This is a genomic window from Ruegeria sp. BHSC026 (assembly GCF_059613065.1).
Genome location: NZ_JBXWRV010000003.1, coordinates 221,971 through 336,382 on the forward strand (window position 1 = coordinate 221,971; position 114,412 = coordinate 336,382).

Consider the following 114,412-nt stretch of genomic DNA (forward strand, 5'->3'; position numbering starts at 1 on the left):
GTCGCGGAACAGGTCGCTGATGGCGTGCAGGGCGGCGCGGTGTCCCCGCGCGGCGTACCGTTCGGGCGATTGCACTCGGACCGAGTTGTTGAACCCGTTCGCCGCGTGCGCCCAGATCAGCGGGTGCAACTCGGTCAGGTGGTCGCGGATCAACCATTGGGCGGCGTCGGCGATGCGGCTGCGCACCAGATCGGCCTGTTCGTTCAGACATTGGCCACTTTGCATGGTCAGGGCGCAATAGGACGCCAGCAGGTTGACCGTCTGCTGGTCGGGCCTGCGGGCGACGATGTCGGACAGGCCCTGCAGGAAATAGTCGGTGTCCAGGCGGGCACAGGCGATCTCGTCCATCGCGATGGCGTCGAACTGGACCCAGGCGTATCCGCCTGCGCCCCAGATTGATTGCGTGTTGGCTGCGGCGCGCAGGGCCCGCAACTCCAGTTCCTCGTAGCTGCCGAACCAGCGGGGCAGCAGATGGCAGCCCATCGCGCGCATGTGCCGGGGGTTGTACGGATCCAGCGCGATCAACCGTTCATACCGGTCCGCGACGCGTCGGGTGCCGGCCGGTTGCCCGCCCAGCAGGGCACAGTCGGCCGCAGCCATGATCGGGCTGTCGGCTGTTGCTGGCCGCCATCGCGACAGGATGGCACCGGCGCGATCGAAATGTGCCGCGCAGCGGGCCCGGTTCAACGGTGGAAGCGTTGAAACCTGTGCGGTCCCCCGCCATGCCCATGCAAGGTCGATATGGGCCAGGGCTACGATCAGCGCGATGATCGGGTCGCCGGGGTGGTCCTGCATCACGCCTTCCAGTTCCGAAATTCCGGCCAGCACATCATACTCGGCAAATGCCTTGCCGTCGGATAACGCATGTTCAACCGCCAGAACCACATCCGAACGTGCGCCGAAGGCCAACAGGTCTGCCACGGGAGCCCCGTCGGGTGCCGTGGCGCGGGTTTGGTCGGCCGTTCGGATTTCGGCGGACAGCTCGGCCCAGCGATCTTGGCGGGCCAGATGGCGGCCCCGATCGATCCGATCCTGTCCCGTTGGCACGTCAGTCTGCGCGACGGGAATGTTCAGCCGGCCGACATGGTGTAGGCAGTCCGCAGCGGGATCGACCTGCGCGACGTGCTGATGCGGCGTAGATTGGAGAAATCCTTTGAGGGGCGCAAGCCCCGCCCTGAAAGACCGGAACATGAGGAACACTCGGACTATTTGAAACTCGTAAAAAACCAAGTCCCAGTCTGCTGGGGAATTGTGCAAAATTCAAGATGTCGGGCGCAGGTGCGCAAAAACGGCGATGGATCAGGTTCAATGGGCCTGGAAACAGCGGTATCGTTTCAGAAAACCGTGAAATGATGCCGGTCGACCCGGAAACCGGCCTGTTGCAGCGCCTGTTCCAGCTGTTTGTGCGGCGGAAGGGCCTCGTCCGGCAGGCGCAACCGCTTGCCGTTGGTCAGCACCATCGAAACGCGCACCGAAAAGTCCCAGCGTGTGTCGAAGCGGAAGAAGTCAATCTCGGTCAGGTCGATCTCGCCCTGCCGTGCGCCCGAATGCCAGCGCAGTTTTGCAGGCTCCAGGTTCAGCCCGGCATCGGTGTCGCGCAGCACGTCCCACAGCGCGGGCAGGGTGCCCAGCGCCAGCAACCCAATCAGCCACCAAGCCGCGTCGAAAATCAGCACAAGTGCCAGCAGCCCCGCATAGACAGCGGCCAGAATGGCGATGCTGCGGGGCGACCGGTTGTGGCGGGTAAAGCGGAACCCAGAGCCTTCGGGCGCCGTCATGCCCCGAGGATGCGCGAGATCATCTCGGTCGTGTCGCGCGACAGGTTCGGGGTTTCGGCGATGCGAGTCAGGTGGGCGCGGATCAGGTCCTGACGGTCGGCGTCATAGCGTTTCCAGGTCTGGAAGGCGGTGCACATGCGCGCAGTGGTCTGCGGGTTGACCGGGTCCAGCCGGATCAGCCAGTCGGCCAGCAAGGCGTAGGACGCGCCGCTGGCATGGTGGAACCCGGCGTGGTTCATTGCCAGTCCACCCATCAGCGCACGGAACCGATTGGGGTTCTTCCAGTTGAAATCGGGATGCTCGGACAGGGCGCGGGCGATCCGCGGCGCATCGTCCGGTGCGGCCAGCGAGGCTTGAAGCCCGAACCATTTGTCCAGAACCAGCCGGTCGTGGTGCCACTGGTCGTAGAATGCCGCCAGTTCCGCCTGACCTTTGCCGGCCCGCAGCAGGCAAGACAGGGCGCTGAGCTGCAGGGTCATGTTGTCGGCCTTGGCATAGACCTCGGCCGCCATGGCGCCGCCGTCCAGCCGGGTGGTCAGCGCCAGCGCGGCGCTGCCCAATGCGCGCTTTCCAGCCTGTTCGGCATCGGGCGAATAGGGGCCGTCCACCAGCGCCTCGGAGTGCAGGCGGGGCAACAGGTCCTGCATATGTTGGGCGGTGGCTTGTCGTAGGGTCTCGACCGCGCGCCAGATCGCCATCGGGTCGGGCGTTTTGCCCTGTTCGTGCAGCGCGGCGGCCAGTTCGGATTGGGTCGGCAGACCCAGCATCAGTGCACGATAGGCCGGGTCCAGATCGGCGTCGCGCAGAACGGCCAGCAAGCCATCCAGATATTCGGCATCGGGGGCCGCGTCCTGTGTGATCATGCGCAGCAAGGTGTCCTGCGCCAGCGTCCGTCCGGCCTCCCACCGGTTGAACGGATCGGTGTCATGGGCCAGCAAAAACGCGCGTTCGGCGTTGGGTCGGTCATGCTCCAGGATCACCGGCGCCGAGAACCCCCGCAGGATCGAGGCGACGGGCCGCGTGGCCAGCCCATCGAAGGTGAAGCTCTGGCGCACTTCGGTCAGTTCCAACACCTCGGTGCCGCGCACCTCGTTGCCATTGGGACCCAGCAGGCCCACGGCCACGGGGATCACCTGCGGCAGCTTCTCGGGTTGGCCGGGCGTGGGTGGGGTGCTCTGGGACAGGGTCAGGGTATAGGTGCCGTCGGCCCAATCCTCCTCGACCTTCACCCGGGGCGTGCCGGACTGGCTGTACCACCGCTTGAACTGGGTCAGGTCGCGGCCGGTCGTGTCCTCGAACACTTTCAGCCAGTCCTCGATCGTACAGGCCTGCCCGTCGTGGCGTTCAAAATACAGGTCCAGCGCCTTGGAATAGGCCTCGTCCCCCACCAGCGTTTTCAGCATGCCGATCACCTCGGCGCCTTTTTCATAGACGGTCGCGGTGTAGAAGTTGTTGATCTCCTGAAAGCTCTCGGGGCGCACGGGGTGCGATAGCGGCCCGTTGTCCTCGGGGAACTGGCGCGCGCGCAGGTCGATCACGTCATGGATGCGCTTGACCGGGGCCGAGCGCATGTCAGAGGTGAACTGCGCGTCGCGGAACACGGTCAGCCCCTCTTTCAGGCACAGCTGGAACCAGTCGCGGCAGGTGATGCGGTTGCCGGTCCAGTTGTGGAAATACTCATGCGCGATGATCGCCTCGATCCGTTCGAAATTGGCATCGGTCGAGGTTTCAGGGCTGGCCAGCACCGCAGACGAGTTGAAGATGTTCAGCCCCTTGTTCTCCATCGCGCCCATGTTGAAGTCATCCACGGCGACGATGTTGAACACGTCCAGATCGTATTCGCGGCCATAGACGTCCTCGTCCCATTTCATTGACCGCTTCAGCGCGTCCATGCCAAAGGCGCATTTGCCCTCATCCCCGGGGCGGACCCAGAGGTTCAGATCCACATGCCGGCCCGAATTGGTGGTGAAGCTGTCGGAATGGGCAACCAGGTCTCCGGCGACCAGAGCGAACAGATAGGCGGGCTTGGGCCAGGGGTCGGTCCATTCGGCCCAGCCTTCGCCCTTGCCCGTGGGGTTGCCGTTGGACAGCAGCACCGGCAGGTCACCGTTGATGCGAACGGTGAAGGTGGACATCACGTCGGGCCGGTCGGGGTAGAAGGTGATCTTGCGGAATCCCTCGGCCTCGCACTGGGTGCAATACATGCCGTTGGACATGTACAGCCCTTCGAGCGCGGTGTTGTTGCCGGGGTCGATCTCGACCTCGGCCTCCCAGATGAACGGCGCGTCGGGGACGCTTGCGGTCAGGCCCTTTTCGGTGACATCGGGGGTGATCGGGGTGCCGTCGATACTGGCGCGGATCAGCTTCAGCTCTTCACCATGCAAAAAGAACGTGCGGTCGGTGGCCTGCGGATTGGGGCGGAACGCGATGCGCGATGTCACGCGCGTTGCATTCGGCGCCAGATCGAAGATCAGGTGAACGCTGTCGACGATGTAACCGAACGGCGAGTAGTCCTTGAGGTAAATCGTTGTGGGGGCGGCGTCACGCATCGGGGGCCTCTGGTGTATGGATGTTGGGCGCGAAGTTAGGGGGATCATGAATTGGCTGCAAGGCGATCGAAGCCATGGGTGGCCCGGGGATGTCGATTTTTGGTAAAAAAATTTTACCAAAAATTGAACGCAGAAGTTGCCTATCGGAAACGCTCGGCTTATTTGGTGAACTAGACCAATGTTACGACAGGGCGGGAGATTCGATTCATGAGCGGCAGACAAGACCGGCACGGGCTGAACGTAGACACGGTTCTGGCCGAATTCATTGAGCAGCAGGCGCTGCCGGGAACCGGGGTGGCCCCCGATGCGTTCTGGGCGGGCCTCGCGCGGATGGTGGCCGAGTTGGGGCCGCAGAACCGCGAATTGCTGGACAAGCGCGCCGAGATCCAAAGCCGGATCGACGCATGGCACCTGGCCCGCAAGGGGCAACCCATCGACATGGCCGAGTACCAAGCCTTTCTGCGCGAAATCGGCTATCTGCTGGATGAAGGCCCCGATTTCCAGATCGACACGGCGAATGTCGACCCCGAGATCGCCGCGACGCCCGGCCCGCAGCTGGTGGTGCCGATCACCAATGCGCGTTTTGCCCTGAACGCGGCCAACGCCCGCTGGGGCAGCCTGTATGACGCGCTCTATGGCACCGACGCGATGGGCGACCTGCCGCAAGGGAGCGGCTATGACGCGGCCCGCGGTGCGCGGGTCATCGCCTGGGCCAAGGCGTTTCTGGACGAGGCAGCACCGCTGGCCCAAGGCAGCTGGGCCGATGTATCCGGTCTGAAGGTCGAAGGCGGCGCATTGGTTCCGGCGCTGGCCGAGCCCGGGAAATTCGTGGGCTTCGGCGGCCGAGCCGAGGTCCCGGACTTCGTGCTGCTGAAGAACAACGGCCTGCACATCCAGATCATGATTGACCCGTCCAGCACCATTGGAGCCTCGGACCCGGCGGGCATCTCCGATGTGCGCCTGGAGTCGGCCCTGTCCACCATCATGGACTGCGAAGATTCGGTGGCTTGCGTCGATGCCGAGGACAAGGTCGTGGCCTATGGCAACTGGCTGGGCCTGATGAAAGGCGATCTGACCGAAGAGGTCACGAAGGGCGGCCATACATTTACCCGCAAACTGTCCGAGGACATCGCCTTTACCCGGCCCGACGGATCGGCCGGCAGCCTCAAGGGCCGGTCGCTGATGCTGGTGCGCAATGTGGGCCACCTGATGACCAACCCAGCCGTGCTGGACGCCGAGGGCAACGAGATCGGCGAGGGGCTGATGGACGCTCTGTGCACCACGCTGATCGCGATGCACGACCTGCAGCGTGATGGCGGCAACTCGGTCCATGGTTCGGTCTATGTGGTCAAGCCCAAGATGCACGGACCCGAAGAGGTGGCGTTTTCGGTCCGGATCTTCGACATGGTCGAGGACATTCTGGGCCTGCCGCGCAACACCGTGAAACTGGGCATCATGGATGAGGAACGCCGGACTTCGGTAAACCTCAAGGAGTGCATCCGCGCCGCGAAATCGCGGGTGGCCTTCATCAATACCGGATTCCTCGACCGGACGGGGGATGAAATCCATACCTCGATGGAGGCCGGGCCGATGCTGCCCAAGGGCGACATGAAGAATACGCCATGGATCCAGTCCTACGAGGATCGCAATGTCGATATCGGGCTGGCCTGCGGTCTGAAGGGGCGGGCGCAGATCGGCAAGGGCATGTGGGCCATGCCCGACCGGATGGGCGAGATGCTCGAGGCCAAGATTGGCCACCCCATGGCCGGTGCGACCTGCGCCTGGGTGCCGTCGCCCACCGCAGCGACCCTGCACGCGACTCATTACCACAAGGTGGACGTCTTGGCCCGTCAGGACGAGATCGCTGCCGGAGGCCCGCGCGGCACGCTCGACGATCTGCTGACCATCCCGCTGCTTGGCGGCCGCAACCTCAGCGACGACGAGATCACCCGCGAGATCGAGAACAACGCACAGGGCATCCTGGGATACGTCGTACGCTGGGTCGATCAGGGCGTCGGCTGCTCGAAGGTGCCCGATATCAACGACGTGGGTCTGATGGAGGATCGCGCCACCTGCCGGATCTCGAGCCAGGCGCTGGCCAACTGGCTGCATCACGACGTGATCAGCGCCGATCATGTGATGGCCGCGATGAAGAAGATGGCCGCAGTGGTTGACCGTCAGAACGCGGACGACCCGGCCTATCAGCCCATGGCACCGGGTTACGACGGCATCGCCTTCCAGGCCGCCTGCGACCTGGTGTTCAAGGGGCGGGTGCAGCCCTCGGGCTATACCGAGCCGGTCCTGCATGCGCGACGGCTGGAACTGAAGGCCCGTCAGGGCTAGAACCGGGACAGACCACCGCAGACAGAGGACAAGATCATGTCGGTTTCACTCAGAAAGGCCCGCACCATCATTCGCAAAACCCTTGAGAAAGGGCGCGAGATGGACCTGAAACCCCTGTCGGTGGTGGTGCTGGACGCTGGCGGCCATGTCATCGCCTTCGAGCGCGAGGACGGCGCGGCCCCCGGCCGGTTCGCGATTGCCCATGGCAAGGCCTATGGATCGGTCATGCTGGGCATGGCAGGCACCGCCCAGATGCAGCGGGCCGAGGCGCAGGCCTATTTCATGGCCGCGGTGAATGGGGTCTATGGCGGTCAGGTCGTGCCGGTGCCGGGCGGCGTGCTGTTGCGCGACCGCAAGGGCGCGGTGATCGGGGCCGTCGGCGTCACCGGCGACACCTCGGACAACGACGTGGTTGCAGCCATGGCCGGGATCGATGCCGCTGGGCTGACCGGCGAGACCTGATCGGTTGGTGCTGCCGTCACGCACACGGCAGATCGTTCGGGAAATCCGTCCAGCGCTCTGCGGAAATCGGAAACGATATGTGCGTATCTGAACACGTCCTTGCGCCATGGTGCAGGGCGTGTTTTCTTGCACGTTACTGAAGGGGCGGATAATTTCCGACCAGTGCATGTAAAACAGCAAGGTAGCGGAATGTCCCGACCCGTCGTTGGCATCATCGGCAATTCTTATCTGATGAACGACCAGTATCCCACCCATGCCGGTGGAACGATGAATTCGGACGCGGTCGCGAATGTTTCGAACTGTCTGCCGCTGCTGATCCCGGCCGACCCGCGCTATGTCGACGTGGCCGAGCTGCTTGAGGTTTGCGACGGTTTCTTGCTGACCGGTGGCCGCCCTAACGTTCACCCCGAGGAATACGGCGAGCCGGCAACTGACGCGCATGGTGAATTCGACCGGGCGCGTGATGCAATCACCCTGCCGCTGGTGCGGGCTTGCGTGGAACGCGGCCAGCCCTTTCTGGGCATCTGCCGAGGGTTCCAAGAGGTCAACGTGGCCATGGGCGGCACTTTGTACCCGGAAATCCGCGATCTGCCCGGCCGGATGAACCACCGCATGCCGCCCGATGGCACGCTGGAAGAGAAATTCGCCCTGCGCCATGTGGTCAAGCTGACGGAGGGCGGGGTTTTTCACCGACTGTTCGGCGCCAGTGAGGTGATGACCAATACGCTGCATGGGCAGGGCATCAAGACGGTGGGCAAGGGCGTGGTGATCGACGGCCACGCGCCGGATGGTACGCCCGAGGCGATCTATATCCAAGATGCGCCCGGGTTTACCCTGTCGGTGCAATGGCACCCGGAATGGGATGCCGCCAATGACCCGGTGTCGCGGCCCCTGTTTCAGGCCTTCGGCGACGCCGTTCGGGCCTGGGCTCGGGGAAACAAGGCTGCACCCTATCAAATGACGGCCTGATTGCCTTCCGGGCTCGTGCTAGGCGACGGTTGTCCGCCAGCTGTCGTTATTTGGGCATGGTGTCAGGAGTATTTTGGTAAGCGACCCCATGGGCGTTGCGAATTCCTTGATGCAACAGCAGGCTGTTGCTGACGTCGGCCCTTTTTCGGCGCAGGCGGCGGTTTTGAGGGAATTCACCGATGTCAAACCTTGGACAATTTGCCTTCCCGGTAGGACGCTGGGTGGTGCCGATGTTCACGGCGGCAGTCTTTTCGTCGGAAGCATTTGCGCAACAATGCGGTTCTTTGGGCGATTTGGTTTATATTGGACGAACCCGGGACTCTGCCTCTTCGGTTTGGTTGTCTGCAACGGGGCAGGGAAATTTCCGACTGGAAGCCGCCCAAGGCAATTCGACGGTCGACACGTGGAGCAGTTCGCGGAAGGGTGTTCATCTTTCGCTTTCGCCCTTTGTCTCCAATGGTAGCGGTGGCGTTCACCGGCTTTTCAAGCAAGGTGGTGCGCCAAATGGCAATGACTGCCTGATTGATACGCAAAACCAGAAACGTGATTGGACCTTGCCGGGCGGGGGTGGGGGTAACGGAGGCGGCAACGGCGGCTCGGGCGGCGGTTTTGGCGGTGGCGGCAACGGCGGTTCGGGCGGTGGTTTTGGTGGCAGCGGCAACGGCGGCTCGGGCGGTGGTGGTGTCGCCACGACAGCGGTGCCGCGCACGAGCAGTGGCAATGGCCGACGTGACTACTACCCAAGGTCTGCATGCGTTCAGGAGGCGTCGGGTAAGCTGGACCCGGCGCTGTGCGACCCGGTCGTGGGTCCACCACTGACGCCGGGACGGGAATGGGCGCCGCCCACCCCCCTGGAACGTGTGGTCTGATTTCACCTATACCGAAACCCAAGACACTCGGGGCTTTCGGGACACGGATATTTCAGACAGTTATTTCGCAGCGGGTATCGATCGGCTTGTTCGCGAGGACTTGGTACTTGGCTTTCAGGTCGAATACGAAAACACGAACACGCAAGGCTTCAGTGGTCAGCTTGCGAAGGATGTGAGTGGGGTGTCTGTGGGCCCCTATTTTTCATGGCGCTCCAGCGAAACCTGGGTTTTGACCGGCGTTGCAACATATGGCCGGTTTACAACGGACGTTTCAGTGTTGCAGCTGGATGGCAGCTTTGATCGTTCGCGTTGGCGGGCAAACCTCGAGGCGATCGGCCAGTATGAAGCTGGGGCTTTTGTTTTGCGCCCCTCCCTTGCCTTTGACTACTATGACTATGGCGCCGCGGAATTTGAACTGAGCGGTAGCTTAGCGGGAAGTCCCACGAACATCATGAGCGAAGTCGGCGGCGCGCGGTATGGTGCCCTGACACCCGAGTTGGAGATTAGTCGGCCCTTCGTGACCTCGAGATCCATCATGTCGCCTTACGTTTCAGTCAGCGCATCTTACTGGATAGACCGGGTAAATTTTGGTTTTGAAACGGCGGGGGCTGAATTAGACGATCTGACCTGGGCCACACGTCTGGGTGTGCGGGCGCAAGCCAGCGATGCCGTGTTTCTCGAAGCCTCGATAGGATACCTGAGCCTGTTCGAGGCCGATCTCGATTCAACCGAGGCGTCCATCTATCTTTCTGTGAACTTTTAGCCCCTGTGCGGTCACGCTTGAAAAAGACCGGCCAGGGCGACCATGCCGGTCTTTTTCGTTTCATACCAGCAGGTTGAACTGTTTGTTGAGCGGCAGGGTTCGGGCGCGCTGGCCGGTCAGGTCAAACAGCGCGTTGCCCAGCGCCGGCATCGAGGGCGGCGTGCCGGGTTCGCCCGCTCCACCCATGAAGCGATTGGTTTCCAGAACCTGAACCTCGACCTGCGGCGCGGTGTGCATGCGCAGCGCGTCATAGTCGGGGAAGTTCATTTGCTCGACCTCGCCGTCGGCAAAGGTGATTTCGCCATAGCATGCCGCCGACAGGCCATACATCATGCCGCCGAACATCTGCGCCTTTACGTTATCCGGGTCCAGCGCCAGTCCCATGTCGCAGGCGATCCAGGCCTTGCTGATACGGATGGTGCCGTCTTCGTCCACCACCTCGATCACCTGCGCGACCGGGGTACCGAAGCTGTAGGTGAAGGCCACGCCGCGCCCCAAGCCATCTGGGGTCTTGCCCGTCCAGCCGGACATGTCGCGCACCGCCTCAAGGCACCCGGCCGAGGGCGCATGTTCGTCGCGCATCAATTCCAGCCGGAACTCCAGCGGGTCGCGTCCGGCGGCATGGGCCATCTCGTCGATGAATGTCTCGTGGAAGAAGCCGTTGTGGCTGTTGCCGACCGAGCGCCAGAAACCTACAGGGATCTTCAGTTCGGCGATGTGCCCGCTCATGCGATAGTTCGGCACCGCGTAGGGCTGATTGAAGAACCCTTCGACCAGCACCTTGTCCGGGCCGGCGCCGGGCATTCCGGTGTAGCGCTCGACGGCTTGCTGCGTGCAGGACTGCGCGGCGACCGCACCGTCGATGAGCACTGCCTTGCCATCCTGAACCGCGCCGCGCATCCGGGCGATTGCGCCGGGGCGGTAGTAGTCGTGACGCATATCCTCTTCGCGACTCCAAGTCGTCTGGACCGGAGTGCCGGGTACCGCCATGGCAACCTTGGTTGCGATTTCGCCGAAATCCAATTCTCCACGGCGACCGAACCCGCCACCCAGATAGGTGGTGTGGATTTGGACTGCTTCGGTATCCAGGCCCGCGGTGTTGGCAACGCGGAACTGGATCAGCGTGGGCGCCTGGTTCCCGCACCACAATTCCAAGGCGTCGCCGGTAAACAGCGCGGTGGCGTTCATCGGTTCCATCGTGGCGTGGGCCAGGTAGGGGACAGTGTATTCAGCTTCGATCACTGTTGCGCCTTCGGGAACGGTGCTGACATCGCCGTCATCGCGCATGGTCGAGTTGGGATCGGCGTCGAAGGCCTTGGCGATCTCGGTAAAGATGGCTTCGGTTTCAGGGGGATAGGGGGCCTCGCCCCAATCGACGTCGATGGCCTCGACCGCCTGGTTTGCCAGCCAGGTGTTGGTGGCAATCACCGCAACGCCATTGCCAAGATCGACGATCTTTTCGACGCCCGGCATCGCGCGGGCGGCGCTGTCGTCAAAGCCGTACATCTGACCGCCGAGCCTGGGGTTCATCCGCACGCTGGCGAATTTCATGCCCGGAAGGCGCACGTCAACGCCGAACTGGGCCGTGCCGGTGGCCTTTTCCACCATGTCAAGACGCGGCAGGGTCCGGCCCAGATAGCGCCATTCAGACGGGTCGCGCAGGGGCGCCTCAATCGGATCCATCTGCGCCACGTCGGCAGCCAGCTCGGTATAGGCGATTTTGCTGCCATCAGGCGCGATGACGTGGCCCGAGCCGGTTTTCAACTGGTCGCGGTCAATGCCCAGCCGGTCGGCAGCCGCCTGTTTCAACGTTTCGCGGGCCGAGGCGCCGGCCGCGCGCATCCGCTCGAACCCGTCCTTCATCGAGGTCGATCCGCCGGTGACCTGCAGGCTGAGCGCCTTGCCGATCACGCCCAGGGCCTCTCCCAGGTTGTGCTGGAAGTTCGAGACGTCATAGCCCTTGTTGGGCAGGCTCTCGCCGATCAAGGCCGAGTTGTAATAGGCCGCCGCCGCAGGCCCGTGCAGAACGGTGACCTGATCCAGATCCACGTCCAGTTCTTCGGCGATCAGGGCGGCCCAGGTGGTTTTCACGCCCTGGCCCATCTCGGCGCGGGGCGCAAACAGGGTCACGCCGTTCTGATCGATCAGGATGAAGGGGTTCAGGGCCGCTTCGCCTTCGCCCGGTTTCAGCGGGTTTTTGGCAGGGCGATTGACGTAATAAACGCCGAAGGCCACGCCGCCGACGATGGCGGCAGACCCGATCAGGAAAGTGCGGCGCAGGATTTTTCCGATGCTGGCCATGGCTTAGGCCTCCTTCATCTTGACGGCGGCGTCGTGGATCGCGGCGCGGATGCGGGGATAGGTGCCGCAGCGGCACAGGTTGCCTTGCATCGCCTCGTCGATCTCGGCATCCGTGGGGGCGGGGTTTTCGGCCAGCAGCGCGGCGGCCTGCATGATCTGCCCCGACTGGCAATAGCCGCATTGCGCGACCTGATGGTCGACCCAGGCCTGCTGGATCGTGGCTAGGTTGTCGGGCGTTCCCAATCCTTCGATCGTGGTGACCTCGCCCCAGACATCCGACAGGGCGACTTGGCACGAGCGGACGGCTTCGCCATCGATATGCACCGTGCATGCTCCGCAGGCGGCCACCCCGCAGCCGAACTTGGTTCCGGTCAGGCCCACCTCATCGCGCAGCACCCACAGCAGGGGGACATCGTCGGGCAGATTGACCTGATGTGGCTTTCCGTTGATCGTCAGCGTGGTCGCCATGGCGCACCTCTTTTGGCTGTGGCTGGTTTCTGACATAATTTATGAAAAATGTCAGCGCGTCAATTGACAATTTCGCGAGAAACTGTCAGAGGTCAATTCATGGCGGAAAAACTGGATGATACACGGGCAAAGGCGATCCTGACTGCGGCGTTTCAGGCCTTTTCCGCCTATGGGTTCCGCAAGACCTCGATGGACGACATAGCGCGTGGCGCGGGCATGTCCCGTCCGGCGGTCTATCTGCACTACAAGAACAAAGAGGCCATCGTTCGCAGCCTGACGCAGGCGCATTACGCCGAAAAGATCGCGGCGGTGGCGCAGGCGCTGCAGGGCGATGGAGCGGTGTCCGACATTCTGGCGCGGGCGATTGACGCGCAAATCGCCGGGATGGCGGCCATCCTGGCGTCGCCGCATGGGCTTGAAATGCTGGATACCAGCAAGTCCACCGCTGCCGACATCGTGGCCGAGGGTGAGGCGGCGCTGGCGGATCTCTACGCCGTATGGCTGAAGCGCGAACTGGCGGCGGGTCGCGTGCGCCTGCCGGACGGTCCGGCCGAGACCGCGCGGACCATCACCGCCGCGCTGAAGGGGATCAAGATGACCGCCTCGAACGCCGAGGAGTTCGAGCAGCGCATCGCCCAGCTGACCGCGCTGATCGGCGCGGGGCTTGAGGTCAGGTAACCCGCTGCCGGATCTTGTATTCCGGTTTGTCCCACAAACGGTTTTGCATGATGTCCGCCAGGACCTCTACGGCGCGCGTCACGTCGCCTTCGTCGATATACAGCGGCGTGAAGCCGAACCGCATGATGTCGGGCGCGCGGAAATCCCCGATCACGCCGCGGGCGATCAGGGCCTGCATCGCCGCGTACCCGTCGGCAAAACGGAACGAGACCTGGCTGCCGCGCATTGCGGGGTCGCGGGGGCTGGCCAGTTCCAGATCGGGGCAGGTGGCCTCGACCTGCTGGATAAACTGTTCGGTCAGAGCGATGGACTTCGCGCGCACATCATCCATGTCGGCCATGTCCCAGATATCCATCGCGGCGGCCAGCGCGGTCATCTGGATCACCGGCGGCGTGCCGACGCGCATGCGCTCGATGCCTGCGCCGGGGCGATAGTCCAGGTCGAAGGCAAAGGGGGCCTCGTGTCCCAGCCAGCCGGACAGGGCCGGGCGCGCGGTGTCGGCCCATTTCGGCGCGACATAGATGAAGGCGGGGGCGCCCGGACCACCGTTGAGGTATTTGTAGGTGCACCCCACCGCGAAATCGGCGTTGCACCCGGCCAAGTCCACCGGGATGGCCCCGGCAGAGTGGGCAAGATCCCACACCGTGATGACGCCGCGTGCATGGGCCAGCTCGGTCAGCGCCTTCATGTCATGCATGCGGCCGGTGCGATAGTCGACCTCGGTCAGCATCAGCACGGCGACTTCATCGGTAATGTGCTCGGCCACGGCCTCGGGGTCCACGACCCGCAGCTCGTACTCCTCGCCCAGCGAGCGCAGCAGCCCGTCAGCCATGTAGAGATCGGAGGGAAAGTTGCCATTGTCGGACAGGACAACCTTGCGCCCCGGGTTCAGCTCCAATGCCGAGGCAACCGCCTGATAGACCTTGATCGACAGCGTGTCGCCCACCACGACCGTGCCGGGCGCGGCGCCGATCAAGCGGCCGATCCGATCGCCCAGGTCGGTCGGCATACCCATCCATCCGGCCTTGTTCCACCCGGTGATCAGCATCTGGCCCCATTCCTCGGTCAGCATTTTCTGCACCTTTACGGCCGCCGCCTTGGGCAGAGGGCCCAGCGAGTTGCCGTCCAGATACAGAACTCCTTCCGGCAGGTTGAACATGGCTTTGGTGGCGGCGAAATCGGTCATGCTGGATCCCTAGGGTTTTTCTTCTTTGATCTGGGGGTATCGGATCGACGCTGGACTGTCCATGATCGGGTGTTCAGGGGTCGATGGCCCGATTTCGGGTTGCGACACCTTGGGGTTTTGCCATCCTGTCATGAAAACGGTAGGACGTAAGTCGGAAGCGACAATCTGCCCGTGATTGTCGCGACAACGAAGGGATGCGAATGCGCCGTATCGACTTACCGCCACTGTGGCTTGTGGGCTTTGCGGCACTGGCTTGGTTGCAGGGCCGCTATCTGTCGTTCGGCCTTTCGCTGGAAGGCTGGTTCACGGATCTGCTGAGCGGGCTGTTGATCGGTGCAGGCATCCTGCTGGCGGTTCTGGCAATTGTCGAATTCCGCCGCCACCGTACGACGGTCATTCCGCATGAAACACCTTCGGCGCTGGTGCAGTCGGGCATTTACAAGCGCAGCCGCAATCCGATCTATCTGGGCGATGTCCTGATCCTTGCCGGGTTGATCCTACGCTTCGATGCCGTGTTGTCGATGGTGTTGGTTCCGGTCTTCGTCTGGGTGCTTGAACGGCGGTTCATCCTGCCCGAGGAAAACCGCCTTCGCCGCATCTTCCGTGCGGATTTCGCGCGCTACGAACGCAAAACCCGGCGCTGGATCTGAGATGCGCCGACCCGTGACACAACGTAATGAATGCTGCGCTTGCGAAATAATGTTGCGCGGGATACATGATTGCTTAACAGGAAATACCGATCAGCCGCTCGGACAGAGTGATAATTAGGGGGACTTGCCGGTGAAAATAGGCACGCCAAAGGAAATACTAAAGGGCGAGAACCGGGTCGCGATGACTCCGGAGTCGGCCGTTCAGTTGCAGAAACTGGGCTATGACTGCGCGATCGAGAAAGGGGCCGGCGCGGCCGCCGGGTTCTCGGACGAGGCTTACAAGGCCGTCGGGGTCGAAATCGTCAAGACCGCGGCTGCGCTGTGGAAAACGGCCGACATCATCGCCAAGGTGCGCGTGCCCACCGAAACCGAACTCAAGCGTCTGACCAAGGGCAAGACGCTGATCTCGTTCTTCAACCCGGCCGGGAACGAAGAAGGGATGGAACTGGCCAAGGAAAAGGGCGCGAACGTCATCGCGATGGAGATGGTGCCCCGCATTAGCCGCGCGCAGAAGATGGATGCGCTGTCGTCGATGGCCAACATCGCCGGCTATCGCGCCGTGATCGAGGCGGGCAACAATTTCGGCCGGTTCTTCACCGGTCAGGTCACCGCCGCGGGCAAGGTGCCGCCGGCCAAGGTTCTGGTCGTGGGCGCCGGCGTGGCCGGTCTGGCCGCGATCGGTACGGCCGTCAGCCTGGGTGCTGTGGTCTATGCGTTCGACGTGCGCCCCGAAGTGGCCGAACAGGTCGAATCCATGGGCGCCGAGTTCGTCTATCTGGATTTCCAGGACGATCAGGACGGCGCGGAAACCGGCGGCTATGCCAAGCCTTCTAGCCCCGAGTTCCGCGAGGCGCAGCTGGCCAAGTTCCGCGAGATGGCGCCCGAAATGGACATCGTCATCACCACGGCGCTGATCCCCAACCGCGAGGCGCCCGAGCTGTGGACCGAGGACATGGTTCAGTCGATGAAACGCGGCTCGGTCATCGTGGACCTCGCGGCCGAGAAGGGCGGCAACTGCAAGCTGACCGTTCCGGACGAAAAGATCGTCACCGACAATGGCGTCACCATCATCGGCTATACCGACTTCCCCAGCCGCATGGCGACGCAGGCCTCGATGCTGTACGCCACCAACATCCGGCACATGATGACCGATCTGACGCCCAACAAGGACGGGCAGATCGTTCACGACATGGAAGACGACGTGATCCGCGGAGCGACCGTGACCCACGAAGGGCAGATCACCTTCCCGCCGCCACCGCCCAAGGTGCAGGCCATCGCGGCCAAACCCAAGGCCGAGGTCAAGGAACTGACGCCCGAAGAAAAGCGCGCGCAAGAGATCGCGGCCTTCAAGGCGCAGACGAAACAGCAGGTGACGCTGCTGGGCGTGGGCGGTGCGCTGATGCTGTTGGTGGGGCTGGTGGCTCCGGCCAGCTTCATGCAGCACTTCATCGTTTTCGTGTTGTCGGTCTTCGTAGGCTTCCAGGTAATCTGGAACGTCAGCCACAGCCTGCACACGCCGTTGATGGCGATCACCAACGCGATTTCCTCGATCATCATCGTGGGAGCGTTGATGCAGATCGGGTCGGGGTCTTTCCTCGTCATTCTGCTGGCGGCGCTGTCAATCTTCATGGCCGGGATCAACATCTTCGGCGGTTTCCTCGTAACCCGGCGCATGCTCGCCATGTTCCAGAAATCTTAAGGAGGCCGGGCACATGGAATTTGGCTTCACCACCGCCGCCTATGTCGTTGCGGCTGTTCTGTTCATCCTTTCGCTCGGCGGTCTGTCGAACCAGGAAAGCGCCAAACGCGCGGTCTGGTACGGCATCGTCGGCATGGCGCTGGCGGTGTTCGCCACGCTGGTCGGCCCCGGATCGGGCCTGTGGCCACTGTCGCTGCTGCTGATCATCGGCGGCGGCCTGATCGGTCAATACGTGGCGCAGCGCGTCCAGATGACCGAGATGCCGCAGCTTGTGGCCGCCATGCACTCGCTGGTGGGTCTGGCGGCCGTATTCGTCGGCTACAATGCCCATTTCGAGATCAAGAACGTCGCCGAAGTCTTTGCGATCGTTGACGCGGCCAAGGATGCCGACCTGTCGGATCTGGGGGCCTTCGCGAAACTGATCGCCAAGAAAACCCCGGCCGAGCTGGCCATACTGCATGTCGAGCTGTTCCTGGGCATCTTCATCGGTGCGATCACCTTTACCGGTTCGGTCGTGGCCTATGGAAAGCTGGCCGGCAAGGTCACCTCGGCGGCAACCAAGCTGCCGGGCGGGCATGCGCTGAACGCGGCGGCGGCCGGCCTCTCGCTGATCTGTCTGATCTGGTACACCGCTTCGGGTGGCTTCTTCCCGCTGTTCCTGATGACGCTGGCGGCGCTGTTCATCGGTTATCACCTGATCATGGGCATCGGCGGTGCCGACATGCCGGTGGTAGTGTCGATGCTGAACAGCTATTCGGGCTGGGCTGCGGCGGCTATCGGTTTCTCGCTGGGGAACGACCTGCTGATCGTGGTCGGTGCGCTGGTTGGCTCGTCGGGTGCGATCCTTTCCTACATCATGTGCAAGGCGATGAACCGCCATTTTGTCAGCGTGATCCTGGGCGGCTTCGGCGGCCCGCAGGGCGAACAGATGGCCGTGGAAGGCGAACAGGTGGCCATCGACGCCGAAGGTGTCGCCGCAGCACTGAACGATGCCGACAGCATCATCATCGTGCCGGGGTATGGCATGGCGGTGGCACAGGCGCAGCAGTCGGTCAGTGAACTGGTGCGCAAGCTGCGCGCCAAAGGCAAGAACGTGCGCTTTGCCATCCACCCCGTTGCGGGCCGCCTGCCGGGCCACATGAACGTGCTGCTGGCCGAGGCCAAGGTACCCTATGACATCGTGCTAGAGATGGATGAGATCAACGATGATTTCCCGGACACGGACGCTGTCATTGTCATCGGCTCGAACGACATCGTGAACCCGGCCGCGCAGGAAGACCCGAACTCGCCCATCGCGGGGATGCCGGTGCTCGAAGTGTGGAAGGCCAAGCAGGTGATCGTCTCGAAACGCGGGCAGGGCACCGGGTATTCGGGTATCGAAAACCCGCTGTTCTACAAGGAAAACACCCGCATGTTCTATGGCGACGCCAAGCAGTCGCTGGACAAGCTGCTGCCAATGATCGACTAATCCGCGGCCCATATCCTTGGAAAAGGCGCCCCTCGTGGGCGCCTTTTTCCGTTTCAGGGTATGATGCCACAGCAACCCCCAACGGCACGAGGTGTTCCATGCATAAGGTAAACGGCATTGGCGGTGTGTTCTTTCGCGCCCGTGATCCGAAGGCTCTGTCGCAATGGTACGAGGCCCATCTGGGCGTCAACCACTATGACCCTGTCCCGTGGAAGCAGCGCGAAGGCTACACCGTTTTTGCCCCTTTCTCGGAAGATACGGACTATTTCGGTGATGCGGCGCAACAATGGATGATCAATTTCCGCGTCGACGATCTGGCGGCCATGGTCGACCAACTGCGCGCGGCTGGAATCGCGGTGGAGACCCGAGACGAATGGAACAGCGAGATCGGAACATTCGCCCGCTTGAACGACCCCGAGGGCAATCCGATCGAGCTCTGGCAGCCAAATCAATGAGATAGCTGGCTTGTATACCGCGGTATCCATGTAAGTACATGAAATAAAAAGAGAATTGATGAAATCAGTCGGTGTCGTATAGTGCCCAGAACACAAGGAGCCGTTCATGACGCCAATCGAGGATCATCCGCTGCGCTATACGTTGGCCAATGAATTGCACGCGCGGCCGTTCCCCGTTGCGCAGGCCCCGTGCACGGTTGTCTTCCTTGCGATCAAAAAACCGGTCGCCGCGGTGGCGCGCGACCGAGCCGAAGATATGGCCCACCTGATCGACCTGTTGGACCGCCATGCGGCGCAGCATCCGCAACCCGATGCCACCCACTATGCCGGCCAGATCGGGCGACATTGGTTGAAGTGGGAACACCACACGGAATTCGTGACCTACACGGCCATCACTCAGAATGTCAGCGAGCGCGCCTTCAACCCCGCCGATTTCGAGGTATTCCCCCCCGACTGGCTGATGGCCAGTCCGGGGCAGCGTGTGACCTCGATCATGCTGCGGGTGGTGCCGCGCCCGGATGACGGGGCCGCGCAAGCCGCGCTGGCGGACTGGTTCGAACCCGAAAGCTTGGCTGTGTCACAGGTGCTGGACGACTCGGCGATCTGCGCCAGCGATTTTCGCATCGACCCGGCGGGCCACATGCGGTTTGCCCTGTTCGTGTCCGAGGGCACCGGGCGTAGGCGTACCGGCCGGATCATCCAACGCCTGTGCGAGATCGAGACCTACAAGGCGATGTCCATGTTGGGCTTTGCCCGGGTCAAGGCCCTGATGCCCCAGATCGGCGAGTTGGACCGGCAACTGACCCAGCTGATGGGCGAGATGACCAAGGACACGACCCATCCTGACGATCTGTTGCCGCAATTGCTGGCCACGTCGACCGAGCTCGAGACGCTGTCGGCGCGTTCGGCTTTTCGCTTTGCCGCGACGGGGGCCTATGAGGCCATCGTGCACCAGAGAATCGAGGCGCTGCGCGAGGATCGCTTTCACGGGCGTCAGACATTTGCCGATTTCATGATGCGCCGCTATGACCCGGCCATGCGCACGGTAAAGGCGACCGAACGGCGACTGCAGGCGCTTTCGGACCGGGCCATTCGCGCCGGTGACCTGCTGCGAACGCGCGTCGATGTCGAGCGCAGCGCGCAGAACCAGGCTTTGTTGGAGAGCATGGACCGCCGGGCGGATCTGGCCCTGCGTCTGCAGCACACGGTCGAGGGTCTTTCAGTGGTGGCCATCAGCTATTATGCCGTGTCACTGGTCAGTTACCTGCTGTATCCGTTGACCAAGGCGGGGATCAGCAAGGGGATGTTGACCGCAGGCGTGACGCTGCCTGTTGTGGCGCTTGTCTGGTTGGCCGTGCGCCGTATCCGCCGCAAGCTGGAATAGGGCGGCTTGCCAACCCGCACGGCGCCTGTATTGCTGCAAGGCAGGCAATTCACAGGTGGGGCAGGGCAAATGATCGGATTGGTTTCAGCCTGGCGGGCCGTGGCCGCCATGTTCATCCTGAACGGCGCCCTGTTCGGCATCTGGGCCTCGCGCATCCCGGCCGTCCGTGACCGTCTGGGGCTGAGCCACGAAGAGCTGGGCTATGGCCTGCTGTTCATGGCGGCTGGGGCGGTGTGTTCCTTTCCAGTCACCGGACGCCTGACCGACAGGTTCGGCGCGGTGACAGTGACGCGGGTGATCGCGGTTCTGTACACAGCATCACTGATCCTTCTTGCGGCCGCCGACAGCTTCGCCATGCTGGCTGCGTTCCTGTTCATCTTCGGGGCCTTACACGGCTCTATGGATGTGGCCATGAACGCCTGGGCCGCCGAGGTCGAGCAGGCCTACGCCAAACCGGTGATGTCCTCGTTCCACGCGATGTGGAGCCTCGGCGCCGGGTTGGGAGCGCTCAGCGGCTACGGCGCGGTTCAGCTGCAGCTTGCCGTGTTGCCACATTTCCTGCTGGCCGGCGGGGCAACCGTGGCGCTGGCGCTTGCCCTGTCCTGGGTCCGATGGACGTCGCGGCGGGTGCAGTCCGACGGCAACGCCATCTTTGCCTTGCCCAGCGGGGTTCTGGTTCTGGTCGGGCTGACCGCGATGTGCGGCGCGTTGGGCGAGGGCGCGGTGGCCGATTGGAGCGCCATCTTTCTGCGGGATGCCACGGGTGTGGCTGAAAGCGTTGCGGCATTGGGCTATGCCGTCTTTTCGGTGTCCATGGTTGCAGTTCGGCTCCTGGGTGGGCTCGTGATCGCCCGGTTCGGCCCGGTGCCGGTGGCTCGGGTCAGCGGAGCCTGCGCGGCCTTGGGCGTGTTCCTGGTGGTATCGGCTAGGGGGGCGGTCGGGGCGATGGCTGGATTCGCGATGATGGGCGTGGGCTATGCGGTGATCATGCCGCTGGCCTTCAGCCGAGCCGCGAACGACCCGCATGTCCCGCCGGGGCAGGCCATCGCCAGTGTCGCCACTTTGGGGTACGGAGGTCTTCTGATCGGTCCGCCGCTGATCGGGCTTCTGGCGGGGATCGTATCACTGCGGCTGGCCTTTGGCGTCCTGCTGCCGCTGGCAGTTGTGATCGTTGTGTTGGCCGGCGCGCTTAGGCGCGCCGACTGACTTTTGTTCAGCGTCCGCGGATCCGCGGATCGAGCGCATCGCGCAAGCCGTCGCCCAGATAGTTCACGCTGAGAACGGTAAGCGAGATCGCCAAGCCGGGCCAGAACACACGCTCGGGGTATTGCTGCAGATAATCAACACCATCGAACAGCAGCCGGCCCCAGGTGGGGAAATCGGGCGGGAAGCCCAGCCCCAGGAAGGACAGCGCGCTTTCGGTGATGATCGCCGTGGCGATGCCCAGCGTGGCCGACACCATGATCGGAGACAGTACGTTGGGCAGGATGTGCCGGGTGATGATTTGCGTGTTGCTGGTGCCGATCGAGCGGGCGGCCAGAACGAATTCGCGTTCCTTGATGGCCAGCACGTCGCCGCGCACGATCCGCGCCGTAGGCATCCACGAGGTGATGCCGATGGCGCAGACGATCAGGATGAAGATCCCACGCTCGAGCCCGAACGCAGCGGACAGAGGCTCGCGGAACAGCAACATCATCACCAGCAGCAGCGGCAGCAGCGGCAGGGCCAGGAACAGGTCGGTCAGGCGCATCAGCGGCCCGTCCAACCGTTTGAAGAACCCGGCGACCACGCCGATGAACGACCCAAGAAACAGCGCCAGCAGCATCGCGGTGATGCCGACCGAGACCGAGGTCTGCCCCCCCGACATCATCCGGGCCAAGATGTCCCGGCCCAGCTGATCGGTACCGAACGGATGGGCCCAGCTGGGCCCCTGGTTGCGGGCACGGATGTCGATCTGGGTCGGGTCGATGGTCCACAGGAACGGGCCAAGATAGACGGCCGCGACGATGAAGATGAACAGCATCGCGCCGATCATGGCGCCCTTGTGGGTCTTGAACTGGTCCCACACGTCGCGCCACTGGCTGCGGGGCGGGGCGGTGAATTCCTCGACCACGTCCGCGGCGGGCAGAGCGGTCGAAGCGGGCGCAAGCCCTTCGTCGGGGACAAAGCGATCCTTGTCAGTCATAGCGGATCCTCGGGTCCAGAATGCCATAGAGAACGTCGGCGATCAGGTTGAACAGGACGATCAGCACGGCAAAGATGAAGGTCAGGGTCTGCACCATCGGCAGGTCGTTGGCCTGGATGGCGCCGATCAGCAGCTGTCCGATGCCGTTCACCTTGAATACCTGCTCGGTAATGATGGCGCCGCCGAAGATCGACGGAATCCCCAAGGCGATCACGGTGACCACCGGGATCATCGAGTTGCGCAGGACATGCACCATGACGACGGTGTACTCACTCAAGCCCTTGGCGCGGGCGGTACGGACGTAGTCCTGGTTTAAGTTGTCCAGCATCGAGGCGCGCATGAACCGGCTGAGCTGCGCGGTGATCTGCAGCGCCAGCACCATCACCGGCATGATCATCTGTTTCAGCTGAACGACGAAGCTGTCCCAGTCATTGACCACATGCGTCGTGTCATAGATCGACGGGAACCAGCCCAGCTGGACCGAAAAGATCACGATTACCAGCACCCCCGAGAAGAACGGCGGGACCGAGAAGCCGACCATCGACACGAAGGTGCCCATCTGGTCGAACCATGAATACTGGCGATAGGCCGAATAGATGCCGATGGGCAGCGCGATCAGGATGGCGACCAAATAGGCGGTGCCGACAACCCACAGGGTCTGCGGGATGCGCTGAACGACGATGTCCATGACGGGCGAGCGGGTCTGCCACGAAATCACCCGCAGGTCACCTTCGGAAAAGGTAGTGCCAAAAATGTGATCGACCAGAACCTGAGGTTCAATCCAGAAGAACTGCACGATCCATTTCCAGAACCGGACATGCATCGGCTGGCCGAGGCCAAGCGCCTCGCGCATCTTCTCTTTGACTTCGGGCGGAACGGTCAGCGGAACCTGCGCCATCGGGTCGCCGGGGGCGAGTTCGAGCAGCAGGAAAATGACGAGACTGATGAACAACAGCGTCGGAACGGCCAGGATCAGTCGTCGAATGGTGAAGTTGAGCATTCAAAGGCGCCTTTGTGCATGCGTCTTTTCGTTGGGGTGGATGCAGGTAACCGCGCCCCGATAGACACCGGGGCGCGGCAGTGCAAGCCTGACGCTTAGGAACCGGTCTTGCGGTACCAGTCAGCGATGTTCCACAGCTCGCTGTCCCACACGTTCAGAACGACGCCACCCAGCGTGTTCGAATGTGCCGACAGGCGGCCACGGTGCACCAGCGGGATCATCGCGCCGCCCATTACGGCCATGTCGTTCAGCTTTTTCGCGATCTCGGCGCGGGCTTCCAGGCCGGCGGTCTGGGCCAGCTGGGCATGCAGCGCGTCATATTCCGGGTCGCACCAGCGCGAGATGTTCTCGCCCTGCCACTGAGTGTCCGGACGCGGAGCCTTGTCGCACAGCATGTTGCCCAGATACGACTGCGGATCTGTGCCGTTGAAGGTGTTGGCGTACATTTCAACGTCGGCATAGAACTTCTGGAACGTGTCGGGCGAGCCCGGATCACCACCGAAGAAGACCGAGGCGTTGATGTTGCGCAGTTCGGTTTCGATGCCGATCTGGCTCCACCATTCCTTGATCAGCGCCTGGAAGTCCTGACGGACGGCGTTGGTCGAGGTCTGGTATACAACTTTCAGCGGAACACCGTCTTTTTCGCGGATGCCGTCGCCGTTGGTATCGACGATCCCGGCATCATCCAGCAGCTTCTTCGCGCCTTCGATGTCCTGCTTGTCGCAGGTCATGGTGGTCGAGTTGAACGCGGCCGGAGCCGGCACCCAGTTGCAGGTAACTTTGCCTGCCTGGCCATAACCGATCTCAACCAGCAGCGGACGGTCGATTGCCAGCGACATGGCGTTGTACACCGCCGGGTCGGTCAGGAACGGGTGCGGGTGCTTGGCCGTCGAACGTTCGCCTTCCGGCAGTTCGGGGGACGGGTTGGTCTGGTTCAGCATGATGCGCTCGACCAGCGGGCCAAAGCCTGCCACCGGAGTGCCCTTGCCGCCTTCTTGCATTTGCGCGATCACTTCGGGCGCCAGCTGCAGGTTCCAGGCATAGTCGAACTCGCCGGTTTCCATCACGGCGCGACCCGCAGCGGTTGCATCGCCGCCGCCCTTGAACGTCACTGTCGCAAAGGCAGGCTTGTTCGGATCACGATAGTTGTCGTTGGCTTTGAAGGTGATCACGTCGTTCGGCTTGAACTCGGTGACGACAAACGGGCCGGTGCCGATCGGATTGAAGTTCTGTTCGGTGCATTCCGGCGCCTTGGCGCCCATGCAGTTTTCGAACTGGGCCTTCTGGATGATCGGGCTTTCCCCGCCAACGAACGGGCCATAGGGGAAGGGGGTCGGCTTGTCGAAGGTGACCTTGACGGTCAGATCGTCGAGCGCCTCGACGCTGGTGACGCCTTCGAACTTGGTCACCTGCGCACATCCGCCCTCAGGGTCCATGCAGTAGTCGGCGGTGAACTTGACGTCCGCCGCGGTGAAGGGCGAGCCGTCCGACCAGGTGATGCCGGGCGCGATCTTCCAGGTGATCGAGGTCAGATCCTCGCTGACACCGCCGTTTTCGACTGTGGGGATTTCGGCCGCCAGGTAGGGCACCATGTTGCCGTCCTGATCATAGCGGGCCAGCGGTTCGATCACCAGCGAGGCCGCCTCGACATCCTTGGTGCCACCCGACAGGAACGGGTTCAGGATCGAGGGCGCCTGCCAATAGATGATGCTGACATTGCCGTCCGATCCGCGCTCGGCCATGGCCATAGGGGCCATCGCCGTGCTTGCAATCGCACTGAGCAAAAGGGCTTTGATTTTCATCATACACTCCATGTTGGACACATTCGTGTCTCGATTATTCCGCAAGGCCTGCGGACTTGGCGTTGCCGCGCGTGGGGCAAGCTGCTGTAACGAAAAGAAAAAAGGTTTCGCTTATTGCGGCCTGCACAGGTTTACCGGCGCGGTTACGCGGGGTATCGAAACAGAGTTTTGGAAAATTGCAAGCCTTGCCGCAGCGAAATCGGGCAATGGGTTTGACTTTTCCCACTTCGCCGCCTTAGCGTTTGGCACTCAAATCGAACAAGCCCTCAAGGAGAGCGCGCGCGTGCTGGACCAGCCTATTGCCGATATCAGAAAACTTCGCGTCGAGTTTCAGACCAAGGATGGACCGGTCGTCGGGGTCGAGGATGTCTCGTTCGAGGTCCATCCGGGCGAAACCGTCTGCATCGTGGGCGAATCGGGGTCGGGCAAATCGGTGTCGTCGCTGTCGCTGATGCGGCTGGTGGAATTCGGCGGCGGCAAGATCGCGGGGGGCGAACTGCTGTTCGACCGACGCGACGGGCGCAAGCTGGATCTGGCCAAGGCCGATCAGGACCTGATGAAGCAGATTCGTGGCAACGAGATCGGGATGATCTTCCAGGAACCGATGACCGCTTTGAACCCGGTCTTCACCGTGGGCCGACAGCTGACCGAGGGCCTGCGGATCCACAAAAACATGTCCAAGGCACAGGCCGAGGCGCGCGCGCTGGAGCTACTCAAGCAAGTCCGCATCCCCGAGCCCGAGCGGCGCCTCAAACAGTACCCGCACGAATTGTCAGGCGGGATGCGACAGCGGGTGGTGATCGCCATGGCGATGGCGTGCGAGCCGCGCCTGCTGATCGCCGACGAGCCGACGACGGCGCTGGACGTGACCATTCAGGCCGAGATCCTTGCGCTGATGGACCGGCTCAAGCGGGAAACCGGCACGGCGGTGATGTTCATCACCCATGACATGGCCGTGGTCGCCCAGATGGCCGACCGCGTCGTGGTCATGTATCGCGGCAACAAGGTCGAAGAGGGCACCGTCACCGAGATTTTCGAAAACCCCCGACACGACTACACCAAGGCCTTGCTGGCCGCGGTGCCCAAGCTGGGCGAGATGCGCGGCAAATCCGCGCCCGAACCGATGAAGCTGCTGGGAGTCGAGGGCCAGAACATCGCTCCGATTCCCGGAACCGAGGACGTGCTGCTGACGGTCCGCAACCTGACCACGCGCTTCCCCGTCAAGGGCGGGCTGCTGCGCCGCACGATCTCGAACGTGCACGCGGTCGAGGATGTATCGTTCACTCTGAACCGGGGTCAGACGCTGAGTCTGGTCGGTGAATCCGGCTGCGGAAAGTCCTCGGCGGGGCGGTCGATCCTGCGGTTGGTCGAGCCGCTGTCGGGCGAGGTGGACCTCGATGGCGTCGACATCATGAAACTGGACCAGAAGGGCCTGCGCAAGGCCCGGCTGGACATGCAGATGATCTTTCAGGACCCGTTCGCCTCGTTGAACCCGCAGATGCAGCTGGTCGATCAGGTCGCCGAGCCGATGCGCAACTATGGCGTGGCTTCGGGGTCGGAATTGCAGGACCGTGTGGCGCAGCTGTTCGACAAGGTGCACCTGCCGCGCAGCTTCATGCGCCGGTACCCGCACGAGATGTCGGGCGGCCAGCGCCAGCGTATCGCCATCGCGCGCGCCCTTGCGCTGAACCCCAAGCTGATCATCGCCGACGAGGCCGTTTCTGCACTAGACGTATCGGTGCAGGCGCAGGTGCTGAACTTGATGATGGAACTGCAGTCCGAACTGGGGCTCAGCTATCTGTTCATCAGCCACGACATGGCCGTGGTTGAACGCGTCAGCCACCATGTCGGGGTGATGTATCTGGGCCGGATCGTCGAACTGGGCCCGCGGGCGCGGGTGTTCGAGAACCCTCAGCACCCCTATACCCAGGCGCTGATGAAGGCGGTGCCGATCGCGGACCCGAACCAGCGAAAATCGGAAAAAGACCTGAATTTCAAACCGATCCCGTCGCCCATTCATCCGATCGACTATCAGCCCGCGCCGTCTGAATACCGTGAGGTCGAGCCGGGGCATTTCATTCTGACCACCGACAGCGGGTATTGATCCCGATGGCGCGGCGCCTGACACCGCTCGAGATCATGACGCGGCTGATTGCGTTCCCGACGGTCAGCCGCGACAGCAACCTGCCTCTGATCGACTGGGTCGGGGACTATCTGGCAAGTCATGGCATCGAAGCCCACCGCTGGCCCGATCCCGACCAGCCGCACAAGGCGGCTCTGTTTGCCCATGTCGGGCCTTGGGACGAAGGTGCCGTCGTTCTGTCAGGTCATACCGACGTGGTGCCGGTGGACGGGCAGGCCTGGGACAGCGATCCCTTCACGGTCACCGAGCGCGAAGGCAAGTATTTCGGGCGCGGCACCTGCGACATGAAAGGGTTCGACGCGCTGGCGATCTGGGCATTGGTCGAGGCGCATCACGCGGGCGTGGCTCGCCCGCTGCAACTGGCGTTGAGCTTTGACGAAGAGGTCGGCTGTACCGGCGCTCCGCCGATGATCGCGGCGATGCAGAAGGTTCTACCCAAGGGCTCGGCGGTGATCGTGGGGGAACCGTCGATGATGCAGGCGGTGACCGGGCACAAAGGCAGCTATGGCTATGACACGCATGTGGTGGGCTACGAGGTCCACAGTTCGCGCCTGCACGAAGGGGTGAATGCCATCATGCAGGCGGCCCCCTTGATCGACTGGGCCAATCAGCAGAATGCAAAGAACATGGCCGCGCAACCCGGCGCGCTGGCGGCGGTGTTCGACCCCCCTTGGACGACGTGCCATGTGGGCATGATCCGGGGTGGGACGGCGCATAACATCACGGCCAAGGATTGCTGGTTCATGATGGATTTCCGCGTGGTGCCCGGCGAAAGTGCCGCCGCATGGCGCGACGCCTATTTTGCGCAGGTGCGCGCGGTCGAGGCGCGGATGCAGCAGGTCCGCCCCGAGACGCGGATCGACGTGACGCCCAGCTTTGCTGTTCCCGCGCTGGTCCCCGAACCCGAGGGCGAGGCCGAGGCTCTGGTCCGCTCGCTGACCGGCGACAACGCGACCCATGTCGTCAGCTATGGCACCGAGGCGGGGCAGTTCCAGGAGGCCGGCTATTCGGCCGTGATCTGCGGGCCGGGCGACATCGCCCAGGCGCACAAGCCCGACGAATTCATAACCGTTGCCCAGTTCAATGCCGGGCACCAATTCATGCAGCGGTTGGTTCAGAAACTGGCCGCCTGATTTTTTTGTCCCAGCCCAAGGCTTTAGGCTTGGATGCTGGTAGTGGAGGAAACGTGCATGCCCGTCAGAAACCGTTTTGCCGAATTGCATCCCGAAATCACCGCGTGGCGGCGTGACATTCACCAGAACCCAGAGATCTTGTACGACACCCACCGCACCAGCGCGGTGGTTGCGGAAAAGCTGCAGGAATTCGGCTGCGACGAGGTGGTGACGGGGATTGGCCGCACCGGCGTGGTCGGCGTGATCAAAGGCAAGGTCGACACCAAGGGCCGGGTGATCGGCCTGCGGGCCGACATGGACGCGCTGCCCATGCAGGAGCAGACCGGGCTGGACTATGCCTCGCAAACGCCGGGGGCCATGCATGCCTGCGGCCATGACGGACATACGGCAATGGTTCTAGGGGCCGCGAAATACCTGGCCGAGACACGCAATTTCGACGGCACGGCGGTGGTGATCTTTCAACCGGCCGAAGAAGGCGGGAACGGCGCCGAAGCGATGTGTCGGGACGGGCTGATGGACCGTTTTGGCATCCAGGAGGTCTATGCCATGCACAACGTGCCGGGCCTGCCCACGGGGCAATTCGCCATCCGCTCGGGGCCGTTGCTGGCGGCGGCGGACGAGTTCGACATCCATCTGGAAGGGCGCGGCGGGCATGCGGCCAAGCCGCACGAAACGGTGGACACCACCGTCATGCTGTCGCACCTTGTGGTGGCGCTGCAGACCATCGTGGCGCGCAACGCCGATCCGACTCTGCAGTCGGTGCTGTCAGTCACCTCGGTCGAGACATCTTCGACCGCGTTCAACGTGATCCCGCAATCGGCGCGCGTGCGTGGCACGGTGCGTACCCATTCCAATGAGATGCGCGACCTGATCGAGCGCCGCCTGACCGAGGTGACGCAGAGCGTCGCGGCCGCGATGGGCGGAACTGCGCAGGTAACCTATACCCGTGGCGTGCCGGTGACGATCAACGCCGAAGTGCCCACACAGCACGCCGAGGCAGCAGCCATCGCCGTGGGCGGCAGCTGCCTCGAGGCACCGATGGTAATGGGCGGCGAGGATTTCTCGTTCATGTTGCAGGAACGGCCGGGTGCGTTCATAGTTCTGGGCAATGGTGACAGCGCCGGGCTGCATCACCCTGAATACGATTTCAATGACGAAATCATTCCGATTGGATGCTCATGGTTTGCCGAAATGGTCGAAAGCCGGATGCCGGCGGCCTGAGGCTTTGAAGGAGAGAGAAGACGAAAATGCCAGTCAAGAACCGATTTGCCGAATTGCAGGACGAAATCACCGCATGGCGACGAGATCTGCACGAAAACCCCGAAATCCTGTTCGAAACACACCGCACCAGCGCGGTGGTGGCGGAAAAGCTGAAGGAATTCGGCTGCGACGAAGTGGTCACGGGGATTGGCCGCACCGGGGTGGTCGGCGTGATCAAAGGCAAGGCCGACACCAAGGGCCGGGTGATCGGCCTGCGGGCCGACATGGACGCGCTGCCGATCCACGAGGCGACGGGCCTCGACTATGCTTCGAAAACACCGGGCGCAATGCATGCCTGCGGCCATGACGGGCATACCGCCATGCTGCTCGGCGCGGCGAAATACCTGGCCGAGACCCGCAACTTCGATGGCACCGTGGTGGTGATCTTCCAGCCCGCCGAAGAGGGCGGAGGTGGCGGCCGCGAGATGTGCGAGGACGGCCTGATGGACCGCTGGAACATCCAGGAGGTTTACGGGATGCACAATTGGCCGGGCAAGCCGGTCGGCAGCTTTTCGATCCGGCCGGGGGCTTTCTTTGCGGCGACCGACCAGTTCGACATCACTTTCGAGGGGCGGGGCGGGCACGCAGCCAAGCCGCACGAGACGGTGGACACGACCGTAATGGCGGCGCAGGCCGTTCTGGCGTTGCAGACCATCGCGTCGCGCAATGCCGATCCGATCGATCAGGTCGTCGTCTCGGTCACCTCGTTCGAGACCTCGTCCAAGGCGTTCAACGTGATCCCGCAGAAGGTGCAGATCAAGGGCACCGTACGCACCATGAGCAGCGAAATGCGCGACCTGGCCGAAAAGCGGATCAAGGAAATCTGCGCGGGCGTCGCGGCCACGTTCGGCGGCACTGCCGACGTGACCTACATGCGCGGCTATCCCGTCATGGTGAACAGTGACGAACAGACCGATTTTGCGGCCCAAGTGGCCAAGTCGGTCTCGGGCGATTGCGAGGTCGCACCGTTGGTCATGGGCGGCGAGGATTTTGCCTACATGCTGGAAGAGCGCCCCGGAGCCTATATCCTGGTCGGCAATGGCGATACGGCGATGGTTCACCACCCGGAATACAATTTCAACGACGAGGCGATCCCTGCCGGGTGCAGTTGGTGGGCCGAGATCGTCGAACAGCGGATGCCCGCAGCCTGATTCCGTAGCGGGGGCGCAGGCCCCCGCTGCCGTTTGCGGTCAGGGGCCTGCGTCCTCGAGGCCCAGTTTGTCGCATAGCGTATCAACAACCGCATCCAGAGCCGATTTCTGGGTATTCACGCAGGACTGCGCCGCCGCTTGCGCTGCTGCCAGCGCCGATCTGTCCGACAGCCAAAGCGCGACTGCCCCGCTCAGGTCCGAGGCCGAGAACACTTCGACCGCGCCACCGCTGTCCACCAGCGGGGCAAATGTCTCGGCGAAATTGTAGTAACCCCGTCCGGTGATCACCGCGGCTCCGGCCTGCGCGGGTTCGAACGGGTTGTGGCCGCCGATCTCTTTCAGCGACCCTCCCAGGAACACGATCGGGCACAGCGCGTACCACGTTCCGGTTTCGCCCAGCGTATCGGCCACATAGACCTGTGTGTCGCGGGTGATCGGCTGCCCGGCGCTGCGCAGAGCATGGCTTTGACCCGCCGCATCAACAAGGGCGCAGACCTCGCCCCGCCGTTCAGGGTGACGGGGGATCAGCAGCAGCAGCAGGTCGGGCCAGCGGTTCAGCAATTCGGCATGGGCGGCCAGAACGGTCTCTTCCTCGCCTGCATGGGTCGAGCTGGCGATCCAGACCGGCCGCGCGCCGATCTGGGCGCGGATCTGCGTCAGCATGTCTTGATCCACCGGCAGCGGATCGGACATGGCCTTGAGGTTGGTTCCGGGTTGCACCCGATCGACGGGCGCCCCCATGGCGATCAGGTTTGCGGCCGTGCGGTCGTTTTGCGTCAGGAACAGGCGGAACTGGCTCAGGACATAGCGGGCGGTGTCGGGGCGCTTCTTCCACCCGGCCACCGATTTCTCGGACAGGCGTGCGTTCAGCAGGGCCAGGGGCGTCCCGCGCCGGGCGGTCTCGACGATCAGTCGTGGCCAGATCTCGCTTTCGACAAAGACGCCGGCATCGGGCCGCCAGTGATCCAGAAACCGCGCCACCGGGCCGGCGCTGTCCAGCGGGGGGTATTGGTGGCGGGTGCGCGGCGGAAGCCGTTTTTCCACCAGCGAAGCCGAGGTCGGGGTGCCAGAGGTGATCAGGAACTGCGCATCGTCGATCCGTTCGCTCATGCGCTTGATCAGGCTCAGAACCGACAGGCTCTCACCCACGCTGGCCGCATGAAACCAGATCAGCCGACCGTCGGGGCGGGGCTGGCTCGCATGGCCCAGCCGCTCGCGCTGACGGATTTCAGAAACACCCGCCGACTGCAGCTTGGCGCGAACGGTGCGCCAGGCCAGCGGCATGGCGAGGGATGTCAGCGCGCAGTACACGCGGTACAGCGCCGTGGATCGCCCCGACAATTCTGACATGTCAGCCGCCCGTGTGGCTCATGTGACGGCTCATCTGGCCATCGATCTTTTGGCGGGAATAGTCGAAATCATGGCCTTTGGGCTTGAGGGTGATCGCCGCCCGGATCGCCTGTTCCAACGGCTTTTCGCTGTCGGGGTGGTCGCGCAGGGGCGCGCGCAGGTCGGCCATGTCCTCTTGCCCCAGGCACATGTACAACTCGCCCGTACAGGTCAGGCGTACCCGGTTGCAGCTTTCGCAGAAATTATGGCTAAGCGGTGTGATGAAGCCGATCTTCTGCCCGGTTTCCTCCAACCGGACATAGCGCGCCGGGCCGCCCGTGCGCTCGGCCAGATCGGTAACAGTATAGTGGTTTTCGTACTCGGCCCGGACGTCTTTCAGCGACCAGTACTGGTCCAGCCGATCCTCGTTGCCGATGTCGCCCATGGGCATGACCTCGATCCAGGTCAGGTCCATGTCGCGCTCGGCGCACCAGCGGGTGATCTTGGGCAGTTCTTCCTCGTTGAACCCTTTCAGGGCCACCGCGTTGATCTTGACGCGCAATCCGGCCTTCTGCGCGGCATCGATCCCGCCCAGGACCTGTTTCAAGCGACCCCAGCGTGTGATCTGGGAGAATTTGTCCTCGTCCAACGTGTCGAGAGAGACATTTACCCGCCGCACCCCGGCGGCGTACAGGTCGTCGGCGAAGCGCGCCAATTGCGAGCCGTTGGTGGTCAGCGTCAGCTCTTTCAGCGCGCCGCTGTCCAGGTGCCGGGTCATCGAGTCGAAGAACCCCATGATCCCACGGCGCACCAGTGGCTCACCCCCGGTGATCCGCAGCTTTTCCACGCCCAGCCGAATGAAGGTCGAACACATCCGGTCCAGTTCTTCCAGCGTCAGCAGCTCTTTCTTGGGCAGAAAAGTCATGTTTTCCGACATGCAGTAGACACAGCGGAAATCGCAGCGGTCCGTGACGGAGACGCGGAGATAGGTGATTGCGCGGGCAAACGGGTCGATCAGCGGAGCAGTCATGCCCAATAGGTAAAGCGCACCGTGCCTTGCGACAAGTCAGAACTGCGTTCGAGGGGTGGAACACGGGCGCGGGCAGGGGTAGGCTGGTTGCATGCGATACCTGTTTGTCCTCCTCCCTGCGTTTCTGACCGGCTGCGATGCGGTGCGGCAGACTCTGGATCGGTCGCCAGAAGCGCCAACCGTTCAAACGGATGCGATGGTCACGGAAACCGAGATCGTCGAGGCACAGCCCGTTGCGGCGGCCCAGCCCGGCTGGAGTGGTGCGAAACGGACGATCGCGGGGTTGGGCGATCCGAACAAGCCTGGGCGCTGGCTGGAAACGCCATTGGTGCAGGCCGAGCGGAATGGCCGGGTCGTGGTGACGAAGACCGGGGCGCAGGCCTATGTGACGCTGGTTCCCGCGTCGGGCCCCGAGGGCGGCGGCGGGCGGCTCTCGCTCGAGGCGATGCGCGCCCTGCTGGTGCCGTTTGACGAACTGGTCGAGCTGGACGTCTATTCCGACTGATCTTTCAAGTACTTGCCGGCCTCTTTGCGGGCAAAAGGCTTCATCGCGTCACCGTACGTGGCCAGAAAGGCCCGGACCCGGTCGGGCTCATGTTTAGACAGGTCGCGCAGCCACCAGGCCACCGCCTTCTGGATGAACCAGTCGCGATCGGGGACATAACCGGCGGCCCACCCCAGAATTCGGTCGCGGCGCTGAAGGTCTTGGGGCTTGGGGTGGTTCTGCTTGGTCCAGGGCAGGGTGGCCACCAGCGCCGCGCGTCGGGTCCACATGTGATCCGAGGTCGTCCAGCTCTCGACCTGATCCAGCCGCGACGGGTCGGCCCACAGGCGCTTTTGCATGGCCATGCTGGCATGATCGGCCACCGCCCAGGCGTCGAAATCGGGCAGCCAGCTTTGCAGCAGCTCCCAAACCGCCTGATCGGGGCGGATGCGCGCCTGCGTCAGCAGCTTGGCGGCGGCCAGCCGCGCCTCGTGGATGTTGGTCTGCCACAGCTGATCGGCCAGCGCGACACGGGCGTCCACGTCCATCTGCTGCCGCCAGCTTTTGGTCAGATCATTCAGCACCGGGTTCGGTACACCAAGATAGGGGCGATCGACCTTGTGATAGGCCGCCATCTGGGCGGCCCGGTCCGGGTCGGCATACGCCTTGATCTGGTCCAGTGGGCTGTCCGGCATGGCGGCTTACTCGACCGTGACGGATTTCGCCAGGTTGCGCGGCTGGTCCACATCGGTGCCCTTGGCAACCGCCGTGTGATAGGCCAGCAGCTGCGCGGGCACCGAATACAGGATCGGCGCGACCGAGGCGTGGGCATGCGGCATACGGATCGTGCTCCAGACCCCGTCCTGGGCATCTGCGATTCCGTCGTCGTCCGAGACCAGAATGACCTTGCCCTTGCGCGCCATGACCTCTTGCATGTTCGACACGGTCTTGTCGAACACCGCATCGCGCGGGGCCATCACCACCACGGGCATGTGTTTGTCGATCAGGGCGATGGGGCCATGCTTCAGCTCGCCCGAGGCATAACCCTCGGCGTGGATATAGCTGATTTCCTTGAGTTTCAGCGCGCCTTCAAGGGCCAGCGGGTACATCAGGCCGCGCCCCAGAAACAGAACGTCGCGTGCCTCGGACAGGCGCTGCGCGGATTTCCGGATCGCCTCCTCTTGGTCCAGCGCGGCGTTCAGCAGCGTCGGCAGGCCGCGCAGCGCGGCGGCGTGATCGGCCAGCGCATCGTCGTCCAACGTGCCCCGGTCGGCCGCGGCCTTGAGCGCCAGCATCAGCAGAACGCTCAGCTGGCAGGTGAAGGCCTTGGTTGAGGCCACGCCGATCTCGACCCCGGCATGGATGGGCAGCGCCACGTCGCTTTCCCGCGCGATCGAGCTTTCGGGGACATTGACCACCGACACGATCTTGTCAGCCTTGCCCTCGCAATAGCGCAGCGCGGCCAGGGTGTCGGCGGTTTCGCCCGACTGGCTGACGAACAGCGCCAGCGTGCGGTCAGCGATTGGCGGTTCGCGATAGCGGAACTCGCTGGCGATATCGACCTCTACGGGCATCCGGGCCAGTTGCTCGAACCAGTATTTGGCGGTCAGGCAGGCATAGAAGGCCGTGCCGCAGGCCACCATGGTCAGGCGGTCCAGCTTGGAGAAATCAAGATCCGCATCCGGCAGAACCACCCGGTCGCTGCCGGTGAGCAGGTACGAGCGGATCGCCTCGGCCACCACCACCGGCTGTTCGGCGATTTCCTTGGCCATGAAATGCTTGTGCCCGCCCTTGTCGGTCCGGGTCTGATCCAGCTGGATCTTGCGGATCTCGCGGTTGGCGATCTCGCCCGCCTCGTTGCGGATCTCGACCGAATTGCGGGTGACCACGGCGCGGTCGCCTTCCTCCAGATAGGTGATCCGGTCGGTCAGCGGCGCCAGCGCGATGGCGTCCGAGCCGACGAACATCTCGCCATCTCCGTGCCCGATGGCCAGCGGCGAGCCCTTGCGGGCGGCGACGATCAGGTCATCCTCGCCGTCGAACAGGAAGGCCAGCGCGAAGGCGCCTTGCAGCCGGTCGATGGTCTTGAAGGCGGCCTCGACCGGGCCCAGCCCCGATTTCATGTAGAATTCGGTCATCAACGCGACGGTTTCTGTGTCGGTCTCGGTCTGGAAATTGATTCCGTTCTCGGCCAGTTCGGCCCGCAGCTCGCGATAGTTTTCGACAATGCCGTTGTGGACCACGGCAACCGGACCGGCCTGATGCGGGTGCGCGTTGCTGACCGAGGGTGCGCCATGGGTCGCCCACCGCGTGTGCCCGATGCCCGACTTACCAGGCAGGGGGTCATGCACCAGCAAGTCGCTGAGATTGACCAGCTTGCCTACCGCGCGCCGACGACCCAGCTTGCCGCCGTTTACGGTTGCGATGCCCGCGCTGTCATAGCCGCGGTATTCCAGCCGTTTCAGTGCTTCGACCAGAATGGGCGCCGCTTCGTGCTTGCCCAATACGCCAACAATTCCACACATTTACTCAGGCTCCCTTGTCCCGGCGTGCCTTTTTCGCCTTCAGCATCTCGAACAGCTTGCGGGCATAGCCCGGTTTGTTTTCCTGTTTGGCGCGACCCACCGCCAGGGCGTCGGGTTCGATGTCGCGGGTCACGATGGTGCCCGTGGCCGTCATCGCGCCGCTGCCCACGGTGACCGGGGCCACCAGCATGGTGTTCGAACCGACAAAGACATTCTCGCCGATCACCGTGCGGTGCTTCATCACGCCATCATAGTTGCAGGTGATGGTGCCCGCGCCGATATTCGTGCCTGCGCCCACCGACGCATCGCCGACATAGCTGAGGTGATTGACCTTGGCGCCCTCGGCGATTTCGGCATTCTTGATCTCGACGAAATTGCCGATACGGGTGTTCTCGGCCAGTTCCGCCCCCGGGCGCAGCCGGGCATAGGGGCCGACCACGGCGCCGCGGCTGACATGGCAGCCTTCCAGGTGCGAAAACGCCCGGATCGTCGCGCCGCTTTCGACGGTGACGCCGGGGCCGAAGACCACGTTGGGTTCGATCACCGTGTCTCGGCCGATCACCGTGTCGGCGGCCAGATAGACCGTCTCGGGGGCCATCAGGGTGACGCCCAGATCCAGCAGCTCGGCCCGGGCGCGGGCCTGGAACACGGCATCGGCCGCGGCCAGATCAGCGCGCGAGTTCACGCCCAGCGTCTGCGCTTCGTCGCACGAAACGGCAGTGACCTTCAGGCCGCGGTCGCGCGCGATCTGGACCACGTCGGTCAGGTAGTATTCGCCCGACGCGTTGTCGTTTCCGACCGCGTCGATCAGGTCGAACAGAGTGCCCGCGTCACAGGCCAGAAGTCCAGAATTGCAGAAGGTTATGGCGCGTTCTTCATCTGACGCATCCTTGAACTCGACGATCCGCTCCAGGGCGTCGCCGTTCATCACCAAACGGCCGTACCGGGCCGGGTCGGCGGCCTCGAAGCCAAGGATCACCAGATCGTTGTCAGCCCGCGCGGCGATCATGCGCTCCAGCGTGTCGGGCTGCAGAAACGGGGTGTCACCGTACAGAACGACCACGTCGCCGATGAACCCGTCCAGCGCCTCGCGCGCTTGGGCGACGGCATGGGCGGTGCCCAACTGTTGGTCCTGCACGACGATGCGCGCGTCTTCATCCTCGGCCTGCGCGACCTTGGCCACCGCCTGCGAGCCGTGGCCGGTGACGATGACCATGCGTTCGGGGGCCAGGACCGAACCGGCGCGCATGGCGTGCACCAGCATCGGAACCTGGGCGATCGGGTGCAAAACCTTTGGGATGTCCGAATTCATCCGGGTGCCTTTTCCGGCGGCAAGGATGACAAGGGCAGTGCTCATGAATGCGTTTTCTCTTTTGTTTTGTCGCGGTCCGTTTTATCCGCTGGGGGCAGGGGCGCAAGCCGTTCGGCCATCAAACAAGATTGCCGTTTGCAACACGACATGGCGGAAAACTGCCGAGCAAGGAGACAAAATGCGCACGGTCATCTTCGATCTGGACGGGACTTTGGCCGATACGTCGGGCGATCTGCTGGCGGCGGCGAACCATTGTTTCCGGCAGATGGGGCATGGTGATGTGCTGGTGCACGGGCAGGATGCTGCGGTGGCTTTGCGCGGCGGGCGGATGATGCTGACCCATGGGCTGAAACGCGTGGGCGCCTATGACGAAGAGACCGTGAACGCCTATTACCCGGTCCTGCTCGAGGCCTATGGACAGGCTATCGACACCCACACCACCTTCTATCCCGGCGCGCTGCAGGCGGTCGAAGCGCTGAAAGCCGCCGGATACGGTGTCGGCATCTGCACCAACAAGCCCGAGGCGCTGGCCGAGCTGCTGATGACACGGCTGGGCGCGCGGGCGCTGTTCGGCTCGCTGGTGGGGGCGGATACGCTGCCGGTGCGCAAGCCCGACCCCGCGCCGCTGCGTGAAGCCGCGCGCCGGGCCGGGGGACATCCCGACCACTGCATCCTAGTGGGCGACTCGGATACCGACAGGAACACGGCCCGTGCCGCCGGGGTGCCGTCGATCCTTGTGACCTTCGGCCCGTCAGGCGATGACATGGCCGCGCTGCAGCCCGAGGCGCTGCTGCACCATTTCGACGATCTGCCCGCAATCGTTGCCGAGCTTGTGGGCGCGGCGGCCTGATCTCTTGACCCGCGCTGCGACTGGCCCCACAAACAACGCCATGACCGAGCGATTTTCTGGCAGTTTCACCCAGCAGGAGCCAATCCCCGACGCGGCGATCGAGGCGGCGCTGGCCGTTCTGCGCCACGGGCGGCTTCACCGCTACAACGTGGCCCCCGGAGAGGTGAGCGAAACCGCCCTTCTGGAACAGGAATTTGCCTTGCAGATGGGGGCGAAATACTGTCTGGCCGTGTCGTCTGGCGGTTATGCGCTGGCCACGGCCCTGCGTGCCGTGGGTGTCCAGCCGGGGGACGCGGTTCTGACCAACGCCTTCACGCTGGCCCCTGTGCCGGGGGCGATTGCTTCGGTCAATGCGCGCCCGGTTTTTGTGGGCGTGACCGAGGGGCTGACCATCGATCTGGACGATCTGGCGGCCAAGCTGGACCGCGCCAAGGTTTTGATGCTCAGCCACATGCGCGGGCACCTGTGTGACATGGACCGGTTGATGCAGATGTGCGACGCAGCCGGGGTGACGGTGATCGAAGATTGCGCCCATACGATGGGCGCCGCCTGGCGTGGGCAGTTGTCCGGCCGGCAGGGAGCGATCGGCTGCTATTCCTGCCAGACCTACAAACATGTGAACTCTGGCGAGGGTGGTCTGTTGATCACCGATGACGAGATGCTGGCGGCCAAGGCCACGATGCTGTCGGGCTCGTACATGCTGTATGAACGCCACCTTGCGGCACCGGGCCCCGAGGTGTTCGAGCGGATCAAGTACACCACGCCAAACGTGTCGGGGCGGATGGACAATCTGCGCGCCGCGATCCTGCGCCCCCAGTTGCGCAATCTGGACCAGCAGGTACGGCGCTGGAACGAACGCTATGCCGAGATCGAGGCGGGCCTGCGCGGCACGCCCGGCCTGACCATCGTCGAGCGGCCTGCGGAGGAAAGATATGTAGGCTCGTCGATCCAGTTCCTTCTGCTGGATTGGGCGTCTGAGCAGATCGCCGAGGTTCTGCGACGCTGCGCCGATCGTGGGGTCGAGCTGAAGTGGTTCGGTGGGGCCGAGCCAACCGGGTTCACTTCGCGCTATGACAGCTGGCGTTATGCCGAGTCGGAACGGATGCCCGAGACCGACCGAATTTTGCGCGGGATCATCGACATGCGCGTTCCGCTCACCTTCTCGCTGGACGATTGCCGCCTGATTGCCGGCATCATCCGCGCCGAGGTCGGCGCCGTTTTCCAACAGTAATTCAATCGAGTGCGCCATGAGGCGCACGCCCGAACCCTGCAAAAGCCGCCCGAGGGGCGGCTTTTCATTTGGGCCACGCGATGATTGACCGCGAGGGGAAAGGTCTGTATCAGTTTATTGAACACCTGTTCATTAACGCGAGAGAGGAGAGCGCGTATGTTCACGGCGACAATGCAATTCGATCTGGGTGAAGATGTGAACGCGCTGCGCGAGATGGTGCACCGCTGGGCGCAGGAGCGGGTCAAGCCGATGGCGGCCGAGATCGACAAGACCAACGCCTTTCCCAACGAACTGTGGAAGGAAATGGGTGACTTGGGGCTGCTGGGCATCACCGTGCCCGAGGAATACGGCGGGGCGGGCATGTCTTACTTGGCCCATGTCGTGGCTGTCGAGGAGATCGCGCGGGCCTCGGCCTCGGTTTCGTTGTCCTACGGGGCGCATTCCAACCTGTGCGTCAACCAGATCAAGCTGAACGGCAACGAAGAGCAGAAGAAGAAATACCTGCCGCGCTTGGTTTCGGGCGACCATGTGGGCGCGCTGGCCATGTCCGAGGCCGGTGCCGGGTCGGACGTGGTCTCGATGAAGCTGCGCGCCGAAAAGCGCAATGACCATTACCGCCTGAACGGCAACAAATACTGGATCACGAATGGCCCGGATGCCGATACGCTGGTCGTCTATGCCAAGACCGACCCGGAGGCCGGGTCCAAGGGCATCACGGCCTTCCTCATCGAGAAAGAGATGAAAGGGTTCTCGACCTCGCCCCATTTCGACAAGCTGGGGATGCGCGGGTCGAACACGGCCGAGCTGATCTTCGAAGATGTCGAAGTGCCCTTCGAGAACGTTTTGGGCGAAGAGGGCAAGGGCGTTGCCGTGCTGATGTCAGGCCTCGACTATGAACGGGTGGTTCTGGCCGGGATCGGTACCGGAATCATGGCAGCCTGTCTGGACGAGATCATGCCTTATATGGCCGAGCGCAAGCAGTTCGGCAAACCGATCGGAACCTTCCAGCTGATGCAGGGCAAGATCGCCGACATGTACACGGCGATGAACTCGGCGCGTGCCTACATCTATGAGGTGGCCAAGGCCTGTGATCGGGGCGACGTGACCCGGCAGGATGCGGCGGCGTGCTGCCTCTATGCGTCCGAGCAGGCGATGGTTCAGGCCCATCAGGCGGTGCAGGCGATGGGTGGGGCCGGATTCCTGTCGGATGCGGCGGTCAGCCGGATCTTCCGCGATGCCAAGCTGATGGAGATCGGCGCGGGCACCAGCGAGATCCGCCGGATGCTGATCGGCCGTGAGCTGATGAACGAGATGCTATGAAGAAAAACGCCTCGCCGACGAGGTCACGGCGAGGCATATCCGATCGAAGGATCAGAAGCGATGGACGTAGGACACGCCAACCAGCCACGGATCGACCTCGGCCTTGCCGATGTTCGCGCCGTTCAGCGTGACGTCCGAGTCGATGTCGAACCAGCGGACGTTCAGGCGAACCGCGCCCTTGTCCGTGACCATGTAGTCCAGACCGGCCTGCAGCGACACGCCGAACGAGTCGTCGACCTTGAGATCGCCCAGCGGCGATTCCTCGTCGAAGAAGATGGTGTAGTTCAGACCGGCACCGACATAGGGCTTCCAGGCACTGTTGGTCGGGAAGTGATAGTTCAGCGACAGGGTGGGCGGCAGGTGCTTGACGCTGCCGGCATCGACGCTTCCGCCCAGCGTGACGTCATGCTTGAACGGGGTTGCGGCCAGCAACTCGATGCCCAAGTTGTCGCGGATGAAATACTCGGCGGTGAAGATCGGGCGGGTGTCCGAGTCGATGTCGGTGCTAAATCCGGCCAGCGTACCGTTGTCGGATTTCGGGTCCAGATACCCGATGCCGATACCCAAGGTCCAGTCGCCCTCCGACTGGGCGAAGGCGGGGGCCGACAGGGCGGCGACGGCGGTGGAAAGCGCGAGGATGGCGAGTTTCTTGGTCATTTTCATGCCTTTGGGTTAGTTGACGCGCCCAGTGTTTCAGGTCGGTCGGGTCGGGACACTGATCTGAGTCAAAATCTGCCTTTTGTTTTGTTTGAGAAAATGCGTTCAAGGCATAAGAAATTAAGGGGTAAATCCATTGCATCCCACTAGACGCATACCAGGTTTGCACCGGGGTGGGGGCTGGGTGATTCCGCCCGGGTTGAACATGGCGCGTCAGTGCCTCTCGCAGCCAGCCGAGCAGGTGGCTATCCTTGATCTATCTTCTGTGGTTACGACCGAGATCACCTATGGTGAACTTGAACAAATGACCGATCGGGTGGCGCGCGGGTTGCTCCGCAGAGTGCAACCCGGCGACCGGGTCGGCGTGCTGCTCAGTCAGTCACCGTGGTGCGCGGCCGCGCATCTGGCCATCTGGAAGATCGGGGCAATCTCGGTGCCGTTGTTCAAGCTGTTCAAGCGCGATGCCCTGGCCTCGCGCATCGGCGATGCGGGGGCCGGGTATGTGCTGACCGACGGCGAGGGCGCCAATATGTTGGGCGATCTGGCGCAGCCGCTGATCGTGTCAGAACTGGGGGCGGACGGGCCCGCCGTGGATTTTGCTGACACCGGTCCCGAGGACCCGGCGGTGCTGATCTATACCTCGGGCACGACGGGCAAGCCCAAGGGGGCGCTGCATGGGCACCGAGTGCTGACTGGGCATCTGCCGGGCGTGTCCATCAGCCACAACCACCTGCGTGCGGGCGACTGCCTGTGGACACCGGCCGACTGGGCCTGGATCGGCGGGTTGTTCGACGTGCTGATGCCGGGGCTGGCGCTGGGCATTCCGGTCGTCGCTGTGCGGCTCGACAAGTTCACCCCCGAGGCCTGCGCGGAGGTGGTCAAGCGCGGCGGCGTGCGCAACGTGTTCTTTCCTCCCACGGCGCTGCGGATACTCAAGGCTGCGGATATAGAGATCCCCGGCCTGCGGTCCGTGGCCTCGGGTGGCGAGCCACTCGGCGCGGAAATGTTGGCGTGGGGGCAGCGGGCCTTTGGCCTGACGATCAACGAATTCTACGGCCAGACCGAATGCAATATGGTCGTCTCGTCCTGTGCCGAGGATTTCCCCGCGCGCCCGGGCTGTATCGGCAAGCCAGTGCCGGGCCACGAGGTCGCGGTGATCGACGCCGCAGGCAAGCCGACCGACGCCGAGGGTGATGTGGCTATCCGGCGTGGCTCGGCCTCGATGCTGCTGGAATACTGGAACAACCCGCAGGCCACGGCCGAGAAGTTTCGCGGCGATTGGCTGGTCACCGGTGACCGCGGCGTGTGGGAGGGCGACTATCTGCGCTTTGTCGGCCGCGAGGATGACGTGATAACCTCGGCGGGATACCGCATCGGCCCGGCCGAGATCGAGGATTGCCTGCTGACCCATCCGGCGGTGGCCACCGTGGGCGTGGTCGGCAAACCCGACCCGCTGCGGACCGAGATCGTGAAGGCCTATGTGGTGCTGAAACCGGGGTCTGAGGCCTCGGAACAAGAGCTACAGGATTGGGTCAAGGACCGTCTGGCACATTATTCCTACCCGCGAGAGGTGGCTTTTGTGCAAGACTTGCCTTTGACCGTGACGGGGAAAGTCATTCGCAAGGAATTGAAACGTCGCGCGTCCGAGGAGATGTGCCATGGCAGATAAATCCAGCGTCCGGACCGGAGTCGAGTTTAGCGCGACCGTCATCGCGGTTATTGGGGCCTTTTGGGCCGGAAAGACCTATTTCGAAACCTGGATGCGCGACACGATCGACAAGGCGGTCGAAGAAAAGGTTGCCGTCATCGAAAAACTGCAAGTGGCTGATCTGCTGATTTTTTACGGCTACCCGGACGAGGCCATATCGGAATTGCGCAAGATCGCCGGTCGGGTCGCCAGGCTGGATGCCGAAGATAAACGCAGGATCGCGTTTTATGACAACTATCTGGATGCGGTGGCCGACTCGGAGGGCACGCTGAAATACGAACCGGAAATCCGGATGCTGCACGACGTCTTCAGCAACGAGATGCAGACCGATGGCTGGCATGACGAGAAGCTGGCCTATGTCGCGATGTTCCTGCCTGAGGCGCAGGCGGATGACGGGTATTTCGGTCGTCAGGTCGTTGGGCGGCTCAAACTCGCGGTCAACCAATACGAGGCAGACGACGACTATGAGAGCCTTGGGAGCGCCTATCGCAACCTGTCGCTGGCCTATCTGTGCCGCGGAGAACAGGACAAGGCCGTCGAGGCGATGGAAATGGCGGCCGAGATGCAGCCGTTCGAATATTATTTCATGGTTCCGATGTGGGATCTTGAGGATTTCCTCGAAGAGCCGGAAATCAAGAAGCTGGACACCGTCTGCTCCAGCAACGTGTCGCAGGGCTATGCGCGCATCATGCAGAGCTTTGGCGTCAGCGAAAACCCCGTTCGCGAATTTCTGAGAGAGTATACCAGATGAAGCTGCGATCTTCCGCTTTGCCCTCGTCCGATGGCTTCAAGCAAAACCGTGCCGCGCACCTTGAGGCGTTGGCGCAGATCTCTGACGCCGCCGAGGCCGCGCGCATGGGCGGGGGCGAGAAATCGCGCGAACGCCATGTGTCGCGGGGCAAAATGCTGCCCCGGCGGCGGGTGGCGAACCTGCTGGACCCGGGCTCTCCGTTCCTGGAAATCGGCGCGACGGCGGCGTATGGCATGTATGACGGTGCGGCCCCTTGTGCCGGTGTCATTGCGGGCATCGGTCGGGTGCAGGGGCAAGAGGTCATGGTGGTCTGCAACGACGCCACCGTGAAGGGCGGCACCTATTATCCGATGACGGTCAAAAAGCACCTGCGCGCGCAGGAGATCGCCGAGGAAAACCATCTGCCCTGCATATATCTGGTCGACAGCGGCGGCGCGAACCTGCCCAACCAGGATGAGGTCTTTCCCGACCGCGACCATTTCGGCCGCATCTTCTACAACCAGGCACGGATGAGCGCCAAGGGCATCCCGCAGATTGCTGTGGTGATGGGCTCGTGTACCGCGGGCGGCGCCTATGTGCCGGCCATGTCCGACGTCACGATCATCGTCAAGGAACAGGGCACGATCTTTCTGGCTGGCCCGCCGCTGGTCAAGGCGGCGACGGGCGAGGTCGTCAGCGCCGAGGACCTGGGCGGCGGCGACGTGCACACGCGCCTTTCGGGTGTGGCCGATTATCTGGCTGAGGATGATGCCCACGCGCTGGCTCTGGCCCGCCGGGCCGTTGGCTCGTTGAACCGGAACAAGCCGCAGACGGTGGATTGGGCCAGCCCCGAAGACCCGGCCTATGACCCCGAGGAAATCCTGGGCGTTGTCCCGGCCGATCTGCGCACGCCGTATGACATACGCGAGGTGATCGCGCGCTTGGTCGATGGCTCGCGTTTTGACGAGTTCAAGCCTCGGTTCGGCGAGACGCTGGTGACCGGCTTCGCCCATGTCAAAGGCTGCCCCGTCGGGATCATCGCCAACAACGGCGTGCTGTTTTCCGAGGCCGCGCAGAAAGGCGCGCATTTCGTGGAACTGTGCAGCCAGCGCAAGATCCCGCTGGTTTTCCTGCAAAACATCACCGGGTTCATGGTGGGCCGCAAGTACGAGAATGAAGGCATCGCGCGCCATGGCGCCAAGATGGTGACCGCTGTGGCCACCACAAGCGTGCCCAAGATCACCATGCTGGTGGGCGGCTCTTTCGGGGCCGGGAACTATGGCATGGCGGGCCGCGCGTATCAGCCCCGTTTCCTGTGGACGTGGCCGAATAGCCGTATCTCGGTCATGGGTGGCGAGCAGGCCGCCGGTGTTCTTGCAACGGTCAAACGCGACGGGATCGAACGGCAGGGCGGCACATGGTCGGCCGAGGAAGAGGCCGAATTCAAACGCCCAACGCTCGAGATGTTCGAAGAGCAGTCGCACCCGCTTTATGCCTCTGCCCGGTTGTGGGATGACGGCATTATTGACCCGCGCAAAAGTCGCGATGTACTGGCCCTGTCGCTGAGCGCCGCACTGAACGCACCCATAGAGGACACGCGCTTTGGCGTGTTCCGGATGTAGAAGGGGCGGTTCGATGCTGGAAAGCTTGAAAGAAAGATACCCTGGGGCCGAGACTTTTCAGTTCGGCGATAGCCGGGCATTGTGCGACGACTTGCTGGCTCTGGTCCGCTCGGGGCGCAAGACCGCGACATGTGGCGCATTGCGTACCTTTGCGGCGGGTGGCGAGGCAATGCCGCAGGTTGGCCGCCGCGACATCGCTTTGGACTGGGACGGACAGCCCGCGCTGGTCATCGAAACGGTCGATGTGACGGTCCGGCGCTATTGCGAGGTGGACGAGGCGTTTGCCCTGGCCGAGGGCGAAAACGACAGCCTGAAAGGCTGGCGCGAGGATCATCGCAGATATTTCGAAAGAAACGGCGGCTTCGACCCAAGGATGGAGTTGGTCTGCGAACGGTTTCGCCTTGTGGAAGATCTGGCAGGGAAAGGGTAACGGCCATGTTTGACAAGATCCTGATCGCCAACCGGGGCGAGATTGCCTGCCGGGTCATCGAAACTGCGCACAAGATGGGCGTGGCCTGCGTTGCCGTGTATTCAGATGCGGACGCGGCCGCCAAGCATGTGCAGATGGCGGATGAGGCCGTGCATATTGGCGGAGCGGCTCCGGCCGACAGCTATCTGAAAGGCGACGTGATCATTCAGGCCGCGCTGGACACCGGCGCGCAGGCGATCCACCCAGGGTACGGGTTTCTGTCCGAGAACCCCGATTTCGTAGATGCAGTTCAGGCGGCGGGCCTGATCTTCATCGGCCCCTCGGCGGATGCAATCCGCAAAATGGGTCTGAAGGATGCCGCCAAGGCGTTGATGGAGCAGGCTGGCGTCCCGGTCGTGCCCGGCTATCACGGCGATAACCAGGACCCCGAGCATCTGGCCGGTGCGGCCGACACGATCGGCTATCCGGTTCTGATCAAGGCGGTGGCCGGCGGTGGTGGCAAGGGGATGCGGCTGGTCGAGAAACCCGCGGATTTCGCGGCCGCCCTGGACAGTGCCCGGGGCGAGGCCAAGACCGCCTTTGGCAATGATGCCGTTCTGGTCGAGAAATTCGTGGCCAAGCCCCGCCATATCGAGGTGCAGGTCTTTGGCGACGGCACCAATGCCGTGCATCTGTTCGAGCGTGACTGCTCGCTGCAGCGCCGCCACCAGAAGGTGATCGAGGAAGCACCGGCCCCCGGAATGACGCCCGAGATGCGCGAAGCGATGGGCCAGGCGGGCGTGCGCGCGGCCGAGGCCATCGGCTACAAGGGCGCAGGCACCGTGGAGTTCATCGTCGATGCCTCGGACGGTCTGCGCCCCGACCGCTTCTGGTTTATGGAGATGAACACCCGCCTGCAGGTCGAACACCCAGTGACCGAAGCCATAACCGGCATCGACCTGGTCGAATGGCAGTTGCGGGTTGCGGCGGGGGAAAGCCTCCCAAAACAGCAGAGCGAGTTGTCGATCAACGGCCATGCCTTCGAGGCCCGGCTATATGCAGAAGACGTACCCAAAGGGTTCCTGCCCGCGACGGGCACTCTGACCCATCTGGAGTTTCCGCGCGGCTGTCGCGCCGACAGCGGCGTGCGGGCGGGTGACACGATCAGCCCGTGGTATGACCCGATGATCGCCAAGGTGATCGTGCACGGCCCGACCCGCGCGGTGGCGCTGGGACAACTGCACCGGGCGCTGCGCCAAACGCAGGTGGCGGGAACCGTCACCAACCTGTCTTTCCTGGGCGCACTGACCCGGCACGCCGGGTTTGCGGCGGGGGATGTGGATACCGGGTTGATTGGCCGCGATCTGGACGATCTGGTGCGCGAACCCGCCGTCACCCCGGCAATGACCGTTGCGGCCGCGATGGCCGCGACCGGACTGGACAAGCCCGCCGAGGACACCGGGTTTACCCTCTGGGCCCCGCTGCACCGGGCGCTTCAGCTGAAGCGCGACGGCGAGGTTCTGGATCTGGACGTCCAGGTCGCAGGGCCGGACCGGCAGGACTGGCAGGTTAGCGGGACCACCGTGATCGCCGAACGGGTCAATGGCCGCTGGATCATCGACGGCCAGCCGATGCCGCCGGTTGCGATTGCAGGCCACGATGTCACCGTGTTCGACGCCTATGGCGTGAGCTTCGAGGTACTGGACCCGCTGGACCGCGACGTCAGCGCCGCCGGTGATACCAACGTGGTCGAGGCTCCGATGCCTGGGCTGGTCAAGGCGGTATTCGCCGCGCCGGGACAGGCGGTGAAGGAGGGCGACCGGCTGGCCATCCTCGAGGCGATGAAGATGGAGCATTCGCTGCTGGCCGCCCGCGACGGTGTCGTGGCCGAGGTTCTGGCCGAGGCCGGATCGCAGGTCGAGGCCGGCGCGGCGCTGGTCCGGCTGGAAGACGACTGAAACCCTGAACGCCCGCCCCAAACGAGGCGGGCCGGACTGAACAGGAGGGCACCGCCATGGCGGAACGTGTCGAGATTTTCGAAGTGGGGCCGCGCGACGGGCTGCAGAACGAAAAGCGCGAAATCCCGGTTTCCGAGAAGATCGCGCTGGTCGACTGCCTCAGCCGGGCGGGGTTCAGCCGGATCGAGGTGGCCAGTTTCGTTTCGCCCAAATGGGTGCCGCAGATGGCCGGCAGCGCCGAGGTTCTGGCCGGGATCACCCGCGCCCCCGGCGTGCGCTATGCCGCGCTGACCCCGAACATGCGCGGCTATGAGGACGCGCTGGCTGCCGGGGCGGATGAAATCGCGGTGTTTGCCTCGGCGTCGGAGGGGTTTTCCAAGGCCAACATCAACGCGACCATCGCCGAATCCATCGAGCGGTTCGTCCCGATCCTCGAGGCGGCGCGCCATATCGACCTGCCGGTGCGGGGATACGTCTCTTGCGTGACCGACTGCCCCTATGACGGGCCGACGCCGCCCGCCAAAGTGGCCGAGGTGGCCGACCTGCTGTTTTCGCACGGCTGTTACGAGATCTCGCTGGGCGACACGATCGGGCAGGGGACACCCGACAGCATCGCGCGGATGCTGCTGGCGGTGCGTGAATATGTGCCCGCGACCCGCTTGGCCGGGCATTTCCACGACACCAACGGGCGCGCGATTGACAATATAGACGCTTCGCTTGCGCTGGGCGTCCGGGTGTTCGACGCAGCCGTGGGCGGATTGGGCGGCTGCCCCTACGCGCCGGGCGCGGCCGGGAATGTGGCCACCGAAGCCGTGGCCGCGCATCTGGAGCGGCTGGGCTATGACACCGGACTGGACGCCGCCGTGCTGAACGAAGCGGCGGAAATGGCCCGCGCGATGCGGGCGGGATAAGAGGCTGACATGTTTGAGACCATCTCGATCTCCACCGACCCGCGCGGGGTTGCCACGCTGACGCTGAACCGGCCGGAAAAACACAACGCGATGTCGGCGCAGATGATCGCCGAACTGACCCAGGCCGCCGCGCAACTGGGGAAAACCGACGACGTGCGTGTCGTAGTTCTGACCGGCGCGGGCAAGAGCTTCTGCGCCGGGGGTGACTTGGGCTGGATGCAGGCCCAAATGGCCGCCGATCCCGAGACCCGCTTTGTCGAGGCACGCAAGCTGGCCGAGATGCTGAACGCCCTGAACACCCTGCAAAAACCGTTGATCGGCGCGCTTCAGGGCAACGCCTTTGGCGGTGGCGTGGGCATGGCCGCGGTCTGTGACGTGGCCGTCGGCGTGGACAGTCTGAAGATAGGGCTGACCGAAACCCGGCTGGGGCTGATCCCGGCCACCATCGGCCCCTATGTCATCGCCCGCATGGGCGAGGCCCGCGCGCGGCGCGTGTTCATGTCGGCCCGTCTGTTCGACGCGGCCGAGGCGGTGGATCTTGGCCTGCTCGCGCGGGCCGTTCCGGCGGATGAGTTGGATGCCGCGATCGAAGCCGAAGTGCAGCCCTATCTGTCCTGTGCGCCGGGCGCCGTGGCCTCGGCCAAGGCGTTGGTTCGGGACCTCGGGCCGCGCATCGACGACGCGGTGATCGACCACACGATCCGGGCGCTGGTCGACCGATGGGAAACGGACGAGGCGCATGAGGGAATCAGCGCTTTCTTCGACAAGCGAAAACCTTCATGGAATAGTGAGGTTTGACCGTCCGCGACCATTTGAAGCCAAGGGCTTGCGCCTAGTGCAGCGCTGGGCGTTGGCAAGCCGAATATTCGATGCCATGCGCGCTTGTGCTCGGTTGACCCTCTGACCCCGCGCGGATAGAGAATGTCCAGTCAACACGCCAATTGACGGCGCGTCTCGTTCGGGATGCGCAGGAAAGGAGCCACTCGTGGAAGAGCTGTTGCGGGAATATCTCCCGATCCTGGTGTTTCTGGCCGTCGCCGTGGGCCTTGGAATCGTCCTGATTCTGGCCGCCGTCGTTCTGGCAGTCCGCAATCCCGACCCCGAAAAGGTCAGCGCCTATGAATGCGGGTTCAACGCGTTCGACGATGCGCGGATGAAGTTCGATGTCCGATTCTATCTGGTTTCGATCCTGTTCATCATCTTCGACCTTGAGATTGCGTTCCTGTTTCCCTGGGCCGTGGGCTTCAAGGATATCAGCGATGTCGGCTTCTGGTCGATGATGGTGTTCCTGGGCGTTCTGACCATCGGCTTTGCCTATGAATGGAAGAAGGGGGCCTTGGAATGGGAGTGATGACGGGTGCAAACACCGCGGGCGTTGACAAGGAAGTCGCCACCCAGGCCCTGAACGCCGAGTTGCAGGACAAAGGGTTCCTGCTGACCTCGTCCGAGGACATCATCAACTGGGCCCGTACCGGGTCGCTGCACTGGATGACCTTCGGCTTGGCCTGCTGCGCGGTCGAGATGATGCACACCTCGATGCCGCGCTACGACGCCGAACGCTTCGGCATCGCGCCGCGTGCATCCCCGCGCCAGTCGGACGTGATGATTGTGGCAGGCACTCTGACCAACAAGATGGCGCCGGCTCTGCGCAAGGTCTATGATCAGATGCCCGAGCCGCGCTATGTCATCTCGATGGGATCCTGCGCCAATGGCGGCGGGTATTACCACTATTCCTATTCGGTGGTGCGCGGCTGCGACCGCATCGTTCCGGTGGACATCTACGTTCCCGGCTGCCCGCCGACCGCCGAGGCGCTGCTGTATGGTCTGTTGCAGTTGCAACGCAAGATCCGCCGCACCGGCACCATCGTGCGCTGAGGAGGAACCCTGATGAGCGAAGCACTCAAGGAACTTGGCGCACTGATCGAAATCAAGCGGCCCGACTGCGTCCTGTCATGGGACGTCAGCTTTGGTGAGTTGAGCGTCGATGTGGCCCCGTCGAACCTGATCGAATTCGTCGAGTATCTGAAGTCTGACCAGAACTGCAAATTCTCGACCCTCGTCGACATCACCGCCGTGGACTATCCCGAGCGGGCCAAGCGGTTCGACGTCGTCTATCACTTCCTCTCGATGTATCAGAACCATCGCATCCGGCTGCGGGTCTCGGTCCGCGAGGACGAGATGGTGCCCTCGATCGTCGATGTGCACCCGTCCGCCAACTGGTTCGAGCGCGAAGTGTTCGACATGTTCGGCATCCTGTTCTCGGGCCACCCGGACCTGCGACGCATCCTGACCGACTACGGGTTCCGGGGATACCCACTGCGCAAGGATTTCCCGACCACCGGTTACACCGAGGTTCGCTATGACGAGGCGCAGAAGCGCGTGGTCTATGAGCCAGTCTCGCTGGTTCAGGAATACCGCCAGTTCGACTTCATGAGCCCGTGGGAGGGTGCGAATTACATTCTGCCGGGGGACGAAAAGCAGGAGACCAAGTAAATGGGCGGCATCTGGTGGCTGATCCTTTCGGCGCTGACCATCATCCCGATGGTCAAGCTTCTGCCGTTTTTCGGGATCAACAAATACTGGGCGCTGGCCTGTCTGGTTCCCTTCGGCACGATCGCCCTTTTGTGGTGGATGGGTCTGAAGCTGCAGGAACTGGAGCGCCGCTGAGATGCTGACGATGCTTGGAGAACTGGTTGTGATTGGGGCTCTGGGCGCGTTGTTGGCCGGGGCGGCGGTGAAAGCGGCAGACGCCGAAAGGGTCCGGGTTCGGGCCGAGGCAAAAAAGAAAAACCGGGGGCGGCGCTGAGGCCCTCGCTTGCCGGACCGGTCCGGCACGAACGGAACAGCCGGGGTTGATCCCCGGACAGGAGAGACACGATGATGGATGGCGGCAAGGGCTTCGAAGACGCTCTGACGGGCGAGCAGAAGATCCGCAACTTCAACATCAACTTCGGCCCGCAGCACCCTGCGGCCCACGGCGTGCTGCGTCTGGTGCTGGAACTGGATGGCGAGATCGTCGAACGCTGCGACCCGCATATCGGCCTGCTGCACCGTGGCACCGAAAAGCTGATGGAAAGCCGCACATACCTGCAGAACCTGCCGTATTTTGACCGTCTCGACTATGTCGCGCCGATGAACCAGGAACACGCCTGGTGCCTGGCCATCGAAAAGCTGACCGGGGTCGAGGTGCCGCGCCGGGCCTCGCTGATCCGGGTTCTGTATTCCGAGATCGGGCGCATCCTGAACCACCTGCTGAACGTGACCACGCAGGCGATGGACGTTGGCGCGCTGACCCCGCCGCTATGGGGCTTTGAAGAGCGGGAAAAGCTGATGGTCTTCTATGAGCGCGCCTGCGGTGCACGCCTGCACGCGGCCTATTTCCGCCCCGGTGGCGTTCACCAAGACCTGCCGCCCGAACTGCTTGACGATATCGAGGCCTGGAGCCATGCTTTCCCTGCTGTTCTGGATGATATCGACGGCCTGCTGACCGAGAACCGCATCTTCAAACAGCGCAACTGCGATATCGGTGTAGTAACCGAGGATGACATCCAGAAATACGGTTTCTCGGGCGTGATGGTGCGCGGATCGGGCTTGGCCTGGGACTTGCGACGCGCGCAACCCTATGAATGCTACGACGAATTCGAGTTCCAGATTCCCGTCGGCAAGAATGGGGACTGCTATGACCGCTATCTCGTCCGCATGGAGGAGATGCGCCAGTCGGTGTCGATCATTCGTCAGGCCATCTCCAAGCTGCGCGACTGCCCCGGAGACGTTCTGGCGCGCGGCAAGATCACCCCGCCGAAACGTTCGGACATGAAAACCTCGATGGAAAGCCTGATCCATCACTTTAAGCTGTACACCGAAGGCTTCCACGTTCCGGCGGGCGAAGTCTATGCCGCCGTCGAAGCGCCCAAGGGCGAGTTCGGCGTCTATCTGGTCGCCGACGGCACCAACAAGCCGTACCGCGCCAAGCTGCGCGCGCCGGGCTATCTGCACCTGCAAGCCATGGACCACGTCGCCAAGGGCCACCAGCTGGCCGACGTCGCCGCGATCATCGGCACAATGGATGTCGTATTTGGAGAGATTGACCGCTAATGCTCCGCCGCCTGCACCCCGAACAACCCGAAAGCTTTGCCTTCACGCCCGCCAATCTGGACTGGGCCAAGGCTCAGATTAGCAAGTACCCCGAGGGCCGTCAGGCCAGCGCGGTCATCCCGCTGCTGTGGCGCGCGCAAGAGCAGGATGGCTGGCTCAGCCGCCCGGCCATCGAATATGTGGCCGAGATGCTGGACATGTCCTATATCCGGGTGCTTGAAGTTGCATCCTTCTACTTCATGTTTCAACTGCAACCAGTTGGTTCCGTTGCGCATATTCAGGTTTGCGGCACCACGTCCTGCATGATCTGCGGGGCCGAGGATCTGATCGCGGTCTGCCGCGAAAAGATCGCGCCCAAGCCTCATCAGCTGTCGGCGGACGGCAAGCTGAGCTGGGAAGAGGTCGAATGCCTGGGGTCGTGCTCGAACGCGCCGATGGCGCAGATCGGCAAGGACTATTACGAGGATCTGACCGCCGAGAGCTTTGCCCGCATCATCGATGATCTGGCTGCCGGCAAGGCGCCGGTTCCGGGTCCGCAGAACGGGCGCTATGCCGCCGAGCCCAAGGGCGGCTTGACCAGCCTGAAACAGTACGAGGCCGGCAAGTCCAAGTACAATGCCAGCGTTCAACTGGCCGCCGATCTGGGTGATACGGTCAAGCGCATCGATGGGACCGAGGTTCCGATCCTGACGCCATGGCTGGGCAAGGACGGCAAGGCCGCCGGCGCGAAAGCCGCGCCCAAGCCGCCCAAGGCGGCGGACCCGGGCAAGCCCGCGGCCCGTCAGGCCGCGCCCAAGAAATCCGCCAAGGCCGAGCCATCTTCGCCCGAGGGCGCCGCAGCTAGGCCCGCAACCGCCGAGACTCAGCCCGAAACGCTGACTGGTCCTCGTGGCGGCAAACCCGACGATCTGAAGCTGCTGAAGGGCGTAGGCCCGAAGCTCGAGCAGACGCTGAACGAACTGGGCTTTTACCACTATGACCAGATCGCGGCCTGGACGCCCGAACAGGTGGCCTGGGTAGATGCACGGTTGAAATTCAAGGGCCGGATCGAACGCGACGGCTGGATCGAACAGGCGGCCAAGTTGGCGGCCGGCGAGGAAACCGAATTTGCCAAACGTGCCAAGAAAGAAGGCACTTACGAAGACTGAGAGACGGTGCCCGATACGGGCATCGGAGTGTGATGGACAAGGACAAGGAACAGGCCATCGCCCGCAAGGGCCGACATATCGGCGTGGTCATCGCGGTGACCATGCTGATGTGGCTTGCCGTGACCCTGTTCATCGGCCCGGCGCTGGAACTGCCGGGACGCTATGCGCTGCTGTTTGATTTCGCCGCGATCGCGGCTTTCATCTATGCGGGCGTCAACATTTTTCAACTCTGGCGCATGCGTCAGGACAGCCAAAGGTAACACGCGATGCTGAAGGATCAGGACCGGATCTTTACCAACATCTACGGGATGCACGAGCGCACGCTGAAGGGCGCCCAGGCCCGCGGGCATTGGGACGGCACCGCTGACCTGATCGCTAAAGGGCGCGACTGGATCATCCAGACGATGAAGGATTCGGGATTGCGCGGGCGTGGCGGCGCGGGCTTTCCGACCGGTCTGAAATGGTCGTTCATGCCAAAAGAAAGCGATGGCCGTCCGTCTTACCTTGTTGTGAACGCTGACGAATCCGAACCGGGCACCTGCAAGGACCGCGAGATCATGCGCCACGATCCGCACACGCTGATCGAAGGCTGCCTGATCGCGTCGTTCGCGATGAACGCGCATACCTGCTACATCTACATCCGGGGCGAGTACATCCGCGAGCGCGAGGCGCTGCAGGCCGCCATCGACGAGGCCTATGACGCCGGCCTGCTGGGCAAGAACGCGGCCGGCTCGGGCTGGGATTTCGACCTGTTCCTGCACCACGGCGCTGGCGCCTACATCTGCGGCGAGGAAACCGCGCTGCTGGAAAGCCTAGAAGGCAAGAAGGGCATGCCGCGCATGAAGCCGCCGTTCCCGGCGGGGGCGGGTCTGTATGGCTGCCCGACCACGGTGAACAACGTGGAATCCATTGCCGTCGTGCCCACGATCCTGCGCCGCGGTGCCGACTGGTTCGCCGGTTTCGGCCGCCAGAACAACGCGGGCACCAAGCTTTTTGCGATCTCGGGCCACGTCAACAACCCCTGCGTGGTCGAAGAGGCGATGTCGATCAGCTTCGAAGAACTGATCGAGACCCATTGCGGCGGCATCCGCGGTGGGTGGGACAACCTGTTGGCCGTGATCCCCGGTGGCTCGTCCGTGCCTTGCGTGCGCGGCGAGAACATGCGCGATGCGATCATGGATTTCGACTATCTGCGCAACGATCTGGGCTCGGGGCTGGGAACGGCGGCTGTGATCGTGATGGACAAGTCCACCGACATCATCAAGGCGATCTGGCGCCTATCGAAATTCTACAAGCACGAAAGCTGCGGCCAGTGCACGCCCTGCCGCGAAGGCACGGGCTGGATGATGCGCGTGATGGATCGCCTTGTCCGCGGCGAGGCCGAGCTGGAAGAGATCGACATGCTGTTCGAGGTGACCAAGCAGGTCGAAGGCCACACGATCTGTGCACTGGGGGACGCGGCCGCATGGCCGATCCAGGGCCTGATCCGCAACTTCCGCGAAGAAATCGAAGACCGCATCAAGGCCCGCAAATCGGGCCGTATGGGTGCGATGGCGGCGGAGTAGATCCGATGGAAGTATATTCCGAATACTCGCACGCGATTGCCGCGCTGGTGACCTTTACGCTGGTGGTCCTGCTGCTGGCGCCGTTCTCGGCGCTGGCCAAGCAGGGCAAGGGCCTGGCGCCAGGGGCGACGCCGGAACAGAACTATGCCGACAGTGCCTATCGTCTGAACCGCGCCTATCTTAACGGAACCGAAACTCTGCCCGCGTTCCTGACCGTGACTCTGGCGGCCATGCTGCTGGGGGTCAGCCCGGTCTGGGTGAACTGGCTGGCCTCGATCGCCTTGGTGGCGCGTCTGGTGATGCTGGTGGTTCATATCCGCGGCATTGGCAAACCGCACAGCGGCCTGCGAAGCGTTCTGTACGTTGTGGCCTGGGCATGCATGGCTGTGCTGGGCGTCATGGCTTTGGTGGCGGCGATCTGATGGCAAGGCTGATCCCTATTCTTGCCCGTGGTTGGGCCATTGCTCCGTTGACCGGTGTTTTGGCGGTTCTGGCGGTGCTGTCGGCCTGCGGTGGCAAGGCCGAGGATCGCGTGCTGTTCGATGGGCAGGCATTTCGCGCCAAGGCGAAGGCGGTCGACAAGAAAAGGTCGCCGGCCGATTTCACCGTGACGGTCAAGGGCGTGTCGGCTTCGTTGGACGGCGCGCGCGAAGCGGGGCGCTATGAGGCCACGCGGTTCTGTGTGCAGAATTTCGGGTCTTCCCGCATCGCCTGGAAAATCGGACCGGATGCCGAGCCGCAGACTCTGCGGATCGACAATGACAGCCTGACTTTTGCCGGGAAGTGTCAGCGGCCATGACCCATGCCATGTCATATCAGGTTCCGGCAGGCCGCGCGTTATTGCATAGCGGTCGGGGAGCGCGTCGTCTTGGGGAACCCAAGACGAAAGGATATGTCATGAAAGCTGCGAAACTTGCCGCCGTTGCCTGCGTCGTCGCGCTACCTGCCGTGGCCGGGGCCAAACCGCCCTTGCGCGAAGTTAAAGAGATCGACGACTCGCTCTACTACATCGCCATCGCCAACGAGATTTCGGAAATCTGCCCGACAATCAGCGGGCGTCGTCTGAAGGCGATAGGCGTGATGTGGGGGCTGCGATCCAAAGCGAACCAGCTGGGATATTCGGATGCCGAGATCCGGGCCTATGTGGAATCGGATGCCGAAAAGGCGCGGATGCGCGCCAAGGGCGAGGCATACCTGGCTCAGAACGGCGTAAGCTATGCCGACACCGAAACTTTCTGTGCGCTGGGGCGCAGGGAAATCGAAAGAAACAGCGCCATTGGCGTGTATTTGAGGGCGAACTAGACCATGTCTGACCTCCGCAAGATCGTGATCGACGACAAGGAAATCGAAGTCGATGGTGCAATGACCCTGATCCAGGCCTGTGAACAGGCCGGGATCGAAGTGCCGCGTTTCTGCTATCACGAGCGCCTGTCGATCGCAGGCAACTGCCGCATGTGCCTTGTCGAGGTCGTGGGCGGCCCGCCCAAGCCCGCCGCCTCGTGCGCCATGCAGGTGCGCGATCTGCGCCCGGGGCCGGAAGGCCAGCCGCCGGTAGTCAAGACCAACTCGCCCATGGTCAAGAAGGCCCGCGAAGGCGTGATGGAGTTTCTGCTGATCAACCACCCGCTGGATTGCCCGATCTGCGACCAGGGCGGTGAATGCGATCTGCAGGATCAGGCGATGGCCTATGGCATCTCGGCCAGCCGGTTCCGCGAGGCCAAGCGCGCGGTGGACGATCTGGATCTTGGGCCGCTGGTGGGCACCGCCATGACCCGCTGCATCAGCTGCACCCGCTGCGTCCGCTTCACGACCGAGGTGGCGGGGGTCGATCAGATGGGGCAGACCGGTCGGGGCGAAGACGCCGAGATTACGACCTATCTGAACCAGACGTTGGACTCGAACCTTCAGGGCAACATCATCGACCTGTGTCCGGTGGGCGCGCTTACTTCCAAGCCTTATGCGTTCACCGCCCGTCCGTGGGAGCTGACCAAGACCGAATCAATCGACGTGATGGATGCTCTGGGCTCGAACATCCGGGTTGACACCAAGGGCCGCGTCGTGATGCGCATTCTGCCACGCAACCATGACGGCGTGAACGAAGAGTGGATTTCCGACAAGACACGCTTTGTCTGGGACGGGCTGCGCCGCCAGCGGCTGGACACGCCCTATATCCGCGAGAACGGCCTTTTGCGCCCGGCCAGCTGGACCGAGGCGCTTGCGGCCGCGGCGGACGCGATGAAGGGCAAGACCGTGGCCGGCCTGGTCGGCGACCTGGTTCCGGTCGAGGCCGCCTTTGCCCTGAAGCAGATGATCGAAGGGCTGGGTGGTAAGGTCGAGTGCCGAACCGACAATGCCCGCCTGCCCATCGGCAACCGCTCGGCCTATGTCGGAAACGTGGCGATCGAAGAGATCGACACCGCGAAAGAGATCATCCTGATCGGCACCAACCCGCGGCACGAAGCCCCGGTGCTGAACGCGCGCATCCGCAAGGCGTGGCTGGCCGGGGCCACGGTCAAGGTGATCGGTCCGGCGGTGGATCTGACCTATGACTATGACCATCTGGGTGAGGACCGCGCGGCTCTGGCCAAGGCAAAGGCAGGCAAGGATGCCATCGTGATCGTCGGGCAGGGCGCCGTGACCGAGGCCGATGGCCTGGCCGTTCTGGCTGCGGCCCAGGCCTTGTCGGGCCGCCTGTTCGTGCTGCACACGGCTGCGGCGCGGGTTGGTGCGATGGATGTGGGCGCCGTCACCGAAGGAGGAATCGAGGCAGCGATCGATGGGGCCGAGGTGATCTACAACCTCGGGGCCGACGAAATCGAGATCGAGGACGGCCCCTTCGTGATCTATCAGGGCAGCCACGGTGACCGCGGTGCCCACCGCGCCGACATCATCCTGCCCGGAGCCGCCTATACTGAGGAAAACGGGCTGTTCGTGAACACCGAAGGCCGCCCGCAATTGGCGATGCGCGCCGGGTTCGCCCCGGGCGAGGCCAAGGAAAACTGGGCGATCCTGCGGGCGCTTTCGGCCGAGCTGGGGCAGGCGCTGCCTTACGACTCGCTGGCGCAGCTGCGCACGGCGCTGGTCGAGGCGGTGCCGCATCTGGCGCAGATCGACCAAGTGCCCGAGAACGAAATGCAGCCGCTCGAGGCCGGGCCGTTGGGGCAGGCGACCTTCCGAACTGTGATCAAGGATTTCTATCTGACCAACCCGATCGCGCGGGCGTCGCAGCTGATGGCAGAGCTTTCGGCGCTGGCCAAGGCGCGCGGCAACCAGAAGATCGCGGCGGAATGAGTCTGGCGGCGGTCATACGGCAGAACAACGGCGCGCCGTTGCCCGCCGGCTCGTATGACGGGGCGGCGGCCGCGTCGTGTGCGCGACCGTTGAAAAGGAAGAAAAAAGGTGGCGTACGGACGGCGGATGCTGTTTACACCGACACGCCAAACCAACCGCTTGCGGTGCGAGTCTCTGGCCGTCGGGCTGGGCTTGGCGGCCACGGCGGCAAACGGAATACCCACGGTGTGAGGACCAATGGCTGAATTCTTTGACACCCCGGGCGGAATAGCCCTGATCATACTGGCACAGGTGCTGGCCGTCGTCGCCTTCGTGATGATCTCGCTGCTGTTCCTGGTCTATGGCGACCGCAAGATCTGGGCGGCGGTCCAGATGCGTCGCGGCCCCAACGTCGTGGGCGCGTATGGTCTGCTGCAATCGGTGGCGGATGCGCTGAAATACGTGGTGAAAGAGGTGGTAATCCCCGCCGGGGCTGACCGGACGGTGTTTATCCTGGCGCCTCTGACATCCTTCGTGCTGGCCATGATCGCTTGGGCGGTCATTCCGTTCAACGATGGCTGGGTGCTGTCGGATATCAACGTGGCCATTTTGTACGTGTTCGCCGTATCCTCGCTCGAGGTTTACGGCGTGATCATGGGGGGCTGGGCGTCGAACTCGAAATACCCGTTCCTCGGGAGCCTGCGCTCGGCCGCGCAGATGATTTCCTACGAGGTTTCGATCGGCCTGATCATCATCGGGGTGATCATCTCGACCGGCTCGATGAATTTTGGCGACATCGTGCGGGCGCAGGACGGCGCGTTCGGGTTCTTCAGCTGGTACTGGCTGCCGCATTTCCCGATGGTGTTCCTGTTCTTCATCTCGGCGCTGGCCGAAACCAACCGCCCGCCGTTTGACCTGCCCGAGGCGGAATCGGAACTGGTTGCCGGCTACCAGGTGGAATATTCGGCCACGCCCTTCCTGCTGTTCATGGCGGGCGAATACATCGCCATCTTCCTGATGTGCGCGCTGACCTCGCTGCTGTTCTTCGGCGGCTGGCTGTCGCCGATCCCGGGCCTGCCGGATGGCGTGCTGTGGATGGTCGCCAAGATGGCGTTCTTCTTTTTCCTGTTCGCGATGGTCAAGGCGATCACGCCGCGCTACCGCTATGACCAGCTGATGCGGCTGGGCTGGAAAGTTTTCTTGCCGTTCAGCTTGGTGTGGGTGGTCTTCGTGGCTTTTGCTGCAAAATTCGATTGGTTCTGGGGCGCGTTTGCCCGCTGGAGCGTAGGAGGCTGACAATGACCCAGATCGACTATACCCGTGCGGCCAAGTATTTCCTGCTTCAGGACTTCTGGCAGGGTTTCAAGCTGGGGATGAAGTATTTCTTCGCCCCCAAGGCCACGGTGAACTATCCGCATGAAAAGGGCCCGCTGTCGCCCCGGTTCCGGGGCGAACATGCTCTGCGTCGTTATCCGAACGGCGAGGAACGCTGTATCGCCTGCAAGCTGTGCGAGGCGATCTGCCCGGCCCAAGCCATCACCATCGACGCCGAACCGCGCGAAGACGGCAGCCGCCGCACCACGCGTTATGACATCGATATGACCAAGTGCATCTATTGCGGATTCTGCCAGGAGGCCTGCCCGGTCGATGCGATCGTCGAAGGGCCGAATTTCGAATTCGCCACCGAGACCCGCGAAGAGCTGTTCTATGACAAGCAGAAACTGCTAGAGAACGGCGACCGCTGGGAAGCCGAGATCGCCCGCAACCTGGAACTGGACGCGCCGTACAGATGAGTGATCCGGTCAAGAACCCATTCGAGCAGATGCTGAAACAGGCACATGACATGGCCAAGGCGTTCAACCCGGCGCTGGAGAGCTATTCGCCCGTCGACGCGATGCGCGGCTTCGAGGCGCTGTGGCCGACCATGCCCAAAGAGGTCATGGAGATGATGTTCGGCAACACCGTCAATCCGGGCGGACTGGATGCCAAGACCCGCCTGTTGCTGACGCTGGCGGGGCTGACCTGTCAGGGCGCGCAGGCCGATACGGCCGTACGCCAAACGGTGCGCCATGCCATCGAGGCAGGGGCCAAGAAACAAGAGATCGTGGAAACGATCGGTCAAATGTCGGTCTTTGCCGGCATCCCGGCCATGACCCGGGCGCTGGAACTGGCGCAGGAGGCCATGGGCGAAAACGAGGATGATGACCAATGAGCGTATTTGCCTTTTACCTCTTTGCCATCAGCGCCATCACCGGCGGGCTGTTCACCGTGATCAGCCGGCAACCGGTGCATTCGGTGCTGTGGCTCATTTTGGCCTTCCTGTCGTCTGCGGGGCTGTTCGTGCTGCTGGGGGCGGAATTCGTCGCCATGCTGCTGATCATCGTCTATGTCGGCGCGGTGGCGGTGCTGTTCCTGTTCGTGGTGATGATGCTGGACGTGGACTTTGCCGAGCTCAAGGCCGAGATGGCGCGCTACATGCCTTTGGCCCTGCTGATCGGTCTGGTCATCCTGATGCAGTTCGTCATGGCCTTTGGCGCCTGGGACAGCGCACAGGGCGCGGCGGCCAACCTGGCCCAACCGATCCCGGCCGATCGCCACAACACCGAAGCGCTGGGTGTCATCCTTTACGATCAATACTTCCTTCTGTTCCAACTGGCGGGCCTGATCCTGTTGGTGGCCATGATCGGTGCCATTGTACTGACGCTGCGCCACCGCCAGGACATCAAGCGGCAGGACATCATCGCCCAGATGATGCGCGACCCGGCCAAGGCGCTGGAGTTGAAGGACGTGAAACCGGGGCAGGGACTTTGAGACCATGATCGGACTTGAGCACTATCTTACCGTCGCGACGACGCTGTTCGTCATCGGCATCTTCGGTCTCTTTCTGAACCGCAAGAACGTCATCATCCTGCTTATGAGCATCGAATTGATGCTGCTGGCGGTAAATATCAACCTCGTGGCGTTTTCCAGCTTTCTCGGCGATTTGGTCGGGCAGGTGTTCACGCTGTTTGTGTTGACCGTGGCCGCGGCCGAGGCGGCGATCGGGCTGGCTATTCTGGTCTGCTTCTTCCGCAACCGCGGCACTATTGCGGTTGAAGATATCAACATGATGAAGGGGTAAGGGATCATGGAAACCACAATCCTCTTTGCCCCGCTCGTGGGCGCGCTGATCTGCGGCTTTGGCTGGAAATTCATCGGCGAAAAGGCCGCGCTGTGGACGGCCACGGGCCTGTTGTTCCTGGCCTGTCTGCTGTCGTGGATCGTCTTCTTCAGCTTTGATGGACAGACCCAGCAGATCGAGATCATGCGCTGGATCGAAAGCGGCTCGCTGTCGACCTCGTGGGCCATTCGTCTGGACCGGCTGACCGCCATTATGCTGATCGTGGTCACTACGGTGTCGGCGCTCGTGCACCTTTATTCGTTCGGCTACATGGATCACGACCCGCAGTGGCGCGAAGGCGAAAGCTACAAGCCGCGCTTCTTTGCCTATCTGTCCTTCTTCACCTTCGCCATGCTGATGCTGGTAACGGCGGACAACCTGGTGCAGATGTTCTTTGGCTGGGAAGGCGTGGGCGTCGCATCCTACCTGCTGATCGGTTTCTACTACCGCAAACCTTCGGCCAATGCGGCGGCGATGAAAGCGTTCATCGTAAACCGTGTGGGCGACTTCGGCTTTGCGCTGGGGATTTTTGCGCTGTTCTTCCTGACCGACAGCATCAACTTCTCGGATATCTTTGCTGCCGCACCCCAGCTGGCGGAAACGCAGCTGACCTTCCTGTGGGGCGAATGGTCTGCGGTCGAGGTCGTCTGCGTGCTGCTGTTCATCGGTGCGATGGGCAAATCTGCGCAGTTGATCCTGCACACCTGGTTGCCGGACGCGATGGAGGGCCCGACGCCCGTGTCGGCGCTGATCCACGCCGCCACCATGGTGACGGCCGGTGTGTTCCTGGTTTGCCGTATGTCGCCTCTGATGGAGTTCGCGCCGGGTGCGACCGGGTTCGTCACCGTGCTGGGGGCCTCGACCGCGTTCTTTGCCGCGACCGTGGGTCTGGTGCAGACCGACATCAAGCGCGTGATCGCCTATTCGACCTGTTCGCAGCTGGGCTACATGTTCGTGGCCGCGGGCGTCGGCATGTATTCGGCGGCGATGTTCCACCTGTTCACGCATGCCTTCTTCAAGGCGCTCTTGTTCCTTGGTGCGGGCTCGGTGATCCACGCCATGCATCACGAACAGGACATGATGAACTATGGCAACCTGCGCAAGAAAATCCCCTACACCTTCTGGGCGATGATGATCGGCACGCTGGCCATCACAGGCGTCGGCATCCCGCTGACCACGATCGGCTTTGCCGGCTTCCTGTCCAAGGACGCCATCATCGAAAGCGCCTATGCCGGCGGGTCGGCCTTTGGCTTCTGGGCGCTGGTGATCGCCGCCGCGATGACCTCGTTCTATAGCTGGCGCCTGATCTTCCTGACCTTCTATGGCGAGGAGCGGGGCGACAAGCACACGCATGAGCACGCGCATGAAAGCCCGATGGTCATGCTGGTGCCGCTGGGTGTTCTGTCGCTGGGCGCCGTGTTCGCGGGCATGATCTGGTACAACAACTTCTTCGGTCACGCCGATCAGGTTGGCAAGTTCTATGGCATTCCGGTTGCCGAGGCGCATGCCGAGGCCGGTGACCATGCCAAGGCCGATGATCATGGCGACGACGCGCATGCCACAGAATCTCATGACGACGAAGCTGCGCACGGTGACAAGGCCAAGAGCGGCGACCACCACTATGCTTTTGTCGGCAAACCGGGCGAGGGCGCGCTGTACATCGCGCCGGACAACCATGTTTTGGACGACGCGCATGCTGCGCCGAAATGGGTCAAGATCTCGCCATTCATCGCAATGGTTCTGGGCTTTGGACTGGCCTACCTGTTCTACATCGTGAACCCGGCGCTGCCGAGCCGCCTGGCCGAGAACCAGCGTCCGCTGTACCTGTTCCTCAAGAACAAGTGGTACTTTGACGAAATTTACGACGCGATCCTTGTCAAACCGACCGTGGCCCTGGGCCGGTTCCTGTGGAAGGGCGGTGACGGCAAGGTGATCGACGGTTTCCTGAACGGAGTAGCAATGGGCGTCGTTCCCTTCTTCACCCGCCTCGCAGGCAAGGCACAGACGGGCTACATCTTCACTTACGCCTTCTGGATGGTTCTGGGCATCGCAGCCCTGGTCACCTGGATGTCGATCGGCGGAGGCGCACACTGATGGACAATATCCTATCCATTGTCACATTCATTCCGGCCATTTCCGCCGGTCTGATGGCGCTGTTCCTGCACGGGAAGGATGCGGCAGCTCAAAGCAATGCCAAGTGGATCGCGCTGGTAGCAACCACGGTCACCTTTCTGGTCTCGATCGGTATCTATACCGAGTTCGACCCCTCGAACACTGGCTTTCAAATGGTGGAAGAGGGCGAATGGCTGATGGGCCTGAAATACAAGATGGGCGTGGATGGCATCAGCGTTCTGTTCGTGCTGCTGACCACCTTCATCATGCCGCTGACCATCCTGGCCAGCTGGAACGTGACCGACCGGGTCAAGGAATACATGATTGCCTTCCTGCTGCTGGAAACGCTGATGCTGGGCGTATTCATGGCTCTGGACCTGGTGCTGTTCTACCTGTTCTTCGAGGCCGGGCTGATCCCGATGTTCCTGATCATCGGGATCTGGGGCGGCAAGGACCGGATCTATGCCAGCTTCAAGTTCTTCCTCTATACCTTCCTCGGCTCGGTTCTGATGCTGGTGGCGATGGTGGCGATGTATGCCGACGCTGGCACCACCGACATTGCCGCGCTGATGACGCACCAGTTCTCGTCCGAGAGCTTCAGCGTGCTGGGCGTCCACATCGTCGGCGGCATGCAGACCTTGCTGTTCCTCGCGTTCTTCGCGTCCTTCGCGGTGAAGATGCCGATGTGGCCCGTGCACACCTGGCTGCCTGACGCCCACGTTCAGGCGCCGACGGCGGGCTCGGTCGTGCTGGCGGCGATCCTGCTGAAGATGGGTGGCTATGGCTTCCTGCGCTTCAGCTTGCCTATGTTCCCCGTCGGCTCGGCCGTGATGACCGATCTGGTCCTGTGGCTGTCGGCCATCGCCGTGGTCTACACCTCGTTGGTGGCGCTGGTGCAGGAGGACATGAAAAAGCTGATCGCCTATTCCTCGGTCGCGCATATGGGTTTTGTGACCATGGGCATCTTCGCCGCCAACCAGCAGGGCATCGACGGGGCGATCTTCCAGATGCTCAGCCACGGGTTCATTTCGGCCGCGCTGTTCCTTTGCGTCGGTGTGATCTACGACCGGATGCACACCCGCGACATCGAGGCCTATGGCGGCCTCGTGATCCGCATGCCGGCTTATGCGCTGGTGTTCATGCTGTTCACCATGGCCAATGTAGGCCTGCCGGGCACCAGCGGGTTCATCGGCGAATTCCTGACGCTGATGGGCACTTTCCAGGTCAACACCTGGGTGACAGCAGTGGCGGCCAGCGGTGTGATCTTCTCGGCAGCTTATGCGCTGTGGCTGTATCGCCGCGTGGTCTTTGGCGACCTGATCAAGGAAAGCCTCAAGTCGATCACCGACATGAGCACACGCGAACGCCTGATCTTTGCGCCGCTGATCGTCATGACCATTCTGCTGGGGGTCTACCCGTCGCTGGTTACGGACGTGATCGGCAATTCGACCGCCGCGCTGATTTCGAACTATGACACGGCTCTGGCCGCGGCCGAGGCCGCGACCCAGGTCGCCTCGCACTAAGGGAGCTTTGGAGACATGATCCAGGCTGATCTGATTGTAATCCTGCCGGAAATCATTCTGGCGATCTATGCGATGGTGGCGCTGATCGGGGCGGTCTACACCTCGAAAGACGCGCTGGCCCCCGTGCTGATCTGGGCCACGGCGGGACTGATGGCCGTGCTGGCCTTCTGGATCGCGGCAAACGGTGAGGGCACGAACGTAGCCTTCAACGGAATGTTCGTCGATGACGGGTTCTCGCGCTTTGCCAAGGTTGCCATCCTGTTGTCGGCGGCCGCGGTTCTGGTCATGAGCCAGGACTATATGGCGCGCCGCAATATGCTGCGGTTCGAATATCCGCTGCTGGTGGCACTGGCCGCGGTCGGCATGATGATGATGGTCAGCGCCGGCGATCTGATGTCGCTGTATATGGGGCTCGAGCTGCAGTCTCTGTCGCTGTATGTCGTTGCCGCGCTGCGCCGCGACAGCGCCAAGTCGACCGAGGCCGGCCTGAAATACTTCGTACTGGGGGCACTCAGCTCGGGTCTGCTTCTGTTTGGGGCATCGCTGGTCTATGGCTTCTCGGGAACCACGCTGTTTTCGGGGATCGTGTCCACGGTGCATCATGACGAGGTCTCGCTTGGCCTGCTGATCGGGCTGGTTCTGCTGATCTCGGGGCTGGCGTTCAAGGTGTCGGCGGTGCCGTTCCACATGTGGACGCCGGATGTCTACGAAGGCTCGCCCACGCCGGTCACGGCCTTTTTCGCCACCGCGCCCAAGGTTGCGGCCATGGGCCTGTTCGCGCGGGTGCTGCATGACGCCTTTGGCGGCGCGGTCGCCGATTGGCAGCAGGTGATCGTGCTGCTGTCGGTCCTGTCGATGCTGCTGGGTGCCATTGCCGCCATCGGCCAGCGCGATATCAAGCGGCTGATGGCCTATTCATCGATCGCACATATGGGCTATGCGCTGATCGGTCTGGCGGCGGGCACGGCGCTGGGGATCAAGGCGATGCTGATGTATCTGGCGATCTACGTGACCATGAACATCGGCACCTTCGCCTTCATCCTGATGATGGAGCGCGACGGCAAGCCCGTGACCGACATCGACGCGCTGCGCCAATATTCCAAGCGTGACCCGGGCAAGGCGCTGGCCGTGCTGATCCTGATGTTCAGCCTGGCGGGCGTGCCGCCGATGCTGGGTTTCTTTGCCAAGCTGGGCGTGTGGCAGGCTGGTGTCGAGGCCGACCTGATCGGGTTGGTCATCGTTTCGGCCATCTCGTCGGTCATCGGTGCGTTCTATTATCTGCGGATCGTGTTCTACATGTATTTCGGGGACGAGAACGAAGACCCGATCGACACCCGGTCGTCGCCCGTTCTGTGGGCGGCGCTGATGGGGTCGGCGGCGCTGATGTTGATCGGCGTATTCTACCAGTTCGGGATCGAGGGCGCGGCCACCGCCGCCGCAGCAACGCTTGTCAATTGATCTGCTGTCCGCACGAAACAGAGGGGCTCGGTCGCAGGACCGGGCCTTTTTGCGATGACTGACTGGCCGCAGGGATACGGCCTGCACATCCTGCAGGAGGTGGACAGCACCTTGAACGAGGCCGCCCGTATCGCGCCCACCGCAGCCGGGCCGGTATGGATCATGGCGCATCACCAGACGGCGGCGCGCGGGCGGCGCGGCCGGGTCTGGGCCAATCCCAAGGGTAATCTGGCCGCAACCTTGCTGATGCGTCCCGAAGGCCACCCGGAACAGGCGGCGCTGCGCAGCTTTGTCGCGGCGCTTGCGCTGTTCGATGCCGTGGTCTCGGTGACCGGGCGGGCGGCGGGGCTGTCGCTGAAATGGCCCAATGACGTGCTGCTGAACGGTGGCAAATTGGCTGGCATTCTGCTGGAAAGCACGGGGCAGGGGCGGGGCGTGTCGCATCTGGCGATCGGCATTGGGGTGAACCTGGCTGACGCGCCTGCCCCCGATACGGTCGAGCCGGGCGCGCTGCGTCCGGTCTCGCTTCTGTCGGAAACCGGCGCGCAGGTCGAGGCCGAGGACTTCCTGACGGAACTGGCCGCTGCCTATGCCCGATACGAGGCGCAGTTCACGACCTATGGGTTCGAGCCCATCCGCACGGCCTGGCTGTCTCGGGCCGCGAAGCTGGGCGAGGTGATTACGGCGCGTACCGCCACGTCCGAGACCGTCGGGACGTTTGAAACGGTGGACGCGGGCGGCAACCTTGTCCTAAACACCGCCAAGGGCCGGGTCAGCATTCCGGCGGCAGACGTCTATTTCTGAAAGGGGCGCAGATGCTTCTGGCCATTGATTGCGGCAATACCAACACTGTGTTCTCGATTTGGGATGGCGAGAAATTCCTGTGTACGCTGCGCACCTCGACCCATCATGCGCGCACGGCCGATGCCTATTTCACCTGGTACTCGACCCTGGTGAAACATTACGGGATCGAGGCCGACATCACCGATGTCATCATCGCCTCGACCGTGCCGCGTGTAGTTTTCAACCTGCGCGTCTTTGCCGATCGGTTCTTTGGATGCCGACCGCTCGTGGTGGGCAAGCCCGATTGCCTGCTGCCGGTTCCGCCAAGGATTGATGAAGGCACGGTTCCCGGCCCGGACCGGTTGGCCAATGCCGCGGGCGCCTTCGACCGTCATGGCGGCAACGTCGTGGTGGTGGATTTCGGGACCGCCACCAATTTCGACGTGGTCGCGGCAGATGGCGCCTATGTCGGCGGCGTGATCGCGCCGGGGGTGAATCTCAGCCTCGAGGCGCTGCACCAAGGCGCGGCCGCCCTGCCGCATATCGATGTGTCGCGGCCCGACAAGGTGATCGGTACGAATACGGTTGGCTGTATCCAGTCGGGCGTGTATTGGGGATATTCCGGCCTGATCGAAGGCCTGATCGCCCGCATCAAGGCCGAATACGGCATGCCGATGAAGGTTGTCGGAACCGGCGGCCTGGCGCCGCTGTTCGACCAGGCCGATGTGGGCTTTGACGCAATTGAAGATGATCTGACGATGCACGGTCTGACCGTGATCCATCGCTACAACAAGGAAAATGGCTCGGCATGAGCAGTGAACGACTGATCTATTTGCCGCTGGGCGGCGCGGGTGAAATCGGCATGAACGCCTATGTCTACGGATATGGCGCGCCCGGCAAGGAACGGTTGATCCTGGTCGATCTGGGTGTGACCTTCCCCGACATGGACACCACGCCGGGCGTCGACCTGATCTATGCCGACATCTCTTGGCTGAAGGAACGGGCCGACCGGCTCGAGGCGATTTTCGTGACCCACGCACACGAAGACCATGTCGGCGCCGTGGCGCTATGTCATGAAATGCTTGGCGCTCCGATCCATGCGCGGGCTTTCACCGCCAACATCGCCCGCAAGAAGATGGAAGAGGCCGGCCACCCCGAGGATGCGGTGCGTACCGTCTCGGCCTGGCCCGAGCAGATCAAGGCCGGGCCTTTCACCGTGGGGTTCCTGCCGGTGTCGCACTCGATTCCCGAAAGTGCCGCGCTGGTGATCGACACGCCCGCCGGGCGCATCGTTCATTCGGGGGACTTCAAGCTGGACACAACCCCCGTGGTCGGCGAACCGTTCGACGAGGCCCTGTGGGCCGAGGTGGCAAAACCCGGCGTCAAGGCGTTGGTCTGCGACAGCACGAACGTGTTCTCGCCCCATCCCGGCCGGTCGGAATCCGAGGTTGGGCCCGCCATCACTCAATTGGTCGAGCAGGCCAGCGGGATGGTCGTGGCAACAACCTTCGCCTCGAACGTGGCGCGGGTGAAAACTCTCGCCGAGGCCGGCCACCGGGCCGGGCGGTCGGTCGTGCTGCTGGGTCGGGCCATGCGGCGGATGATCGAAGCGGCCACCGAAACCGGGATTCTGACCGATTTCCCGCGCGTGGTCAGCGCCGAAGAGGCGTTGGACCTGCCGCGCCAGAACCTGATGCTGATCGTCACCGGCAGCCAGGGGGAACGCCGTGCGGCCAGCGCACAGCTGGCGCGTGGCAAATACCGGGGGATCGAGCTGAAAGAGGGCGACCTGTTTCTGTTTTCATCCAAGACCATTCCGGGTAACGAACGCGGCGTGATCCGCATCATGAACCAACTGAGCGAGAAAGGCGTGGACGTCGTCGATGACAGCAATGGGCTGTATCATGTATCCGGCCACGCCAACCGCCCGGATCTGGAACGGGTGCATGCGCTGATCGACCCGCAGGTGGTCATCCCGATGCATGGCGAACACCGGCACCTGCGCGAACATGCCAAGCTGGCCGAGGCCGGTGGACGGGCTGGTGTGCTGGCCGTCAACGGCACCATGCTGGACCTGTCGGGGAACGCGCCGCAGGTGGTCGACTATGTCGAAACCGGGCGCACATACCTGGACGGCTCGGTCAAGATCGGGGCACTGGACGGTGTGGTGCGCGACCGCATCCGCATGGCGCTGAACGGGCATGTGATCGTGACCGTCATCCTGGACGAAGACGACGAGCCCCTGGGCGAGCCCTGGTGCGATACGATGGGCCTGCCGGAAACCGGCGCGTCGCGTGCCGGGCTGGTCGAGGTGCTGGAAGAGGACCTGAATCAGTTCTTGATGCGGGCCGACGTCAAGACTCTGCGCGACGACGACAAGCTGGAAGAGGCCATGCGCCGCATCGTGCGCCAAAGCGCCCAGATCGAGATCGGCAAGAAGCCCGAAGTGACTGTGGTGATAAGCCGGATGAAGTGATCTGGGCTCAGCCCGTTTCGGGCATCGGGCGGCCTTTGAGACGCTGGAACAGGCTGGCTTCCTCGTTGTTGAGGAAGAAGGGCACCGAGGCTGGCGGGGCCGGGTCGGTGACCCGAGCTTCGACCTCGGCCAGCACCACCTCGGTGATGAAGGGCAGGTCGAAATCGCGGGCCTGATCCAGCGGGATCCACTGCAGGTGCGACAGCTCGTCCGAGGCTTGGCTGAAGTCGTCCGGGTCGTTGGCGATGGCGTCGGCATCCACCAAGAAGAACCGCGCGTCGAACCGGCGCGGCCGGCCCGGTGGCGTGACTGCCCGGAACACGAACTGCAAGGGCTGCGCCGAAGGCAGGAACCCGCGCTCAGCGAAGCTGATCCAGTCCTGCGGGGCAGGTCCGGGCCATTGCCCGGGAACCCCCAGGATCAGGCCGGTTTCTTCCCACAACTCGCGGATCGCGGCTGCTGCCAATGCTGTCTGCAGGCCGTTGGGGGCCTGATCGGCCAGGCGTTGGTGGCAGATATTAGGCAGGGGCGCGGCCAGCGGCACACGGGCGTCCTCGGGGTCGACCGCGCCGCCGGGAAACACGAACTTGTTCGGCATGAAGGCCGCGGCTGCGCCGCGCTGGCCCATCAGGATCGCCGGCTTTTCATGGCGATCGCGCAGCACGATCACGGTTGCTGCGTCGCGAATGGCAGATTTGTCTACGGTCATGTTCGGATCAAGCCCGCGGCCAAATCATTTCGAGTCGCCGAACCCGTGCATCCGCCGAGCCCATTGAAACCCGACGACTGCGCCCTTGAGTCGCGGCAGCAGATACAAGGACAACGCCACACAGCCCACCGAGAACATCAGCGCCATGGTCAGCGGGTCCGGCCGGAAGTGGACATAGGACACGTGCAACGCCGGGGCCAGCAGGTGGCCGACGATCAGGATCGTCAGATAGGCCGGGCCGTCATCCGCCCGGTGGTGGAACAGGTCCTGACCGCACTCGTTGCAGGTGTCATTCACCTTCAGATAGCTGTGCAACAGCTGCCCTTTGCCGCAATTTGGACATTTGCAACGGAACCCCTTTACCAAGGCCGGCCAAGTTGGCCGATCGTCATGGGCCATGATTTCCACAGTTTGGTCTGTCATCTTGATACTCGCGCTCGGATTTGGATGAATATTGCGCTTGTTTGGGCCGCCCGGAAAGGGGGGTGCGTCGCTTTGCGCGCGCCGTTTCCGAATATATGACCCCGCAATCCGAATTTTTCGACAAAAAATTTTCGTCAGCGCGACGGAAACCCCACGGCGCGGCGTTTGAACAGATGTAAGCAGCGGCACAGGGCCGCGGCAACATAAGGGAACCGAGCAATGAAAAGCGCAAAATTCATCTCTGCCATCGTTCTGTCTGCGGTTGCGATCACCGGGACATCGGCTTTGGCGAAAGGTCCGCGGGATCATGCCCCCATCAGTTTCCAGGACCTGGATGCGAACGGCGACGGCCAGGTGACCAAGGCCGAGATGGAAGAACATCGCACGCAAAAGTTCACCACGATGGATGCAGATGGGGATGGCAAGCTGAGCGTCGAGGAAATGCAGGCCGCGGCACAGGCCAAAGCCGACGCGCGCGTGACGGACATGTTTGCGCGTCATGATGCCGACAAGGACGGCTTTTTGACCGAGGATGAGTTGCCCCAGCCGCGCCGGGCTGACAAGATGTTCGACCGGATGGACGCGGACGGGAACGGGTCGTTGTCCGAAGAGGAGTTCGCGGATGCGAAGGACCGGATGGGGCGGCACCACAGGAAAGGTGGTCGTCCCGGCGCAGACGACAAGTGATGCGGGATGGAGGATCTGACCTCCTCAGCGCAAAAGTTCCGCGGCGACCGAGTCGCCGCGGAAGACCTGAGCGACGAGCGGTTGCTGAGGTTGTTCGCCGATGGCGACGCGGCGGCGGCGCGGGTGCTTACCGATCGGCTGGGGCCGCGCTGTTTCTCGGTGGCCTTGCGCATGTTGAACAACCGCGCCGAGGCCGAAGACGTGACCCAAGAGGCGATGATGCGCCTTTGGAAGGTCGCGCCGGATTGGGTGCCGGGGCAGGCAAGGGTTTCAACCTGGCTGTACCGGGTGACCCTGAACCTGTGCATCGACCTGCGTCGCAGAAAGTCGGCGGACGCGCTCGACGGTACCCCTGAACCTCAGGATGACAGCGCGGGCGCTGTCGAACAGATGCAGCAGAAGGCCCGGTTGAACGCCCTGAACGGGGCCTTGGCGCAATTGCCGGAACGCCAGCGTCAGGCAGTGATTCTGAGGCATATCGAAGAATTGTCGAACCCCGAGATTGCCCAGATCATGCGAATCTCGGTCGAAGCGGTGGAAAGCCTGGTGGCACGGGGAAAACGGACGCTGACAGCAATCCTGTCGGGTCGACGAGAGGAGTTGGGATATGACGACTTCAGATAATGACACGGATCTGGACCTGCTGTTCGCCGAGGCGCGGCGGAGCAGCCCTGAATTGCCGGACGATCTGGCCGTTCGCATCCTGACCGATGCCGAGGCGGTACGTCTTGAACGGTCGCGACCGGCCGTGCCCGCAGACCGTGGTCTGATCCGCAGCCTGTACGACGGGCTGGGCGGGTGGCAGGGTCTGGGCGGGCTGATGGCTGCAAGCGTCGCAGGGGTCTGGGTGGGGTTTGCCGCGCCCTCGTACCTGCCTGATCCGGCAAGCTACTTCGTATCGCAGGACACATCCTACTTGGTGGCGAATATGGGGTTGGAACCCACCTTTCTGGAGGAATTGGAATGACCGAAACCGTCAAGCAACCGCGCCGCTGGATGACCATTCTTCTGGTGGCCTCGTTGGGTCTGAACCTGTTGGTTGCCGGTGTGTTGCTGGGCGCCGTCCTGCGGTTCCGTGGCGATCATGTCGATGTCCCCCCAGGGTTCGGGCCGGCTCTGTTCCGGGCTCTTCCCGAAACTGACCGAAAAGCCTTGCGAGATGAATTGTTCGATGAGCACAGGCGCGGGGCCAGGCAACGCGCCCAGGATTTTGCCGAGCTGGGCGAAGCCCTGCGCGCAGTTCCTTTCGATCCGGTCTTGGTCGAGAACGTTCTGAAAGAGCAGGCGGCCACAACTGCCCTGATCCAGTCGAACTTACAGAAAAAATGGCTGTCGCGTGTGACGAAAATGACCGACGCCGAGCGGAAGGCCTATGCCGATCGTCTCGAACAGGTGGTCAAGGATCGACGCTCGCGCAAGCCCGGTCGCGAATACTAGCCCCGTCAGGCGGCGCTCAGGCTCACTTGGTTGCGACCAGACCGTTTGGCGGCGTAGAGGGCTTGATCGGCGCACTTGATCAGACTGAGCGCTGCGCCGGGACCCTCAGCAATCGGATTGGTGTGTGGGTCGCACAGTTTCAGGCCGACGCTGACTGTAACGGTCAGCCGCGTGGGCACATCAGGCAGGACAAAAGGCGTGGCAGAAATGCGGGTGCAGATCTCGTCCGCTTTTCTTTTGGCCTCGGCCTCGGTGGTGTCGGGCATCCCGATCAGAAACTCTTCGCCGCCGATCCGGGCCAAAAAGGCACCCGCGCCCAGTCTGCGCTTCATACGCTTCGCGGCCTCGATCAAAATCTGATCGCCGGCAGCATGGCCGAACCGATCATTGATCGATTTGAAATGATCCAGGTCGGCAAGCATGATCGCATAGCTCCGGCCGGTTTCCCTGGATCGCGCCATGATCCGGGCCAGAGCAGACAGTGCGAACCGGCGGTTGTTCAGCCCGGTCAGAGGGTCGATCAGAGAGTCTTCCAACCCGCGCCGAAGCGCCGCCCGCATGTGATCGTCCTGCGCTTTTCGCGCGATCAGCGCGCCGATCCGCAGCGAAACCTCGTGCGCGCAGAACCCGCCCATGCAGATCGCGTCGGCGCCCCGGTCCAGCGCGTCGGCGGCAAGAGCCGCGTTGTCATCCGCGATGACGCCGATCACCGCGGTCTTGCGGGTACCGTTGCGTGACTTGAGGTCGGTCAGAAGGTTCAAGCCCTGAGCGTCGCGATCCAGGTCCACGACGATGGCGTCCGGGATCGAACCCGACAGCAAGCCGCGCAGGTTGGGAATGGTGTGGGCCGAGATCGTCTGACCGGATAGCTCAGCCAGCGCGCGGCGCCATATCGCACCCCGTGAAGCCGAGCGAGCCAGAACGGCGATCCGGTCGGTGCGGGTACGCGCGACAAACGGGTCGGGCGCCTCGGAAAAGCCGATGGATTGCACGTCATTCCTGCCGCGCAGGTCCTGCGTTTCGGCGCGTGCACGCAGCAGGCTGCGGACCCGCGCCAATAGATATGTGTCCTTGAAGGGATATGGCAGAACGTCGTCGAGCCCGTCCGAAAGGGCGCGCAACCGGGCGGTCTTGTCATTCTGCTGCGCGATCGCGACGACGGGAACATCACGAAGCTGTGGATCGCACTGGACCAGTTTCTTCACCTCCGATGCGGTGCCGTCCGCCAATGTCATCGCCGTCAGAACCAGATCGGGCTGTACACGCCGCACCAAGGCGGGCAGGCCAGCCAGCTTGTTGCCCTGCGCCACCTGATACCAGGCAGCCGTCAGCTGCACCTTTAGCATGATGCGATTGGTCGAGACCCCATCAAGAACCAGGATGGTTCCCTGCACGGACATGGCTTTCACCGTTGGTTGAATGTGTTGCCAAAGTGTTTATGACTCTGGTTAACAAACCCTTTCCAACTGCCGCCGTTCGAGAGATTTATGACGATATCCTTCGAAAATGCCGAGACGCTGGCGTTGAATGCGCTGGGTTGGCTTGCCGGCAATGACGATTTGCTGCCAGTTTTTCTGGGTTCGACGGGGGCGTCGATCACAGATCTTCGTGACCGCGCCGCAGAGCCTGAATTCCTGATGTCTGTGCTCGAGTTTCTGATGCTTGACGATTCGTGGGTCATGGCGTTCTGTGACGACAATTCCGTGCCCTATGACAGTCCGGCGCAGGCCCGGACGGCCCTGGCGGGAGGGGCCGATATTCACTGGACGTGACCGGGCCTGAATCTGGAGAAAACGACATGCAGATCGAAGCCCTGGTGTTCGACAAAGACGGAACTCTGTTCGACTTTGCGGCCACTTGGGGCGCGTTCGGCGCGGCTGTTCTGCGGCGGCTGGGCGGCGGCGACGACGCGCGTGCCGCGCGGTTGGGCGAGGCGATCGGATTTGATCCGGTGCGCGGTACCTACGCGTCCGACAGCATCGTGGTCGCGGGTACGATCGATGAGATCGTGGATGTACTGGTCCCGCAACTGCCCGAATGGTCGCGGGCCGGTCTGATCGAGATGCTCAATGCCGAATCCGCAGGCGCGACGCAGGTCGAAGCGGTTGCCCTGGCCCCGTTTCTGCGCGGTCTGAAACAGGCCGGCAAAAGGCTGGGCGTTGCCACGAATGACGGCGAGATGCCTGCACGCGAACACTTGGCTTCGGTCGGGGTCAATCATCTGTTCGACTTCGTCGCGGGCTATGACAGCGGCCACGGCTTCAAGCCCGCTCCGGGCCAGTTGCTGGCCTTTGCCGAACATATCGGCGTTGCGCCGTCGCAGACCGCCATGGTTGGTGACAGCCTGCACGACATGCAGGCCGGTCGGGCGGCCGGCATGACGACGATCGGTGTGCTGACGGGCATGGCCTCGGCGCAGGACCTGGCGCCTCTGGCCGATGTGGTTCTGCCGGATATTGGGCATATTCCGGCCTGGCTGGGGATTTGACCGGAACGGGAGCCAAAAAAATCGGCGTTTCATGATTTGAAACCGACCATCTCTGTCGCAGACAGAGCGGCTCAACGGCCGACTTCGGGGCTTGCTTGAGAAAAGCCATCGCCGGAGGACCACATGGCCGACACCAGGACTCAGAGGCGCCGCAGCGGCGGGCGCGCAGGTGCCGCCGCCCGCAGGGGCGCCGCCGTCATCGACCAGATGCCGTGGAACCCGCCGATCAATATAGACCACCCTACTGAACCGCTGCCGCCCGAGGGAGTCGAAGCCATCCATGACGGCGCGATGCGCATTCTCGAGGAAATCGGGATCCAGTTTCTGAACGAAGAGGCCATCGCGATCTTTCGTCAGGCCGGTTGCGCGGTCGATGGCGATATCGTGCGGATGGGCCGCGACTTTGTGATGGAGATGGTCGGCAAGGCGCCGCCCACCTTCACCATCACGCCACGCAACCCGGACCACACGATCGAGATCGGCGGCAAACGGCTGCTCTTCGGAAACGTCTCCTCGCCGCCCAACTACTGGGACATGGAAATCGGCAAGAAGGTGCCCGGCAATCGCGAGATGTGCCGGAACCTGTTGAAGCTGACGCAGTATTTCAACTGCATCCACTTCGCAGGCGGCTATCCGGTCGAGCCAGTGGATATCCACGCCAGTGTGCGACACCTGGACGTGCTGTACGACAAGCTGACGCTGACCGACAAGGCCATGCACGCCTACTCTCTGGGCAAGGAGCGGGTCGAGGACGTGATGGAGATGGTCCGTATCGCCGGCGGCCTCAGCCACGAGGCGTTCGAGGCGACGCCCCGGATGTACACCAATATCAACTCGACCTCGCCCCTGAAACATGACCACCCGATGATCGACGGCTGCCTGCGGCTGGCGCGACGGGGGCAGGCGATCGTGGTGACGCCGTTCACGCTGGCCGGGGCGATGGCGCCGGTGACGCTGGCCGGTGCGGTGGCGCAGTCGGTGGCCGAGGCACTCAGCGCGATCGCCCTGTTCCAGTATGTTCGCCCCGGCATTCCTTGCGTGATCGGCACCTTCACGTCGAATGTCGACATGAAGTCCGGGGCACCGGCCTTTGGAACGCCGGAATACATGCGCGCGACACAGATGACCGGCCAGATGGCGCGGTTCTATGGGCTGCCTCTGCGGTCTTCGGGGGTATGCGCCGCCAACGTACCGGACGGGCAGGCGATCTGGGAGACCTCCAATTCTCTTTGGGCAGCGGTTCAGTCGGGGACCAACATGGTCTATCACGCCGCCGGCTGGCTGGAGGGCGGACTGATCGCCAGCCCCGAAAAGTTCATCATGGATTGCGAGATCCTGCAGCAGATCCAGCGCTACATGCAGCCCGAACTGTGCGCCACGGGCCCGGATGAAATCGCACTGGATGCGATCCGGTCGGTCGGCAACGATGGTCACTTCTTTGGCATCCAGCACACGCAGGACCGCTATTCCACGGCCTTCTATCAGCCGTTCCTGAGTGACTGGAAGAACTATGAAGGCTGGGAGGCCGCCGGCGGCATCTGGACCGCCGAGCGCGCGCACCTGCTGTTCAAGGAGATCATCGGCAGTTTCGAGGCGCCCCCCATGGATGCGGCCATCCGCGAGGAACTGGCCGATTTCGTGGCCCGACGCAAAGCCGAGGGCGGGGCGCCGACGGATTTCTGAACACTCTGCATTCGTATCAGGTTGAGATTATTCTGCATTTGCAGAAACTTGGCCGCGCGGATTCGACCTTTGTTAAGAATTCTGGGCTGTGATCGGACTCATACCAAGTCTGAGGCTGTTGATGCACGGATTGATAAACAAGGCCATTCAGTCGTTTGTCTGTGCGACCTACGGGCGCGAGTGCTGGCTGCGTGCCACCGCGGTGGCCGAGCTTGGCTTCGTCGAGTTCGAGGCCATGCTGGTCTATGACCGCGGCAAGTCCTATCGCCTGCTCGATGCGCTGTGCGCCGAATTGAAGCGCGCGCGTGATGAATTTCTCGAGGATCTGGGCACCTATCTCGTGTCTCACCCCAACATGGAGGGGTTGCGGCGTCTGTTGCGGTTTGGCGGCGTCACCTATGTGGAATTCCTGCACTCGCTGGACGATCTGTCGGATCGGGTGCGCCTGGCGGTGGCCGATCTGACGCTGCCCGCTCTGGAATTGATCGAGTGTTCGCCCAACGAGTTCGAACTGCACTGTCAGCCCGGGCTGGACGGCTATTCCTGCGTCCTGACCGGCCTTTTAAGGGCGATGGCCGATGACTACGGCGCGCTGGTGTTTCTGACGCGCACTGGCACGAATGAAAAGGGAATCGACATCATTTCCATGACCCTTGTCGAAAGCGCATTCGCCGAGGGCCGAAATTTCGATCTGGGGGCACCAAGCTGATGTTGGATCACGATCAACTGGGGGTGTTGTTGGGAACCCTGTGCCCCATGTTCGTCCTGCTGGATGGCGACGGAACCATCCGCCAAGCCGGGCCGACCCTGCAAAAGCTACGTTCTGACCGGCCGATGCCGGGGCGCGCTTTCCTTGACGTTTTCGATCTGGTTCGCCCCCGGTCCATCACGTCGTTCCGCGACCTGATGGCAAGCGAAGGTGTGAAACTTTCGGTGAAATTTCGCGACGAGCCGCGGACGGCGCTCAAGGGCCTTGTCTCGCCGTTGCCGACAGGCGGGGCGGTCATCAACCTGTCATTCGGAATCTCGATCCTGGACGCGGTCCGCGACTATGCGCTTACAAGTGCGGACTTTTCGGGCACCGATCTGGCGATCGAACTGCTCTACCTGGTCGAGGCAAAATCGGCCGCTATGGAGGCGTCACGGTCTCTGAACCTGCGATTGCAAGGCGCAATGCTGGCGGCGGAGGAGCAGGCCTATACCGACACGTTGACCGGTCTCAAAAACCGACGGGCAATGGACCACATTCTTGAACATCTCGTGTCCAGCAAGGCGACTTTTGCGCTGATGCACCTGGACCTCGATTTCTTCAAGGCCGTGAATGACGAACTGGGGCATGCGGCCGGCGACCATGTACTGAGCGAAGCCGCGCGCATCATGCTGGAAGAAACCCGCAACGACGATACGGTGGCCCGCATCGGCGGGGACGAGTTCGTACTGATCTTCCGTGGTCTGTCTGACCGAGACGTCCTGCAGCGCATCGCGGAACGGCTTATTTCACGGCTTCAACAGCCGATCGACTATCAGGGCCAGACCTGCGCTATTTCCGCAAGTATCGGCACCGCGCTCAGCGCGCAGATCCCGTCGGTGACGCCGGCCAAGATTCTCAACGCAGCGGATATGGCCCTGTACGAGGCCAAGCGCAGCGGCCGGGGCTGCCACCGCTTCTATTGCGAGCAGGAAAAGGCCGGGCACTGAGCGCGACCGGTTTTACCGCGTGACCTCGGCCTCCAAGACCGTGGCAATGCGGTGTTTGACGGCACCCAGCTCACCCACGACCGGCAGTTGCAGCCCGCGGAAACCCGCGCGAGCCAGCTCGGTCGGCACATCGTCCAGAACATGTCCGCCCGTACAGGCAAAGAACGGTAGGCACAGTGCGGTTTCGCGGGTGCCGCAGGCAGCCTCGGATATCGACGGCGCCTCTTCTACAAAGCCCGTTCGAACCGACTGAAAAGATATCAAACCGGCCAGTTTGTCTGCAAAGCTGTTGGCAACAACCGACGGGTTTCGGCTGCGGCCTGACCCGTGTGCGGCGATCACCAGGTCCGTCTCGGCCGCTCGCCAGCCGCGCTGGTCCAACTGCTCGGACAGGGCCGTGGCCACGATCCGGGGCAAGTCCGGGTCGGTTCCCAGCGGGTCGAGTATCCGCACATCGCGGCCGTCCACACGTTTGGGCAGGGCGCTGGTCACGAACCAGCCTTTCGCCATGAACAGCGGATAGATCGCCACTGCGTCGGTCAGGCCGTCCAGAACCCGCTCCAGCGCCCCCGGCGCGGCCAGCGTGGCCGAGATTACATGGACCTGATCCGTCAACTGGTCGATTTCGTCGGCGAGCCGCGCCAAAGCCGCCTCGGCCGGAGCCGGATCCGAGGGTTGCCCGTGGGCGACGATGACGGCGTTCAGCATTGCGGTCTCCTGTCTTGCTCGGGGTTATGTGCGGCGCGCGACGTCGAAGTCAATCCGGCCTCAGCCCAAAACCACCAGCCACATCCAGACCGTCAGGATCGACGCCGCGGTTCCTATCAGCACGGACGAGGCGGCGACGCGTTTTGCGCGCCCATAGATGTTGGCAAAAATATAGGCGTTGAACCCCGGCGCCATCGCCGCGTTCAGAACGCCCGAGCGGAACAGGTCCTGCGGCAGGGCGGTCGCAGTTCCGAACAGCCAGACGAGGCTGGGATGCAGGATCAGCGACACGCAGCAGACATAGCCGATGGTCCGCAGATCGCCCTCGGGGCGATACATGACCAGCACGCCGCCCAGCGCGAACAGCGCGCCGGGCAGGGCAGCGCGGGTGATCAACCCCAGAGCCTCGTCCACGACCGCCGGGATGGCCAGACCCGTCAGGTTCACAATGAACCCAAGCGTGATGCCCAGGATGAGGGCGTTCTTGAACATCGCCGACAGGACGGACCGGACCATACGCAGGCCGCCTTGGCCGCGATTGCGGATGAACTCCATGACCGAGATGCCGACGCAGTAGCAGAACGGCGAATGGAAGGCGATGATGGCATAGTTACCGGTCAGGTTGTTCGCGCCATAGGCGCGCTCGGTGATCGGCAGGCCCAGCAGGACCGAGTTCGAGAACAGGCAGCAGAAGCCGATCGCCACGCAGTCTTCCCAGTCTCGCCCGAAGATGAACCGGGCGCCCAGCATGCCCGCGACAAAGCACAGACCCGCGGCCGAATAGAAGCTGCCTAGCAATCGTGGGTCGAAGCTGGCGCTCAGGTCCAGATGGGCGATGGCCAGAAACAGCAGGCACGGGATTGCAAAGCCTTGGGTGAATTTCATCAACCCGTCGACATGGTTTTCTTTGAAATAGCCCAGGCGGGTCGCAGCATATCCGGCGCCGATGACCAGGAAGACTGGTAAAATGACGTCGATCAGGCTTTGCAGCATCTCACGGTTCGCCTCGGTTCGTTCTGCGTCGTGCCTGTCGCGACGGGGGTGGTCATGCGCCCGGCAACGGCTGTTCGATCACCAATCCGTCATGGGCGGGGGTTACATGGTCGGGGGTTTCCCTGTCGACCTTGGCATAGTCCAGATCGATGTGCATGTTGGTCAGGATCGCCCGCTTGGGCTGCAACCGTTCGATCCAGCCCAGGGTCTTGTCCAGATGGGCATGGGTCGGATGCGGGCTGCGGCGCAGAGCGTCGATCACCAGGCAGTCCAGGCCTTCCAACTCGGGCCAGGCGTCGTCATAGATCTCGGCCACGTCCGGCAGATAGGCCAGATCACCGATCCTGAACCCCAGCGCGTCGATCGAGCCATGGTTGACCTTGAAGGGCCGGAACGGGATCGGCCCGCCGGGTCCGTCAACCGCGAACGGGCCATCGATGGTCTTGAGGTCGAGGATCGGCGGGTACGGCGACCCCTCGGGCTGGATGAAGGCATAGCCGAACCGCCCCAGCAGCGCGTTTTGCGTGTCGCCGTCGGCCCAGACCCGGACTCGGCTGCGCATGTTGAACACGATCATGCGCAGATCGTCGATGCCATGCACATGGTCGGCGTGCGAGTGGGTATAGACCACACCGTCCAGCCGCCCGGTGCCGGTATCCAGCAGTTGGCTGCGCATGTCGGGCGAGGTATCGATCAACACCGAGGTCGTGCCGTCCGGCCCGTCGCGCTCGACCAGCATCGAGCAACGGCGGCGGCGGTTGCGCGGGTTTTCGGGATCGCATTCGCCCCAGTGTCCGCCCAGGCGCGGCACCCCGCCGGACGAGCCGCAACCAAGGATCGTGCAGCGCAGCGTGGTCATGCGGCGGCCTCGTGGGCGGCGGCCTTGGTGAACAGGCGGTCGAAATTGGCCTGGGTGCGGGCCGCGAATTCGGCATAGTCCAGCCCGAAAAGTTCGGCGCCGACGCGGGCGGTGTGGGCGGTGAAAGCCGGTTCGTTGCGTTTGCCGCGATGCGGCGGCGGGGCAAGATAGGGGGCGTCGGTTTCTACCAGAATTCGATCAATGGGCGCGGCGGCGAAGACTTCGCGCAGTTTGTGGCTTTTGGGAAAGGCCGCGATGCCCGACATCGACAGGTAGAACCCCAGATCCAGCGCCGCCTGGGCCAGTTCGGCCGAGGAGGAAAAGCAATGCATCACACAGGAATAGGGCGCGTTGCGAAACTCGGCGCCCAGAATGTCGGCCATGTCGGAATCGGCTGCGCGGGCGTGGATGATCAGCGGCAGACCGGTGCGCTGGGCGGCCTCGATATGGATGCGCAGCGACTTTTTCTGAACCTCGGCGCTGTCCGCGGTATAGTGATAGTCCAGCCCGGTTTCGCCGATGCCCACGAATTTCGGGTGCGCGGCCAGTGCGACCAGCTCGTCGACCGTGGCCATCGGCTCTTCGGCGGCACTCATGGGGTGGGTGCCGGCGGCATAGAACACCGGGGCATGCGCCTCGGCGATGGCGCGTACGGCCGGTTCGTTGCGCAGGCGGGTGCAGATCGTGACCATGCGGGTCACGCCGGCCTGTCGCGCGCGCGTGATGATCTCGTCCAACTGGCCCTCGAAGTCGGGAAAGTCCAGGTGGCAGTGACTGTCGGTGATCGCGGGTGGGGGGCTGGTGTCGTTCATCTGCTCGGGCCGGCGGAGTCCTGTATCTTGAACACCGTATCTAGGACCAGAGCGGCAGGGTCAAGGTTCACCGCCTGACCGTGACGGGCCCTTGCGGATACGGCCGCGGCAACCTCGGCCCACCGGCGGGCCATCTGCGGCGAATTCGACAGCCGCCGGAGCGTTTCCGACTCGTTCGGTGCGGCCTCGGGGCTGGGGGGTGCGCCGGTTGCGCCGGTCAGGGCCAGGCGCGACAGCGCGATGTCGATCAGGTTCAGCAGCAGGTCGAACCGGTCCGCAGCTCCGCGCTGCGCGGCAGCCTCGGCCAAGGCCAGAGCGCGTTGCCGGTCCAGCCGGGGGAGGGTGCCTAGAATGCCGATCACCTCGGCATAAATGTCCAGCCCGCCCAGGTTCAGCAGTCGGACTGCCTCGCCGACCGAGCCCGCCCCGAGGGCGGCCAGATGGTCGGGGTTGGGCGGCAGGTCGGCACCGGCCTGAGCCAGCGCCGCCTGCATGTCCGACGGCGACAGCGGCGACAGGCGCAGGGTCCGGCAACGCGACCGGATTGTCGGCAGCAGCCGCGAGGGCTGGTGCGAGACCAGTAGCAGCGTGGTGCGGGCCGGCGGCTCTTCGAGCATCTTCAGCAGGGCGTTCGCCGCACTGGCGTTCATGTCGTCGGCGGTATCCACGATCACGACACGGCGCCCGCCATCGGCGGCGGACAGCCCGAAAAAACGGCCGAGCTTTCGGATATCCTCGACCACGATTTCGTTGCGCATCTTGTCCTTTTCGTTCACCGAGCGGGTCACGACCGCAAGCCCGGGTTCAGCCCCGGCCAGCATGCGATGGGCCACCGGATGATCGGGCGCGATGTCCAAAGATGTGGGAGCCGGAGGGGCTTCGAACAGCCCGTCCTCCTGCGGGGCCGGGGTCGCCAGAAGGAAGCGGGCGATGCGCCAGGCCAGCGTCGCTTTGCCCACGCCACGCGGCCCGGTCAGAAGCCAGCCGTGATGCAGCCGCCCCGAGGCGAACGCCGACAGGAAGTCGCGTTCGGCCGCGTCCTGACCGAACAGTTGTTGCGTCTGACGCGGGTGCGGCGCGCCGGGCACCTGATCCGGGGGAAGAATGTCGTCGGTCATGTCTGTTGCAGGGGGCGCAAGGTCTGATGCACGATGTCCGCCACGTCGCGGGCCACGCTGCCGACGTCGCGGTTGCCGTCGATGACGCGGAACCGGTTCGGAAACTCTTTGGCAAGATCCAGAAAGCCCCCGCGCATCCGGCGTTGCAGGTCGGGACCGAAATCCTCGAACCGTTCTTCGGCGCCCTGCCGGCCCTTGGCCCGGGCCAGGCCGGTGTCTGGGTCCATGTCGATCAGCAGGGTTAGATCGGGTTCGCGCCGGATCATCAAGGCGTGCAACTTGTCCACCAGCGCGCGCAGATCGCCGCGCGACAGGCCCTGATACATCCGGGTGCTGTCCGCGAACCGGTCGCAGATCACGATCTTGCCTGCCGCCAGGGCCGGCTCGATGGTACGCTCCAGATGGTCGCGGCGTGCGGCGGTGAACAGCAGGATCTCGGTTTCCGCCGACCAGCGGTCGGGGTCGCCCTCAAGCACCAGCCGACGGATCTCCTCGGCGCCGGGTGAGCCGCCGGGTTCGCGGGTCAGCACCACGTCATGGCCTGCGGCGCGCAGGGCTTCCGCCAGCAGACGTGCCTGGGTGGATTTGCCCGATCCGTCGATCCCTTCGAAGGTCAGGAAAAGCCCGCGCCCGCTCACATCGACTCCAGCGGGGAATTGATAACATCCTTCAGCACGATGCCGCCAACTGCCATCAGACGCACCACGAATCCGCCCAGCGGTACGTCCTGGGACGCATAAAGAGGGCGACGGATCTCGGGCAGGCCTTCGGGCTTGACCACCAGTTCGGCCAGTTGCTGGCCTTTCCGGATCGGGGCGTTTACCGGCCCCTGATAGACCACTTCTGCCGGAACGTTCTGGTCGCCCAGCACCGGGAACAGCAGGGTCAGGTCGTCTTCTGGCACCAGGCCAACGGTCTTCTGGGCGCCCATCCAGACCTTGGCCTGGGCTATCGGCGTTTCGGCGGTGGCAACTTTCCTCTCGACAAAATTTCGAAACGACCAGTTAACCACGGCCTCGGCCTCCTCTGCGCGGCGGGCGGTGCTTTCCAGCCCGGACAGAACGAAGATCACTCGCCGGTCGCCCTGCTGGGCCGATCCGACAAGGCCATAGCCGGCCTCTTGCGTGTGGCCGGTCTTCAGCCCGTCAGCGCCGATGTCGAGCTTGAGAAGCGGGTTGCGGTTATTGACGTTCGACGGTGCGCGCCCGTCGAATTCAAAGGTTTCCTCTGCGAACAGCGGGTAATATTCCGGGAAATCGGTGATCAGGCGGTCCGCCAGGATGGCCAGATCCTTGACCGACATCATTTGACCGGCCGCGGGCCAGCCGTTGGAGTTGGCGAAGGTCGAGTTGGTCATGCCAAGTTGCTTGGCGCGCTGGGTCATGTAGCGGGCAAAGCCCGCCTCTGTTCCGTCCGGGCTGAGCGCTTCGGCAATGACGACGCAGGCATCGTTGCCCGACAGCACGATGATGCCCCGCAGCAAGTCCTCGACCCGGACGCGGTCCTGGGTGTTCAGGAACATGGTCGACCCGCCATAGCTCATGGCGTGTTCAGACACCGGCAGCTTTTCATCCAGCGTCAGGCGGCCGTCGCGCAGCGCCTCGAACGCCACATAGAGCGTCATCAGCTTGGACATCGACGCGGGCGGCAGCGGCTCGTCGGCATTCTTGGCCAGCAGGACCGTCCCAGTCGTCTGGTCCATCACATAGGCCGCCCGCGCCGAGGTGTCGAAGGCCAGAGCGGGCAGCGCCGCCAGCATCAGGCCGATGGCAAGAAGGAGGGTTCGAATCAAAGTCGGCATCTTGGGCCTCCCTGTCTATTTCGCGGCGATGAAGGCGTCGGAGAACCCGAGATCCTTCATGTCGCCGAGGATTGCGCGGCGTTCCGCCCTTGTGGCAGCCGGACCCACGAGAACCCGCCAGACCTGTTTGTCGCCCGAAGTTACTTGTTGAACCTGTGCCGACAGGCCGTTCTTGCTGACCTTGTCAGCGGCGGCTTTGGCATTTGCCTCTTCGCTGAACGTCCCGATCTGCACAAAGGGTTTTGTCAGGTTTGAACTGGCCGATTCCGAGCCGGTGCTGGCTGGTGTGGCTTCGGAGGCCTCGATCGCGGCAGCTGCGCCGGCAATCGGGTCCAGCGGGGTCTCCGTGATTTCATCCTTGGGCTTTTTCTGCCACCATTTTCGCTTGGCCGGTTGCTCGGCCGGCGGGGTCACGACGGGGTCGGCTGGGGTGGCGGTCGCGTCAGAGGCGGGGGGCGCCTGCTGGGGCGCCGTCGCGGCAACGGCCGCAGCGCCCGCCGCCACTTCAGCTGCCGCACCGGTCGCGGCGGTTTCGTCGGGTTTCTTCTTTTGCCACCATTTCCGCTTTGCGGGTTTTTCTTCCGGCGCAGTAGTCGCCTCCGAGTCGGTCTTGTCGGGCGTCTCGTCCTTGGTTGCGCTGTCTGCGGCGTCCGCGGCGACATCTTCAGCCGGTTCCGCTTCGGGTGCCGGGGGTTCGACCACCTCGCGGCGCAGAGCCACCACGGTCAGGCGCGCCGGCGCGCCAGCCAGCAACCCGAGTTTCTCGGCTGCCGCCGAGGACACCTGCAGCGCCGGACCGGGCAGATTCCGTTCGCGCCGGAACAACGCGCCCGTAACCGACTTGTCATTGGCCGTATTTGTGATTTTGACCCGTTCGGGTTGGACTACGTTGGGGTGGGCCACCCAGACGCCACCCAGTGACGGGCGTCCGTCCCACAGGCCGGCCTCGGTCACCTGAAAAACGTCCGGTGCTTCGACGTCGCGTTGCGAGGGGCCTGCTATGTCCGGAAGAAGCTCGGTTGCTCCGCCGTTGGGCTGTCCATCGGGCTTCGGCTTGCTTGCCTGGCCGCCAGCCAGCAGCGCCTCATCACAACCGCTCAACGCCACCAAAGCCATTATCGCAACAGCCGCCGTCCACCGGCCAACGCGTGTCTGTGTCGCAGTTTCCATGTTTTGCGTTCCCTTGCCTGTATGGCCGGGTCGGACCCCGTCCTAGCTGCCGCCCTCTGGTTCTGTTGCCAGTATGCCGCAGCCATATCGCGCGGATCATAGCCCGCGTGTATCGGCAAGAAAAGACAGAGGAACCGGGCTCGGCAAGAAATCCCTCTTTTTGCTTGCCACGGCCGGGTCTTGGCCTTAGACCGCTGCCTGCGCCGGGGAGGTGGCAGAGTGGTCGAATGCGGCGGTCTTGAAAACCGTTGGGCGTGAGAGCGTCCCCAGGGTTCGAATCCCTGTCTCCCCGCCACTCATACCTGTCTCACTCCATTGATACTTTCTGTCCCGGATTTCTGTCGAGACTTCAGCGGTTTACCATACCCGTTTTCTATCAGAGACGATCTAGCAAGCACAACTAGGGCACGGTTCTGACGCCAGTCTCAGTTCCGTATTTTCGCGGGGTCGCTTTGGGCGGATTTTCCCTGATAACAGGGAGTTTACAGCGAATTTCGGCATTTTTGGCGGAAATTCCTGATTTCGCCTTTGTGATAATGGCGTGATATCAATGATTTACGCACCAAATTCCCTAAGCTGTGGAACAGGGAATTTTTTCACGGTAACAGGGAAGTTCTGCGTCGGAACAGGGACGTCACACCGGGTATCAGGGAAGCCGGAATTTCGGAGAGTTTCAGAAGCCGAAGATGCGCTCCTGCTCCGCCCAATCCAGCGGGTGGGTGACGCTGACCAGGCGCTTGAGGGTAAGCTCCGGCGGCTGGCTGCCGTCGAGAATCGCGGCCTGGATCTTCGGCGACAGGAAGGCGAGTTGGGCGCGGGTGCGGATGAAGGAGGCGGGCACCTGTTCCCGGCGCGCGATGTTGACCAGTTGGACGCCACTTTTCAGATTGCGGACCCAGCCATGGGCGCGGATCAGCATGGAGCGGAGATGCGGATCCGGGTGAGGCTGCACATCGCCGGCGATGATCTTGGCTTCGACGCCGCGGCGTCGCAGGTCGAAAGGCGCTTCGATTCTGAGCAGGTCCGGGTTCAGATCGTCTGGCGAATGGCCAAGCGTGCTTGCCAGGGCCTTGCCGTCCAGGTCGAGGCAGATCCGCCCGCGCTTGAGCGTGCCAGAGGCAAGCAGGCCGGCGCAAATCGTTCCGCCGGTGTCGCGGAGCCGGGTGGCCAGTTTTGCGACCGCGGACTTGATTACAGATGCGGACCCGGCCTCCGGCTGCGCGAGGATCCGGTGCGATGCGGATGCCTCCTGCAGATGTGTGATCACGATGTTGCTAACCGCCGTCTCCAATGCTGGTCCTGACAATCGCCAACCGGTGGGATCCGTGCCCCCGGAGATCAGCCTGTTGGAGACGTAGTAGCGTAGCCGTCGGCCCTTGCGGGTGGTGTGGGTCGGGGTGAGCCAATCGCCGGTGTCATCTCGCAGCTTGCCGGTCAGCCAGGCGCCGGGGGCCGTCCCTCTGGATGGAGTATCGGGTGAGGGTTGCGCGCGGGACCGTTGTGAGGCTTGCCGCATCCTCTCCTGCACCCGTTCCCACAGGTCCTCGTCGACGATCGCCGGGTGCTGGCCGGGCCAGAGCTTGTCCTTGTGGCGGATCTGGCCGCGATAGACCGGGTTGCGCAGCAGGTAGTAGATCTGGCCGCGCGACAGCAGGCGATTGCCCCTGACGGTGCCATCAGCTCGGACAACCCGTTTCGAGCGCAATCCCTCGGCAGCGGCCCGCTCCGCCACCCGGCGCAGGCAGCGCAGTTCCGCGTAGAGATCAAAGAGGCGCCGGACGGTGCTGGCCTCTTCCTGGTTCACCACCAGCGTGCGGGCTTTGGGATCAGGGTGGCGGTCGTAGCCCAGGGGCAGGTTGCCGCCCATCCAGAGGCCTTTCTTCTTGGAGGCGGCGATCTTGTCGCGGATGCGCTCGGCCGTCACCTCGCGTTCGAACTGGGCAAAGGACAGCAGCACGTTCAGGGTCAGTCGACCCATGGATGACGAGGTGTTGAAGGACTGCGTCACCGAGACGAAGGAGCAGTTGGCCTGTTCGAGCCGCTCGACGAGCTTGGCGAAGTCGGTGAGTGAGCGGGTCAACCGGTCGATCTTGTAGACCACCACCATGTCGATGCGCCCGGCATCGATCTCTTCCAGAAGCCGCTGCAGGGCAGGGCGTTCGAGCGTGCCGCCGGAGAGGCCGCCGTCGTCGTATCGCTGTGGCAGCAGTGACCAGCCCTCGTGACGCTGGCTAGCGACATAGGCGGCGCAGGCCTCGTGTTGCGCATCCAGCGAGTTGAAGTCCTGGTCCAGCCCGTCCTCGGAGGACTTGCGGGTGTAGATGGCGCAGCGGACTTTGCGACGCGGGCTCATCTGGCGCCCTTTCCAGTGAGACCGAAGAAACGGGGGCCGGACCAGTGCGCCCCGGTGATCTCGCGGGCGATGGCCGAGAGCGAGCGGTAGGACCGCCCGTTCCAGGCAAAGCCGTCCTCGGTGACATCGACCACATGGGTCACCCCGTTCCATTCGCGCAGCAGGCGTCCCCCGGGTTTGAGGGCCGGGGGCGTCGGCCGTGGCTTTTGGTCCGCCCCCTTGTCCAGCGCGGCCGTTACCTTCCGGGAGAGCCCGCCATGACGGCGGGCCTGCAGTTCGAAGGCGAGGAAGCGGCGTAGGAAGGGCTGGCTCAGCATTGCCGGGGCAGGGCGGTCGAACAGCTGCTGCCAGAGCAACAGCAAGCCCTTCCGATCCATCGCTTCCAGCTCGGCGATTTCCGCTGGGAAGGTCATGCCTGCGCCTCCGCCTCGGCAACGAGGTGGTAGGTGGCCGGCGCGCCCGGTTTGTCCGATGCGCGGCGTTCGATCGTTGCGCCTTTCTTGCGCAACATGCTGAGGGCGGCCCGGGCCGAGTGTTGCTGCCAGCCGGTGGCCTTGCAGATGTCCGCGAGGCTGGCACCTGCGGGGCGGCGAAGCAGGGCTTGCACCCTATCGGTCTTGGTGTGTTTGGTTTTGGGCATGTCTGGTCTCCTCGTGTTCAGGGGGGCGGGATGCCGTGCCCCGGTACCGAGGTGAGCCCGAACATGTCGGGCGTGGGACCAGTGATGCGTGGTTCGCACCGGTAGTCCAGCCTGAATCCGCTGGCGCTAACGAAGAATCGTAGGTGTCGTAACGCACTGGAAAAAAACAAAAACTTGCTTCCTTCTGGTTGGGTGATTATATTCGGTGTGCCTCACGCAGGACCTTCAAATCCTGCCAGAAGCACTCACCGGGCCCGAGCGCCTAAAGGGAGCATCGAAAGAGGCAATGAACCGGATCGCTGGATCCGGGGAGTTGCTGTTCATGCTCTCTCCGAATTCCCCGAAGCGGTCCATTCGATCCCCGGCTGTTGCGACAGCCCAGATGAATGGAGGCGCGCATGCGTACCCAATCCCAACCCCGCGATGCCGCAGCATCGACCGCCCCTGTCTGGATGGCCGAAAAGGTTGTGCAGACGCCGATTGCAAACCTCAAGCCTTACGCCAACAACAATCGCGTTCACACGGTAAAGAGCATCGACAAACTGAAAGCCTCGGTACGACAGTTCGGCTTCGTCACCCCGATCCTGGTCGACGGCGACGGCGTGATCATTGCCGGTCATGGCCGGTTCGAGGCAGCGAAGGCGCTTGGCCTCACCACGGTACCGACCGTGGTGGCCGGTCACCTGAGCCCGGCCGAGGTGCGCGCCCTGCGCATCGCCGACAATAGGCTCGCGGAACTGTCCGACTGGAACCAGGCGGCGCTGCAGATCGAGTTTGCCGAGCTGATGGACCTGAGCCTGGATGGCGAGCTGGAGTTCGGTCTCGACATCACCGGCTTCGAGGTGGCGGAGATCGACCTCCTCATCGGCGGTGCCGGTGACACGGATGCGCGTCAGCCGGAAACCGTTGAAGAGCCGAACCCGGCACAAGTCGCCATCACCCGGCCCGGCGACATCTGGCTGCTCGGGGATCACCGCATCCTCTGCGGCAATGCATTGGAAGCGGACGGCTATGCCTCTGTGCTGGATGGTGATGTGCCGCGCATGGTCTTCACCGACCCGCCCTACAATGTGCCGGTGCAGGGGCATGTGCGCTTGGGCAAGGATGGCAGCCACCGCGAGTTCGCCATGGCCTCGGGCGAGATGACCGACACGGAGTTCCGCGGCTTTCTCCAGACGTTCCTGACCCATGTCGTGGCCAATCTGCCTGCGGGCGGCATCGCCATGGTCTGCATGGACTGGCGCCACATCGAGGACCTGATCGCAATGGGTAAGGCCGGCGGTCTCGACCTCATCAATCTCTGCGTCTGGAACAAGACCAATGGCGGCATGGGCAGCCTCTACCGCTCCAAGCACGAGATGGTCTGCATTTTCAAGAAGCCGGGTGCGCGGCACATCAACAACGTGGAGCTGGGCAAGCATGGCCGCAACCGCACCAATGTCTGGGACTATGCCGGGGTCAACAGCTTCGGCAAGGGGCGCGAGGCCGATTTGGCCGATCACCCCACGGTCAAGCCGACGGCGCTGGTGGCGGACGCGATCATGGATGTGAGCCATCGTGGCGACGTGGTGCTGGATGCGTTCGGCGGGTCCGGCGCCACGCTGCTGGCGGCCGAGAAGACCGGGCGCCGGGCGCGGCTGATCGAGTTGGACCCGGCTTACGTCGATGTCGCCATCCGTCGCTGGCAGGAGATGACGGGTGAACAGGTCGTGCATGCGGTCACCGGCGAGACCTTTGACGGCCGGGCTGCTCAGGCAAATGCCGTCGCGGAAAAGGAGGTCCGTCATGTCTGATGACGAAAAGGACTACGAGGTGGGATATGGCAAGCCGCCGAAACACACGCGGTTCAAGAAAGGCCAGTCGGGCAATCCGAAAGGGCGGCCGAAAGGTGCCAGGGGGTTGAGTGCCAGCCTCAAGCGTGAGCTTGAATCGAAAATCACGGTCCGCGAGGGCAACCGCGAGGTCCGGATCACCAAGGCGGAAGCCATGGCCAAGCGGCTGGCGGCCAGTGCCTTGAAGGGAAATTCGAAGGCGCTGTTGGCCCTTCTGAAGCTTGATGCGGACCTGTTTGGCGACAGCGAGGCTCACGATACTGAGGCTGGTCTCTCGGGCAGGCCCGAGCCGGTCGACTATGATATCCTCCGGGATTTCTTCTCCTCCCCGCAGGCGGGGCAGGAGGATGTCGAGGACCAGGATGATGATGACGGCACCTGATCCGCGCATGGTTCGGCAGGCCGCCATCAATCTCTGCCGGGACAACTTCTTCCCGTTCGTGTGGAGGGTGTTCGACACCCTCCATCACGGGCCCAATGGTACGTTTGAGCCGGCTTGGCATGTGCGCGCGATGTGCCATGCGCTGGACGAAGTGCGCAGTGGCGAGAACAAGCGGCTGGTGATCAACATTCCGCCCCGCTGCCTGAAATCCGTAACCGTGGCGGTTTCCTACGTGGCCTTTCTGCTGGGACACCATCCGGGCGCCAAGATCATCGTGGCCAGCTATGGCCTTGATCTCGCCCGCAAGCATTCCGAGGATTGCCGGCGGGTGATGTCGTCGCGCTGGTACCGCGAGATGTTCCCCGGGACTCGGCTGGCGAAAAAGGGCAATACCGTGGAAGAAATCCGCACCACCGCGGGCGGCAGTCGCAAGGCGGTGTCCATCGGCAGTTCGGTGACTGGCCATGGCGCCGACTACATCATCATCGATGATCTCCTGAAGGCCGGGGACGCCAATTCCGAGGCGGAACTGATCCGGGCGCAGGAGTTCATCGAAGGCACGTTGCTGTCTCGCTTCGACAATCCGGCGGAGGGCAGGGTGGTGATGATCGCCCAGCGGCTGCACGAGATGGACCCACCGGGCTACCTCCTTGACAAGGGCACCTACCGGCACCTGAACCTGCCGGCCATCGCGGAAGAAAACGAGGTCATACCGATCGGGCGCGGGCAAGTGCATCGGCGCAGGCCGGGGGACCTGCTGTTCCCGGAAAGGCTAGACCGGGAGACACTCGATCGCATGCGCCGTGAAATGGGCACGGCGATCTTCAACTGCCAGTACCAGCAGAACCCGATCGCACCAGACGGATCTCCGCTGCGCTGGGAGTGGTTTGGCACCTTTGACGAGGTCCTGCCGCGGCACCACTATCACCTGGTCGTCCAGAGTTGGGATACCGGCACCTCATCAGATCCGCGGTCGGACTATTCCGTCTGCACGACCTGGGGGTTCCTGCCGCCCCACTGGCATCTGCTCGATCTCTGGCGCGGGCAACTGGACTACCCCGAACTGAAATCGAAGGTGCTGGCCCTGGTTGGGCAATGGGATCCTGAAAAGGTTCTGATCGAGGATGCCGCGACCGGTCGGCCGTTGTTCCAGGAGTTGTTCCAGGATGACAAGCGCTTCAAACGGGTGACCCCCGACAAGGACAAGGAGATCCGCTTCAACGCGGCCTGTGCCCCGGTGGAGGAGGGCAAGGTGTGTCTGCCGGCAGACTCCCCTTGGCTGGCAACCTTCAAGCGCGAGCTGCAGTCCTTCCCACGCGGACGGAACGATGACCAGGTCGACAGCTTCAGCCAGTTCCTGAACTGGTCAAAGGGCAACGGCTTCTATCGCGCCCTCGGTCGGGAACACCCGATCAACGTCGCGCGGCGTGAACAGAACCAAACGCGCGTGAGGCGGCGGTAACGCCGCCGTCCCGACAATTCGAATCCCTTCCGTTCCGCCACTTGCTCTCGCGAAAGCGTTCTCCCGATCCGGCTGCGGCCGGATTTTTCCGTTGTTTTCGAGGGTTATGCGGGAGGGGCTAAGCACTGGCCGCGGCGCGAGGATGCCCGGTAGCGGTCTCTCAGAGTCGATATTCTCCGGACCTCATGACTGCGCGGATTTGGTGAATAGCTTGTAAGCCATTGGGAAGATGAATTTTCCCAGCGTCGGCAAAAACACTTCGATTTTAGTCGCTCCTGATGGGATGGAACAGATATCTAACGTTCGCCATTGCGGTAATTCGCTGCGGCCTACGCAAATGACCGCGTTGCGGACTTTCCGGACTGATGCACTGGCAGAATCAGTTATCTCCCAGGTCACCAACTGACTGCCATCTCATCACTGCATCGCAGCGCGATATTCCCAAAACCGGACGTTCAAAGCGGCTGAAATCCCCAAAACCTAAACCGGCCGTTCGCCCCACTGGCTATCGATGTCTCACATGCGGGACTTAGCAGCCTGATGCAGATGCGGCGAACTTCGCGATCGAACTCGCATCCCGTCTCGGAGAACACCTCGACGCCGTCGCCGGGGAGCTCAACGAGCGGCCGAGAATAACCTTGAATTACTTCTCGCTAGTGGAGAAGTTCGAGGAGTGTGTTGCGGCCATCGGTTGAACCGGCAGCGCAAACCGGACATTCACGACCAAGCATTGCAAACTCCGAAATATACAACAAAACTGCCAGTTGCAGAGATTGCATCGATGTTGGCAACCCACCAATTAATGCCGTCGGCTAATTTATTAACGTCGCACTACAACTTCTCCAAACTGATCCAACGAGTACCTCATCTTCCAAGCTTTCTTTTGGCTCAAGGGAGCAGAGAACGGGTCACTGAATTTGCCGATATTCGGTCGGTGTGACACCAGTCCATCTCTTGAACGCTCTGGAAAAACTTGTTGCACCGGAGAAACCAAGCAACTCGGCGATCTCCTCGTTCGGTGCGGATCTATCGCTGTCGAGGATTTCTAGGGCCCTTTCTCTACGCACCTTGTCGCGGATCTCCTGGAACGAGGTGCCCAATCCAGAGATCGTGCGCTGTAGGCTCTTTGGGTGGACGCCAAGGTGACGCGCGAGTTCCTGGAGGCCGAAGGTTCGCTCGCCAATCCTTTGGAGGCAGACTTTTTCGACCCATGTCAGGATTGCATCGCGCGGGGAAGTATCACGGAACTCTCCACGCGAGGTGGGTGGGATTTTCCAGTTCAGGGCTAGTGGCCGTTGCAGCCACTCAGAGGGAAACCCGATCTGAACACCGTTGCACTTTCGTTTCAAGAAAGAAGACTTCGGAAGCAGATCCGGCGGAATACCCGCGTTTTCCTGCGCCGTAACTGTTATACGAGACGGATTGAAATCGTCTTCGGTCACTAACCGCAGGAGGGTCAACCACAGGCTCGCAGTGGCGGCATCTGCCTGAACGACGGGTGCTGCCGGTAAGAAAGTCCTCTCAGCTCGGATCACGGTGACATTTGCATTGATTTGGAGGGAGTATCGAACGTTGTTGATCTGCCGGTCGAGTTCGAGAATAGCCAGCGGTAGGAACTCTGCGAGGGTGTGGGATATCGCATAGCTCTCCCGGACAAAGACGGGGCCCGCCTCGACGAACGCCTCAGCTGCGCGCGCCGAGAAATACGGATCGTCGAGTGCATCGGCCATTTCCTCGACGGCCTTGTAGAGTGCATTGCCGGTGATCAGCGTAGCCGGGTCGGTGAGATCGATCTGGTCGAGGCCGGCCGCTGCTAGCACAGGGCCAATCTGGCCGCCGCGCTTCTCGAACAGATCGAGGAAGGGCAGAAGCTGTAGCGCGCGGTTGAACACGATCCCCTCAGAGACCATTCGGCAATCCCCGGTTTGAGTTCTGCGCATAGCTGTACACGCCATACTGCACCAATACTCGCAGGATGCGCTTTCTAGGACAAGATTCGACACCTCCTGTCCTGTGGGGGTAAGCCGTCTGGCTCTGATGTGTGTCTAGTATCTCTCTGAAAAGGTCACGATTCCAGAAGGTGGCCGAAGGTAAAGGGAGATCGCCTGTGCAACCAGAAAGAAACTTGCGCGCAATCGGCAGCCTGATGGTCTTGCTCGCAACCGCGACGACGGCGCTTGCCAACGACATAGTGATCCTGAACGGGCGGGTAATCGACCCGGAGACGGGCCTCGACGCGATCCGCAACGTCGGTGTGGAAGACGGCCGCATCTCCGCGATCAGCGAGTTCCCGCTTGAAGGCGACACGGTGATCGATGCCACGGGCCACGTCGTCTCTCCGGGGTTCATCGATTTGCATGCGCACGGTCAGAGCATCGGCGACTACCGGATGCAAGCGATGCAGGGGGTGACGACCGCACTTGAGCTCGAGTCCGGCGTCCTTCCCATCGGCGACTGGTACGAGGGTCAGGCAGCGAAGAACCTGCCGATCAACTACGGGGCGGCCGCGGGCTGGACGTATGGCCGGATCGCCACCTTCGACAACACCGATCCTTTGGCGACGGTCGAGTATTTCCAGGAGGCCCAGGCCGAGAACGACTGGAAGATGGAGATCGCCGATGCGGACGAAGCCGCACGCATCCTCGCCCTTGTGGAACAGGGGCTCAAGGAAGGCGGCCTCGGCATCGGCATCAATGCGGGCTATGCGCCGGGATACGGTCAGAAGGAGTATTTCGCGCTGGCGGAGCTCGCCAACGAATACGGCGTGGCCACCTATACCCATGTCCGATACGCCAGCGTGATCGAGCCGCAAAGCTCCTTCGAGGCGCTCAAGGAACTGATCGCGAATGCGGCGATCACCGGCGCACACATGCACATCTGCCATATCAACAGCACCTCGATGGCGGATATCGAGGCTACGCTCGCCCTCGTCGAAGAGGCGATGGCGAAGGGCATCAACATCACTGTTGAGGCCTATCCCTACGGCGCCGCGAGCACGGTCGTCGGTGCTGCGATGTTCACCGGACCGGACTGGCGGGAGCGGATGCAATCGACCTCGGAGAACTTCCAGCTCGGCGCCGACCGCATGACCGAGGACGAGCTGGCGGACTATCAGGCGAACAAGCCGGGCACGTTCATCACCTGGCACTTTCTCGATGAGAGCAAGCCGGAAGACCTCGCCATGCTCGACCTGTCAGTAACGCATCCGGCAACGTTGATTGCCTCGGACGCGACCTTCTGGTCGTACTTCGACGAAGAAGGCAACGTTCAGACCTACACCGGAGATGAATGGCCGCTGCCGGAGGATGTGTTCGCGCATCCGCGTTCTGCCGGGACTTACGCAAAGATCTTGCGCTCTTATGTCCGCGAGCGCGGTGTGATGTCGATGAGCGAGGCAATCCGCAAAATGGCGCTGATGCCCGCACAGACGCTGGAAGCGTTCGTGCCCCAGATGCGCCGAAAGGGCAGGCTTCAGGTGGGCATGGACGCCGACATCGTGGTGTTCGACCCGGAGACGGTGGCCGACCGCGCGACCTTCGAGAACGCCAACCAGCCCGCCGTCGGCGTGCAGACCGTGCTCGTGAACGGCGGCTTCGTCGTGCGGGATGGAAATCTCATCCTCGACGCGCCGCACGGCCAACCGATCCGCCGGGAACTAGTACAGTGAACTTCATTCGTACCCCTTTGATCGCGGGAGCATTTCAACCATGAAACCTAAATCTGCTATCACGGCGACCGCGTTGGCCTCCACGCTGATGTTCGGCAGCTTCGCCCAGGCCCAGGACTACGATCTCGTCATTCTAAATGGTCGGGTCATGGATCCGGAAACGCTCTACGACAGCATGGCCAATGTGGGCATCTCTGATGGCCGTATCGTCACGATCTCCAGGGAGGCGCTGAGCGGGACCGAAGAGATCGATGCGACCGGCCATATCGTGGCGCCCGGTTTCATCGACACCCATTTTCACTGGCAGCAGCCGATGGGCTATGCGCTCGGCCTGCGGGACGGATTGACCAGTAGCATGGACCTCGAGGAAGGCTGCGCAGGGACATATGTGGCGCGATGGTATTCAGAACGCGAAGGCAAGAACCAGGCGAACTACGGCTGCGCATCGAGCCACGAACAGGCCCGTGCTATTGTGCTCGACGGTTTCGACGATGATGAAACCCTTCTGCTCGGTCCCGCAGCGGCGTTGACAACCCGCAAAGGTTCTGGATGGAGCCTGAACAAAGCAGATTACGATACCGGCAACAAGATCCTGCAGATTATCGACGAAGGTCTTCAGGCTGGAGCGCTGGGTGTGGGCTCTACGCTGGGCTACATGCGTGATGGCGTTACTACGCGCGAGTTGTTCGAGGTGCAGAAGGTTGGAGCGCGTTATGGCCGTCAGACCGCCGTACACACCCGGTTCACCCCGGACGGTGACACCCTCGAGAACGTCGGCGCCCAAGAGGCCATCGCCAATGCGCTTGCCCTCGACGCTCCTGTGCTGATCCAGCATTTCAACAATCCCGGCTGGCGTCTCACGCAAGAACTGATCTCACGGCTTCAGGAACTGGGCCACAACATCTGGGGCGAGGTCTATCCCTATTCCGCTGGATCGACCACGGTGAATGCGGTTTTCCTCCAGCCGGACAACTGGGTCGAGAGACAGGGTCATCGCTACGAAGACACGATGCAGGACCCGATTACGGGTGATTTCTATACTCAGGAAAAATACGATCAGGTGATCAAGGACAACCCGACCCAGGAAATCCTTCTTTATAAGACGCCGCCGGAGGATTCCGTGAAATGGTTGACGCTCAAGGGCGTGACGATGGCCAGCGACGCGATGTTTGCCGAGCCTCTGACGGCACCCTGGAATACCCCGTTCGAGGAGCTGGGCAATACCCATCCGCGCCTCGCCGGTGCCCGCGCACTAACGCTCCGGCTGGGACGCGAGAACGACATTCCGATGATGCAACTCCTGTCGATCCTCAGCTACAACGCAGCCCATCATCTCGGACGCATGGGGCTGAAGGCCATGCAAGAGCGTGGCCGGATGCAGGAAGGCATGATCGCCGACATTGTCGTTTTCGATCCCGAGACCGTCACTGACAACGCGACCTACAATCAGGGCGCAGTCCCTTCAACCGGCTTCAAAGCGGTCATCGTGCATGGCGAGGTCACGGTGCGCGACGACGAACTGCTCGAAGTCTTCGCAGGCCAGCCGATCCGCTTCGAACCCGAGGATCGGCCGCTTTTCGAGGCAGTGTCGGAAGAAGCGTGGAACCGGGAGTTCTCGACCGGCATGCCGGATGTGGCGCCTGGCATTCCTCCGCAGGGAGGGAATTGAGCCATGACGACATGGGCAGCCAAGCTACGGACACGAATGGGTGTTGGACTCGTCGCGGTACTGCTTGCCGCCGCGACTGAGCAGGCGGAACCGACCCGGATCGGTTTCCCCGACTTGCCAGACCCTGCCGCGCAGGAGTTCGACGACCCTTTTCGCGATATGGGTTTCGAGATGCTCGGGGAGTTGCGAACATTCGTCCGTCTCGAGCAGCGGCTTGCGAGCGGGGAGGTTCCGGAAGACGCACGATCACGGCTCGAGGCGCGGCTCGAGGCGGCGCGCGACGCGCTGACGCTTGCCGGCCATGACATCGAAGAGTTGCTGGCCCAGCGGTGGATCGTGGCCGAAGCGCGGAAGCGTGCACTCCTTTCAACCAATCCGGAGCTCCACCGGACCACGGTCACCATTACCGGTTTCCTCATTCCCGCGGGCATCGACGAAGACGGTCTCACCGTCGGATATCTTGTGCCGGAAGTGGGCATGTGTAGCCATACGCCCCCGCCGCCACCCAACCAGCTGATCCGCGTGACGGTCGATGCGGGGTCTCCGGCTCGGTCGCTCTACACCCCGGTGACAGTGACGGGGCTGCTTGCGCCTCAGGAGAGCAACGAAACCATCTTCGTCCTCGACGGTGAAGCGCGGATGGCGAGTATGTGGAACCTCGAAGCAACCCAAGTCACGCTGGCGGTGAATACGCCTCGAACCCCTTTGCGCACCGCGTCGCAAATCAGGAACGTCTCCCACTCCACACCCACCGGGGAAGATCAACAAACCGGCAATAATTGAGGCTTCGAATTGATGATTTGGCTCTCAACCCCAATCAGGATGCTTGGTCATTACAAGTGCGCGCAGGACGCATCACATAGCCTCAAAGAAACAGACGAGCGCACGCCACATCGGTTTGTACTTAGCATTTGTTTCGTGGTGTCAATTTTCCTCCTGGCTGCTGCTGGTTCGACCCATGCGCAAGATCGACCGACCACAGTCATCACATGGAACGACCTGGGTATGAGCCTCGAGGCCCAGAAAGACGATAAAGCGGATGATGGAACGTATGCGGGTCAGTCATCCTTGAGCGGCCCGCAAACGGTTCTGCCGCCGGACGACCTCTTCGATCCGCTTTCGTCTGACGGCATCGCGGTCCAAGACTGGGACGAAACGGCGTTTGAGGTCGCATCGGGCTTGCTGGAATCTCAGTTATCCATTGACGGGTATGTCTTGCCGCTGCGCCGGGAAAACGGGCGCGTCGTTGAGTTTCTTCTGGTGCCGTGGATAGGAGCATGCATACACGCCCCTGCGCCTCCACCGAACCAGATCATTCATGTCGATTATCCCGAGGGGGTCGATTCCATTGGTATGTTCACGCCGGTACGGCTTGCGGGGCGCCTGACGCATTGGCCGGCAAGTCACACTCTGTTCCTTGTAGACGGTTCGCGCAGCATTCCGACGTCGTACGCGATGGAGCAGGCTGTAATCGGCGGGACGCCCGGCGAGATCGTTGCCGCTACCTCCGCAGGCGAGGATTTTTCCTGGTTGGCACGCGCGCAGGCCAGGATCACCGACATCTTCACCACAGCGATGACGGACATGGAGCAAGGCCGGTCTGCCGGCGGAGTCGGGCTCGCGCTGCTGATCGCGTTCGCCTACGGTACGCTGCACACGCTTGGCCCGGGACACGGCAAGGCCGTCGTCGTCTCCTACTTCATCGGAACCGGTGGCAGTCTCAGACGTGGCGTCGTCATGGGCGGCCGGATCGCCGTTATGCACGTGCTGTCGGCGGTAGTCGTCGTCTTCCTGCTCGACTTCGCCGTACGACAAGCGACGGGAGCGGCGCCCTCGGATTACAGGTTGATCCGGCTCGGAAGCTACGCGCTGATCATGGCAATAGGTGCGGTGATGTTATGGCATGCCATCGCGAACATACGAGCAGCTCATGACGATCACCACGGCGGCCACGCCCACGCCGGATGTGCGGCCTGCTCCGCTGCAAACACCGAATCGCAAGGCGGCGGCTGGATCGCAGCCGCGGTAGGTGTGGTGCCTTGCACCGGCGCGCTTATCGTCATGCTGTTTGGCCTCGCGAACGACCTTGTGGTTCCCGCGGTCATGATGGTGATCGCGATTTCGGCGGGTATGGCGCTCGCCATGTCGGCCCTCGGCATAGCGGCGATCCTGGGTCGCAACTGGGCCGAGGCGCGCCTCGGGAGCACCCCCCAGAGACGCCTGAGATTTGAAGCCCGTTCACGGCTCGCAGGCGCGGCCTGCGTGCTAGCTATCGGGAGCACTTTATTCGCCATGACCTTGGCTCAGCCGCCAGGCGCGGATCGACCGCAGCAAACATCGGTCCTCGGGACGAGCTAAGCGAGCTCATAACATATAGTTGGCCTGCGAGGCGTTTGTCCCCTCAATTACCTGCAATTGGAGTTGATAAACTATGTCACAGGCACCTAATGAGCAGAGCATGCAAGGCGCATTTGACCCTCATTGCGTCTGTGTCGCGATGCGGCGTTATGTTTGGTGCCGATGGTTGCGATATACCCTGACGGTCGTCTGCGCGCTACTCGCCACCATATTTCCCGCGGAAGTCCGACCTGAAGGCCTAAGCCGTGATGGGTTTTCATCTCCAAAAAGCGTTCTCGGAACGCTGGCAGCCACGTCCGATCAGCAGGATCTGGGGGGGGTGCAGGCGTACCGGGACTGGAAAAATGGGTTTGAGAACCGCGTGGGGCTGACATTCGGTCTCGAGGAGATGGCCCAGTATCTCGGTACCGACTCAGACCTGACGCCGTCCGATGCGGCAAGCAACGTGTTTCGGTTCTTCGGCACTTGGACAGCGTCCGGACGCGGCACTCCCTACGCTGGCGCTTTGGTCTTCAAGATCGAGAATCGGAGCGCCTTCGGAAGCCATCTCTCGCCCCAGGCGCTCGGGCCATCCCTTGGATATGCAGGGCTTTTTTCGTCGACCTTTAGCGATGCGGGGTGGTTGTTGACCAACCTCTACTGGCGTCAAGCGTTTGCCGATGGTCGGGGCAGCTTCGTCATCGGTCAGGTTGATGTCACAGACTACATTGACATCAACAGCCTCGCCAACCCATGGACCGCCTTCACAAACCTCGCCTTTGAGCAACTACCAACTGTTCCAGCGCCCTCTCAGGGATTGGGAGCCGCGCTGCAGTGGAGACTAAGCGACAGTTGGGCGATCCTCGCTGGCTTTGCAGATGCCAACGCAGACCCGGCAGACCCGGTCGGTAGCGCCAGAACGCTTTTCGACACCGGCGAGACCTTCAAACACTTCGGCATAGGTTGGGCGCCTGATTGGGACAATCGATACGACCAGTCAGTTCAGCTGACTTTCTGGCAGATTGATCAGAGAATGCAGGCTGGTGTGCCCGGCGGTTACGGCGTTTCTTTTCTGGCGAGCGGTCGCCAGGACGCGTGGAGGCCGTTCTTCCGTGCAGGCTATGCCAAAGATGGCGGAACGCTTCTCGACCGATCGATCAGCGTTGGAACCGGGTACGACGCCCGCGACGGCAAGGATCTTGCTGGAGTCGGGGTGAACTGGGGACGGGCACCCGGTAACTCACGGAACCAGTTCACAATGGAGGCATTCTACCGGTGGGACGTGACGGATTTCTTCCAGATCACACCAAGTGTGCAGCTTGTTACCAACCCTGCGAACGACCCCACGACCGAAAACATGGTGGTTCTCGGGTTGCGCGTGCGTGCCCACTTCTGATTCGCAAAACGAGACAGGGATGCCGCGCCCAAAACGGAAGGAGCCGGATATATGGCTGTATCGATGACACTTGATGCAGCCGCAGAAGCGATGCGGGACGTGACCCGCAAGACGGTGAGGCGCAGTTCGAGGCTGTTCTTAGTACAGGGCATTTTGCTCGTTCTCGCCTGCGTTCTCGTTCTCATTTACCCTCTGACGACCAATGTCGCTCTTGCGGTGTTTCTCGGGTGGATGCTGCTCTTCAGCGGCATCGTTCAAGCCGTTACACTGATAGGCTGAAGCATGACTCCGGATTTCTGGCTGCAACTGATTTCGGCCGCGATGTCGGCGATCGTGGGCTTTGTCCTCCTGTGCAATCCTGCTTGCCGCGATTGTCGGAAACGCAATGTCAGGACAACGCTGGAAGCCTCCTCCAATCATAGGGCCATAACTGAAGTTTGGTCCAAATTCGGGTGATGTGAGCACAAGGACGAATGGCAGTTTCGTCCGCGATCTATTGGTTCGAGTGACAAATTTCGTCGCGCTCTGATCGAATGGCTGGTTTTCTTGCCGCGTTGCGACAACCAAAGCTCAGCAACCGCAGAATAATCCGCGCTGCGTGCGCACGCAGCAGGATTTGGACACTTCTCCTATGGGCTCGGAACCGTCGGACCACCCGAAATTTGCGATCGACGGCTTTCGAAAGCCGAATGTCAGCGTATTGGGCCAAGTCGTTCAAATCGCCGGATCATCTCAATTTTCGCAATGTCTGCTGTCCGGACCGGGTCGCAGCTCGCCCCGCTGCATCGCCACAAGACAGCTCCGAACCCGGAACGGAATTAAAATATCGGTTTAGTGTCTTGGATTTGGCGACCGCATAATTCATCAATTTTGGGTATGCTTTTGTCTGGAGAGCGGAGGCGGGGCAAGATGACCCTTAAAAGACGTCAGTTCATTACATCGGCGGCAGCAGGCGCCGCTTGCCTCGCCACACCTTTTTACGTTCGGGCGCAAACCGAGAGAACAATCGTCTTTCGCGGCGGGATCGTTCTGCCGGTTGATAATGCCTTCTCTCAGCATGTAGCGGTCGCGGCACGGGGCAATCGCATTCTGGGCACTGGCTCGAATGACGACATGATGGCCCTCGCTGGCGATCGCGCCGAGGTTGTGGACCTCGATGGCCGAACGATGATGCCGGGTTTCATCGAACCGCACATGCACCTGGCAATTTTTGCAGCTATTGGCGAATACCCCGATGTCGGACCCTTCATCTACCCCACATTCGAAGGTGCGCTGGCGGCAATTCGTGAGGCCGCTACCGAACTCAGCGATCCTGACCAATGGCTGATCGCGCGGCAGTTCGACCCAAGCCTGCTTGAGCCCGCCCGGGAACTCACGACCCGCGAACTGGACCAGATTGCGCCTGAAAGACCCGCGTTTGTCATGAACGCCTCGAACCACATTGCTTATGTCAACACGAGGTTTCTGGAGCTCGCGGGGATCACAAGAGAGACGCGAGATGCGCCCGGAGCACTCATTGGTCGTTACGCAGATGGCACACCAAATGGTGTGCTCTATGGGCAGCCGGGGTTTCTGCCCACGCTTTTGTCCAATCCGCGCATACGGGCTGCGGTATCCTCAGATTTTGGTAAGGGGGCGGTCCGCCTGAGCGAAGACGTGGCCCGGCTGGGCATAACGACAATGTGCGATATGGGGACCGGTGCACTCTCGGGCATGTCAGAGGTGGATGCCGTTCTCTCGATGTATGGCGATGGTGGGATGAAAAGCCGGATGCGCTTTTACATGTACGATCCCGCCAACGATCCAAAGGCCATACGGCCCTTCTATGGCAATGACTTTGCCAGGGTCGCGGGTTGGAAAATGGTCACCGACGGATCCAATCAGGGGTTCACCGGCCGCCAGCGAGCGCCCTACCACTCTGAACCGCTTCTGGGCGAGTTTTATGTAGAACCTGAGGACATCGTCTCGCGTTACCGAGAGTTGAGCGAGCTGGGATGGCCGGTTGCTTTGCACGGAAACGGCGACGCTGCCATCGACGCCATCCTGAACGCGGTCGAGCTGACCAACCGGGCGGGTGTGAACACGATCGGTCGGCGCACGCGCATAGAGCACGCCTCTATCCTCCATGACGATCAGATCTTTCGGATGGGTTACCTAGACGTACATCCGAGTTTTCTTCTGAATCACGTTTATTACTGGGGTCAGGCAATGCGCGACGATGTTTTTGGCCCCCAGAAATCGCTTCTGCTGGACCGCTGCGGATCAGTGGAGCGCGCGGGGCTTGTCTGGACACCCCACAGCGATGCGCCTGTCTCTCCGTTCAGTGCATTACACCTGATCCGGGTCGCAGTTGCTCGCGACCTCTGGAAGGAACCGGAGACAATTCTCGCACCGAATGAAAGAGTGACCGTCGAACAGGCCATCAAGTCGCTGACATGGAATGCAGCATGGCAGTGCCACGACGAAGAAAGGCTGGGAAGCCTCGAGGCGGGGAAACTGGCCGATATGGTGATACTGGAAGAAGATCCCCGTGCCGTCGAACCCACGCATATTTCCAACATAAAGGTCAGCGAGACCTGGATGGACGGAAACCGCGTCTTTTCAGGCTGAAGGATTCATTCAGGTTTTAGTTCCTTCGTGAGTAAAGTCCTCGACGCCGCGCACTGGGTGGGGGCTATTAAACGGGGTGCCGAGGGAAGCTATATGCCGCTAACCAACCCGTGATGCAGCACTGCGGCGAACGGCAGTTCCGTCCGCACAGCGGGAATAGATGCTGCAAATCTCGCTGCACCGTGAACGAACGGCTGCTTTTCTCTTTGCGACGCGGCTAGTAACTTTGGCCTTCGCATTGCTGCACTTGCAAGCGTTAGCACAGGGCCGCTTCCGGATTGGGCTCACAGTTGCCGTTGGCCGCCAGCAGCACCAACGACTGCTCAGCGGAGATGTTGTTGAAAAAGCCGGTCGTCAACGCGGGAGTTCAAATTTGCCTACTGCAAGTCTGCTATTGCAGCCGTTCCATGGCGGCGTCGCATAGAAATCACAACCTATTTGGGAAGTTCGCGCCAGACCTTCGGGTCAATGCTGGCCGCGGCGAAGATTCCACCCCATAGGGCTCCGGGAATGCCCGGGGTCAAAACGTCCTGACCTGAAAGGACAAGGCCCGGCACCGGGGTCTTTGCCTGAAGTGCGCCACTCAGCACGCGTTCAGGCGTGACGTCTATGCCGTAGAAACCGCCGTGATGATGTCCCGTGATCGCCTCGGTGGAGAGGGGCGTCGATAGGTTGCGAAACACCACGAGTTTGGCAAGGTCGGGGAAATATGTCTCGAACTGCGCGAACAGTATATCCTCGACCTTTGCCTTAAACTCCCGGTAGTCCTCGCCGCGCGCACCCGGCTCCAGCCCGGCCCATTTCTCCACCACCGACCAGTCGGTCCACGCCACAATCTCTCCGGCGTATTTCCGAGACAGGCCGGGTTCGTGCGAACTGTCCTTTAGCGAAGCAAACGAAACGAACATGCCTTGGGGTGGATTGTCGGGTGCATCGGTCCAGACGACGTCCACTTTTCCACTTGGATATATCCAGTGGTTCGAGCGGGTCGCTCCGGCATCCTCGATATTGCCCTCAAAGCCCATAAACAGACTGAAATGGGCCACCGAGTGGGGCAACGCGTTGACTTCTTCGATCCAGTCCTGATGTCCGCTCCCCTCGGGTAAAAGCGAGTTTACGGTCTCGCGCGCCCCGATATTGGAGATCACGAACTTTGCGCGGATTTCCTCTCTCTCTGCCGTGCGGACGCCAACGGCACGCCCATCATCGATGACCAGCGTTTCGACTCTGGTGTTTGCCCGCGCCTCTCCCCCTGTCTTTGTGATCGTCGGCAGGATGTGCTTTGCTAAGGACGCGCCTCCGCCAGACGGATACCATGCACCGCTCTCAAGATAAGAGCCTGTAATCAGGGCATGCATCGCAAAGCTTGCTTTGCTGGGTCTGCCGCCGTGGTCGAACCACTGCGCGGCGAAGGCGGCGGCCAGATCGGGGTTGTCGGTAATCTCGTCGATAACCTCTTGCGTCGTACGCTTGCACCAAAGGTCGATGGCGTGGCTATGCCACCACTTCATGGCCGACCCAATGATCTCAGGCATCGCACGCGTGGAGGTGGCCGTGAAGGACGCCTGCCTGCCTTCCTTGAGCGCAGAGATCCACGCTTCGATTGCCTTGGCCTCGCCCGGAAACCGATCCTTAAGATCGCGCTCCTGCGCCTCGTAAGGTCGCGACAGGGAAAGCGGCGCCGCATCTCCGATATGCAGGTTGTCATAAATCGAACCCATTGAGGTGAACTCGATCGGCGTGTCCGACAGCCAGTCCAGCATGTGGCGCTCGCGATCTTCAGGGGCGACGCAATTGAGGTAATGGATGCCTGCATCCCAGGAGAAACCTTCGATGGAGAAGCTGTGGGTCAGACCTCCAAGCGTGTGGTACTGCTCCAAAAGAAGGACCTTGTGCCCAAGCTTCGACAGCGCGGCGGCTGCGGCCATGCCCCCCATGCCCGATCCGATGACGATGGCGTCCCAGCCCTTGTCTTCAGAGGTAGCCAAATCTGCTCTCCTTCGTATTCAAATGGTTAGGTTAGAAAATATGTCTGCGTATAAGGCTAACGCTTGGTCGCAAAATCAGACTTGATCGCGATCAATTTAGTTGTTGCGCCCAGTTTCTAGCTTTCGCCTTTGCCATGCCGCCCTCAAACTCAGTTTGGACCCAAACGATATTCATGAGTCCGAGCAGGGTCCACCCGGATTCTGGCGCTCAGGCTGCGTGATATACAATTTCTGAGGCTTTGCTTCGAAGGCCCGTTGCCCAAATCCATAAATGGGTTCAATTTTACCCCGCTCTCGGAATGCCTTGCGCTCCTGAATCCAATAATGAGCGAGTCGTTGCAGCAGCGCACAGTCCAGCGATCCCGTACTGCATCGTTTCGATGGTCAACGCCTGCTTTCAGCGGCAGCGGACGTTCATCAATAATTGGCGAACGGCTGAAGCGCGGACAAACCGCCATTCCAAAAAATTGCCTCGGTTCCATTCCGGGGTTGCTTCGCACCATGAGGACCATTTTTGCAGAGAGCCAAAATTTACGCCGACAGATTGTTTTTTGGTCTTCGCCACAGAGATTTGGCTAGCAATGATGCGGAACAAGACCGCCCACGGCCGCGCCCAACCCGACCTTGGACCGCATGTATTCGAGGACTGCGGAGTCATATCTATGTGGCAGCACTGTCCGATAATTAGGGATCGTCTCACAGACCGAACGGGAAGGTATCCTTCGACCCAGGCACGGGTTCCGCAGGTAACGGCACCACAGCTTGTGTGCGGTCAAACCAGACATAACCGTCGTATTGAGACGAGAGGATCGCATGGCTGTAGTGGCTCCATCTCTCGGTCTCTGGCCGATAGATCACGCCGATGTACCGTTCAAGCCGCGGCTCTGACATTGCGGATCGGAGCGCCTCATTAACCCCGGGCCGCAGGTCGAGCAGAAAGCGCTCGCCCCCAGCGGAATGGCAGACCCCCTCATGGCTGTCAGGACGCGATGGACGCACTGCCTTGATCTCCATAGGGCCATCCCAGTCCGACGCGCAGGCCACTGTGCCGGTATGGGTTCCAAATCCGATGAGGGCGGCGTCTTCGCCCCATTCTTCACGACAAAGCTGGCCAATGTTGAACTCGCCTCGGTTCGCCCCCATGTCAGTGACCCTTGCGTCGCCGATGTGAGAATTGTGCGCCCAGACCACGGCCCTCGCGTCCGGTCCAACATGGTCCATTATCTGCTTCAAGGTTTGGAACATGTGCATGTCCCGCAAGTTCCAGCTTTCGGCCGAACCGTAGTACATCATTCGATAGTACTGCTCGGCACCGGCGACGACCCGGGCGTTCTGCACTGCATTGAACAAGTTGTCGTCATTGCGCCGCGCCTGAGAAAGCTCTCTTGTAAGTAAGTCAACCAAGACCCGCGTAACGGGCTCCTCGCACAGTGCGTGGCCACGGGACAAAGCTTCGCGACCATAGGCTGCGGGCTCGTTTGACCAAGGCGCAAGACATTCGTACCGCCGCCGCGCGAGCGCTGCGGCTGCAGGGTCGTGAGTGTCCAGATAAGACAAAACTTCCGCGATCGAGTTGAACATGCTGTAAATATCCAACCCTTGGAAACGAACGCGTTTCGCGTCTGGCAGCTTGGTGTTGTAAGCGCAAAGCCAAGAGATGAAGTCATCCACATCACGGTTGCGCCACATCCAAACAGGGAAACGCGAAAACGCAGATACGTTGCGGCTCCGCTCAGGCAACCCTCGTACGCGGCGATCAAGGACTGCGGCGTCAGGCCAATCTGCTTCAACAGCGACAATGTTGAAGCCATGCTCCTCGATTAGCCGACGCGTTATCGCTGCGCGGGCGCGGTAGAATTCCGATGTTCCGTGCGACGACTCTCCGAGCAAAACGACCCGAGCCGCGCCATAACGATCAAATGCAGTGCCGAAGTTCGGATCGTCCAACTCAGGCAAGGCCTCGCATGCGGCGCGGACGACCTCATTCGGAGTGGCGGGCACCCGTTCCTCTGTCGGGGGAGGCACAAGAGGCGCCTCCGACTTGACCAAATAGTGCTGGAACCAGGCGCCAGCTATATCGGTAACTTTCTCCAACTCACCTGGCCCTTCAAACAGATGGCCAGCGCCCGGTACGATCCGCAATTGTTTTTCACAGCGCAGCTCTGCGAGGGCGCTGCGGTTGAGTTCCAGAACCTGAAGATCCTTGCCTCCAACAATTAGGAGTGTCGGCGCCATGACCTCGGAAAGCCGTTCCCCGGCGAGATCAGGACGACCCCCGCGGGATACTACAGCTGAAATACGCCCGCTCAGTTCGGCGGCAGCCAACAAAGCAGCACCCGCTCCTGTGCTTGCTCCAAACAGGCCAAGGGGCAGATCGCCCAGTTCCGGTTCCGATGCTATCCACAGATCTGCGTCAAGCAACCTCCCGGCCAAAAGAGGAATGTCAAAAACATTGCGTCGGTCCTCGGCCTCTTGCGCAGTCAGTAAGTCCATGAGCAATGTCGCAAAACCGAGCTCGTTCAGCCGTTCCGCGACTTCCCGGTTGCGCGGGCTCAGTCGGCTTGACCCGCTACCATGGGCAAATAGGATGACGCCACGCGGATCGGGCGGGACGACCAGATCACCCAGCAACCGCAAGGGAGAAATTTCAACGGTGCGGCTCAGTACCGGACCGTCCACGCTTGCTTGCTCAACAGTCCATGCCCGGCGTAAATAGCCGACAGTCTCTTCGTCGCTGAGTTGGTGAAAATCGGCGTAGGCGCCACCAACACCACGGAACTGCGGGTCCGGGACCAAGCAGATCACTTCATCCGCAATCTCTTGAAGTCGAGGTATTTCAGAGGCGGGCGCGACGGGTATGGCCACCACCACCTTTTCAGCACCCCAGCGTTTCAGCGCGATCAGCGCAGCCTTCATTGTGGCTCCCGTTGCAAGACCGTCGTCTACAACGATCGCCGTCTTGCCTTCAACATCGGACCTGCCACGCTCGCCCAAGTACCTTTCACGACGGCGCTGCATTTCGGCTACTTGCTGTTCGGTGGCCCTCTCCAGATATGCCTGATCGGCACCCGACCGACGCATCACCTCTTCGTTGATAACCCGCTCGGGTGGGTCCCCCTCAACGATTGCCGCAAGCGCGACCTCCGGATTGCGCGGCGCACCGATTTTCCTCACGAGGATCAGATCAAGCGGTGCACCAAGAGCTTCTGCGACTTCCGCAGCAACCGGCACGCCGCCGCGCGGCAATGCGAAGACCACTGGTGCGTCATAGCTCCGCTTAACCAGTTCTGCAGCAAGCCTGCGTCCAGCATCATCGCGGTTTGAGAATATTAAGTGCCCATCAGTCACAGCAGCCCCTCCCACAGATACTTCTTCGCGATGAAATCGGACTCCTTTTTGCAAAAAATCGTCAACGGCTCTTTGATCGAACGCAAACAGGGCAAGCAGACGCGAAAGGCCCTAGCTAATCGGTAAAACTTTGTCCTCACGACTTCATTCCGATCATCAAATGCACCGCGTGCCGAGTGTCCCCCGGCGGATCGCTTTGTGCGAACCGACGGGGAACCTTCTGTTCAGTTTTCGGATGATTACTTATCCCGAAGACTCGATTTTGATTTTTTTTGCTTTCGCCACCTGCTCGGGTGGTTTTGGAATCGTAACGGTCAGCACGCCGTCCTTTGCGTGGGCTTTCACGCTGTCCGGGTCAATCTCAAACGGCAGAGTCATCTCACGCCGGAAGGAGCCGGACATCCGTTCGACCCGGCGAAACTGGCGGCCTTCGTCCTCTTTCTTCTCTTCCTCTTCAGAAACTTTCTCGCCGCTTACGGAGATGCGGTTTCCTTCAATCGAAACATCGACATCCTCCATGCTGATGCCTGGCAGTTCGGCAGTGATACAGACTTCTTTCTCCGTCTCGCTGACATTCGAACGAACAGAGAGTCCGCCGGATTTCATGGGAAGTTTCTTGCCAAAGTCCTCGAGCATTTCATCCATTTGCTTTCGAAGAGCACCGAAAGGATCATTGGCGTCATCCCGTTCGCCATCAAAAAATGCGGGTAACCAGTTGCGTTTGGTCATCGAATTTTCTCCCATCCAGTTTAATAGGACGGGCAGTTTAGCGGGCGTCGGCAAACGCGGTATGATTTACGTCAAACCAGCTAGATTAACGGCAGCTTCGGGCTCAAGGCAGACGTTCGCTCAATTCCGCTCAATGACTACAATGCGGACTTTGCTGGCTTTTGCCTCGTTGCGTTTGAATGGCGCATTGGCGGTCAAAAGAGAAGTTCTCCTGTTATGTTGTCCAACGTGAATTAAGGGTCGCGACGGGGTGTTCACCAAAGACCTCTTTGTAGAGCTTGCTGAATCGCCCGTGATGCTCGATGCCGCACATTGAGCAGACGTCCGACACCGTTTTCGGACCGTCGCGGTCGAGCAGCGCACGCCTTGCGCAATGCAGCCTTGCCTGTGCCAGCACTTGCATCGGCGTGGCTCCGCGAACCTTGCGAAAGGCGGCCTGAAGCGTTCGCTCGGACACGCCGACATGGAGGGCGATGTCCGGAAGCCCCTCGATCTCGTTGGGGCGCTTGTGTATCAGTTCTTCGGCCCTTCTGACGTGCCTGAGAGACGGGTTTTCCTTGGGGCCGGACGACTCATTCGCGCCGGTACCGAGGTGCGCGTCAACGCAGCGGTTGAGCTGGTCGAGCACTATCGTCCCCCATGCCTCGGCCAAGCGCATGTCCATTTCCATATCCGCGCAAAGGGACACCTCTGCAGCCAATGTGAGCGTAATGCGGGCCAGATGCAGATCGTCATCCCGGAACGCGTCTCCACAGAGCATGCCGCCCTGCGCTTCCATGCGTGCGAGGCGGTCACCAAGGACCTGGGGCGGCATGGACAGCACGAAGGCCTGGTAAGGTGCCTCCTGCGTGGGAAGGGTCGTCGTTTCGCGCGTCCCGCGGCCAAACAGGATCCATGGCTCGCTCTTGCGCTCGAACCGCATCTGTTCGTTTCGGCTGGCCAGCGTGCCGGTGACCGGGACCAGAAGGTTGGCCCGCTGCAGTTCCCGCACGACAACGTCATGTCCGGTCGATCTGACATAGGCGAGGCTCAATAATGCGATATCGCTGATCGCGACGGCTGCCTCGCCATCCGTCGGATCGCGCAGTTTGAGGGTGGATTTGCCCGTGAACTGGCGCCTCGACAGCTTGGACCGTTCGCCGCTGTAATAGGCGCTCAGCCGGAATCCCCCGAGCCCGGTCGGCAATTCATCATCCGCGGTCTGGCATAGTACGCGGGGACCGAGCCCAACAGGCGGATTTCGAGCATGTGCGGTCGGATCAAACATTTCCAACTTCGCAGCGGTTTTTGGATAACCTCTGCGCCAAATGGATAGACTATTCCCGAGTCAGTTGCAAACATGATCGATGACTAGTGGTCATTCTGGGGGGATGTCGGCATTGATCCGCATGATAGTGCCAACACTCTAAGCTGTGGTCACGTGCGTTACTCCCGAAATCCATTGAGGATTTGCAATATGACTCCCGGCATTCAGCTCTTCACCAACCTTACCGCCGCCGCCGCGCTCGGTCTGGCGGCAGCGGCCTTCGGCGGATTGTCACCCGCGCTTGCGCAGGATGAGATGCGCACCGAATATGTCCGATTTGCTGCTGGTACGTCTGGCACGGTTATCAACGATTCCGTAACCGGCTATGAGAGTGTCCTCTACCGGATCGGCGCCGAAGCGGGCCAACGGATGAAAGTCCGGCTCGAACCGTCAAACACCGCCACCTATTTCAACGTCTACGTTCCCGGCAGGGGCCCGGGTGACGAGGCATTGGTCAACAGCCAGTTCATGGGGGCGATGGTGCCTGATCTGAACATCTTTGACGGGGTTCTGCCTGCCTCCGGCGAGTACACCGTGTCGGTCTACATGATGCGCAGCGCAGCGCGGCGGGACGAAGTATCTGACTACATGATAGCGATCAGCATCGAGGGCGAAACCGGCGACAGGGTGCAGGCCGATTATGCGGACGGCCTGCAGGGCGGCCCGGATTTCTACAAGGTAGCCACCTCGGGCGGCACCTTGAACTTGCGTTCGGGCCCTTCCTCGGGCGCGAGCCTGGTGACGCGCCTCAACAACGGGCAAAACGTGCGCAACTTGGGCTGCCGGATGCAAGAGGGCCGCCGCTGGTGCCGCGTCGCCACGCTGGCCGACCCGGGCTACGAGGGGTGGGCTGCGGGTGACTTTCTGATCGAAGGCAGCAACGATCCTGCCTCTGGCATTAGCGGCGGTTCAGCGTCGTCAGGCACCGCCGCGGGGGCATCGGGAAGCGGCGGGTCGACCGTGATCATAAAGTTCCCCGTAGGTAGCTCCGGAGCGGAACTCACGGGCTCTCTTCTGCCGCAAGAGAGCCGGCGCTACATCCTTGGCGCGCGCGACGGTCAGTTTCTGTATTTCCGTCTCGCCGCGAACGGACCCGGAATGACGTACGTAATCTACAACCCGGACGGTTCCGTGTTGCTGGATGAAATGAATGCGACGCAAGAGTATCGTGGACAGCTCTGGCAGTCAGGAGACCATGTGGTCGAAGTCTACAACACCGCAAATGGTGCTCAATCATACAATGTCATCTTCGGGATTGAATGAGACAACGCCGGGTCATCAAGACGGCAGACAGTAAACTTGGTCAGCATCCACTGGCCAATCGTAACGAAGCAATCTCACATGAAAGGAGTGGAAGAGACACAATGAGAAATGAATTCAGAATGATGGCCGGCGCAGTAGCGCTGCTCGCGCTCGCGGGATGCGTCGAAGACACGGGCGGCACTTCGGCACCGGCGAGCACAGGCGGCGCGGGAGATCTCTCCGACTTCGTCGGCGCACGTGCAGGCCAGGCCGAGGGTGGGCTGCAGGCGCGCGGATACGAACTGATCCGCAGCGAAGGTCTGACGAGCTATTGGTTCAATCGCACGACAGGATCATGCGCAGCGATCACCACGGCGGACGGACGCTATTCCAACATCACGATGCTGCCCGCCGAGGACTGTTGAAACTCTGCAAGTGGATCATCCGGATCGCCTGGGCGATGTACCTCGTAGCTCTGGCGTTGCTCCTGATCGGAGCCTTTG

General features: G+C 62.4%; 105 protein-coding genes and 1 tRNA gene (1 of these 106 cut by a window edge). 72 read left to right on the top strand and 34 right to left on the bottom strand.

Going from position 1 to position 114,412, the window contains the following annotated elements; genetic code table 11:
* From AC2FME_RS05550 to pepN, 3 genes are all read right to left on the bottom strand, one after another.
* Positions 1–1,191: the 5' portion of a hypothetical protein gene (locus AC2FME_RS05550; RefSeq protein WP_496799859.1), read on the bottom strand. It extends 63 nt beyond the left edge of the window; 1,191 of the gene's 1,254 nt are visible here — the first part of the coding sequence; the start codon lies at positions 1,189–1,191; the stop codon falls past the left edge of the window.
* A 143-nt stretch (positions 1,192–1,334) separates the two neighbouring features.
* Positions 1,335–1,778, bottom strand: a complete 444-nt coding sequence (locus tag AC2FME_RS05555) for a hypothetical protein (RefSeq protein WP_496799860.1) — start codon at positions 1,776–1,778, stop codon at positions 1,335–1,337.
* Positions 1,775–4,327, bottom strand: a complete 2,553-nt coding sequence (gene pepN / locus AC2FME_RS05560; RefSeq protein ID WP_496799861.1) for an aminopeptidase N — start codon at positions 4,325–4,327, stop codon at positions 1,775–1,777. The genes AC2FME_RS05555 and pepN overlap by 4 nt, the downstream gene beginning before the upstream one ends.
* A gap of 207 nt (positions 4,328–4,534) precedes the next feature.
* On the opposite strand from pepN, the gene AC2FME_RS05565 reads away from it, so the two are divergent.
* From AC2FME_RS05565 to AC2FME_RS05585, 5 genes are all read left to right on the top strand, one after another.
* The gene (locus AC2FME_RS05565; RefSeq protein WP_496799862.1) at positions 4,535–6,670 is read left to right on the top strand and encodes a malate synthase G; all 2,136 of its coding nucleotides are present in this window, start codon (positions 4,535–4,537) and stop codon (positions 6,668–6,670) included.
* Between the two features lie 36 nt (positions 6,671–6,706).
* Positions 6,707–7,132 (top strand): GlcG/HbpS family heme-binding protein, encoded by a 426-nt coding sequence (locus AC2FME_RS05570; RefSeq protein WP_496678876.1) that lies wholly within the window; start codon positions 6,707–6,709, stop codon positions 7,130–7,132.
* Positions 7,133–7,321: 189 nt separating this feature from the next.
* The gene (locus tag AC2FME_RS05575; protein WP_490360757.1) at positions 7,322–8,101 is read left to right on the top strand and encodes a gamma-glutamyl-gamma-aminobutyrate hydrolase family protein; all 780 of its coding nucleotides are present in this window, start codon (positions 7,322–7,324) and stop codon (positions 8,099–8,101) included.
* Between the two features lie 179 nt (positions 8,102–8,280).
* Positions 8,281–8,970 (top strand): hypothetical protein, encoded by a 690-nt coding sequence (locus AC2FME_RS05580; protein WP_496799863.1) that lies wholly within the window; start codon positions 8,281–8,283, stop codon positions 8,968–8,970.
* On the top strand, positions 8,960–9,733 hold the full coding sequence (locus tag AC2FME_RS05585) for an autotransporter outer membrane beta-barrel domain-containing protein (RefSeq protein WP_496799864.1): 774 nt from the start codon (positions 8,960–8,962) through the stop codon (positions 9,731–9,733). Before AC2FME_RS05580 ends, AC2FME_RS05585 begins: the two co-directional genes overlap by 11 nt.
* 60 nt (positions 9,734–9,793) lie before the next feature.
* Here AC2FME_RS05585 and AC2FME_RS05590 read toward each other — a convergent pair whose 3' ends face one another.
* Both AC2FME_RS05590 and AC2FME_RS05595 read right to left on the bottom strand, forming a co-directional pair.
* On the bottom strand, positions 9,794–12,034 hold the full coding sequence (locus tag AC2FME_RS05590; protein WP_496799865.1) for a xanthine dehydrogenase family protein molybdopterin-binding subunit: 2,241 nt from the start codon (positions 12,032–12,034) through the stop codon (positions 9,794–9,796).
* A gap of 3 nt (positions 12,035–12,037) precedes the next feature.
* Positions 12,038–12,502, bottom strand: coding sequence for a (2Fe-2S)-binding protein (locus tag AC2FME_RS05595; RefSeq protein WP_496799866.1), 465 nt, complete (start codon positions 12,500–12,502; stop codon positions 12,038–12,040).
* A 99-nt stretch (positions 12,503–12,601) separates the two neighbouring features.
* On the opposite strand from AC2FME_RS05595, the gene AC2FME_RS05600 reads away from it, so the two are divergent.
* Positions 12,602–13,180, top strand: a complete 579-nt coding sequence (locus AC2FME_RS05600; protein WP_496799867.1) for a TetR/AcrR family transcriptional regulator — start codon at positions 12,602–12,604, stop codon at positions 13,178–13,180.
* On the opposite strand, the gene kynU is transcribed toward AC2FME_RS05600, so the two are convergent.
* Positions 13,173–14,366 carry a kynureninase gene (gene kynU, locus AC2FME_RS05605; RefSeq protein WP_496799868.1) on the bottom strand — a complete coding sequence of 398 codons (1,194 nt, stop codon included), beginning with the start codon at positions 14,364–14,366 and terminating at the stop codon, positions 13,173–13,175. The genes AC2FME_RS05600 and kynU overlap by 8 nt on opposite strands.
* A gap of 200 nt (positions 14,367–14,566) precedes the next feature.
* Here kynU and AC2FME_RS05610 point away from each other — a divergent pair, with 200 nt between their 5' ends.
* The 6 genes from AC2FME_RS05610 to AC2FME_RS05635 all read left to right on the top strand — a co-directional run bounded on the left by AC2FME_RS05610 (position 14,567) and on the right by AC2FME_RS05635 (position 21,228).
* The gene (locus tag AC2FME_RS05610) at positions 14,567–15,016 is read left to right on the top strand and encodes a methyltransferase family protein (RefSeq protein WP_496686059.1); all 450 of its coding nucleotides are present in this window, start codon (positions 14,567–14,569) and stop codon (positions 15,014–15,016) included.
* A gap of 130 nt (positions 15,017–15,146) precedes the next feature.
* Entirely contained in the window at positions 15,147–16,715 is a 1,569-nt protein-coding gene (locus AC2FME_RS05615) for a Re/Si-specific NAD(P)(+) transhydrogenase subunit alpha (RefSeq protein WP_496799869.1), read from the top strand.
* 13 nt (positions 16,716–16,728) lie between these two features.
* Complete coding sequence (locus AC2FME_RS05620) at positions 16,729–18,183, top strand: NAD(P)(+) transhydrogenase (Re/Si-specific) subunit beta (RefSeq protein ID WP_496678892.1); 1,455 nt, start codon at positions 16,729–16,731, stop codon at positions 18,181–18,183.
* Between the two features lie 98 nt (positions 18,184–18,281).
* Positions 18,282–18,638, top strand: coding sequence for a VOC family protein (locus tag AC2FME_RS05625; RefSeq protein ID WP_496799870.1), 357 nt, complete (start codon positions 18,282–18,284; stop codon positions 18,636–18,638).
* Between the two features lie 106 nt (positions 18,639–18,744).
* A complete protein-coding gene (locus AC2FME_RS05630) occupies positions 18,745–20,022 on the top strand; it encodes a DUF3422 family protein (RefSeq protein WP_496799871.1) in 1,278 nt (425 codons plus the stop codon).
* A 69-nt stretch (positions 20,023–20,091) separates the two neighbouring features.
* Positions 20,092–21,228 carry an MFS transporter gene (locus AC2FME_RS05635; RefSeq protein ID WP_496799872.1) on the top strand — a complete coding sequence of 379 codons (1,137 nt, stop codon included), beginning with the start codon at positions 20,092–20,094 and terminating at the stop codon, positions 21,226–21,228.
* Between the two features lie 7 nt (positions 21,229–21,235).
* Here the strand turns inward: AC2FME_RS05635 and AC2FME_RS05640 are convergent, their stop codons facing one another.
* The 3 genes from AC2FME_RS05640 to AC2FME_RS05650 all read right to left on the bottom strand — a co-directional run bounded on the left by AC2FME_RS05640 (position 21,236) and on the right by AC2FME_RS05650 (position 25,009).
* Positions 21,236–22,207 (bottom strand): ABC transporter permease, encoded by a 972-nt coding sequence (locus AC2FME_RS05640; protein WP_496678899.1) that lies wholly within the window; start codon positions 22,205–22,207, stop codon positions 21,236–21,238.
* Entirely contained in the window at positions 22,200–23,207 is a 1,008-nt protein-coding gene (locus AC2FME_RS05645; RefSeq protein ID WP_496799873.1) for an ABC transporter permease, read from the bottom strand. The genes AC2FME_RS05640 and AC2FME_RS05645 overlap by 8 nt, the downstream gene beginning before the upstream one ends.
* 95 nt (positions 23,208–23,302) lie before the next feature.
* A complete protein-coding gene (locus tag AC2FME_RS05650; protein ID WP_496799874.1) occupies positions 23,303–25,009 on the bottom strand; it encodes a peptide ABC transporter substrate-binding protein in 1,707 nt (568 codons plus the stop codon).
* Between the two features lie 283 nt (positions 25,010–25,292).
* Here AC2FME_RS05650 and AC2FME_RS05655 point away from each other — a divergent pair, with 283 nt between their 5' ends.
* From AC2FME_RS05655 to AC2FME_RS05670, 4 genes are read left to right on the top strand one after another with little or no spacing between them, the layout of a single operon-like run.
* The gene (locus AC2FME_RS05655) at positions 25,293–27,113 is read left to right on the top strand and encodes an ABC transporter ATP-binding protein (protein ID WP_496799875.1); all 1,821 of its coding nucleotides are present in this window, start codon (positions 25,293–25,295) and stop codon (positions 27,111–27,113) included.
* A gap of 5 nt (positions 27,114–27,118) precedes the next feature.
* On the top strand, positions 27,119–28,285 hold the full coding sequence (argE, locus tag AC2FME_RS05660; RefSeq protein WP_496678905.1) for an acetylornithine deacetylase: 1,167 nt from the start codon (positions 27,119–27,121) through the stop codon (positions 28,283–28,285).
* Positions 28,286–28,342: 57 nt separating this feature from the next.
* On the top strand, positions 28,343–29,506 hold the full coding sequence (locus AC2FME_RS05665; RefSeq protein WP_496799876.1) for a M20 aminoacylase family protein: 1,164 nt from the start codon (positions 28,343–28,345) through the stop codon (positions 29,504–29,506).
* A gap of 26 nt (positions 29,507–29,532) precedes the next feature.
* A complete protein-coding gene (locus AC2FME_RS05670; protein WP_496686073.1) occupies positions 29,533–30,696 on the top strand; it encodes a M20 aminoacylase family protein in 1,164 nt (387 codons plus the stop codon).
* Between the two features lie 39 nt (positions 30,697–30,735).
* On the opposite strand, the gene AC2FME_RS05675 is transcribed toward AC2FME_RS05670, so the two are convergent.
* Entirely contained in the window at positions 30,736–32,046 is a 1,311-nt protein-coding gene (locus tag AC2FME_RS05675; RefSeq protein ID WP_496799877.1) for a 3-deoxy-D-manno-octulosonic acid transferase, read from the bottom strand.
* A 1-nt stretch (position 32,047) separates the two neighbouring features.
* The gene (gene moaA / locus AC2FME_RS05680; protein WP_496799878.1) at positions 32,048–33,055 is read right to left on the bottom strand and encodes a GTP 3',8-cyclase MoaA; all 1,008 of its coding nucleotides are present in this window, start codon (positions 33,053–33,055) and stop codon (positions 32,048–32,050) included.
* Positions 33,056–33,146: 91 nt separating this feature from the next.
* On the opposite strand from moaA, the gene AC2FME_RS05685 reads away from it, so the two are divergent.
* The gene (locus AC2FME_RS05685) at positions 33,147–33,560 is read left to right on the top strand and encodes a hypothetical protein (protein WP_496799879.1); all 414 of its coding nucleotides are present in this window, start codon (positions 33,147–33,149) and stop codon (positions 33,558–33,560) included.
* On the opposite strand, the gene AC2FME_RS05690 is transcribed toward AC2FME_RS05685, so the two are convergent.
* Genes AC2FME_RS05690 through glmU form a run of 3 tightly spaced genes read right to left on the bottom strand, consistent with a single transcriptional unit; the run spans position 33,548 to position 37,421 of the window.
* A complete protein-coding gene (locus tag AC2FME_RS05690; RefSeq protein WP_496799880.1) occupies positions 33,548–34,234 on the bottom strand; it encodes a DNA alkylation repair protein in 687 nt (228 codons plus the stop codon). The genes AC2FME_RS05685 and AC2FME_RS05690 overlap by 13 nt on opposite strands.
* A gap of 6 nt (positions 34,235–34,240) precedes the next feature.
* The gene (gene glmS / locus AC2FME_RS05695; RefSeq protein ID WP_496799881.1) at positions 34,241–36,064 is read right to left on the bottom strand and encodes a glutamine--fructose-6-phosphate transaminase (isomerizing); all 1,824 of its coding nucleotides are present in this window, start codon (positions 36,062–36,064) and stop codon (positions 34,241–34,243) included.
* A 4-nt stretch (positions 36,065–36,068) separates the two neighbouring features.
* The gene (glmU, locus tag AC2FME_RS05700) at positions 36,069–37,421 is read right to left on the bottom strand and encodes a bifunctional UDP-N-acetylglucosamine diphosphorylase/glucosamine-1-phosphate N-acetyltransferase GlmU (protein WP_496799882.1); all 1,353 of its coding nucleotides are present in this window, start codon (positions 37,419–37,421) and stop codon (positions 36,069–36,071) included.
* A gap of 133 nt (positions 37,422–37,554) precedes the next feature.
* Here glmU and AC2FME_RS05705 point away from each other — a divergent pair, with 133 nt between their 5' ends.
* The 3 genes from AC2FME_RS05705 (at position 37,555) to AC2FME_RS05715 (ending at position 40,777) form a co-directional block, all read left to right on the top strand.
* Entirely contained in the window at positions 37,555–38,226 is a 672-nt protein-coding gene (locus tag AC2FME_RS05705) for an HAD-IA family hydrolase (protein WP_149776861.1), read from the top strand.
* A gap of 40 nt (positions 38,227–38,266) precedes the next feature.
* Entirely contained in the window at positions 38,267–39,457 is a 1,191-nt protein-coding gene (locus tag AC2FME_RS05710; protein ID WP_496799883.1) for a DegT/DnrJ/EryC1/StrS family aminotransferase, read from the top strand.
* A 156-nt stretch (positions 39,458–39,613) separates the two neighbouring features.
* On the top strand, positions 39,614–40,777 hold the full coding sequence (locus tag AC2FME_RS05715) for an isovaleryl-CoA dehydrogenase (protein WP_496795746.1): 1,164 nt from the start codon (positions 39,614–39,616) through the stop codon (positions 40,775–40,777).
* A gap of 51 nt (positions 40,778–40,828) precedes the next feature.
* Here AC2FME_RS05715 and AC2FME_RS05720 read toward each other — a convergent pair whose 3' ends face one another.
* Entirely contained in the window at positions 40,829–41,434 is a 606-nt protein-coding gene (locus AC2FME_RS05720) for an OmpW/AlkL family protein (RefSeq protein ID WP_496740896.1), read from the bottom strand.
* A 136-nt stretch (positions 41,435–41,570) separates the two neighbouring features.
* On the opposite strand from AC2FME_RS05720, the gene AC2FME_RS05725 reads away from it, so the two are divergent.
* The 30 genes from AC2FME_RS05725 to AC2FME_RS05870 all read left to right on the top strand — a co-directional run bounded on the left by AC2FME_RS05725 (position 41,571) and on the right by AC2FME_RS05870 (position 70,362).
* The gene (locus AC2FME_RS05725) at positions 41,571–43,103 is read left to right on the top strand and encodes an AMP-binding protein (RefSeq protein ID WP_496799884.1); all 1,533 of its coding nucleotides are present in this window, start codon (positions 41,571–41,573) and stop codon (positions 43,101–43,103) included.
* On the top strand, positions 43,093–43,893 hold the full coding sequence (locus AC2FME_RS05730; RefSeq protein ID WP_496678926.1) for a hypothetical protein: 801 nt from the start codon (positions 43,093–43,095) through the stop codon (positions 43,891–43,893). Before AC2FME_RS05725 ends, AC2FME_RS05730 begins: the two co-directional genes overlap by 11 nt.
* Entirely contained in the window at positions 43,890–45,494 is a 1,605-nt protein-coding gene (locus AC2FME_RS05735) for a carboxyl transferase domain-containing protein (RefSeq protein ID WP_496799885.1), read from the top strand. The genes AC2FME_RS05730 and AC2FME_RS05735 overlap by 4 nt, the downstream gene beginning before the upstream one ends.
* Before the next feature lie 13 nt (positions 45,495–45,507).
* Positions 45,508–45,924, top strand: a complete 417-nt coding sequence (locus AC2FME_RS05740) for an ASCH domain-containing protein (protein ID WP_496678929.1) — start codon at positions 45,508–45,510, stop codon at positions 45,922–45,924.
* A 5-nt stretch (positions 45,925–45,929) separates the two neighbouring features.
* Complete coding sequence (locus AC2FME_RS05745; protein WP_496799886.1) at positions 45,930–47,861, top strand: acetyl/propionyl/methylcrotonyl-CoA carboxylase subunit alpha; 1,932 nt, start codon at positions 45,930–45,932, stop codon at positions 47,859–47,861.
* A gap of 56 nt (positions 47,862–47,917) precedes the next feature.
* Positions 47,918–48,772 (top strand): hydroxymethylglutaryl-CoA lyase, encoded by an 855-nt coding sequence (locus AC2FME_RS05750; protein ID WP_005984063.1) that lies wholly within the window; start codon positions 47,918–47,920, stop codon positions 48,770–48,772.
* A gap of 9 nt (positions 48,773–48,781) precedes the next feature.
* Positions 48,782–49,570 carry a crotonase/enoyl-CoA hydratase family protein gene (locus tag AC2FME_RS05755; RefSeq protein ID WP_496799887.1) on the top strand — a complete coding sequence of 263 codons (789 nt, stop codon included), beginning with the start codon at positions 48,782–48,784 and terminating at the stop codon, positions 49,568–49,570.
* A gap of 187 nt (positions 49,571–49,757) precedes the next feature.
* A complete protein-coding gene (locus tag AC2FME_RS05760) occupies positions 49,758–50,123 on the top strand; it encodes an NADH-quinone oxidoreductase subunit A (RefSeq protein ID WP_093964903.1) in 366 nt (121 codons plus the stop codon).
* Positions 50,114–50,647, top strand: coding sequence for a NuoB/complex I 20 kDa subunit family protein (locus AC2FME_RS05765; RefSeq protein ID WP_093964904.1), 534 nt, complete (start codon positions 50,114–50,116; stop codon positions 50,645–50,647). Before AC2FME_RS05760 ends, AC2FME_RS05765 begins: the two co-directional genes overlap by 10 nt.
* Before the next feature lie 12 nt (positions 50,648–50,659).
* Positions 50,660–51,265, top strand: coding sequence for an NADH-quinone oxidoreductase subunit C (locus AC2FME_RS05770; RefSeq protein ID WP_496686109.1), 606 nt, complete (start codon positions 50,660–50,662; stop codon positions 51,263–51,265).
* On the top strand, positions 51,266–51,439 hold the full coding sequence (locus AC2FME_RS05775) for an NADH dehydrogenase (protein WP_068347518.1): 174 nt from the start codon (positions 51,266–51,268) through the stop codon (positions 51,437–51,439).
* Positions 51,440–51,652: 213 nt separating this feature from the next.
* The gene (locus AC2FME_RS05780) at positions 51,653–52,867 is read left to right on the top strand and encodes an NADH-quinone oxidoreductase subunit D (RefSeq protein ID WP_496678951.1); all 1,215 of its coding nucleotides are present in this window, start codon (positions 51,653–51,655) and stop codon (positions 52,865–52,867) included.
* Positions 52,867–54,015 (top strand): NADH-quinone oxidoreductase subunit E, encoded by a 1,149-nt coding sequence (locus AC2FME_RS05785; protein ID WP_496799888.1) that lies wholly within the window; start codon positions 52,867–52,869, stop codon positions 54,013–54,015. The genes AC2FME_RS05780 and AC2FME_RS05785 overlap by 1 nt, the downstream gene beginning before the upstream one ends.
* A gap of 32 nt (positions 54,016–54,047) precedes the next feature.
* Complete coding sequence (locus tag AC2FME_RS05790) at positions 54,048–54,275, top strand: DUF5337 domain-containing protein (protein WP_496678937.1); 228 nt, start codon at positions 54,048–54,050, stop codon at positions 54,273–54,275.
* A gap of 6 nt (positions 54,276–54,281) precedes the next feature.
* Complete coding sequence (nuoF, locus tag AC2FME_RS05795) at positions 54,282–55,580, top strand: NADH-quinone oxidoreductase subunit NuoF (RefSeq protein ID WP_496678939.1); 1,299 nt, start codon at positions 54,282–54,284, stop codon at positions 55,578–55,580.
* A 5-nt stretch (positions 55,581–55,585) separates the two neighbouring features.
* Positions 55,586–56,002, top strand: coding sequence for an MAPEG family protein (locus AC2FME_RS05800; RefSeq protein ID WP_496799889.1), 417 nt, complete (start codon positions 55,586–55,588; stop codon positions 56,000–56,002).
* On the top strand, positions 56,002–56,379 hold the full coding sequence (locus AC2FME_RS05805) for a hypothetical protein (RefSeq protein ID WP_496713554.1): 378 nt from the start codon (positions 56,002–56,004) through the stop codon (positions 56,377–56,379). The genes AC2FME_RS05800 and AC2FME_RS05805 overlap by 1 nt, the downstream gene beginning before the upstream one ends.
* Positions 56,376–56,882, top strand: a complete 507-nt coding sequence (locus AC2FME_RS05810; RefSeq protein ID WP_496799890.1) for a DUF5333 domain-containing protein — start codon at positions 56,376–56,378, stop codon at positions 56,880–56,882. The genes AC2FME_RS05805 and AC2FME_RS05810 overlap by 4 nt, the downstream gene beginning before the upstream one ends.
* A 3-nt stretch (positions 56,883–56,885) precedes the next feature.
* A complete protein-coding gene (nuoG, locus tag AC2FME_RS05815) occupies positions 56,886–58,871 on the top strand; it encodes an NADH-quinone oxidoreductase subunit NuoG (RefSeq protein WP_496799891.1) in 1,986 nt (661 codons plus the stop codon).
* A 237-nt stretch (positions 58,872–59,108) separates the two neighbouring features.
* Complete coding sequence (gene nuoH, locus AC2FME_RS05820; RefSeq protein WP_496686123.1) at positions 59,109–60,146, top strand: NADH-quinone oxidoreductase subunit NuoH; 1,038 nt, start codon at positions 59,109–59,111, stop codon at positions 60,144–60,146.
* Positions 60,147–60,148: 2 nt separating this feature from the next.
* Positions 60,149–60,643: an NADH-quinone oxidoreductase subunit NuoI gene (gene nuoI / locus AC2FME_RS05825; RefSeq protein ID WP_005984030.1), complete on the top strand. Its 495-nt coding sequence runs from the start codon at positions 60,149–60,151 to the stop codon at positions 60,641–60,643.
* On the top strand, positions 60,640–61,062 hold the full coding sequence (locus AC2FME_RS05830) for a carboxymuconolactone decarboxylase family protein (protein WP_496713560.1): 423 nt from the start codon (positions 60,640–60,642) through the stop codon (positions 61,060–61,062). The genes nuoI and AC2FME_RS05830 overlap by 4 nt, the downstream gene beginning before the upstream one ends.
* The gene (locus AC2FME_RS05835; protein WP_496682814.1) at positions 61,059–61,661 is read left to right on the top strand and encodes an NADH-quinone oxidoreductase subunit J; all 603 of its coding nucleotides are present in this window, start codon (positions 61,059–61,061) and stop codon (positions 61,659–61,661) included. Before AC2FME_RS05830 ends, AC2FME_RS05835 begins: the two co-directional genes overlap by 4 nt.
* A gap of 4 nt (positions 61,662–61,665) precedes the next feature.
* Positions 61,666–61,971: an NADH-quinone oxidoreductase subunit NuoK gene (gene nuoK, locus AC2FME_RS05840; RefSeq protein ID WP_496799892.1), complete on the top strand. Its 306-nt coding sequence runs from the start codon at positions 61,666–61,668 to the stop codon at positions 61,969–61,971.
* 6 nt (positions 61,972–61,977) lie between these two features.
* Entirely contained in the window at positions 61,978–64,104 is a 2,127-nt protein-coding gene (gene nuoL, locus AC2FME_RS05845) for an NADH-quinone oxidoreductase subunit L (protein ID WP_496713564.1), read from the top strand.
* Entirely contained in the window at positions 64,104–65,645 is a 1,542-nt protein-coding gene (locus AC2FME_RS05850) for an NADH-quinone oxidoreductase subunit M (protein WP_496682807.1), read from the top strand. Before nuoL ends, AC2FME_RS05850 begins: the two co-directional genes overlap by 1 nt.
* A gap of 15 nt (positions 65,646–65,660) precedes the next feature.
* Positions 65,661–67,103 (top strand): NADH-quinone oxidoreductase subunit NuoN, encoded by a 1,443-nt coding sequence (gene nuoN / locus AC2FME_RS05855; RefSeq protein WP_496799893.1) that lies wholly within the window; start codon positions 65,661–65,663, stop codon positions 67,101–67,103.
* Between the two features lie 54 nt (positions 67,104–67,157).
* The gene (locus AC2FME_RS05860; protein ID WP_496799894.1) at positions 67,158–67,907 is read left to right on the top strand and encodes a biotin--[acetyl-CoA-carboxylase] ligase; all 750 of its coding nucleotides are present in this window, start codon (positions 67,158–67,160) and stop codon (positions 67,905–67,907) included.
* Positions 67,908–67,918: 11 nt separating this feature from the next.
* On the top strand, positions 67,919–68,698 hold the full coding sequence (locus AC2FME_RS05865; protein ID WP_005984011.1) for a type III pantothenate kinase: 780 nt from the start codon (positions 67,919–67,921) through the stop codon (positions 68,696–68,698).
* Entirely contained in the window at positions 68,695–70,362 is a 1,668-nt protein-coding gene (locus AC2FME_RS05870) for a ribonuclease J (protein WP_496799895.1), read from the top strand. Before AC2FME_RS05865 ends, AC2FME_RS05870 begins: the two co-directional genes overlap by 4 nt.
* 7 nt (positions 70,363–70,369) lie before the next feature.
* Here AC2FME_RS05870 and AC2FME_RS05875 read toward each other — a convergent pair whose 3' ends face one another.
* Together AC2FME_RS05875 and AC2FME_RS05880 are read right to left on the bottom strand one after the other, a co-directional pair.
* Positions 70,370–71,071, bottom strand: a complete 702-nt coding sequence (locus tag AC2FME_RS05875) for an NUDIX hydrolase (protein ID WP_496686140.1) — start codon at positions 71,069–71,071, stop codon at positions 70,370–70,372.
* A gap of 24 nt (positions 71,072–71,095) precedes the next feature.
* Entirely contained in the window at positions 71,096–71,494 is a 399-nt protein-coding gene (locus tag AC2FME_RS05880) for a DUF983 domain-containing protein (protein ID WP_496686141.1), read from the bottom strand.
* Between the two features lie 219 nt (positions 71,495–71,713).
* On the opposite strand from AC2FME_RS05880, the gene AC2FME_RS05885 reads away from it, so the two are divergent.
* From AC2FME_RS05885 to AC2FME_RS05900, 4 genes are read left to right on the top strand one after another with little or no spacing between them, the layout of a single operon-like run.
* Entirely contained in the window at positions 71,714–72,181 is a 468-nt protein-coding gene (locus AC2FME_RS05885) for an EF-hand domain-containing protein (RefSeq protein ID WP_496799896.1), read from the top strand.
* Between the two features lie 6 nt (positions 72,182–72,187).
* The gene (locus AC2FME_RS05890) at positions 72,188–72,805 is read left to right on the top strand and encodes an RNA polymerase sigma factor (protein ID WP_496712565.1); all 618 of its coding nucleotides are present in this window, start codon (positions 72,188–72,190) and stop codon (positions 72,803–72,805) included.
* Positions 72,789–73,148, top strand: coding sequence for a hypothetical protein (locus AC2FME_RS05895; RefSeq protein ID WP_496686148.1), 360 nt, complete (start codon positions 72,789–72,791; stop codon positions 73,146–73,148). Before AC2FME_RS05890 ends, AC2FME_RS05895 begins: the two co-directional genes overlap by 17 nt.
* Positions 73,145–73,618 (top strand): periplasmic heavy metal sensor, encoded by a 474-nt coding sequence (locus AC2FME_RS05900; RefSeq protein ID WP_496799897.1) that lies wholly within the window; start codon positions 73,145–73,147, stop codon positions 73,616–73,618. Before AC2FME_RS05895 ends, AC2FME_RS05900 begins: the two co-directional genes overlap by 4 nt.
* Positions 73,619–73,623: 5 nt before the next feature.
* On the opposite strand, the gene AC2FME_RS05905 is transcribed toward AC2FME_RS05900, so the two are convergent.
* Entirely contained in the window at positions 73,624–75,018 is a 1,395-nt protein-coding gene (locus tag AC2FME_RS05905) for a diguanylate cyclase (protein ID WP_496799898.1), read from the bottom strand.
* An 87-nt stretch (positions 75,019–75,105) separates the two neighbouring features.
* On the opposite strand from AC2FME_RS05905, the gene AC2FME_RS05910 reads away from it, so the two are divergent.
* From AC2FME_RS05910 to AC2FME_RS05930, 5 genes are all read left to right on the top strand, one after another.
* The gene (locus AC2FME_RS05910; RefSeq protein WP_496686154.1) at positions 75,106–75,390 is read left to right on the top strand and encodes a DUF3572 domain-containing protein; all 285 of its coding nucleotides are present in this window, start codon (positions 75,106–75,108) and stop codon (positions 75,388–75,390) included.
* 26 nt (positions 75,391–75,416) lie between these two features.
* Positions 75,417–76,106, top strand: coding sequence for an HAD family hydrolase (locus AC2FME_RS05915; protein WP_496799899.1), 690 nt, complete (start codon positions 75,417–75,419; stop codon positions 76,104–76,106).
* A gap of 123 nt (positions 76,107–76,229) precedes the next feature.
* Positions 76,230–77,789, top strand: a complete 1,560-nt coding sequence (locus AC2FME_RS05920; RefSeq protein WP_496799900.1) for a trimethylamine methyltransferase family protein — start codon at positions 76,230–76,232, stop codon at positions 77,787–77,789.
* Positions 77,790–77,910: 121 nt separating this feature from the next.
* Positions 77,911–78,498, top strand: a complete 588-nt coding sequence (locus tag AC2FME_RS05925; protein ID WP_496682769.1) for a heme NO-binding domain-containing protein — start codon at positions 77,911–77,913, stop codon at positions 78,496–78,498.
* Entirely contained in the window at positions 78,498–79,487 is a 990-nt protein-coding gene (locus AC2FME_RS05930) for a diguanylate cyclase domain-containing protein (protein WP_496799901.1), read from the top strand. The genes AC2FME_RS05925 and AC2FME_RS05930 overlap by 1 nt, the downstream gene beginning before the upstream one ends.
* A 12-nt stretch (positions 79,488–79,499) precedes the next feature.
* Here the strand turns inward: AC2FME_RS05930 and AC2FME_RS05935 are convergent, their stop codons facing one another.
* From AC2FME_RS05935 to AC2FME_RS05970, 8 genes are read right to left on the bottom strand one after another with little or no spacing between them, the layout of a single operon-like run.
* On the bottom strand, positions 79,500–80,195 hold the full coding sequence (locus tag AC2FME_RS05935; RefSeq protein ID WP_496799902.1) for a CbiX/SirB N-terminal domain-containing protein: 696 nt from the start codon (positions 80,193–80,195) through the stop codon (positions 79,500–79,502).
* A 60-nt stretch (positions 80,196–80,255) separates the two neighbouring features.
* On the bottom strand, positions 80,256–81,188 hold the full coding sequence (locus AC2FME_RS05940) for an AEC family transporter (protein ID WP_496795766.1): 933 nt from the start codon (positions 81,186–81,188) through the stop codon (positions 80,256–80,258).
* 52 nt (positions 81,189–81,240) lie between these two features.
* Complete coding sequence (locus AC2FME_RS05945) at positions 81,241–82,047, bottom strand: MBL fold metallo-hydrolase (protein WP_496799903.1); 807 nt, start codon at positions 82,045–82,047, stop codon at positions 81,241–81,243.
* Positions 82,044–82,859, bottom strand: coding sequence for a TatD family hydrolase (locus AC2FME_RS05950; RefSeq protein WP_496797507.1), 816 nt, complete (start codon positions 82,857–82,859; stop codon positions 82,044–82,046). The genes AC2FME_RS05945 and AC2FME_RS05950 overlap by 4 nt, the downstream gene beginning before the upstream one ends.
* Positions 82,856–83,977 (bottom strand): DNA polymerase III subunit delta', encoded by a 1,122-nt coding sequence (locus tag AC2FME_RS05955; RefSeq protein ID WP_496682756.1) that lies wholly within the window; start codon positions 83,975–83,977, stop codon positions 82,856–82,858. Before AC2FME_RS05955 ends, AC2FME_RS05950 begins: the two co-directional genes overlap by 4 nt.
* A complete protein-coding gene (gene tmk, locus AC2FME_RS05960; RefSeq protein WP_496799904.1) occupies positions 83,974–84,615 on the bottom strand; it encodes a dTMP kinase in 642 nt (213 codons plus the stop codon). Before tmk ends, AC2FME_RS05955 begins: the two co-directional genes overlap by 4 nt.
* The gene (locus AC2FME_RS05965) at positions 84,612–85,778 is read right to left on the bottom strand and encodes a D-alanyl-D-alanine carboxypeptidase family protein (protein WP_496742776.1); all 1,167 of its coding nucleotides are present in this window, start codon (positions 85,776–85,778) and stop codon (positions 84,612–84,614) included. Before AC2FME_RS05965 ends, tmk begins: the two co-directional genes overlap by 4 nt.
* 15 nt (positions 85,779–85,793) lie before the next feature.
* Positions 85,794–86,948, bottom strand: a complete 1,155-nt coding sequence (locus tag AC2FME_RS05970; protein WP_496799905.1) for an SPOR domain-containing protein — start codon at positions 86,946–86,948, stop codon at positions 85,794–85,796.
* A gap of 205 nt (positions 86,949–87,153) precedes the next feature.
* Between AC2FME_RS05970 and AC2FME_RS05975 the strand changes: the two genes are divergently transcribed.
* Positions 87,154–87,243: transfer RNA gene (locus AC2FME_RS05975), tRNA-Ser, on the top strand.
* Between the two features lie 378 nt (positions 87,244–87,621).
* On the opposite strand, the gene AC2FME_RS05980 is transcribed toward AC2FME_RS05975, so the two are convergent.
* Genes AC2FME_RS05980 through AC2FME_RS05990 form a run of 3 tightly spaced genes read right to left on the bottom strand, consistent with a single transcriptional unit; the run spans position 87,622 to position 89,941 of the window.
* Entirely contained in the window at positions 87,622–89,301 is a 1,680-nt protein-coding gene (locus tag AC2FME_RS05980; RefSeq protein WP_496799906.1) for a recombinase family protein, read from the bottom strand.
* Complete coding sequence (locus AC2FME_RS05985; RefSeq protein ID WP_496742773.1) at positions 89,298–89,714, bottom strand: DUF2924 domain-containing protein; 417 nt, start codon at positions 89,712–89,714, stop codon at positions 89,298–89,300. Before AC2FME_RS05985 ends, AC2FME_RS05980 begins: the two co-directional genes overlap by 4 nt.
* Positions 89,711–89,941, bottom strand: coding sequence for a DUF3489 domain-containing protein (locus tag AC2FME_RS05990; protein ID WP_496686191.1), 231 nt, complete (start codon positions 89,939–89,941; stop codon positions 89,711–89,713). Before AC2FME_RS05990 ends, AC2FME_RS05985 begins: the two co-directional genes overlap by 4 nt.
* Before the next feature lie 386 nt (positions 89,942–90,327).
* Here AC2FME_RS05990 and AC2FME_RS05995 point away from each other — a divergent pair, with 386 nt between their 5' ends.
* The 3 genes from AC2FME_RS05995 to terL are packed head-to-tail and all read left to right on the top strand — an operon-like array spanning position 90,328 to position 93,617.
* Entirely contained in the window at positions 90,328–91,734 is a 1,407-nt protein-coding gene (locus AC2FME_RS05995) for a site-specific DNA-methyltransferase (protein ID WP_496799907.1), read from the top strand.
* The gene (locus AC2FME_RS06000) at positions 91,727–92,155 is read left to right on the top strand and encodes a DUF5681 domain-containing protein (RefSeq protein WP_496799908.1); all 429 of its coding nucleotides are present in this window, start codon (positions 91,727–91,729) and stop codon (positions 92,153–92,155) included. Before AC2FME_RS05995 ends, AC2FME_RS06000 begins: the two co-directional genes overlap by 8 nt.
* A complete protein-coding gene (terL, locus tag AC2FME_RS06005) occupies positions 92,139–93,617 on the top strand; it encodes a phage terminase large subunit (protein WP_496799909.1) in 1,479 nt (492 codons plus the stop codon). The genes AC2FME_RS06000 and terL overlap by 17 nt, the downstream gene beginning before the upstream one ends.
* A 908-nt stretch (positions 93,618–94,525) precedes the next feature.
* Here terL and AC2FME_RS06010 read toward each other — a convergent pair.
* Positions 94,526–95,527 carry an AraC family transcriptional regulator gene (locus AC2FME_RS06010; protein WP_496742706.1) on the bottom strand — a complete coding sequence of 334 codons (1,002 nt, stop codon included), beginning with the start codon at positions 95,525–95,527 and terminating at the stop codon, positions 94,526–94,528.
* 197 nt (positions 95,528–95,724) lie between these two features.
* Here AC2FME_RS06010 and AC2FME_RS06015 point away from each other — a divergent pair, with 197 nt between their 5' ends.
* From AC2FME_RS06015 to AC2FME_RS06045, 7 genes are all read left to right on the top strand, one after another.
* Positions 95,725–97,284 carry an amidohydrolase family protein gene (locus tag AC2FME_RS06015; protein WP_496742707.1) on the top strand — a complete coding sequence of 520 codons (1,560 nt, stop codon included), beginning with the start codon at positions 95,725–95,727 and terminating at the stop codon, positions 97,282–97,284.
* Positions 97,285–97,324: 40 nt separating this feature from the next.
* Positions 97,325–98,953, top strand: a complete 1,629-nt coding sequence (locus AC2FME_RS06020; protein ID WP_496799910.1) for an amidohydrolase family protein — start codon at positions 97,325–97,327, stop codon at positions 98,951–98,953.
* 3 nt (positions 98,954–98,956) lie between these two features.
* On the top strand, positions 98,957–99,736 hold the full coding sequence (locus AC2FME_RS06025; protein ID WP_496794716.1) for a DUF3299 domain-containing protein: 780 nt from the start codon (positions 98,957–98,959) through the stop codon (positions 99,734–99,736).
* A 39-nt stretch (positions 99,737–99,775) separates the two neighbouring features.
* Positions 99,776–101,311, top strand: coding sequence for a HoxN/HupN/NixA family nickel/cobalt transporter (locus tag AC2FME_RS06030; protein WP_496799911.1), 1,536 nt, complete (start codon positions 99,776–99,778; stop codon positions 101,309–101,311).
* A 166-nt stretch (positions 101,312–101,477) separates the two neighbouring features.
* A complete protein-coding gene (locus tag AC2FME_RS06035) occupies positions 101,478–102,686 on the top strand; it encodes a carbohydrate porin (RefSeq protein WP_496679498.1) in 1,209 nt (402 codons plus the stop codon).
* 51 nt (positions 102,687–102,737) lie between these two features.
* The gene (locus AC2FME_RS06040) at positions 102,738–102,965 is read left to right on the top strand and encodes a DUF308 domain-containing protein (protein WP_496679496.1); all 228 of its coding nucleotides are present in this window, start codon (positions 102,738–102,740) and stop codon (positions 102,963–102,965) included.
* A gap of 630 nt (positions 102,966–103,595) precedes the next feature.
* Positions 103,596–105,296, top strand: a complete 1,701-nt coding sequence (locus tag AC2FME_RS06045; RefSeq protein WP_496799912.1) for an amidohydrolase — start codon at positions 103,596–103,598, stop codon at positions 105,294–105,296.
* Between the two features lie 434 nt (positions 105,297–105,730).
* On the opposite strand, the gene AC2FME_RS06050 is transcribed toward AC2FME_RS06045, so the two are convergent.
* From AC2FME_RS06050 to AC2FME_RS06065, 4 genes are all read right to left on the bottom strand, one after another.
* On the bottom strand, positions 105,731–107,284 hold the full coding sequence (locus tag AC2FME_RS06050) for a phytoene desaturase family protein (protein ID WP_496799913.1): 1,554 nt from the start codon (positions 107,282–107,284) through the stop codon (positions 105,731–105,733).
* 696 nt (positions 107,285–107,980) lie between these two features.
* A complete protein-coding gene (locus AC2FME_RS06055) occupies positions 107,981–110,632 on the bottom strand; it encodes an erythromycin esterase family protein (RefSeq protein ID WP_496799914.1) in 2,652 nt (883 codons plus the stop codon).
* Positions 110,633–110,875: 243 nt separating this feature from the next.
* Positions 110,876–111,361: an Hsp20/alpha crystallin family protein gene (locus tag AC2FME_RS06060; protein WP_496799915.1), complete on the bottom strand. Its 486-nt coding sequence runs from the start codon at positions 111,359–111,361 to the stop codon at positions 110,876–110,878.
* Between the two features lie 214 nt (positions 111,362–111,575).
* Positions 111,576–112,628, bottom strand: a complete 1,053-nt coding sequence (locus AC2FME_RS06065; protein ID WP_496743576.1) for a helix-turn-helix transcriptional regulator — start codon at positions 112,626–112,628, stop codon at positions 111,576–111,578.
* 189 nt (positions 112,629–112,817) lie between these two features.
* Between AC2FME_RS06065 and AC2FME_RS06070 the strand changes: the two genes are divergently transcribed.
* Both AC2FME_RS06070 and AC2FME_RS06075 read left to right on the top strand, forming a co-directional pair.
* Positions 112,818–113,930 carry an SH3 domain-containing protein gene (locus AC2FME_RS06070; RefSeq protein WP_496799916.1) on the top strand — a complete coding sequence of 371 codons (1,113 nt, stop codon included), beginning with the start codon at positions 112,818–112,820 and terminating at the stop codon, positions 113,928–113,930.
* Positions 113,931–114,031: 101 nt separating this feature from the next.
* Positions 114,032–114,334 carry a hypothetical protein gene (locus AC2FME_RS06075; protein WP_496713204.1) on the top strand — a complete coding sequence of 101 codons (303 nt, stop codon included), beginning with the start codon at positions 114,032–114,034 and terminating at the stop codon, positions 114,332–114,334.
* Positions 114,335–114,412 lie beyond the last annotated feature (78 nt).

Coding starts and splice junctions, on each gene's coding strand:
- AC2FME_RS05895 (WP_496686148.1), top strand. CDS start 72,789: ATGACGACTTCAGATAATGACACGGATCTGGACCTGCTGTTCGCCGAG.
- AC2FME_RS06070 (WP_496799916.1), top strand. CDS start 112,818: ATGACTCCCGGCATTCAGCTCTTCACCAACCTTACCGCCGCCGCCGCG.
- nuoH (WP_496686123.1), top strand. CDS start 59,109: ATGGCTGAATTCTTTGACACCCCGGGCGGAATAGCCCTGATCATACTG.
- AC2FME_RS05985 (WP_496742773.1), bottom strand. CDS start 89,714: ATGACCTTCCCAGCGGAAATCGCCGAGCTGGAAGCGATGGATCGGAAG.
- AC2FME_RS06060 (WP_496799915.1), bottom strand. CDS start 111,361: ATGACCAAACGCAACTGGTTACCCGCATTTTTTGATGGCGAACGGGAT.
- AC2FME_RS06000 (WP_496799908.1), top strand. CDS start 91,727: ATGTCTGATGACGAAAAGGACTACGAGGTGGGATATGGCAAGCCGCCG.
- AC2FME_RS06040 (WP_496679496.1), top strand. CDS start 102,738: ATGGCTGTATCGATGACACTTGATGCAGCCGCAGAAGCGATGCGGGAC.
- AC2FME_RS05970 (WP_496799905.1), bottom strand. CDS start 86,948: ATGGAAACTGCGACACAGACACGCGTTGGCCGGTGGACGGCGGCTGTT.
- AC2FME_RS05620 (WP_496678892.1), top strand. CDS start 16,729: ATGGAATTTGGCTTCACCACCGCCGCCTATGTCGTTGCGGCTGTTCTG.
- AC2FME_RS05770 (WP_496686109.1), top strand. CDS start 50,660: ATGAGCGAAGCACTCAAGGAACTTGGCGCACTGATCGAAATCAAGCGG.
- AC2FME_RS05570 (WP_496678876.1), top strand. CDS start 6,707: ATGTCGGTTTCACTCAGAAAGGCCCGCACCATCATTCGCAAAACCCTT.
- AC2FME_RS05885 (WP_496799896.1), top strand. CDS start 71,714: ATGAAAAGCGCAAAATTCATCTCTGCCATCGTTCTGTCTGCGGTTGCG.
- AC2FME_RS05950 (WP_496797507.1), bottom strand. CDS start 82,859: ATGAACGACACCAGCCCCCCACCCGCGATCACCGACAGTCACTGCCAC.
- AC2FME_RS05790 (WP_496678937.1), top strand. CDS start 54,048: ATGGACAAGGACAAGGAACAGGCCATCGCCCGCAAGGGCCGACATATC.
- glmU (WP_496799882.1), bottom strand. CDS start 37,421: ATGAGCACTGCCCTTGTCATCCTTGCCGCCGGAAAAGGCACCCGGATG.
- AC2FME_RS05870 (WP_496799895.1), top strand. CDS start 68,695: ATGAGCAGTGAACGACTGATCTATTTGCCGCTGGGCGGCGCGGGTGAA.
- AC2FME_RS05955 (WP_496682756.1), bottom strand. CDS start 83,977: ATGACCGACGACATTCTTCCCCCGGATCAGGTGCCCGGCGCGCCGCAC.
- AC2FME_RS05875 (WP_496686140.1), bottom strand. CDS start 71,071: ATGACCGTAGACAAATCTGCCATTCGCGACGCAGCAACCGTGATCGTG.
- AC2FME_RS05750 (WP_005984063.1), top strand. CDS start 47,918: ATGGCGGAACGTGTCGAGATTTTCGAAGTGGGGCCGCGCGACGGGCTG.
- kynU (WP_496799868.1), bottom strand. CDS start 14,366: ATGACCGATTTCGCCGCCACCAAAGCCATGTTCAACCTGCCGGAAGGA.
- AC2FME_RS05755 (WP_496799887.1), top strand. CDS start 48,782: ATGTTTGAGACCATCTCGATCTCCACCGACCCGCGCGGGGTTGCCACG.
- AC2FME_RS05765 (WP_093964904.1), top strand. CDS start 50,114: ATGGGAGTGATGACGGGTGCAAACACCGCGGGCGTTGACAAGGAAGTC.
- AC2FME_RS05610 (WP_496686059.1), top strand. CDS start 14,567: ATGCGCCGTATCGACTTACCGCCACTGTGGCTTGTGGGCTTTGCGGCA.
- AC2FME_RS05965 (WP_496742776.1), bottom strand. CDS start 85,778: ATGCCGACTTTGATTCGAACCCTCCTTCTTGCCATCGGCCTGATGCTG.
- AC2FME_RS05740 (WP_496678929.1), top strand. CDS start 45,508: ATGCTGGAAAGCTTGAAAGAAAGATACCCTGGGGCCGAGACTTTTCAG.
- AC2FME_RS05600 (WP_496799867.1), top strand. CDS start 12,602: ATGGCGGAAAAACTGGATGATACACGGGCAAAGGCGATCCTGACTGCG.
- nuoN (WP_496799893.1), top strand. CDS start 65,661: ATGATCCAGGCTGATCTGATTGTAATCCTGCCGGAAATCATTCTGGCG.
- moaA (WP_496799878.1), bottom strand. CDS start 33,055: ATGACTGCTCCGCTGATCGACCCGTTTGCCCGCGCAATCACCTATCTC.
- AC2FME_RS05710 (WP_496799883.1), top strand. CDS start 38,267: ATGACCGAGCGATTTTCTGGCAGTTTCACCCAGCAGGAGCCAATCCCC.
- nuoG (WP_496799891.1), top strand. CDS start 56,886: ATGTCTGACCTCCGCAAGATCGTGATCGACGACAAGGAAATCGAAGTC.
- AC2FME_RS05640 (WP_496678899.1), bottom strand. CDS start 22,207: ATGACTGACAAGGATCGCTTTGTCCCCGACGAAGGGCTTGCGCCCGCT.
- AC2FME_RS05800 (WP_496799889.1), top strand. CDS start 55,586: ATGGAAGTATATTCCGAATACTCGCACGCGATTGCCGCGCTGGTGACC.
- AC2FME_RS05555 (WP_496799860.1), bottom strand. CDS start 1,778: ATGACGGCGCCCGAAGGCTCTGGGTTCCGCTTTACCCGCCACAACCGG.
- AC2FME_RS05935 (WP_496799902.1), bottom strand. CDS start 80,195: ATGCTGAACGCCGTCATCGTCGCCCACGGGCAACCCTCGGATCCGGCT.
- AC2FME_RS05775 (WP_068347518.1), top strand. CDS start 51,266: ATGGGCGGCATCTGGTGGCTGATCCTTTCGGCGCTGACCATCATCCCG.
- AC2FME_RS05575 (WP_490360757.1), top strand. CDS start 7,322: ATGTCCCGACCCGTCGTTGGCATCATCGGCAATTCTTATCTGATGAAC.
- AC2FME_RS05720 (WP_496740896.1), bottom strand. CDS start 41,434: ATGACCAAGAAACTCGCCATCCTCGCGCTTTCCACCGCCGTCGCCGCC.
- AC2FME_RS05590 (WP_496799865.1), bottom strand. CDS start 12,034: ATGGCCAGCATCGGAAAAATCCTGCGCCGCACTTTCCTGATCGGGTCT.
- AC2FME_RS05690 (WP_496799880.1), bottom strand. CDS start 34,234: ATGCCGGACAGCCCACTGGACCAGATCAAGGCGTATGCCGACCCGGAC.
- argE (WP_496678905.1), top strand. CDS start 27,119: ATGGCGCGGCGCCTGACACCGCTCGAGATCATGACGCGGCTGATTGCG.
- AC2FME_RS05785 (WP_496799888.1), top strand. CDS start 52,867: ATGCTCCGCCGCCTGCACCCCGAACAACCCGAAAGCTTTGCCTTCACG.
- AC2FME_RS05595 (WP_496799866.1), bottom strand. CDS start 12,502: ATGGCGACCACGCTGACGATCAACGGAAAGCCACATCAGGTCAATCTG.
- AC2FME_RS05830 (WP_496713560.1), top strand. CDS start 60,640: ATGAGTGATCCGGTCAAGAACCCATTCGAGCAGATGCTGAAACAGGCA.
- AC2FME_RS05890 (WP_496712565.1), top strand. CDS start 72,188: ATGGAGGATCTGACCTCCTCAGCGCAAAAGTTCCGCGGCGACCGAGTC.
- AC2FME_RS05925 (WP_496682769.1), top strand. CDS start 77,911: ATGCACGGATTGATAAACAAGGCCATTCAGTCGTTTGTCTGTGCGACC.
- AC2FME_RS05685 (WP_496799879.1), top strand. CDS start 33,147: ATGCGATACCTGTTTGTCCTCCTCCCTGCGTTTCTGACCGGCTGCGAT.
- AC2FME_RS05635 (WP_496799872.1), top strand. CDS start 20,092: ATGATCGGATTGGTTTCAGCCTGGCGGGCCGTGGCCGCCATGTTCATC.
- AC2FME_RS05880 (WP_496686141.1), bottom strand. CDS start 71,494: ATGACAGACCAAACTGTGGAAATCATGGCCCATGACGATCGGCCAACT.
- AC2FME_RS05565 (WP_496799862.1), top strand. CDS start 4,535: ATGAGCGGCAGACAAGACCGGCACGGGCTGAACGTAGACACGGTTCTG.
- AC2FME_RS05670 (WP_496686073.1), top strand. CDS start 29,533: ATGCCAGTCAAGAACCGATTTGCCGAATTGCAGGACGAAATCACCGCA.
- AC2FME_RS05735 (WP_496799885.1), top strand. CDS start 43,890: ATGAAGCTGCGATCTTCCGCTTTGCCCTCGTCCGATGGCTTCAAGCAA.
- AC2FME_RS05645 (WP_496799873.1), bottom strand. CDS start 23,207: ATGCTCAACTTCACCATTCGACGACTGATCCTGGCCGTTCCGACGCTG.
- AC2FME_RS05980 (WP_496799906.1), bottom strand. CDS start 89,301: ATGAGCCCGCGTCGCAAAGTCCGCTGCGCCATCTACACCCGCAAGTCC.
- AC2FME_RS05810 (WP_496799890.1), top strand. CDS start 56,376: ATGACCCATGCCATGTCATATCAGGTTCCGGCAGGCCGCGCGTTATTG.
- AC2FME_RS06030 (WP_496799911.1), top strand. CDS start 99,776: ATGCTTGGTCATTACAAGTGCGCGCAGGACGCATCACATAGCCTCAAA.
- AC2FME_RS05580 (WP_496799863.1), top strand. CDS start 8,281: ATGTCAAACCTTGGACAATTTGCCTTCCCGGTAGGACGCTGGGTGGTG.
- AC2FME_RS05995 (WP_496799907.1), top strand. CDS start 90,328: ATGGAGGCGCGCATGCGTACCCAATCCCAACCCCGCGATGCCGCAGCA.
- AC2FME_RS05920 (WP_496799900.1), top strand. CDS start 76,230: ATGGCCGACACCAGGACTCAGAGGCGCCGCAGCGGCGGGCGCGCAGGT.
- AC2FME_RS05860 (WP_496799894.1), top strand. CDS start 67,158: ATGACTGACTGGCCGCAGGGATACGGCCTGCACATCCTGCAGGAGGTG.
- AC2FME_RS06025 (WP_496794716.1), top strand. CDS start 98,957: ATGACGACATGGGCAGCCAAGCTACGGACACGAATGGGTGTTGGACTC.
- AC2FME_RS06065 (WP_496743576.1), bottom strand. CDS start 112,628: ATGTTTGATCCGACCGCACATGCTCGAAATCCGCCTGTTGGGCTCGGT.
- AC2FME_RS06075 (WP_496713204.1), top strand. CDS start 114,032: ATGAGAAATGAATTCAGAATGATGGCCGGCGCAGTAGCGCTGCTCGCG.
- AC2FME_RS06045 (WP_496799912.1), top strand. CDS start 103,596: ATGACCCTTAAAAGACGTCAGTTCATTACATCGGCGGCAGCAGGCGCC.
- AC2FME_RS05625 (WP_496799870.1), top strand. CDS start 18,282: ATGCATAAGGTAAACGGCATTGGCGGTGTGTTCTTTCGCGCCCGTGAT.
- AC2FME_RS05990 (WP_496686191.1), bottom strand. CDS start 89,941: ATGCCCAAAACCAAACACACCAAGACCGATAGGGTGCAAGCCCTGCTT.
- AC2FME_RS06010 (WP_496742706.1), bottom strand. CDS start 95,527: ATGGTCTCTGAGGGGATCGTGTTCAACCGCGCGCTACAGCTTCTGCCC.
- AC2FME_RS05900 (WP_496799897.1), top strand. CDS start 73,145: ATGACCGAAACCGTCAAGCAACCGCGCCGCTGGATGACCATTCTTCTG.
- glmS (WP_496799881.1), bottom strand. CDS start 36,064: ATGTGTGGAATTGTTGGCGTATTGGGCAAGCACGAAGCGGCGCCCATT.
- AC2FME_RS05665 (WP_496799876.1), top strand. CDS start 28,343: ATGCCCGTCAGAAACCGTTTTGCCGAATTGCATCCCGAAATCACCGCG.
- AC2FME_RS05915 (WP_496799899.1), top strand. CDS start 75,417: ATGCAGATCGAAGCCCTGGTGTTCGACAAAGACGGAACTCTGTTCGAC.
- AC2FME_RS05650 (WP_496799874.1), bottom strand. CDS start 25,009: ATGAAAATCAAAGCCCTTTTGCTCAGTGCGATTGCAAGCACGGCGATG.
- terL (WP_496799909.1), top strand. CDS start 92,139: ATGATGACGGCACCTGATCCGCGCATGGTTCGGCAGGCCGCCATCAAT.
- AC2FME_RS05865 (WP_005984011.1), top strand. CDS start 67,919: ATGCTTCTGGCCATTGATTGCGGCAATACCAACACTGTGTTCTCGATT.
- AC2FME_RS05715 (WP_496795746.1), top strand. CDS start 39,614: ATGTTCACGGCGACAATGCAATTCGATCTGGGTGAAGATGTGAACGCG.
- AC2FME_RS05730 (WP_496678926.1), top strand. CDS start 43,093: ATGGCAGATAAATCCAGCGTCCGGACCGGAGTCGAGTTTAGCGCGACC.
- AC2FME_RS05630 (WP_496799871.1), top strand. CDS start 18,745: ATGACGCCAATCGAGGATCATCCGCTGCGCTATACGTTGGCCAATGAA.
- AC2FME_RS05905 (WP_496799898.1), bottom strand. CDS start 75,018: ATGTCCGTGCAGGGAACCATCCTGGTTCTTGATGGGGTCTCGACCAAT.
- AC2FME_RS05940 (WP_496795766.1), bottom strand. CDS start 81,188: ATGCTGCAAAGCCTGATCGACGTCATTTTACCAGTCTTCCTGGTCATC.
- AC2FME_RS05910 (WP_496686154.1), top strand. CDS start 75,106: ATGACGATATCCTTCGAAAATGCCGAGACGCTGGCGTTGAATGCGCTG.
- AC2FME_RS06020 (WP_496799910.1), top strand. CDS start 97,325: ATGAAACCTAAATCTGCTATCACGGCGACCGCGTTGGCCTCCACGCTG.
- AC2FME_RS05930 (WP_496799901.1), top strand. CDS start 78,498: ATGTTGGATCACGATCAACTGGGGGTGTTGTTGGGAACCCTGTGCCCC.
- nuoK (WP_496799892.1), top strand. CDS start 61,666: ATGATCGGACTTGAGCACTATCTTACCGTCGCGACGACGCTGTTCGTC.
- AC2FME_RS05835 (WP_496682814.1), top strand. CDS start 61,059: ATGAGCGTATTTGCCTTTTACCTCTTTGCCATCAGCGCCATCACCGGC.
- AC2FME_RS05850 (WP_496682807.1), top strand. CDS start 64,104: ATGGACAATATCCTATCCATTGTCACATTCATTCCGGCCATTTCCGCC.
- AC2FME_RS05675 (WP_496799877.1), bottom strand. CDS start 32,046: ATGTCAGAATTGTCGGGGCGATCCACGGCGCTGTACCGCGTGTACTGC.
- nuoI (WP_005984030.1), top strand. CDS start 60,149: ATGACCCAGATCGACTATACCCGTGCGGCCAAGTATTTCCTGCTTCAG.
- nuoF (WP_496678939.1), top strand. CDS start 54,282: ATGCTGAAGGATCAGGACCGGATCTTTACCAACATCTACGGGATGCAC.
- AC2FME_RS05705 (WP_149776861.1), top strand. CDS start 37,555: ATGCGCACGGTCATCTTCGATCTGGACGGGACTTTGGCCGATACGTCG.
- AC2FME_RS05945 (WP_496799903.1), bottom strand. CDS start 82,047: ATGACCACGCTGCGCTGCACGATCCTTGGTTGCGGCTCGTCCGGCGGG.
- AC2FME_RS05745 (WP_496799886.1), top strand. CDS start 45,930: ATGTTTGACAAGATCCTGATCGCCAACCGGGGCGAGATTGCCTGCCGG.
- AC2FME_RS05805 (WP_496713554.1), top strand. CDS start 56,002: ATGGCAAGGCTGATCCCTATTCTTGCCCGTGGTTGGGCCATTGCTCCG.
- pepN (WP_496799861.1), bottom strand. CDS start 4,327: ATGCGTGACGCCGCCCCCACAACGATTTACCTCAAGGACTACTCGCCG.
- AC2FME_RS05780 (WP_496678951.1), top strand. CDS start 51,653: ATGGATGGCGGCAAGGGCTTCGAAGACGCTCTGACGGGCGAGCAGAAG.
- nuoL (WP_496713564.1), top strand. CDS start 61,978: ATGGAAACCACAATCCTCTTTGCCCCGCTCGTGGGCGCGCTGATCTGC.